At 59.5% G+C, this 82,500-nt stretch carries 73 protein-coding genes, 1 tRNA gene and 2 rRNA genes (2 of these 76 cut by a window edge); 39 read left to right on the top strand and 37 right to left on the bottom strand.

The annotated features are described in order from the left end of the window. The 3 genes from ONZ54_RS01330 to ONZ54_RS01340 form a co-directional block, all read left to right on the top strand. A 23S ribosomal RNA gene (locus ONZ54_RS01330) occupies positions 1-1,837 on the top strand; it begins 1,053 nt to the left of the window's first position. Between the two features lie 119 nt (positions 1,838-1,956). Continuing rightward, positions 1,957-2,071 (top strand): 5S ribosomal RNA (gene rrf, locus ONZ54_RS01335). A 98-nt stretch (positions 2,072-2,169) separates the two neighbouring features. Beyond that, positions 2,170-2,246: transfer RNA gene (locus ONZ54_RS01340), tRNA-Asp, on the top strand. Between the two features lie 151 nt (positions 2,247-2,397). Here the strand turns inward: ONZ54_RS01340 and ONZ54_RS01345 are convergent. After that, positions 2,398-2,730 carry a cupin domain-containing protein gene (locus ONZ54_RS01345; protein WP_021139898.1) on the bottom strand — a complete coding sequence of 111 codons (333 nt, stop codon included), beginning with the start codon at positions 2,728-2,730 and terminating at the stop codon, positions 2,398-2,400. Between the two features lie 228 nt (positions 2,731-2,958). On the opposite strand from ONZ54_RS01345, the gene ONZ54_RS01350 reads away from it, so the two are divergent. The 5 genes from ONZ54_RS01350 (at position 2,959) to ONZ54_RS01370 (ending at position 8,227) form a co-directional block, all read left to right on the top strand. Next, positions 2,959-4,317 carry an NCS2 family permease gene (locus ONZ54_RS01350; RefSeq protein WP_271787298.1) on the top strand — a complete coding sequence of 453 codons (1,359 nt, stop codon included), beginning with the start codon at positions 2,959-2,961 and terminating at the stop codon, positions 4,315-4,317. 237 nt (positions 4,318-4,554) lie between these two features. Continuing rightward, the gene (gene dhaK / locus ONZ54_RS01355; RefSeq protein ID WP_005316680.1) at positions 4,555-5,625 is read left to right on the top strand and encodes a dihydroxyacetone kinase subunit DhaK; all 1,071 of its coding nucleotides are present in this window, start codon (positions 4,555-4,557) and stop codon (positions 5,623-5,625) included. A gap of 15 nt (positions 5,626-5,640) precedes the next feature. Continuing rightward, a complete protein-coding gene (dhaL, locus tag ONZ54_RS01360; RefSeq protein WP_271787299.1) occupies positions 5,641-6,270 on the top strand; it encodes a dihydroxyacetone kinase subunit DhaL in 630 nt (209 codons plus the stop codon). A 1-nt stretch (position 6,271) separates the two neighbouring features. After that, positions 6,272-6,988, top strand: coding sequence for a dihydroxyacetone kinase phosphoryl donor subunit DhaM (dhaM, locus tag ONZ54_RS01365; RefSeq protein WP_271787300.1), 717 nt, complete (start codon positions 6,272-6,274; stop codon positions 6,986-6,988). A 156-nt stretch (positions 6,989-7,144) separates the two neighbouring features. Next, positions 7,145-8,227, top strand: a complete 1,083-nt coding sequence (locus ONZ54_RS01370) for a glycerol dehydrogenase (protein WP_202012633.1) — start codon at positions 7,145-7,147, stop codon at positions 8,225-8,227. Between the two features lie 88 nt (positions 8,228-8,315). On the opposite strand, the gene dhaR is transcribed toward ONZ54_RS01370, so the two are convergent. The 3 genes from dhaR to ONZ54_RS01385 all read right to left on the bottom strand — a co-directional run bounded on the left by dhaR (position 8,316) and on the right by ONZ54_RS01385 (position 12,845). After that, complete coding sequence (dhaR, locus tag ONZ54_RS01375) at positions 8,316-10,217, bottom strand: dihydroxyacetone kinase operon transcriptional regulator DhaR (RefSeq protein ID WP_271787301.1); 1,902 nt, start codon at positions 10,215-10,217, stop codon at positions 8,316-8,318. Between the two features lie 163 nt (positions 10,218-10,380). Continuing rightward, positions 10,381-11,469, bottom strand: a complete 1,089-nt coding sequence (gene ydiK, locus ONZ54_RS01380; protein ID WP_271787302.1) for an AI-2E family transporter YdiK — start codon at positions 11,467-11,469, stop codon at positions 10,381-10,383. Continuing rightward, a complete protein-coding gene (locus tag ONZ54_RS01385) occupies positions 11,466-12,845 on the bottom strand; it encodes a bifunctional NUDIX hydrolase/phosphatase PAP2 family protein (RefSeq protein WP_271788235.1) in 1,380 nt (459 codons plus the stop codon). The genes ydiK and ONZ54_RS01385 overlap by 4 nt, the downstream gene beginning before the upstream one ends. A 195-nt stretch (positions 12,846-13,040) precedes the next feature. On the opposite strand from ONZ54_RS01385, the gene ONZ54_RS01390 reads away from it, so the two are divergent. Then, positions 13,041-13,421 (top strand): hypothetical protein, encoded by a 381-nt coding sequence (locus tag ONZ54_RS01390; RefSeq protein WP_165484199.1) that lies wholly within the window; start codon positions 13,041-13,043, stop codon positions 13,419-13,421. Between the two features lie 53 nt (positions 13,422-13,474). Here the strand turns inward: ONZ54_RS01390 and ONZ54_RS01395 are convergent, their stop codons facing one another. Beyond that, the gene (locus ONZ54_RS01395; RefSeq protein ID WP_087756702.1) at positions 13,475-14,248 is read right to left on the bottom strand and encodes a substrate-binding periplasmic protein; all 774 of its coding nucleotides are present in this window, start codon (positions 14,246-14,248) and stop codon (positions 13,475-13,477) included. A gap of 145 nt (positions 14,249-14,393) precedes the next feature. Continuing rightward, the gene (locus ONZ54_RS01400) at positions 14,394-15,533 is read right to left on the bottom strand and encodes a hypothetical protein (RefSeq protein ID WP_271787303.1); all 1,140 of its coding nucleotides are present in this window, start codon (positions 15,531-15,533) and stop codon (positions 14,394-14,396) included. A gap of 215 nt (positions 15,534-15,748) precedes the next feature. Between ONZ54_RS01400 and ONZ54_RS01405 the strand changes: the two genes are divergently transcribed. Further along, a complete protein-coding gene (locus ONZ54_RS01405) occupies positions 15,749-16,075 on the top strand; it encodes a YnjH family protein (protein WP_017411879.1) in 327 nt (108 codons plus the stop codon). Positions 16,076-16,420: 345 nt separating this feature from the next. Here the strand turns inward: ONZ54_RS01405 and ONZ54_RS01410 are convergent, their stop codons facing one another. Next, a complete protein-coding gene (locus ONZ54_RS01410; RefSeq protein ID WP_271787304.1) occupies positions 16,421-17,869 on the bottom strand; it encodes a catalase in 1,449 nt (482 codons plus the stop codon). A gap of 161 nt (positions 17,870-18,030) precedes the next feature. On the opposite strand from ONZ54_RS01410, the gene ONZ54_RS01415 reads away from it, so the two are divergent. Then, positions 18,031-18,516: a GNAT family N-acetyltransferase gene (locus ONZ54_RS01415; protein ID WP_059169386.1), complete on the top strand. Its 486-nt coding sequence runs from the start codon at positions 18,031-18,033 to the stop codon at positions 18,514-18,516. After that, positions 18,513-19,373 (top strand): AraC family transcriptional regulator, encoded by an 861-nt coding sequence (locus ONZ54_RS01420; RefSeq protein WP_271787305.1) that lies wholly within the window; start codon positions 18,513-18,515, stop codon positions 19,371-19,373. The genes ONZ54_RS01415 and ONZ54_RS01420 overlap by 4 nt, the downstream gene beginning before the upstream one ends. Positions 19,374-19,498: 125 nt before the next feature. Here the strand turns inward: ONZ54_RS01420 and ONZ54_RS01425 are convergent, their stop codons facing one another. Next, positions 19,499-20,398, bottom strand: coding sequence for a DMT family transporter (locus tag ONZ54_RS01425; protein WP_271787306.1), 900 nt, complete (start codon positions 20,396-20,398; stop codon positions 19,499-19,501). Positions 20,399-20,589: 191 nt separating this feature from the next. Then, positions 20,590-21,030, bottom strand: coding sequence for a DUF2214 family protein (locus tag ONZ54_RS01430; protein ID WP_005316642.1), 441 nt, complete (start codon positions 21,028-21,030; stop codon positions 20,590-20,592). A 109-nt stretch (positions 21,031-21,139) separates the two neighbouring features. Between ONZ54_RS01430 and ONZ54_RS01435 the strand changes: the two genes are divergently transcribed. Next, positions 21,140-22,750 (top strand): sensor domain-containing diguanylate cyclase, encoded by a 1,611-nt coding sequence (locus tag ONZ54_RS01435; protein ID WP_271787307.1) that lies wholly within the window; start codon positions 21,140-21,142, stop codon positions 22,748-22,750. Between the two features lie 38 nt (positions 22,751-22,788). On the opposite strand, the gene ONZ54_RS01440 is transcribed toward ONZ54_RS01435, so the two are convergent. From ONZ54_RS01440 to ONZ54_RS01465, 6 genes are all read right to left on the bottom strand, one after another. Then, complete coding sequence (locus tag ONZ54_RS01440) at positions 22,789-23,448, bottom strand: HAD family hydrolase (protein WP_005316638.1); 660 nt, start codon at positions 23,446-23,448, stop codon at positions 22,789-22,791. Between the two features lie 85 nt (positions 23,449-23,533). Then, a complete protein-coding gene (locus tag ONZ54_RS01445; protein ID WP_271787309.1) occupies positions 23,534-24,541 on the bottom strand; it encodes an ABC transporter ATP-binding protein in 1,008 nt (335 codons plus the stop codon). A gap of 6 nt (positions 24,542-24,547) precedes the next feature. Continuing rightward, positions 24,548-25,324, bottom strand: coding sequence for an ABC transporter permease (locus ONZ54_RS01450; RefSeq protein ID WP_059113360.1), 777 nt, complete (start codon positions 25,322-25,324; stop codon positions 24,548-24,550). Continuing rightward, positions 25,317-26,213, bottom strand: coding sequence for an ABC transporter permease (locus ONZ54_RS01455; RefSeq protein ID WP_169046952.1), 897 nt, complete (start codon positions 26,211-26,213; stop codon positions 25,317-25,319). Before ONZ54_RS01455 ends, ONZ54_RS01450 begins: the two co-directional genes overlap by 8 nt. Further along, on the bottom strand, positions 26,213-27,046 hold the full coding sequence (locus ONZ54_RS01460; protein ID WP_271787310.1) for an alkaline phosphatase family protein: 834 nt from the start codon (positions 27,044-27,046) through the stop codon (positions 26,213-26,215). The genes ONZ54_RS01455 and ONZ54_RS01460 overlap by 1 nt, the downstream gene beginning before the upstream one ends. A 9-nt stretch (positions 27,047-27,055) precedes the next feature. Then, positions 27,056-28,102: an ABC transporter substrate-binding protein gene (locus ONZ54_RS01465; protein WP_125602143.1), complete on the bottom strand. Its 1,047-nt coding sequence runs from the start codon at positions 28,100-28,102 to the stop codon at positions 27,056-27,058. Between the two features lie 232 nt (positions 28,103-28,334). Here ONZ54_RS01465 and ONZ54_RS01470 point away from each other — a divergent pair, with 232 nt between their 5' ends. Beyond that, positions 28,335-29,099, top strand: coding sequence for a UTRA domain-containing protein (locus ONZ54_RS01470; RefSeq protein ID WP_271788236.1), 765 nt, complete (start codon positions 28,335-28,337; stop codon positions 29,097-29,099). A 142-nt stretch (positions 29,100-29,241) separates the two neighbouring features. On the opposite strand, the gene ONZ54_RS01475 is transcribed toward ONZ54_RS01470, so the two are convergent. Then, positions 29,242-30,006, bottom strand: coding sequence for a helix-turn-helix domain-containing protein (locus ONZ54_RS01475; RefSeq protein WP_005316617.1), 765 nt, complete (start codon positions 30,004-30,006; stop codon positions 29,242-29,244). A 438-nt stretch (positions 30,007-30,444) separates the two neighbouring features. Beyond that, positions 30,445-31,359, bottom strand: coding sequence for a LysR family transcriptional regulator (locus tag ONZ54_RS01480; RefSeq protein ID WP_017411874.1), 915 nt, complete (start codon positions 31,357-31,359; stop codon positions 30,445-30,447). 257 nt (positions 31,360-31,616) lie between these two features. On the opposite strand from ONZ54_RS01480, the gene ONZ54_RS01485 reads away from it, so the two are divergent. The 10 genes from ONZ54_RS01485 (at position 31,617) to ONZ54_RS01530 (ending at position 45,120) form a co-directional block, all read left to right on the top strand. Next, complete coding sequence (locus ONZ54_RS01485) at positions 31,617-31,949, top strand: hypothetical protein (protein ID WP_017411873.1); 333 nt, start codon at positions 31,617-31,619, stop codon at positions 31,947-31,949. 30 nt (positions 31,950-31,979) lie between these two features. Next, on the top strand, positions 31,980-32,666 hold the full coding sequence (locus ONZ54_RS01490) for a pirin family protein (protein WP_021139925.1): 687 nt from the start codon (positions 31,980-31,982) through the stop codon (positions 32,664-32,666). A gap of 40 nt (positions 32,667-32,706) precedes the next feature. Then, positions 32,707-33,099: a DoxX family protein gene (locus tag ONZ54_RS01495; protein WP_271787311.1), complete on the top strand. Its 393-nt coding sequence runs from the start codon at positions 32,707-32,709 to the stop codon at positions 33,097-33,099. A 236-nt stretch (positions 33,100-33,335) separates the two neighbouring features. Beyond that, a complete protein-coding gene (recC, locus tag ONZ54_RS01500; RefSeq protein ID WP_271787312.1) occupies positions 33,336-36,740 on the top strand; it encodes an exodeoxyribonuclease V subunit gamma in 3,405 nt (1,134 codons plus the stop codon). After that, on the top strand, positions 36,740-40,360 hold the full coding sequence (gene recB / locus ONZ54_RS01505) for an exodeoxyribonuclease V subunit beta (RefSeq protein ID WP_271787313.1): 3,621 nt from the start codon (positions 36,740-36,742) through the stop codon (positions 40,358-40,360). The genes recC and recB overlap by 1 nt, the downstream gene beginning before the upstream one ends. After that, entirely contained in the window at positions 40,357-42,435 is a 2,079-nt protein-coding gene (gene recD, locus ONZ54_RS01510) for an exodeoxyribonuclease V subunit alpha (protein ID WP_271787314.1), read from the top strand. The genes recB and recD overlap by 4 nt, the downstream gene beginning before the upstream one ends. A gap of 156 nt (positions 42,436-42,591) precedes the next feature. Next, positions 42,592-42,918, top strand: coding sequence for a DUF6678 family protein (locus tag ONZ54_RS01515; protein WP_334312729.1), 327 nt, complete (start codon positions 42,592-42,594; stop codon positions 42,916-42,918). A gap of 95 nt (positions 42,919-43,013) precedes the next feature. Then, positions 43,014-43,445 (top strand): septation protein IspZ, encoded by a 432-nt coding sequence (locus tag ONZ54_RS01520; RefSeq protein WP_131730330.1) that lies wholly within the window; start codon positions 43,014-43,016, stop codon positions 43,443-43,445. A gap of 1 nt (position 43,446) precedes the next feature. Beyond that, positions 43,447-44,220 carry a tetratricopeptide repeat protein gene (locus ONZ54_RS01525; protein WP_271787316.1) on the top strand — a complete coding sequence of 258 codons (774 nt, stop codon included), beginning with the start codon at positions 43,447-43,449 and terminating at the stop codon, positions 44,218-44,220. Positions 44,221-44,622: 402 nt separating this feature from the next. After that, a complete protein-coding gene (locus ONZ54_RS01530) occupies positions 44,623-45,120 on the top strand; it encodes a GNAT family N-acetyltransferase (RefSeq protein WP_271787317.1) in 498 nt (165 codons plus the stop codon). Positions 45,121-45,306: 186 nt separating this feature from the next. On the opposite strand, the gene ONZ54_RS01535 is transcribed toward ONZ54_RS01530, so the two are convergent. After that, positions 45,307-45,705 carry a VOC family protein gene (locus tag ONZ54_RS01535; RefSeq protein ID WP_271787318.1) on the bottom strand — a complete coding sequence of 133 codons (399 nt, stop codon included), beginning with the start codon at positions 45,703-45,705 and terminating at the stop codon, positions 45,307-45,309. Between the two features lie 57 nt (positions 45,706-45,762). Here ONZ54_RS01535 and ONZ54_RS01540 point away from each other — a divergent pair, with 57 nt between their 5' ends. Further along, a complete protein-coding gene (locus ONZ54_RS01540) occupies positions 45,763-46,716 on the top strand; it encodes a helix-turn-helix transcriptional regulator (protein ID WP_271787319.1) in 954 nt (317 codons plus the stop codon). A 324-nt stretch (positions 46,717-47,040) separates the two neighbouring features. Here ONZ54_RS01540 and ONZ54_RS01545 read toward each other — a convergent pair whose 3' ends face one another. The 5 genes from ONZ54_RS01545 to glnK form a co-directional block, all read right to left on the bottom strand. After that, positions 47,041-47,673 carry a porin family protein gene (locus ONZ54_RS01545; protein WP_169046942.1) on the bottom strand — a complete coding sequence of 211 codons (633 nt, stop codon included), beginning with the start codon at positions 47,671-47,673 and terminating at the stop codon, positions 47,041-47,043. A 215-nt stretch (positions 47,674-47,888) separates the two neighbouring features. Further along, positions 47,889-48,143 carry a hypothetical protein gene (locus ONZ54_RS01550; protein WP_271787320.1) on the bottom strand — a complete coding sequence of 85 codons (255 nt, stop codon included), beginning with the start codon at positions 48,141-48,143 and terminating at the stop codon, positions 47,889-47,891. A 133-nt stretch (positions 48,144-48,276) separates the two neighbouring features. Then, positions 48,277-48,594, bottom strand: a complete 318-nt coding sequence (locus tag ONZ54_RS01555; RefSeq protein WP_271787321.1) for an ammonium transporter family protein — start codon at positions 48,592-48,594, stop codon at positions 48,277-48,279. A 23-nt stretch (positions 48,595-48,617) separates the two neighbouring features. Next, on the bottom strand, positions 48,618-49,517 hold the full coding sequence (locus ONZ54_RS01560; RefSeq protein ID WP_271787322.1) for an ammonium transporter family protein: 900 nt from the start codon (positions 49,515-49,517) through the stop codon (positions 48,618-48,620). Positions 49,518-49,542: 25 nt separating this feature from the next. Next, the gene (gene glnK / locus ONZ54_RS01565) at positions 49,543-49,881 is read right to left on the bottom strand and encodes a P-II family nitrogen regulator (protein WP_005316576.1); all 339 of its coding nucleotides are present in this window, start codon (positions 49,879-49,881) and stop codon (positions 49,543-49,545) included. 498 nt (positions 49,882-50,379) lie between these two features. Between glnK and ONZ54_RS01570 the strand changes: the two genes are divergently transcribed. Together ONZ54_RS01570 and ONZ54_RS01575 are read left to right on the top strand one after the other, a co-directional pair. Next, a complete protein-coding gene (locus tag ONZ54_RS01570) occupies positions 50,380-51,381 on the top strand; it encodes a sensor domain-containing diguanylate cyclase (protein ID WP_059169370.1) in 1,002 nt (333 codons plus the stop codon). A 168-nt stretch (positions 51,382-51,549) separates the two neighbouring features. Beyond that, entirely contained in the window at positions 51,550-51,969 is a 420-nt protein-coding gene (locus tag ONZ54_RS01575) for a hypothetical protein (RefSeq protein WP_058395785.1), read from the top strand. Positions 51,970-52,031: 62 nt separating this feature from the next. On the opposite strand, the gene ONZ54_RS01580 is transcribed toward ONZ54_RS01575, so the two are convergent. From ONZ54_RS01580 to ONZ54_RS01595, 4 genes are all read right to left on the bottom strand, one after another. Then, positions 52,032-54,026, bottom strand: coding sequence for a methyl-accepting chemotaxis protein (locus ONZ54_RS01580; RefSeq protein WP_265434550.1), 1,995 nt, complete (start codon positions 54,024-54,026; stop codon positions 52,032-52,034). A gap of 226 nt (positions 54,027-54,252) precedes the next feature. Further along, complete coding sequence (locus ONZ54_RS01585; RefSeq protein WP_005316566.1) at positions 54,253-54,603, bottom strand: hypothetical protein; 351 nt, start codon at positions 54,601-54,603, stop codon at positions 54,253-54,255. 376 nt (positions 54,604-54,979) lie between these two features. Continuing rightward, positions 54,980-55,303, bottom strand: coding sequence for a hypothetical protein (locus tag ONZ54_RS01590; protein WP_416995716.1), 324 nt, complete (start codon positions 55,301-55,303; stop codon positions 54,980-54,982). Between the two features lie 86 nt (positions 55,304-55,389). After that, the gene (locus tag ONZ54_RS01595) at positions 55,390-55,575 is read right to left on the bottom strand and encodes a hypothetical protein (RefSeq protein WP_271787324.1); all 186 of its coding nucleotides are present in this window, start codon (positions 55,573-55,575) and stop codon (positions 55,390-55,392) included. A 193-nt stretch (positions 55,576-55,768) separates the two neighbouring features. Here ONZ54_RS01595 and ONZ54_RS01600 point away from each other — a divergent pair, with 193 nt between their 5' ends. The 3 genes from ONZ54_RS01600 to ONZ54_RS01610 all read left to right on the top strand — a co-directional run bounded on the left by ONZ54_RS01600 (position 55,769) and on the right by ONZ54_RS01610 (position 59,476). Then, on the top strand, positions 55,769-56,491 hold the full coding sequence (locus ONZ54_RS01600; protein WP_005316557.1) for a response regulator: 723 nt from the start codon (positions 55,769-55,771) through the stop codon (positions 56,489-56,491). A gap of 10 nt (positions 56,492-56,501) precedes the next feature. Next, entirely contained in the window at positions 56,502-57,887 is a 1,386-nt protein-coding gene (locus ONZ54_RS01605; RefSeq protein WP_011899191.1) for an ATP-binding protein, read from the top strand. A gap of 173 nt (positions 57,888-58,060) precedes the next feature. Then, the gene (locus tag ONZ54_RS01610; RefSeq protein WP_271787325.1) at positions 58,061-59,476 is read left to right on the top strand and encodes a transporter substrate-binding domain-containing diguanylate cyclase; all 1,416 of its coding nucleotides are present in this window, start codon (positions 58,061-58,063) and stop codon (positions 59,474-59,476) included. Positions 59,477-59,507: 31 nt separating this feature from the next. Here the strand turns inward: ONZ54_RS01610 and ONZ54_RS01615 are convergent, their stop codons facing one another. The 4 genes from ONZ54_RS01615 to ONZ54_RS01630 form a co-directional block, all read right to left on the bottom strand. Continuing rightward, positions 59,508-61,454 (bottom strand): ligand-gated channel protein, encoded by a 1,947-nt coding sequence (locus tag ONZ54_RS01615; protein ID WP_059114041.1) that lies wholly within the window; start codon positions 61,452-61,454, stop codon positions 59,508-59,510. Positions 61,455-61,880: 426 nt separating this feature from the next. Further along, complete coding sequence (gene cspE / locus ONZ54_RS01620) at positions 61,881-62,093, bottom strand: transcription antiterminator/RNA stability regulator CspE (protein ID WP_005316548.1); 213 nt, start codon at positions 62,091-62,093, stop codon at positions 61,881-61,883. Between the two features lie 482 nt (positions 62,094-62,575). After that, positions 62,576-62,860 (bottom strand): YjbD family protein, encoded by a 285-nt coding sequence (locus tag ONZ54_RS01625; RefSeq protein WP_011899186.1) that lies wholly within the window; start codon positions 62,858-62,860, stop codon positions 62,576-62,578. A gap of 172 nt (positions 62,861-63,032) precedes the next feature. Continuing rightward, the gene (locus ONZ54_RS01630) at positions 63,033-63,911 is read right to left on the bottom strand and encodes a cation diffusion facilitator family transporter (RefSeq protein WP_034524357.1); all 879 of its coding nucleotides are present in this window, start codon (positions 63,909-63,911) and stop codon (positions 63,033-63,035) included. Between the two features lie 452 nt (positions 63,912-64,363). On the opposite strand from ONZ54_RS01630, the gene ONZ54_RS01635 reads away from it, so the two are divergent. Beyond that, positions 64,364-64,489, top strand: coding sequence for a hypothetical protein (locus ONZ54_RS01635; protein ID WP_011899188.1), 126 nt, complete (start codon positions 64,364-64,366; stop codon positions 64,487-64,489). Positions 64,490-64,564: 75 nt separating this feature from the next. Here the strand turns inward: ONZ54_RS01635 and ONZ54_RS01640 are convergent, their stop codons facing one another. Further along, on the bottom strand, positions 64,565-65,323 hold the full coding sequence (locus ONZ54_RS01640; RefSeq protein ID WP_271787326.1) for a substrate-binding periplasmic protein: 759 nt from the start codon (positions 65,321-65,323) through the stop codon (positions 64,565-64,567). A gap of 168 nt (positions 65,324-65,491) precedes the next feature. Next, positions 65,492-66,082, bottom strand: coding sequence for a single-stranded DNA-binding protein (locus tag ONZ54_RS01645; protein WP_005316531.1), 591 nt, complete (start codon positions 66,080-66,082; stop codon positions 65,492-65,494). A 519-nt stretch (positions 66,083-66,601) separates the two neighbouring features. Here ONZ54_RS01645 and ONZ54_RS01650 point away from each other — a divergent pair. From ONZ54_RS01650 to ONZ54_RS01675, 6 genes are all read left to right on the top strand, one after another. After that, entirely contained in the window at positions 66,602-67,264 is a 663-nt protein-coding gene (locus ONZ54_RS01650) for a LuxR C-terminal-related transcriptional regulator (protein WP_087756678.1), read from the top strand. Between the two features lie 95 nt (positions 67,265-67,359). After that, positions 67,360-70,188: an excinuclease ABC subunit UvrA gene (uvrA, locus tag ONZ54_RS01655; protein WP_087756677.1), complete on the top strand. Its 2,829-nt coding sequence runs from the start codon at positions 67,360-67,362 to the stop codon at positions 70,186-70,188. Positions 70,189-70,332: 144 nt separating this feature from the next. Continuing rightward, on the top strand, positions 70,333-72,018 hold the full coding sequence (locus ONZ54_RS01660; protein ID WP_271787327.1) for a sensor domain-containing diguanylate cyclase: 1,686 nt from the start codon (positions 70,333-70,335) through the stop codon (positions 72,016-72,018). A 443-nt stretch (positions 72,019-72,461) separates the two neighbouring features. After that, complete coding sequence (locus tag ONZ54_RS01665; RefSeq protein ID WP_021140735.1) at positions 72,462-73,073, top strand: OmpW family outer membrane protein; 612 nt, start codon at positions 72,462-72,464, stop codon at positions 73,071-73,073. Between the two features lie 219 nt (positions 73,074-73,292). Continuing rightward, positions 73,293-75,272, top strand: a complete 1,980-nt coding sequence (locus tag ONZ54_RS01670) for a methyl-accepting chemotaxis protein (protein WP_125602521.1) — start codon at positions 73,293-73,295, stop codon at positions 75,270-75,272. An 8-nt stretch (positions 75,273-75,280) separates the two neighbouring features. Continuing rightward, positions 75,281-76,861 carry an ABC transporter substrate-binding protein gene (locus tag ONZ54_RS01675; RefSeq protein WP_271787328.1) on the top strand — a complete coding sequence of 527 codons (1,581 nt, stop codon included), beginning with the start codon at positions 75,281-75,283 and terminating at the stop codon, positions 76,859-76,861. 64 nt (positions 76,862-76,925) lie between these two features. On the opposite strand, the gene ONZ54_RS01680 is transcribed toward ONZ54_RS01675, so the two are convergent. Next, positions 76,926-77,726, bottom strand: coding sequence for a GNAT family N-acetyltransferase (locus tag ONZ54_RS01680; protein ID WP_087756675.1), 801 nt, complete (start codon positions 77,724-77,726; stop codon positions 76,926-76,928). A gap of 329 nt (positions 77,727-78,055) precedes the next feature. Here ONZ54_RS01680 and metF point away from each other — a divergent pair, with 329 nt between their 5' ends. Continuing rightward, positions 78,056-78,952: a methylenetetrahydrofolate reductase gene (gene metF / locus ONZ54_RS01685; RefSeq protein ID WP_021140731.1), complete on the top strand. Its 897-nt coding sequence runs from the start codon at positions 78,056-78,058 to the stop codon at positions 78,950-78,952. Between the two features lie 66 nt (positions 78,953-79,018). Here the strand turns inward: metF and ONZ54_RS01690 are convergent, their stop codons facing one another. Beyond that, positions 79,019-80,083, bottom strand: a complete 1,065-nt coding sequence (locus tag ONZ54_RS01690; RefSeq protein ID WP_234577470.1) for a DUF3103 family protein — start codon at positions 80,081-80,083, stop codon at positions 79,019-79,021. A gap of 148 nt (positions 80,084-80,231) precedes the next feature. Then, positions 80,232-81,383: a benzoate/H(+) symporter BenE family transporter gene (locus ONZ54_RS01695; protein ID WP_058407194.1), complete on the bottom strand. Its 1,152-nt coding sequence runs from the start codon at positions 81,381-81,383 to the stop codon at positions 80,232-80,234. A 121-nt stretch (positions 81,384-81,504) separates the two neighbouring features. Here ONZ54_RS01695 and ONZ54_RS01700 point away from each other — a divergent pair, with 121 nt between their 5' ends. Further along, the gene (locus ONZ54_RS01700; protein ID WP_271787329.1) at positions 81,505-82,074 is read left to right on the top strand and encodes a helix-turn-helix domain-containing protein; all 570 of its coding nucleotides are present in this window, start codon (positions 81,505-81,507) and stop codon (positions 82,072-82,074) included. Positions 82,075-82,090: 16 nt separating this feature from the next. On the opposite strand, the gene ONZ54_RS01705 is transcribed toward ONZ54_RS01700, so the two are convergent. Continuing rightward, positions 82,091-82,500 carry the 3' end of an NnrS family protein gene (locus ONZ54_RS01705; RefSeq protein ID WP_271787330.1) on the bottom strand. It continues 787 nt past the right edge of the window, so only the last 410 of its 1,197 coding nucleotides appear in the window; its start codon lies beyond the right edge, outside the window; its stop codon occupies positions 82,091-82,093.

Below are 82,500 nucleotides of genomic sequence, written 5' to 3' on the forward strand. Positions count from 1 at the left end.
TAGAAGCAGCCATCATTTAAAGAAAGCGTAATAGCTCACTAGTCGAGTCGGCCTGCGCGGAAGATGTAACGGGGCTCAAACCAGGCACCGAAGCCGCGGATTCACACTTATGTGTGAGTGGTAGGGGAGCGTTCTGTAAGTCTGCGAAGGTGTATCGAGAGGTATGCTGGAGATATCAGAAGTGCGAATGCTGACGTAAGTAACGATAAAGGGAGTGAAAAGCCTCCTCGCCGGAAGACCAAGGGTTCCTGTCCAACGTTAATCGGGGCAGGGTGAGTCGACCCCTAAGGTGAGGCCGAAAGGCGTAATCGATGGGAAGCAGGTTAATATTCCTGCACGACTTGTAATTGCGATGGGGGGACGGAGAAGGCTAGGTGGGCCAGGCGACGGTTGTCCTGGTGAAAGTGCGTAGGTGGTGTTTCTAGGCAAATCCGGAGACACAACACTGAGACACGAGACGAAGCCACTACGGTGGTGAAGCCATTGATGCCCTGCTTCCAGGAAAAGCCTCTAAGCTTCAGATTACAAGTCATCGTACCCCAAACCGACACAGGTGGTCGGGTAGAGAATACCAAGGCGCTTGAGAGAACTCGGGTGAAGGAACTAGGCAAAATAGAACCGTAACTTCGGGAGAAGGTTCGCTCTTGACAGTGAAGTCCCTTGCGGATGGAGCAGTTGGGAGTCGCAGTGACCAGATGGCTGGGACTGTTTATCAAAAACACAGCACTCTGCAAACACGAAAGTGGACGTATAGGGTGTGACACCTGCCCGGTGCCGGAAGGTTAATTGATGGGGTTAGCGCAAGCGAAGCTCTTGATCGAAGCCCCGGTAAACGGCGGCCGTAACTATAACGGTCCTAAGGTAGCGAAATTCCTTGTCGGGTAAGTTCCGACCTGCACGAATGGTGTAACCATGGCCATGCTGTCTCCACCCGAGACTCAGTGAAATCGAATTCGCCGTGAAGATGCGGTGTACCCGCGGCTAGACGGAAAGACCCCGTGAACCTTTACTACAGCTTGGCACTGAACATTGAACCTACATGTGTAGGATAGGTGGGAGGCTTTGAAGGCGCGACGCCAGTTGCGCTGGAGCCGTCCTTGAAATACCACCCTTGTATGTTTGATGTTCTAACGCAGGGCCCTGAATCGGGCTCGCGGACAGTGCCTGGTGGGTAGTTTGACTGGGGCGGTCTCCTCCCAAAGAGTAACGGAGGAGCACGAAGGTTGGCTAATCCTGGTCGGACATCAGGAGGTTAGTGCAATGGCATAAGCCAGCTTAACTGCGAGACGGACAGGTCGAGCAGGTACGAAAGTAGGTCATAGTGATCCGGTGGTTCTGAATGGAAGGGCCATCGCTCAACGGATAAAAGGTACTCCGGGGATAACAGGCTGATACCGCCCAAGAGTTCATATCGACGGCGGTGTTTGGCACCTCGATGTCGGCTCATCACATCCTGGGGCTGAAGTCGGTCCCAAGGGTATGGCTGTTCGCCATTTAAAGTGGTACGCGAGCTGGGTTCAGAACGTCGTGAGACAGTTCGGTCCCTATCTGCCGTGGGCGTTGGATGATTGAAGGGAGTTGCTCCTAGTACGAGAGGACCGGAGTGAACGAACCTCTGGTGTTCGGGTTGTCACGCCAGTGGCACTGCCCGGTAGCTAAGTTCGGAATCGATAACCGCTGAAAGCATCTAAGCGGGAAGCGAGCCCTGAGATGAGTCATCCCTGACCCCTTGAGGGTCCTAAAGGGCCGTTGGAGACCACAACGTTGATAGGCGGGGTGTGTAAGTGCAGCGATGCATTGAGCTAACCCGTACTAATTACCCGTGAGGCTTAACCATACAACACCCAAGAAGTGTTCTGGGCCTTGTAGCGAATGAACGAACTACTTACAAATTCAGTGATAGCGAAGCCAACAGGTAAATCGTTATTCACGTCAGCTTTCTAGATTAAGAATTTGCCTGGCGGCCATAGCGCCGTGGAACCACCTGATCCCATGCCGAACTCAGAAGTGAAACGCGGTAGCGCCGATGGTAGTGTGGCATTCGCCATGCGAGAGTAGGACACTGCCAGGCACCCAATTAAACGATGATGTGCAAAATCACGTCATTGGCCGAGAGGATGACACCTCGTTGAAACGGCAGACAATTTAGCAAAAAGCTAACCAGACAGCGGAGCGGTAGTTCAGTTGGTTAGAATACCGGCCTGTCACGCCGGGGGGCGCGGGTTCGAGTCCCGTCCGCTCCGCCATTAATTTGAAGGCCTTCCCAATCGGGAAGGCCTTTTTGCTTTTGCGATCCCTCAAGTTCATCCGCTTCAACCTTCTCAATATTTCCTTGGCTGTATCAATTCAATCCCATTCAAGGTCTAAGGCCTGCCTTTTTCGTTCCCTTCATACACCTCAGTAAAACACGCAGAGCCAGACTGTTGTCATGTCGGGGTGAGTCCATTCCACTCTGTGTTTCTGGCGGGCGGGAATATTGATGTGATCGCCCGGGCCCAGTTGTACCGACTGTTGTGCCTGAGTCTGGGGATCGACGAACAGCAGATTGGCTTCGCCCTGTACGACCAGGATCCACTCATGTTCATCTTGATCGTACCACTCTCCCGGTGCTGTCTGATGTCCGTGAGAGAGAATGCGCTCTATCCGCAGGTGGTTGGTACTGACCAGATCCTGAAAGAGTTCGGTAGGCAGTGGCGAGGGGATATCGTTCAGCAGATTGCGTGTGTGCATGGGTTCTCTCCCGTCTGGCTGTGCGAATGGGTTCTCTGCAGTATAGAAGTGTGTCTCCTGGGTGAAGGTGATAGCAGTAACAAGCTGGTATGCAAACTTGTGTCCGAACGAGAACGCTTTCCGCCATTTTGATGAAAAAGTCAGGGAATTCGCTGCAATTTCGACAAATTCTTGCTATTTTGCGCGCCACAAACGCAAACGATTTCCTTCACACTTTCAGGACATGTCATGGCAAAGCAAGATATGGCCGCCCAATCAGGGAACGGCGGCTTTTTGGACTCTTATTTTTCCATTTCCGCGCGCGGTAGCAGTGTGCGCCAGGAGCTGTTGGCAGGGCTGACTACCTTCCTTGCCATGGTCTACAGCATCATAGTGGTACCGAACATGCTGGGTGCTGCCGGTTTTGAGCAAGGCCCCGTCTTCGTGGCCACCTGTTTGATCGCCGCCTTCGGCTCTCTGCTGATGGGGCTGTGGGCCAAGCTGCCCATGGCTATCGGTTGCGCCATCTCCCTCACCGCCTTTACCGCCTTCAGTCTGGTACTGGGTCAGGGACTGAGCATTCCGGTTGCCCTCGGCGCCATCTTCCTGATGGGTGTGCTGTTTACCCTGATCAGCGTCACAGGCGTGCGCCAGTGGATCCTGGATAACCTCCCCTCCGGTATCGCCCACGGCACCGGCATCGGTATCGGTCTGTTTCTGCTGCTGATCGCTACCAACGGCGTCGGCATGGTGATCAAGAACGAAGGGGCCGGTCTGCCGGTTCAGCTGGGTGAGGTGACCTCCTTCCCGGTCATCATGACGGTACTGGGTCTGGCCGCCATCTTCGGTCTGGAGCGTCGCAAGGTGCCAGGCGGCATCCTGATGGTGATCGTCGCCATCTCTATCCTGGGACTGATTTTCGATCCCAAGGTGACCTGGCAGGGTTTCTTCGCCATGCCGAGCCTGACCGGCGAGAAAGGCTCTCTGGTTGGCAGCATGGATCTGCTGGGCGCCCTCAATCCTGTGGTCATTCCGACCGTACTAGCGCTGGTGATGACCGCCGTGTTTGACGCGACCGGCACCATACGTGCCGTAGCGGGTCAGGCGGGCCTTATCAACGAGCGTGGACACATCATCAGCGGCGGCAAGGCCTTGACTGCCGACTCCGTCAGCAGCATGGTCGCTGGCGTGGTGGGTGGAGCTCCGGCTGCCGTCTACATCGAGTCTGCCGCAGGCACTGCGGCCGGTGGCAAGACCGGCCTGACCGCAGCCTTGGTCGGCGTGCTGTTCCTGCTGATGATCTTTCTCTCGCCGCTCAGCTATCTGGTACCGGCTTATGCCACCGCACCGGCCCTGATGTACGTCGGCCTGCTGATGCTGGGTAACGTCACCAAGCTGGACTTCAGCGATTCGGTCGATGCCCTCGCTGGCATGCTGTGCGCCGTCTTCATCGTGCTCACCTGCAACATCGTCACCGGCATCATGCTGGGCTTCGTGGCGCTGGTCGTGGGTCGTCTGTTTGCCGCCGAGTGGAAGAAACTCAACGTCGGTACCGTCATCATTGCCGTGGCACTGGTGATCTTCTATGCCGGTGGCTGGGCCATCTAACCTGTCCACTTATTCCGGTTGTAGCGAAGGGCCCTGCGGGCCCTTTTTCATGGCTGTGAGGCCGCTAACAGTTTCTCGCCCGTTTGCCTCTCGCCGTTTCAGATTGAAACACCAATGGCCTTTCTCCTGTTTCAAATCCGAACCGAACCGGCCATCATTTTTCTCCCGATTTATCCCGTTAGACTGGCTCCATCAACCATTTGCCCACCCGTGTGGTGGCAAGCCAAGGAGTGAGCCATGAAGAAACTGATCAATGCCGTCGATGCCGTGGTCCGTGAACAACTGATGGGGATGGCCGCCGCCCACCCCGAGCTCAAGGTACGTATCGAACCCCACTACATCACCCGCGCCGATTCTCCAGTGATGGGCAAGGTCGCGCTGGTCTCCGGCGGTGGCAGCGGCCACGAGCCGATGCACGGCGGTCTGGTGGGCAAGGGGATGCTGGATGGCGCCTGCCCTGGCGAGATTTTTACCTCGCCGACTCCGGATCAGATGTACGAGTGCGGTCAGGCCGTTGATGGCGGCGCGGGCGTGCTGTTTTTGGTGAAGAACTACACCGGCGACGTGCTCAACTTCGAGACTGCGGTCGAGCTGCTGCATGGCGATGGCGTCAAGGTCGGCTTCTCGCTGATCGATGACGACGTGGCGGTGAAAGACAGCCTCTATACCGCCGGTCGTCGTGGCGTCGCCACCACAGTGCTGTGCGAAAAACTGGTGGGTGCCGCAGCCGAAGCGGGCTATGACCTGGCCCATTGCGAGGCACTGGCCCGTCGCATCAACAACCAGAGCCGCACCATAGGCGTCGCCATGCACGCCTGTACCGTGCCTGCCGCCGGCAAGCCCTCCTTCACTCTGGCGGACAACGAGATGGAGTTTGGCGTGGGCATCCACGGCGAACCCGGTATAGCGCGCCGCCCCTTCACCGACCTCAATACCCTGGTGGATGACATGTTCAGCGAGCTGGCGGACAACACCCCCTATGGCCGCACCCTGCGCCATTGGGACAGAGCCTCCGGCAGCTGGCAGGAAGAGCACACCTTCATCGAACCGCTCAACCGGGGCGATCGTGTCATAGCCCTGGTCAACAGCCTGGGCGGCACCCCGATTTCAGAGCTGTATGGCGTCTATGGTCGCCTCGCGGCCCTGTGCGAAGAGGCGGGCATCCATCTGGTGCGCAACCTGATAGGTCCCTACTGCACCGCCCTCGACATGACAGGTATCTCCATCACATTGCTCAAGGTGGACGACGAGCTGATGACCCTGTGGGATGCCCCCGTTCACACCCCCGCCCTGCGTCGCGGCTGCTAAGGAGCCCTTACTCTCATGCTAAGCAAACATCACATCGTCAATTGGCTGCTCGACTGCGAACACATCTTCACCGAGCAGCGTGACTACCTCACTGCGCTGGATACCGACATCGGCGATGGCGACCACGGTCTCAACATGCAGCGCGGCTTTACCAAGGTGGCCGAGAAGCTGCCTGCGGTGGCAGACAAGGATATCGGCCAGGTGCTGAAAACCACCGGCATGACCCTGCTCTCCTCGGTCGGCGGCGCCAGCGGCCCGCTCTACGGCACCTTCTTTATCCGGGCAGCGGCCAGTACCGACGCCTGCCAGAGCCTGAGCCTCAGCCAGCTATGCAAAATGCTGAGCGATGGGGTCGAGGGGATCGTCTCCCGCGGCCGTGCCGAGCCGGGTGACAAGACCATGTGCGACGCCTGGTGGCCAACACTGGCCGCCCTGCAACAGGCCCAGCAGCAAGATCTGCCCCTCAACGAAGCGCTGGACAAGGCAGTGGCAGCCGCCGCAGCCGGTACCGAGGCCACCATCCAGATGCAGGCCCGTAAGGGGCGCGCCAGCTATCTTGGCGAGCGCAGCATCGGCCATCAGGATGCCGGGGCCACCTCGACCCTGCTGCTGCTGACCGCCCTGCGTGACAGAGCGAGGTTGTGACATGATCGGAATCGTAGTTGTCTCTCACAGCGCCATACTGGCGGCCGGCTTGAAAGCGCTGGCCGACCAGCTCGGCAGCCCGGCCAGATTGCTGCTGGCGGCCGGGGTCGATGACCCCGACCACCCCATCGGCACAGATGCCATCGCGGTGATGAGTGCGATTGAAGAAGCGGACGACGGCAGCGGTGTGCTGGTGCTGATGGACTTGGGCAGCGCTCTGCTCAGCGCCGAAACCGCCCTCGAACTGCTGCCACCGGAGCTGAGCGCCCGGGTGCGGCTCTGCCCCGCCCCGCTGGTCGAGGGCACCCTGGCCGCCGTGGTGGCAGCTGGTTCCGGCATGACGCTGGATGAGGTAGCCGCCGAGGCACTCGGCGCGCTGGGCCCGAAACAGGCGATGCTGCCCGCCCGCGCGGCGCTGGCCGCCACTGAGACCGCCCCCGTTACCGACGACGGCTGGCTGCGCTGCGAGGTGGTGGTGGATAACCCCCACGGCCTGCATGTGCGCCCCGCCGCCCGACTGGTGGCCGCCCTCAAGCCCTTTGCCGCTGAACTCAAGCTGCAAAAAGGGGATAAAGAGGCCAACCCCCGCAGCCTGACCCGGCTCACCATGCTCAACGTGCGTCAGGGCGACACCCTCGCCCTGCTGGCGCGCGGGGAGGATGCCACCGCCGCATTGGCCTGCTTCCAGCAGCTGGCAGCCGAGCGCTTCGGCGACTGACGTCGCACCCCACTGTTTCAAGGCGCTGCACTCGCTCGCTGAGTCTGTGCAGCGCCACTGTAATGCAAGTAAAGACGAAGGACTCCCCGGCACTGCCGCCCCTTCGCCCCTGTTAGTTTCAAAAGAAGTCTTATGAACTAGAGAGAGGGATAGAATATGGACCGCATCATCATCAGCCCCAGCAAATACGTGCAAGGCAACGGGGCCCTCGCCAATATCGGCAACTACGTCAAAGCACTCGGCAGCAAGCCGCTTATTCTGGCCGACGCCTTCGTCACCAAGCTGGTGGGCGATACCGTGGCCACCAGCTTCCACGGCGCCGGTATCAAGCCGGAATTCGACTGCTTCAACGGCGAGTGCTCCCGTCCCGAGATCGACCGCCTGCTGGCCCGCTGCAAGCAGACGCCGTTTGACGTCATCATCGGCATCGGCGGCGGCAAAACGCTGGATACCGCCAAGTCAGTCGCCTTCTACCAGAAGGTGCCGGTGGTCATAGTGCCCACCATCGCCTCCACCGATGCCCCCACCAGCGCGCTGGCGGTCATCTACACCCCGGAAGGGCAGTTCAGCGAATACCTGATGATCCCGACCAACCCCAACATGGTCATCATGGATACCGGCGTGGTCTCCCGCGCACCGGTGCGGCTGTTGGTCTCCGGCATGGGGGATGCGCTCTCCACCTACTTCGAGGCGCGCGCCAACAAGGTCTCCGGTTGCCAAACCATGGCCGGTGGCGCCTCTACGCTGGCGGCGCAGGCTATTGCCGAGCTCTGCTACAAAACCCTGCTGGCCGATGGCTACAAGGCCAAGCTGGCGGTGGAACAGGGGCTCTGCACCAAGGCGGTGGAGAACATCATCGAGGCCAACACCTACCTGAGCGGTATTGGCTTCGAGAGCAGCGGGCTGGCCGCCGCCCACGCCATCCACAATGGCCTGACCCAGCTGGCCGAGTGCCACCACCTCTACCACGGTGAGAAAGTGGCGTTCGGTACCCTGGTGCAGCTGGTGCTGGAGAATGCGCCGATGGCGGAGATCGAAACGGTGCTGGGTTTCTGCCGCTCGATCGGCCTGCCGACCAACCTGCATATGATGGGAGTCAAGGAGCTGGACATGGCGCGCTTGATGGAGGTGGCCAAAGCCTCTACCGCCGAGGGCGAGACCATCCACAACATGCCGTTCAAGGTCACTGCCGAGGATGTGCTGGCGGCCATCGTCACCGCCCACCAGCTGGGGCTGTAAGCGCACCACCGCTGACCTTGCCATATAACACGGCCCCGCATCTGCGGGGCCGTTTCATTTTCTACGGGCCAGTTGGCGACGCTCGCCGTCAGCCGTGATAGTCGGCGGGATCGATCTCGAGCAGTTTCAGTCGTCGCCAGAGGGTGGTGCGGCTGATGCCAAGATGCTGGGCCATCTGGCTCACTTGCCCCTTGCAGGCGTGGGCGCAGCGCAAAATGGCTTGGCGCTCCAGCTCTGCCAGAGTGAGCAGCGGTTGCCCCACCACCTCGTCCGCCACCAACTGATAGCCGTGGCGAATGGCGGCAGGCAGCGCCTCCGGCGGGATCTGCCCCTGACCGGCGTGAAGCAGGGCATGCTCGACGGCGCTGCGCAGCTCCCCCAGATTGCCGGGCCAAGGATAGGCGAGCAGACAATCGAGGGCCGCCGGACTGAACTGGCGCACCGGCTCGCGCCCCTGCGCCCCTAGTTGCTGGCTGATCAGACCCGGCAGATCCGCCGCGCGTTCCCGCAGCCCCGGCAGCCACAGCTCGCACGCCTGCAGCGCATAGAGCAGCTGGCGGCCAAACAGCCCCTCCTGCACCAGTTGCTCCAGCGGGGCGCTGCTGGTGGCGATGATCCGCACCTTGAGCGGCAGGATGCGGGCCGAATCGAAACGCTGGATACGGCCGGTCTTGAGCAGTTGCAGCAGCGCTGCCTGCATGGGGGCAGAGAGGCACTCCACCTGCTCCAGCACTAACGTGCCGCCGTGGGCCAGCTCGAACTTGCCCGCCCGCTCCTGCCCCGCCTCGTCGGAACCCATCAGCTCCAGCGCCATCCGCTCGCTCGGCAGCGCCTGACAGTTGAGGGTAATGAGCGGCCCGGCGGCCCGCTCGCTGCCAAAGTGGATCGCCTCCGCCAGCTGGGCCTTGCCCACCTCCTCCTCGCCGCGCAGCAAGATCGGCCCCTGACTCTGGGCCGCCTGCCGGGCGTAGCGCAGCAGCTTGCGCATGGCGCTCGATTCCCCCACCAGCGCCGAGAGCTCGGGCACCGTCTGGCGCAGCTGGTGAATGGCCCGCAGCCGATCGACCGGGTGCAGCAGGGCGATAAAGCTGACCCCCTCCGGCCCCGGCAGCGGCTTGAGGCTCACCAGCGCATTGATAAACTCCCCCTCCTGAGCGCCGAGCCGCTCCAGCGTCACCTCCACATGACTCAGTGGCGTCTGCCCCTTGATGGCCAGCTGCAACCGCTGGGGCAACAGCAGGTGCTGCTCCAGCGGCTGGCCGAGACAGAGCGCCGGATCGAGCCGCAGCCGGTGTGCCGCCAGCGCGTTGAGGTAGCGCAGTCGGCCCTGGGGATCCCAGGCCAGCACGCCGTCATCCATGCCATCGAGCAGGGCGTAGAGCTCGCTCAGGTGGTGCTGGGACTCCTGCATCAGGGTCTCCATCTGCAGCAGATGGGCCAGCTCGCGCCCTGCGCTGACGGCGAGCGCCAGATCGCCGGCGCTCGCCGCCTCCACCTTGCAGATCAGGGCGATGATGGCGACCTGACGGCCATTACTGTTGTAAACCGGGCTGGCGCAGCTGTGCCACGGGTGCAGGGTCTGGTTGAAGTGCTGGGGGCCGCTGACGCAGAGCGGCACTCCCTCCAGCGCCGCCAGATTGATGGCATTGGTGCCGATGCGCCCCTCACTGAAAAAGGCGCCGGGGCCAAACCCGAGCGCTGCCAGCTCCGCCAGTGTGTCGGGGTGGCCGGTGCGGGCCAGCAGACAGCCGCTCTCGTCGGTGAGCAGCAGGGCGCAGGGGCGCCCCTCCATAAATTCGTAGAGATCTTCGAGGGCCATCTCGCCGGTGGTGAGCAAGTCCCGCTTGCGCTGACGCAGGCTCTGCAAGGTCTGCCCCTTGGCGCTGTGGGGCGGATGCCAGAGGGTGGCGCTGGTCTGGTGGGCGCAGCGCAGCCAGGATGCCTGCAGATAGTCAGGCCAGGGCAGCAGCGGCTGAAGGTCAGATGGCATGGTCACAGCAATATCCGGCAAGATGTGAGCCGACCATTTAACCACGCCAGCGAGCCCGATTCAGTGACCTGCCTCAGAGGCTGGGTAATGCCATTCAGGTCATTGGAAACAGAAGAGCCGCCCGATGGGCGGCTCTTTGTATCAGCTAATTATTGCCAAACCTTCACTCCGCCTTTGGCGGGGCAAGCAGCGGCTCTGCTACGGCTTGTTCATCTTCTCTCACCCAGGCATCCAGCAGGGTGTAACCCACCGCCAGCACGACCGGGCCGATGAAGAGGCCGATAATTCCCATGGTCAACAAGCCGCCGATAACCCCCACCAGTATCAGGATGAGCGGCAAATCCGCTCCTCGCTTGATGAGGAAGGGACGCAGTATGTTGTCCATGGTGCCTGCAAACAGTGACCATACCAGCAGGAAGGTGCCCCAGGTGGTGTCACCACTCCAGTAGAGATAACCGATACAGGCCAGCAATACAGGGAAGGGGCCGATCTGGGCCACGATCAGCAGGAACATCACCACCACCAGCACCATGGTGTAGGGGATGCCTGCAATCAGCAGGCCGATACCGGCCACGGATGATTGCACCAGCGCGGTCACCACGACGCCCATGGCCACGGCGCGGATCGCCTGGGAGGCGAGCACTGTGGCATTGTCACCGCGCTCGCCAGCAAGGCGGTGGGCGAAGCGGCGAATGCCGGTCGCCACCATCTCACCCGAGTGATAGAGCACGCCGCAGATCCCGACTGTCAGCAGGAAGTGCACGAACAGCAAGCCCAGATTGCCTGCCTGGGAGGCGAGCCAGCGGGCTGTCTGACCGAAGTAGGGGGCCAGCTTGGTAAACAGTACCTGACCGCCGCTCGCCAGGATCTGCTGCCAGAACTCATACAGCTTGGTGCCCACCAGAGGGACCTGTTGCAGCCAGAGCAGCTCGGGGGGCGGTGAATGGCTGATGGTGGTGCCCAGCTCGATCAGCATGGGAGCTTGCTCCGCCACATTGGCCAGTGCCATGAACAGCGGAATAACAAACATCAGCAGCAGTACCAGCGTCATGAAGAGGGCTGCCAGCATGCGCTTGCCCCACAGCAGGCGTTGTACCATCCGCATCAGTGGCCAGGTGGCTATGGTGATCATGGTGGCCCACACCAGCGCAGGCAGGAAGGGGCGCAGCACCATGAAGCACGAGATGATGAGAATGCTGAGAAACAGCACCCCCAGCGTGGTCTTGGCTAAATCCACTTTTTTCATATTCATAACAATCCCTTGTCGGAGCCGGAGCCCCTGGGTAACGGGTCAGAGTTCATGAGTGAGAGTATCCACCAGAGGCCGGCGCTCAACCAGAGCCCCAGGCAACAATAGAGTAGCCACTGGCCCAGAAGAGTGAGTCCTGAGCTGGTCAGCCAGACTGGCAGCGACCACAGCAGCGCCCCGATGGGCAGGCCACCGAGCAGGGTAACCGTCAGCATTCGCAAGTATTGTGTCCGGGCGCGCGCCAAGGGTAGCAGCATGCCGAGCATCAGACCCAGGCTGAACATGGCAAGGCCAGCCAGGGCAGAGGATTGGCTCCACCAGGCGGCCAGTGCGCAGGCAAAGGTCAGACAGATCCAGCTCGGTGGCGTTGCTGAAATACCGGATAATCCGGCGTGAATTGCCAGCATCAGCGCGCCCAGCAGCAGTCCTGCCGCCACGTCCGAGAAGAAATGAACGCCGAGCCAGACCCGGGCCAACCCTGTTGTGACAGCCAGCAAGAGTGCCAACGCTGCGCTGCGCCAGGGATTGGCGGGCCAGCACAGCCTGAGCAGCACGCCCCAGAACAGCAGCGCCGAGGCAGCATGGCCGCTTGGCATGCCAAAGCCCTGTGCACTCTGTTGTGCCAGTGCAGGATCGAGGTGGAAGGGCCTGGGCCAGCCGATACCCTCCTTGACCACGAGCACCATCAGGGCAAGGGTCAGCATGGCCAGCAACAGCTGACGCAGGCGAGGCCAGCCCAGCAGCGGCAGCAGCAAAGGTAACAGGGCAAGCTGAAACGCGGCTGAACCAAACAGATTGCTGGCATCAAGCCAGAGCACGTCAGTACCGAGCCAGCTCTGCAACTGCCGGATCAGCGGGAGCTCTGCCCTGTGCAACTCGTTGCCGTCGGTACTGAAGTCGTGCTGCCACAACACAGGGCTGTCGGGAATGTCGGCCAATCTGGGGGCCAACCAGTCGAGCTGCGCCGGGAAGCGGCGTTGTGCATGTGGCAACTGTGCCGGATCGATCAGCCTGGCATTGAGTATTTCACCGCCGAGGTTGGGGGCCTGCAACTGTGAGACAAAGCCCGAGCCTGTTTGTACCCTGATGGGTTGCAGGGCCTGGCAGGCGAACAGGGCAGCTCCCTGCCATTGTCCCAATTCACCACTGATCCGGCTTCGCAACCCTGTCTCTTCAAACAACTCGCGCTGCGCTGCCTGCTGCGGGGTCTCGCCTGCATCTATGTAGCCCCCGGCCAGGCTGTAGCGGGAGGATACTCTGTCCTGCACCAGCAGCAGTTGTTGCTGATGCTTGACCACGCAGACGGCGGCGGTGGGATCGGCTGAGGCTGGTTGCACCAGCAGCAGGGCACAAATCAGTAAAAAACAGTAGCGAAACATGGCGCCTGAACTGTGGGTGTGGATGAGCGCAAGGGTCACAGAAATCAGATAGTTGGGCAATGATTTCCTGTCTGGATGCCAGCTAATGGCGGGTTTGGCACCCGGCAGTAAGGTGAGGAAGGATTGCCGTGGGGTGAGGCAGTCCCTAGTATTGGCAGCTATGTTATTTTCATGCAGCAAACCTTGGGACCTTCCATGAAACAGTTTGGTTTTTTTCTGGGCATTGCCATCGGTGTCATCCTGATACTGTTTGGCAGCATCGTTATCTTTCAGGCCTTGCCTGCCGCACTGGATGTGCTGGAGATGCCGAGCCGAATCCCGTTCGTGCGTGAGGTCTACACTTGGCTGATGACCAGTGCCAGCGGCTTGACCGGCCAGCTCGAACAGAACTTCCTGGAAGCGTTCCAGACAGTGCTCAAGCTGATCCTGCTCATCACCTTCATGTGGGTCTGCGTCAAGCTGGTCAATATGGGGGTGCTGATCATCCGCGCCGGGGTGGATCTCATCCGCACCGCCATCGAGCACAGCGAAAGCACCCAGACCAAGAAGTCCGAACACGACAGCCACTTCCAGTAACAGTGTGCCGCAATGAAACAGGCCACCTTCGGGTGGCCTGTTTGCATCTGTCTTCATTCAATCAGGGGCAGGTGATCCGCTGGCGGGGATTGCACCACATCCTGATAGCGGGCGATCAGCCGCTTGAACGCCTCTCCCTGTCTGACCTTGTCCAGCGCCTGTTGCAGGCGAGCGACCTGCTGCTTGTCGGCCGCCGGATTGAACGCGAAGCAGTTGTCCTGCTCTGCCAGGGTCGCGACGGTGACGAAGGTGTCAGGTGGAAAACCCAGCTGTTTGGCTTGATGAAACAGCATCACCTCGTTGCCCGCCACCAGATCGGTGCGGGCCATGATGAGCTGGCGTACCACCTGATCCATCCGCTCCACCGACATCAGGTTGGCGGGGCTGATGCCCCGATTGAGCAGCAGTTGTTCCCCTACATCGGCCTGCATGACACCAATCTGCAATTTGGCCAGGTCGGCCTTGTTGCTGACGTTGGGGGCATCCCGTTTGCGGCCCACCAATGAGACCCGGGAGTGGCTGATGGGACAGACCCAGAGGAAGTGAGGATCCCGCGCCAGCGTATGTGCCGTGGTGAACAACACTGCATCCGGTTGCTGGGTCAGCAGGTACCAGGCCTTGGCCCAGGGCATGAAGTGAATGGGTTGCTCCGGTTCCCCCATCTCCTGCCACATCAGCCTCAGCAGTTCGACCGCCAACCCTGTGCTGTTGCCCTGCTCATCCTGGCCGTTGAACGGCATGTTCTGCTCGGAATAGTAGGTGAATGCGGAGGCGGGCAGTGCAGCTCCGAGACAACAGCAAATGATCAGGCTGAGCAGACGTGACATGACGGCACTCCTTGCGAAAAATTATCTTTTCCAGTTTAGGGGGCTATATCGAGAAGTTCATGGTTTCTGCTGCAAGGGGGGGATTCGCAGCACAATTCGGGAGAGAGGGAGGGAAAACAGGCCATCGTATGATGGCCTGTCCGGGTTATTTGAGCAGCGCTTCCATCTCTGCTTCGGCGGCGGCGCGCGCCTGTTCGCTCTGTCGCCGCGCAGCGTCGGCCTTGGCTGCCGCATCAAGGGTGGCCTTGCTGCTGCTCACAGCCTGCTTGGTGGATTCGGCGACGGCCTTGTTGGCCTGCTGCTGCGCCGTGGTGGTAGCGCTGCTGACGGCTTGCTTGGCGGGTTCGACAACGGCCTTGTTGGCCTGCTGCTGCGCCGAGGCGGTGGCGCTGCTGACGGCTTGCTTGGCGGGTTCGGCCACGGCCTTGTTGGCCTGCTGCTGCGCCGTGGTGGTAGCGCTGCTGACGGCTTGCTTGGCGGGTTCGGCGACGGCCTTGTTGGCCTGCTGTTGCACCGTGGCGGTGGCGCTGCTGACGACTTGCTTGGTGGTATCTGCGACGGCCTTGTTGGCTTGCTGCTGCGCCGAGGCAGTGGCGCTGCTGACGACTTGCTTGGTGGTATCGGCGACTGCCTTGTTGGCTTGCTGCTGCGCCGAGGCGGTGGCACTGCTGACGACTTGTTTGGTGGTATCCGCCATTGTCTTGCTGGCGCCTTGCTGTATTGAACCCAGCACATTGCCGAGTACAGAGGTGGTCGCTGCGGCCCCCGTCAGTACCTTGTTGGTATCGGTCAGAGCATTGTTGGCACTGGATAGCGCGGTCGCAGCCGGTTTGGCTTGAGCCTGCCAGCCCTGCATCTCGGTTGGCCAGCGCGGTGTCGCTGCCGCCAGATTTTCGCCAAATACCTGAGGAGTTCCATCCCCCTTGAGCAGCATGACGGACATCTGGTTGGTTTGTGAGTTCCACACCATGCCAGCCTGCTTGGCTACATCCGGCATGGGGGCATAGCGGGAGACCACGTAGAACAGCGGGCCTTCCTGCTGCAGCTCGTTGGCGGTCTTGAGCAGTTGCATGGTGCTGTCGTAGTTGGGGCCCAGAATACTGGTCATCCGATCCTTGATTATGGGCTGTTCGAACAGATTGGCTTCGTTGGGATCGAAGCCCACCAGGGGTTTGAGCAGCGCCCACATCAGCTGGCTGGTCGGGCTCATCATCAGCAGGGGGGCAACGCAGGCGGACAACATCAGGCTCAGGCAGGCCGCCTGGAGCAACGGCATGATACGCATTGGGATAATATCCAAATAACGATTTGATAAATAAGGTTATATTTGTCGATGGATGACAAATCTACCGGGGTTTTCCTGCGCCGTTTTTGACGGGCGTGGGCAGGCGCTGGCAGGCTATCATACTGGGTCGGGAATGCCAGCCAGCGCTGGGCTTATTAATCAAGTTTGCGCCTGTTATGGTCGCCCGATACTGGTATCGCGCAAGGAGTGATGTCATGAATCGAATCAAGGGTGGGACGACTTGCCTGTTGCTGGCCATGTTGGGGACGAGCGGTGTGGCGGCCGAACCGGTCAAGGTGACGCGGGCAGAGGTCGGGACCGAGTGGGTGTTGCCGTTGGGGTCGCTGCCGGAACGGATTTGCTGGTATCAGGATCAGAAATATTCGCTGGGTGCCCGAATTCAACAGGGGAATCGCTGGCTGGAGTGTGGCCCGCAAAACGAGCAGGAGACCAATGGCCCACTGGCCTGGCGCTTGCCGCCTCAGGTGACGCCTGTGACCAGGGCACCGTCGGATAGCGAGACAATTAGCCTGGGCCAGTGAGGCTTTTCTTGATCCAGCTAAAGACATGGACGTGATCTCTATCGCATAATGCGGCTCTTTCCTTCTCTTGGCTGGGACCTAAGAAATGGCTCGTCGCTCTTCCAATACTCAACGTCGTCGCAGTAACTGGTGGTATAAACGCCTGTTGGTACGGGAACGGGCAGAGCGCGAAGCGCGTTCCGTTCGGGATTGATACAGTATTGAAAACGGAGCCTGGGGCTCCGTTTTTTTATTGCCGTTTCTGCTGCAAGACTCGACGTGCCGTGGGCTCAGAATTTATCCCGTGTACTGGGGTTGAAAGAAGGGGGCCCGCCGGCCCCCGTTCTTTTATTGCATCCTGGTCGCTTAGCGTTGCAGCGCAGCCAGAGCCAGCTCCACCCGCTTGGCGTACTCGGGGTCTGCCTGCTCAAGATGCCGGAGCTGGGCGACGACGATGGCGTCATCCTCCACGTTGATGAGGGAACGTGCCATATTGGCGGCGAGGCGCGAGCGCTGCCCCTCGTCCATGATGCGGAACAGCTTGCCCGGCTGGCTGTAGTAATCGCTGTCGTAGTCACGAAAATCGTAGTGCAGGGCAGCCCCTTCCAGACTCAAGGCCGGTTCGTGCTGCTCGCTCGGCTGCTGAGTGCCAAAGCGGTTCGGCTGATAGTTGGGGCTGGCGCCGCCATTGCTGTCGCTGCGCATGGCGCCATCACGATGGGCACCGTGGTGGAACGGGCAGCGCGGGGCGTTGACCGGCAGTAGACCGTGGTTGACCCCGAGGCGATAGCGCTGGGTGTCGCCGTAGGAGAAGAGCCGTCCCTGCAGCATGCGATCCGGCGAGAAGCCGATGCCGGGCACCACGTTGGCCGGGGTGAACGCCGCCTGCTCCACGTGGGCGAAGTAGTTGTCAGGGTTCTGGTTGAGCTCCAGCACGCCCACCGGGATCAGCGGATAGTCGCTGTGCGGCCACACCTTGGTGAGGTCGAACGGGTGGATCTGGTAGGTCTGGGCGTCGGCCTCCGGCATCACCTGCACATAAACCTTCCAGCGCGGGAAGTCGCCCCGCTCGATGGCATTGTACAGATCGGCCTGGCTGGTCTCTCTATCCTGACCGACGACATTGGCCGCCTCTTCATCTGTGTAGAAGCTGTGGCCCTGCTCGGTCTTGAAGTGGAACTTGACCCAGAAGCGTTCGTTGGCGTCGTTGATAAAGCTGAAGGTGTGGCTGCCGTAGCCGTTCATCTCCCGCAGACTCTTGGGAATGCCGCGATCGCTGAACAGTATGGTGACCTGATGCAGGGATTCGGGGTGGCGGGACCAGAAGTCCCAGGCTGCGGTGGCGCTGCGCAGGTTGGTGCGCGGATCCCGCTTCTGGGTGTGGATGAAGTCGGGGAATTTCAGCGGATCGCGGATGAAGAACACCGGGGTGTTGTTGCCCACCAGATCCCAGTTGCCCTGCTCTGTGTAGAACTTGAGGGCGAAGCCGCGTACGTCCCGCTCGGCATCGGCAGCACCCTTCTCACCGGCTACGGTGGAGAAGCGCAGGAAGACCGGGGTCTGCTTGCCGATGGCGTTGAACAGGTCGGCTTTGCTGAACGCTCTGATGTCGTGGGTCACGGTAAAGGTGCCGTAGGCGCCCGAGCCCTTGGCGTGAACCACCCGCTCGGGAATGCGCTCGCGGTCGAAGTGGGCGAGTTTCTCCATCAACCAGATATCTTGCATCAGCACGGGGCCGCGGGGACCGGCGGTAAGGCTGTTGTTGTTGTCGACGACGGGGGCGCCGTTGGCACTGTGCAGTGTCTTGTCAGTCATGAATGTCTCTCCTTGTTGATAGGGTTCAGCCTACGGATCCCGCTCCTCATGGGCCAATGGGCTTTTCCTAGCCCTTTGATAGGTATCGCAAATGGGTATTGTGGGGGGATGACCCGGCACTGGTGATGGGGCATGATGAAAGTCAGCCAAAGGAGCCCCATATGCAGATCACCGTCCGTCATGCCGAACCCACCGATGCCCCCGCTTTGCGGGATCTCTATGCCATGCCTCATGCTCAGGCCGGTACGCTGCAACTGCCTTATCCAGCGTTGGGGGTCTGGCAGCAGCGGCTGGAAAACAGCGGTGTGGTGGCGCTGGTAGCGGAGGTGGATGGTCTGCTGGTGGGCCAGATCTCATTGCATATGGAGCCCAATCCCAGGCGCAAGCATGTGGCCTGTATCGGTATGGGCGTGCGAGATGACTGGGCGGGAAAGGGCATAGGTTCGGCCCTGCTGGGAGCCGTGCTGGAAATGGCCGACAACTGGCTCAATCTGCGGCGCATCGAGCTCACCGTCTACAGCGACAACGATGCTGCGCTGGCGCTCTATCGCAAGTTCGGGTTCGAACAGGAGGGGCTGGCTCGCGGTTATGCGTTTCGCCAGGGCGAGTATGTGGATGCGCTCTACATGGCCAGGATCCGCCCGTGATCGACTACCGTCGCAGACTCATCCCAGTGCTGCGGGCGCTGGAGCAGGATCCGGATCTCTCCATCGAGGCGCTGGCGGATCGGGCCAGCCTCTCCCTCTACCATTTTCACCGGGTGTTCACCGCAGTGGCGGGCGAGGCGCCGGGGGAGATGTGTCGGCGCCTGCGCATGCAGCGGGCTGCCTGGCAGCTCTGTTACACGAACGCCAGCGTCACTACCATAGCGCTGGGCGCCGGGTTGGCCAGCTCCCAGGCGTTTGCCAAGGCATTTCGGCGTCACTACGGCTGTACGCCGGGGGCGTTTCGCCGGGACAAGAGCAAGAATGGACACCTGTTGAGCAAGGATGGACACGCCAGTGACCGGCTGTTCCCTTATGCTGAAGACCACTCATCAGCAAGGAGCAACACCATGAAAACCATCGAGATGGATGCCCGCAACCTGGCCTATATTCGCGTCACCGGCCCCTATGGCGAAGGGTATGACCCTGTCTGTGGTCAACTGCACCAGTGGGCGAGTGCGCGGGGTCTGGCGCAGGGGGAGTGGATTTTCATCTACCACGACAACCCGGAAGTCACGCCGCCGGCCCAGTGCCGCACCGACATAGGTGTGACAGTGCCGGCGGGTACGGTCGGGGCAGGGGAGGTCGAGATCCAGCTTATTCCCGCCGGTCGCTACGCCCAGTCCCGCTATCTCATCACGGACCGCAGTCAGTACGGGCCGCGTTGGCAGGAGCATGTCGGCGATATCGTCGCCGCCGGGTTGGCGTTCGGTGACGGGCCCTGTTTCGAGCTATACCACAGCGTGAGCAATGACCCCTTGCGTGACGACGTCAGCTTCTGCTCCAGCGTTCAACGCTGAAGGGACAGGGGCCGAGTACAGCAAAACGCAACATTGTGAGTGCAACAACGAGTGCAATAAAAAGAGGAGCCGATATGGCTCCTCTTTTTGACTTCGTTCTGTGCAATGCCGCTCGCGCCGCGCCGTTAGCCCTGTTTCGGCAGGCGATCCTTGCGCGATTTCCACCACCAGCGCAGGCGCACCTGAGAGATGAGCATGCCTGCCAGCATCAGGGCGCAGCCGACGATAGCCCGCTCATCGAGGATTTCGCCAAGCAGCAGCACACCGCCGATGGCGGCGAATACCGTCTCCAGACTGAGGATGATGGCTGCGTGGGCAGGATGGGCTCCGCGCTGACCCACCACCTGCAATGTGTAGCCGACCCCGACCGACACCAGACCGGCGTAAAGCAGCGCCTGCCACCCTGCCACGGCACCGCTGATAGTCGGCATCTCTATGGTGAATGCGACGGCGAGACTGAGCAGGCCACAGACCAAGAACTGCACACCCGCCAACCGGATCGGTGCGACCCGACTCGAATAGTGATCCAGTACCAGCAGGTGAATGGCCCAGAACAGGGCGCCCGCGACTTGCAGCAGATCGCCATAGCCTATGGTGAAGTCCTCGGTCACGCTGAGGTAATAGAGCCCCGCCATGGCGATGAGGGCGCCGACCCAGGTGTTGGTCCCTGTCTTGTGACGCAGGGCCAGCCCGATCACCGGCACCAGTATGATGTAGAGACCCGTTATGAAACCCGCTTTGGCAGCCGTGGTATAGAGCAGCCCCACCTGTTGCAGGGAGGCGGCACTGAACAGCACGGCTCCGGCGAGCAGGCCCCCGGTCAGTAGTAGGCGACGATCTTCGGACTGACTCGCGGGCTGGCGAGACTTGAGCCACCACAGCAGTGGCAGCAGGGAGGCGGCGCCGAGCATGAAGCGCAGGCCATTGAAGGTGTAAGGCCCCATGTGATCCATCCCCAGGCGCTGGGCGACGAAGCCCAGCCCCCAGATGGCGGCGGCCATCAATAACATCATGTTCGAACGCATACGGATTCATCCCTGAGAAAGTGGCGGGCGCCCATCCTCACGGCGCCAGCCACCAAGATAACCGTGTGCGGGGGGATTTGTCTTTAGCGGCTCGCGAGTTTGGCTCGCCAGGGCGGATCAATGCGAAGAGAGAATGGCTATGCAGGATCCGTATCATCAGCTATCGCGGCTGAATGAAGACGGGCATCACATCAGCTATTCGCAAGGCTGGCCAGCAGAGGGATCAGGGCGAGCAGCAACAGATTACCGCGCAGGATCCAGATCACCCAGAACTGCTGCTGGATGGAAACCATGGGGGCCCGGCCATGGCGCAGGGAGCGGCGCCAGCGATAGAAGAGGCGGCTGGGGTAGCCGAAACTGATGGCCATCAGGAAAAACAGCAGCAGCTTGGTGCGATAGCCGGGGTTGGCGAGCAGTATTGCGGGTTGGTCCGGGTGAGCGAGCACTTGCAAGACACCCGTGATGAAGATAAGTAGCAGGGCCAGCGCTGCCAGACCGTCGGCCAGCAACAGCTTGCGTACCTGCTCGATGGACATGCCGCGCCGGAACAGGAAATACTCGGAAGTGATCGCCCCTGTCAGGGTGATCACGGCGCAATAGTGCAGCGCCATCAGCAGGTCCGGGTTCAGCATCCGTGACAGATCCTTCTGATTAATAACATAGTGAGCTTCCTTTTGGACGCCATCCGGTCGGGCTGATATTCTGACATTACATCATGTCTGGTGGTAGCAGGAGTCCTGTTTGGGCAAGCGTGTCGTCTCCAAAAAAACCTGGTCTCTGGTTGCCAGAATGCGGCTGGGTTTGCTGCTGCTGTTCATTCCCGTTTTGATGCTGGGCGGCATCTACTATCTGCACATGGAACGCAGCCTGCAAAACGAGTTGCAGCAGCGTCTGCTCGCCACCAATCACCAGCTGCACCACGTCTTCATTGAGCCCTATCTCCACGAGATGGAACGACAGTTTACGCTGATCTATGACCAGGTGAAGGTGGACGATATCAGCGGCCCCCGCCTGCACAACACAGAGTCCTACCTGAAGGCCTGGCAGCTTTACAAGGGGGTCATGGCTGACCTGATCTACATCTATGTCGGCACGGCCGAGCGCCAGATGCTGATCTACCCCGAATGGCAGGCAGATGCCCAGTTCGATCCCAGGGTTCGGCCCTGGTATCAGCTGGCCAGCCAGCATGTGGGCGAAATGGTCTGGACCGAGCCCTACTACGACTACATCAATGGCAATCTGGTCATAGCGCTTGCGCGGGCCCTGACTGACCAGAGTGGCAAGGTGCAGGGGGTCTTTGCGGTCGATGCCATTCTGGCGCCTTTCTCGGCCCAGCTGAACCGGCAGGCGGACAATGGTTACCAGATGATCGTCAACCAGTCAGGCAAGGTGCTGGTACACCCGGATCCCGCCCGGTTGCTCAAGCCCATGGACCATCCTCAATGGCTTTCCCGTTTCAATCGGGAGGACGGCATCTTTCTGGACAAAGATTCCCATCTGTTTGTGGCTTACAGCAAGTTGCCGGAGCGGAACTGGGTGCTCATCAGCGTGCAACCCGCGGCCAGTGTTCAGGCGGTGGTCGACAGGGTCTCTCTCAACGTATTGCTGATGGTAGCGCTGGCCTGCGTGCTCTATGTGATGCTGGCGCTGGTGTGGTCCCGCTATTTTCGCCGCATGCTCAATGAGATTTCCTCCATGATCCGGGCCAGCCGGACCCAACCCGACGATGTGCCCCAAGGGGGAATGCAGGAGCTCAAGCATGTCTATGCCGAGCTGGCCGAGGCGGGCAAGGATTATCACGAGGCCCGCCAGCAGGCCAATCTGGACAAGCTGACCGGTCTCTACAACCGTCGTTTCTTCGACGAGCGTTTGAATCGCCTGCTGATTGAGCGCCAGCCCTTCTGTCTGGCCATGCTCGATCTCGATAACTTCAAGCTGGTCAACGACACCTATGGCCACCAGACCGGGGATGTGGTGCTCAAGCGAGTGGCGCAGCTGGGTATGCAACTGCTGGGGGATCACGGTTGGGTCTGCCGTTACGGCGGGGAAGAGCTGGTGGTGCTGATGGCGAATCCGGACATCCACTTCTGCCAGATGTTGCTGGAGCAGTTTCGCAAGGGGGTGGAGTCACTGGATTGGCGTGAACCCGGCCTCAAGATCACCTTCAGTGGCGGGCTGGTGGCCAGCGGCGAGATAGCGCATGGCAAGACCCTGCTGGCGGTGGCCGACGCCGAGGTCTATCACGCCAAGCGCGATGGCAAGAACCGCATCTATCTGGGCAGCCTGCACGAAACGGTCGCCGAGAAGGGGATCCCGCCCAACGACAGCGTGTTGAGCAACGAAGAGGCCTGAGGGCCTCTTCTTCATTCAGCAGGCCAGTTGCCAGTCATTCAGCAGGCCAGTTGCCAGTCGAGGGTGGGCCAGTCGTGTTCGGCGGCGACTTGCCGCAGGCCGGGGGCCGGATTGACCGCATGGGGGTGGGCCACGGCCTTCAGCAGCGGCAGATCGTTGTGGGAGTCGCTGTAACCAAAGCTCTCCTGCCAGGGGGCTGCGTCTGTGGCAAACAGCTGGTTGATGCGTACTACCTTGCCCTCCTGAAAACTCAGGGTGCCGCGGGTCTGGCCGGTCAGCCGACCCTCCTCTTCATCCAGCAGTATGGCGACGCAGTGATCCATCCCCAGCATCTGCGCCATGGGCGCCACCAGATGCTCGCCAGAGGCCGAGATCAGCACTAGCGTGTCGCCACGCTGACGATGCCACTCGATGCGTGCCAGTCCTTGGGGGTAGATCCGCTCCCGCAACACCTGCTCGGCGAAGTGGTGGCACTGCTGGCCGAGCCACTGGCGTGATTTGCCCACCAGGGGTTGCAGGGTGAACGCCATGTACTCCTGCATATCCATCTTGCCCTGATGGTAGAGAGACATCATGGCCTGCTCCTCGGCGATCATGCCCGCCGGGGCCAGCTCCTGAGCCACCATGTACTCCAGCCAGAGGCTGGCGGAATCCCCGGCAATCAGGGTCTCGTCCAAATCAAACAGTGCCAGCGCCATGCCTGCTCCTAGCTATCAATAACTGTGATGATTGACGGGCGGCATGTTGGCCACTCGCCGATTTAAATAAGGCGTAGTCCATCGCTTATGCTACCTCACACAGCTGATCCCGGGCCACCGCCAGGGTGACGGCCGTGCCCACCGGCAACAGGTCGCGGGCCGAGCGATTGAGGGTATCCACCGTCAAGAGCCCCGCCTCGCACTCCACCTGATAGCGGATGATGTTACCGAGCAACTGCTGCTGGCGAATGACGCCGGGCAGGCAGGGATCAAGGCTTTGCTCCCCCGCTGGCAGCAGGTTGATGGACTCGGGGCGCAGCGCCAGAATGCCACGAAAACGGGGGCCGAACAGTGACTTGGCCTGCTCGGGGGCCAGCAGGTTGTAGTGGCCGATAAAGCTCGCCACGAACTCGCTGGCAGGCTGGGTGTAGATCTGCTCCGGGCTGCCGCTTTGCACTATCTCCCCCTTGTTCATCAGGAACACCCGATCCGACATGGTCAGCGCCTCTTCCTGATCGTGGGTGACGAAGATGGTGGTGAGCTCGAGCCGCTGCTGGATCTCGCGGATCTGCAATCGCAGGCTGCGGCGGATGCGGGCATCCAGCGCCGAGAGGGGTTCATCCAACAGCAGGATCCTCGGCCGTACCACCAGGGCCCGGGCGAGGGCGACCCGCTGGCGCTGGCCGCCGGAGAGCTCGGCCGGATAGCGGCGCTCGAAGCCATCCAGCTCCACCAGGCTGAGAGCCTCCTGCACGCTGGCGGCCAGCTCCCGTCCCGGCTGGGGCTTCATTTTGAGGCCGAAGGCCACGTTGTCCCACACCGTCATGTTGGGGAACAGGGCATAGCTCTGGAACACCATGCCGATGCCGCGCTTCTGGGGCGCCTGCCAGGTGATGTCCTCACCGGCCACCCGTACCTGACCGCCATCGACCGGCGTCAGCCCGGCCAGTGCCCGCAGCAGGGTGGATTTGCCGCAGCCGGAGGGACCGAGCAGAGTCACCAGCTCCCCCTTGCGGATGCCGAATTCTATCCCCTCGAACACCTTGGTCTCGCCGTAGGATTTGTGCAGTTGGGTTACTTCTAGATGGAACATATGGGATCACCGATGGAATCTGTTCGCCGCCCAGGTGAGCAGCAGGGTCAGCAGGAAGTAGCTCATCACCAGCGCGCTGGTGAAGTGGCCCGAGGTGGCACGCATGTTGTAGAGGTAAACCTGTAGCGTCTCGTAACGGGTGCCCACCAGCATGTTGGCAAACACGAACTCACCGAGCAGGAAGGAGAGGGAGAGAAATAGCGCCGCCAGCAGCCCCTTGCGCAGATTTGGCAGTACCACCAGGGCGAAGGCGCGTGTGCTGCTCGCCCCCAGCAGGTGGGCGGCATCCATCAGATCTCTGAGCGGCACGCCCTGCAGGCTGTTGGCCAGTGCCCGATACATGAAGGGGAGCACCACTGTGAACCAGGTGCCTACCAGGATCCAGGGCGTACCGATAATCGGCAGCGGGCCGTCGGCGTAGATCTGCAGCAACCCCACCGAGGAGACCACGGGCGGCACCGCAAAGGGGAGCAGGATCAGCAGGTTCATCCAGGGATCCAGCTTGGGGAAGTAGTAGGCCACCACCAGCACGGTGGGGACTAGCACCAGCGTGCCCAGCAGCAGGGTGGCGAAACAGACAAACAGGCTGCGGCCGAAGGCAGCCAGGAAGCGCGGGTCCCCCCAGAGTTGCAGATACCACTCCAGCGTGAAGCCGTCCGGCATCAGAGTCGCCCCCCAGCGGGTGGAGAGGGAGTAGAGCAGGGTCGCCAGCAGTGGCAGCAGCAGGGTTGCTACCAGGATGCTCAGCACCCAGCGCGGCCAGCTTGGTTGGAGTTCACTCATGGGAATTTCCCTTCGCATGGTAGCTGCGCTTGAGCAGCCATTGATTTGCCGCCGTCACCACCCCCAGCAGCACCATCAGGATCACCGCCAGCGCCGCCGCCAGATTGGGTTCGAGGAAGATGTCGCCGGAGACCAGACTGGCCACCCGTATGGTCACCAGGTTGAAGTTGCCTGTGGTGAGGGCATAGGCCGAGGCATAGGCTCCTACCGCATTGGCAAACAGTATGATGAGAGTACCGAGCAGTGCCGGCGTCAGCACCGGCAGCGCCACGTGCCACACATACTGCCTCTTGCTGGCCCCCAGCAGGGCGGCGGCCTGGGGCCAGTCATCCTGCAGTGCATCGAACGCCGGGTAGAGCAGCAGCAGGGCGAGGGGGATCTGGAAATAGGTGTAGATGAGGATGAGACCAGCCCCGGAGTAGAGGTTGAAACCGTCGATCCAGCCCCAGGATTTGAGCAGCAGTGTGATGGCGCCGTTGATGCCGAGAATGATGATGAAGGCGAACGCCAGCGGCACACCGCTGAAGTTGCTGGTCATGGTGACAAACGCCAGCAGGGCTCGCTTGACCCGCTCACCGCTCTGGCGCAGCGCTGCCGCCCCCAGGGTGCCTATGGCAAGCCCTGCCAGACTGGCGATACCGGCGATGCGCAATGAGTTGGTGAAGGATTGGAGGTAGAAAGGGGAGCTCAGGATCTCCCGGTAATGATCCAGGCCCCAGCCTTCCGGGGTTTGAAAGCTGCCCACCAGTACCCACACCATGGGGGCGAGCTGGAACAGTATCATCAAGAGGAAAAACGGCAGCAGTACCAGCGCAGGCAGCCAGTGGCGACGGGCTTGACGCGGGATCACTACTTGATCCGGCAGGATCCTTGTGGCGGCAGAGATCATCAGTGCACCTCGCGCAGGCAGGCAGCCTTGAGCAGCGGCAGGCCGCTAGGCTTGTCATGGGCAACGCCAAGCAAGTCGGCCATCAGGCCGCAGAGCTGGGTTTGTTGCAAGGCCGGTCCGGCAGGCCACTGGGCCACAAAGGCATCGCCAAACAGCCAGAGCGGCACAGTGCGCTCCTCGGGCAAGGTGCCGCCGTGGCTCAAGTCGTTGTTCATGCCGTGATCCGAGGTCACCAGTACCTGGTAGCCTTCCCCCAGCCACTGGGGCAGCAGATCGGCCAGCAGACTGTCCATGCGGCGTGCCTGGTTGCGGTACTGGCGCGAATCCAGGCCAAATTTGTGGCCCGCATCGTCCACTCCCATGGGGTGGATCAGCAGAAAATCGGGGTCATGTTGGGTTCTGAGCCACTCCCCATCCATCAGCAAATGGCTGTCGGGGTAGTTGTCATCCCAGTAGAAGCAGCCGTGCTGGATCGGCAGCTGTTCGTCATGGGTATAGCGATCTCGCAGCGTCAGCCAGGGGCTGCGGTTGTAAAGTTCGCTCACCCAGTAATAGGCCGCGGCTGCCGTGCGTTTGCCGCAGGCTCGGGCGAGATGGAAGATGGATTCATGCTGGCTCAAGCGACTGACACCGTTGTGGGTGATGCTGCTGGCCACTGGCGGTACGCCGGTCAGGATGCACTCGTAGAGCGGCCGGGAGAGGGAGGGCAGGGCACAGCTCAGGGTCGTATACAAGCCGCGCTCTGCCTCCACCATGCCTGTGAGGTAGCCCATTGTGTGGGCTACCTCGGCAGACAGGCCATCCACAAGTACCACTATCACCTTGTGTTGCACTGGATTCCCTTACTGCATGTTGATCATGACGTTTTCTTGCCACTGGCGCGGCAGGGCCTTGGAGCTCTGCTCCCAGGCTGCATGATCCTGCACCGGTTTGGCATTGGCATACTGCTCGGCAGGCAACAGCTTGGCTTTCACGTCATCCGGCAATACCACATTGCTGCGGATGGGACGGGCGTAGCCACGGGCCAGGTTGATTTGACCTGCGTCCGAGAGGATGTATTCCCGCGCTAGCTTGGCGGCGTTGGGGTTCTTGGCCCACTTGTTGATGATGGTGGTGTAGCCGGCGATGACGGAGCCGTCGCTCGGGATAACCACATCAAACTTCTTGGGGTCTATCTTGTCGCGGTAGTTCAGTGCGTTGAAGTCCCACAGCACACCCACTTCCACTTCACCCTTCTCGATATTGGCGATGGAAGGGTCGTTCAGGGAGAGGCGCCCCTGTTTGGCCAGCTGGCCGAACAGCTCGAGCGCGGGTTTCAGGTTTTTTTCGCTGCCGCCGGTGGCATAGGCCGCCGCCAGCACGCCGTTGTTGGCCTGGGAAGCGACGCCCACATCACCCAGGGTCACCTTGTAGTCACCGCCGAGCAGGGATTGCCAGCTGGTGGGGGCGGCCTTGACCAGATCCTTGTTGATCAGGAAGGCGATGGTGCCGGTATAGGCCAGCATCCAGTGACCGTCCGCATCCTTGGCCCAGTTTGGAATGTCTGCCCAGGTGGAGGGTTTGTAAGGCTGGGTAACCCCCTGCTTGACCGCCACCGGACCGAAGGCACCGCCCACGTCACCTATGTCGGCGGTGGCGTTGGCCTTCTCGGCTGCGAACTTGGCGATCTCCTGGGCCGAGCTCATGTCGGTATCCTGATGCTTGATGCCGTAGATGCTGCCCAGTTGCTGCCAGGTGTCCTTCCAGTTGGCCCAGCTGTCGGGCATGCCGATGCTGTGGAGCTGGCCTTCGCCGCGGGCGGCCTTCTCAAGATCCGCGATATTTTCGGCGGCAAAAAGTGGTTGGCTGATGGCCACCAGGGCCAGTGCACTTGCGATCACGCTTTTCATCATCCCATCCCTCTGGACTAGGTCAGTTAAGGTTCGAGAGGGATGCTAGAGGGGGAATATGACGGTGACGGGGCGTTTTGATGGCAGTTTGATGACAATTGGGCTGTCACGGCACTGTCATCCAGACGGGTTACAACTCAGGGCCAATAGACGCTGGTCTACTCCAGCGGTGAACAAACCTGAATGACCAAGGGATGTGACAGTGACTGAGTTGCGATTGAGCGAGCAGGGTATGGCCGCTGGCCGGAGCCCCTCCAAGTGTGAACAGATTTGCCAGACCCTGCGCCGCTATATCGGCAGCGGCCAGCTGGCGGCGGGGCAGCAGCTGCCCGCCGAACGGGCCTTGAGCGAGCGCTTCGCCACCACCCGCATCACCATCAAGGAGGCGCTCTCCAGCCTCGAAGCGGATGGCCTTATCTACCGGGCCGAGCGGCGTGGCTGGTTCGTGGCACCGCCCAGACTTACCTATGATCCCGCCATCCATACCCATTTCCACCAGTGGATCGGCGAGCAGCAGCGTATCGCCGAGACCCGGGTGCTGGCCCACGGCAGCGCCCTGGCCAGCAGCGAGTTGTGTCACTGGATGGGGCTGGATCCCTTCACACCGCTTTACGAGATCCGCCGCTTGCGCCTGATCGACGATCGTCCCGTGCTCCACGTCAGCCACCATCTGCTGGCCAGTCGCTTTCCCGATATCGCCAGTGCGCCGCTGGCCAGCTCCCTCACCGAGCTTTACCAGCAGCGCTATGGCATAGGCCAGGGCGGAGCCAACCTCGAGATCACCCCCTCGGCGGCGCGGGGCACCATAGCCCGCTCCCTCAATCTGGCGGAAGGGAGCCCTGTGCTGCGGCTGGTGCGGGTCAACTATGACGAGAGAGGGGGGCTGGTGGATTGCGATATCGAGCACTGGCGACCGGATGCGATCCGCATCTGTCTGGATACGCGGGTGTTGCAGCCGGTCGCAGGCAGATCGCAGACAGTTCAACTCACCGACTAAAGGGGCGCCAGAGCACTTGCGGACACAGTGGCCATCCGTATCTGTCTGGATATGCGGATGTTGCGGATAATGGCAGCAAGACGGTCTGAATTGCCGCTATCGAGCTGACCAAATCAGACGGATCCCGCAGGATCCGCCGGGATTAGTTGTCGATATTGGGGATCAGATCGTCGAAGCTCTGATAACCGCAGTCCGCCAGCTGCAGCGACATTGTGTAGGTCTTGCTGCCCTCCCGCTGGCCGATGGCGGGGCGGTTAAGTTTGAGCTCCTGATGCCAGTACTCCTTCATCCGCTCTATCAGTGCCATGGCCTCGCTCTCGTCCAGATGAAGCTGGCACAGCGCCATGTAGTTGTTGGACTTGTGCATGTTCTCCACCAGATAGTCACCCAGCACCGACATTGCCTGGCGTGCCTGCTGGCGGGCGAAGCGACTGTGCTGCTCGAAGCTGATGCGCTCGCTGATGAGGAAGTGGTAGCTGTTGTCGATGCCGAGCTGCAAGATGCCGAGCTTCTCCAGCTTGCGCAGGTAGAGGTAGCAGGAGGCATCGGTCAGGCTGTACTCCCGCTTGAGATCGATCAGGGTCTTGTCGCGCCAGAAGATGTTGGCGAGAAAGGCATAAAGCCCCGGCTCCTTGTGAAACGCCTCGTCCTGCTCCTGGGTGAAGACGGCCCGGCGGCTCTGGGCATCCTGAGTGCGATCCAGCAGCTCCTCGAACGAGAGTCCCACCAGGTGGCAGATCTCCAGCAGGGTATCGAACGGCAGGGAGGGCTTGTTCATCATGCGTTTGACGGTGGCGATGGAGACGCCCATGGCTTCTGCCAGGGTCTGATAGCGGATCCCCTTGTCGGTCAGGGTCTTCTTCAGGGTGTCGAGAATGTGGTTGGCCAGGGTCTGGCTATAGGTCATGCAACTATTCCTTTATCTGCATCTTTATGTTGTGTCAGAAACTGAGTTCTTTTCTGGTTATGGGCTCAGATATTGACACTTAAAAAAACCAGAGGAAATAAACCCGTTGAAAACGATTGAAATGGCCAGACCAGTTAGCGATGAAGGTTGCAGATAGTGATACTCAGCGGTGCATATCCTTCAACCGTTCAACATTTTACTGGTGATGCATAAAACATCGCGCATAATTCAAAACGAATCGGATTCAAGACCTTCCTGGTTGAGAAAACGATTGTTTGCTTCCAATTTAAGGGTTTTTTAAACCGCAAGGTTTTTATTCTTTCCTGGCATTGAGCGGAACTCGCAAGAGGTCCGCTTTTTTTCTTTTCCCCGAATTTGAGCCCGCCGTCAAGCAGAGGCGAGCGCCGCCTCCATTTGTCATGCTGAGTGTTCCCTCTCTTACTCTCCCTTACAGGGAAACAGTTTGGGGATCTCCCGCACCAGCCAACTCTTGGCCTTGCCCATGGTATCGCGGCGCCAGGCCAGCACGACCTGGATCTGGTGACGATATTCGGGGCTGATCACCTTGAGCCGACCGGCCTTGATATCCTCTTCTATCCAGCTCAGTGGCATGGTGCCGACGCCGATCCCCGCCAGCAGGGCATCACGCTTCTCTGTCATTGTGCTGACGGTGAGGCGTGGCTGCTTGTCCAGCAGGCGATAGGTGAGCACGGGTTTGCGCAGTGCAGAGTCGGCGACCGCTATGGCGCGGTAGCGGCGCAGCGTCTCGTCCGCCAGGGGCTCGGGCTCCCGATGCAGCGGATGATCCGGGTGGGCGACATAGAGCATCACCTCTTCCTGCAGCGCCTGATGCTTGATGCCGGTCATCATGATGTCAGGGTTGAGAGAGGAGATGAGCAGATCTGCGCGGCCATCTTCCAGACACTCCCAGCTGCCCGCCAGCACTTCGGCGCGAAACCTCAATCGGGTATCCGTCAGCTCGGCCAGTCTTTCAACCAGGGGATAGAGCGCCTGTACCGGCACCAGGGCATCAACGGCTATGGTGATGTCGGTTTCCCAGCCCCGGGCCAGCGCCCGGGTTTCGCCCACCAGATGTTCGGCTGCCTCCAGCAGCACCCGGCCCCGCTCCAGCAGCATGCGGCCGGCCGGGGTGAACTTGGTTCTGTGGCCGCTGCGATCAAACAGCATGGCGTCCAGCTCGTCTTCCAGCTTCTGTACCGTGTAGCTCAGCGCCGAGGGGACCTTGCCCAGCTCGTCGGCTGCCGCTGCGAAGCTGCCGCGGCGATCGATGGCGTCCAGCACCCGGATGGCTTCCAGGGTGAGCGCCCGTTCCTTGTTCGATTCCTTGGCCATTTCATACCTTCAATTTTTTTGAACATGTTTGCCAGTTTATCTCGCTAACAACTTAGGCCAAGTCACTTTAATATTCAATCAACGCTTAGGCAGGAAGGCCGAGCGGCCAAATAAAAGGTAGTTCCGGGCTGTGACATCGTAAATCAGGATGTCTGACTTCGGTGAAAGAACAACACACTATTTGAATAACCTCTTGCACGGATGCATTGATTCTGGCCAAACCGGCCCAGGCAATGACACAAATACCAAGAGAGTAAATGAACATGAAAAACGTAATCAAGATGTTGGCCGTTGCAGGCCTGATGACTGCAGGTTTTGCACAGGCTTCTGTTCCCGCCGACCTCAATGCCGCACCGGGCGTGCTGTTTGTAAACTGGCATGCAACCGCTGCGATGGATGGCAAGGCCAACCCCATGCTGGAAGTGCGCGATGAGTCCGGTGATCTGGTTGCCTCTGTCCACGCCAATCTGATGGGCGCTCAGCAGGTGAAGATACCAAGCCGCACTCAGGGCAACCTGACCGTCAGCCTGGGTGATCAGAGCAGTGACTACCGCATCCCGTTCGGTCTGGGTGACGGCCGCCAACGTTAATCGACCTATTTGGTACGTGAGGAGCACACCATGATGCAATTGAGAGCCGCAGAAGCGCGCGGCAAGGCCAACTTCGGCTGGCTGGATGCGCGCCACAGTTTTTCGTTCGGGCACTACTATGACCCGGACTGGATGGGACACTCGGTGCTGCGGGTCATCAACCAGGATCTGGTGTCACCTGGTGGCGGCTTCGCCACTCATCCTCACGCCAACATGGAAATTCTGACCTGCGTGCTGAGCGGCACCATAGAGCACAAGGACAGCCTCGGCCATGCCGAGCAGATACCGGCAGGGGATTTCCAGCTGATGAGCGCCGGGTCAGGCATCCGGCACAGCGAGTACAACCCCTCGCAGACGGAGCCGCTCTCCCTGTTGCAAATCTGGATCGAGCCGAACGAACACGGCACGGCCCCCGGTTATCAGCAGAAGAAGATTGAAGCAAACCCGGGATTGACCCTGGTGGCATCTCCGGATGGCGAAGCAGGATCCTTCAGGATCCGCCAGCAGGCCCGCGTATGGCAGTTGCAGCTCGAACCCGGCGAGAGTCTCACCTGGGCGCTGGCTGGCCGACACGGTTACCTGCAGATGATTTCAGGGGAGCTGACCGCCAACGGTCTGGCTGCCCGACCCGGCGACGGGGTACTCAGTCGTGATGAACCCAAATGGGATCTGGTGGCAACGAGTGCCAGCCAAGCCCTGTTATTTGACCTACCCTGAAGCAGTCAGCGGTGATTTGACGTAAAACGAGGAATTTGAAATGGACAAGATGAAAAATATGGCACTGCTGGTGGGTCGTGTACTGCTGGCGCTGATGTTTGTGATGGCAGGCTGGAGCAAGATCGGCGGTTATGCCGGTACTCAGGGTTATATGGAAGCCATGGGCGTGCCCGGGTTCATGTTGCCGCTGGTAATTTTGCTTGAGCTGGGTGGTGGTCTGGCGGTGGTCTTGGGCCTGTTTACCCGCAGCATCGCCGTATTGCTGGCCGGTTTTACCCTGATGGCCGCCTTTATTTTCCACTATCAGCCTGCGGATCAGATGCAGATGTTGATGTTTATGAAGAACGTCTCGGTGGCCGGTGGTTTCCTGGCCCTGGCGGCGGCCGGTGCAGGGGCCTTCAGTCTGGATGCCCGCCTCGGCAAGAACTGGTAATACGCTGAAGGTTCAAGTTTTCCAACGCTTTTTAGCCGGTGCAACTGCACCGGCTTTTTTGTGCCCGGGACAAATGTGCGACCGCCCGCATATTCTGCCGTCGGCGCCATCAGGGGCAACAAGCGCCTTTTGCATCTTCCCCCTCGATCCCTGACAATCTCATTTCGTGTGAAGTGACGGGAATCGCTCATCTTTTTCCGTGCTCACCCCCTCGTTTGAATTGGCGGGAGTCGTCCATGTTTACCCTTTACCACTCCAATCAGCTGGATCTGCTCAAGGAGCTGCTGGTCAACCACATCCGGCAGGCACCTCTCGCTCACCCCTTCGAGCAGGAACAGATCCTGGTGCAGAGTCCTGGCATGGCCCAGTGGCTCAAGCTGGAACTGGCCAAGGCATTCGGCATCGCCGCCAATATCGAATTTCCGCTGCCCGCCAGCTTTATCTGGGAGATGTTCACCCGGGTGCTGGCGGATGTGCCGCGCCAGAGCCCCTACAACAAGGGCGCCATGAGCTGGCAGCTGATGACCATTTTGCCCGCTTTGCTGAGCCGTCCCGCCTTCGCACCGCTCGCCGCCTATCTGGGCGGTGGGGATGAGCAAGATCCTGCCGGGGATCCCGAACAGGTTCGACTGTGGCAGCTCTGCCAGAAGGTGGCGGATCTGTTCGACCAGTATCTGGTTTACCGGCCTGACTGGATCGCTCGCTGGGAAGAGGGGGAAGGGCTGGTCGGAACAGGGAGCCAGGATCTGGCCGGAGTGAGTGGTCAGGATTGGCAGCCGGAACTGTGGCGCGAGCTGGTGGCCCGCACCCTGGCATTGAGCCCCAGCGGCTACCACAGAGCCAACCTCTACGAGGAGTTCATCCACGAGCTGCAACGTACCCGGGATCTGCCGGGCAAGCTGCCCCAGCGGGTGTTCGTGTTCGGCATCTCGGCGCTGCCACCGCGCTATGTGGAAGCCCTGCTGGCCCTTGGCAGCCGGCCGGAGGTGGAGGTGCACCTGTTCGTCACCAATCCCTGCCGCTACTACTGGGGGGATCTGCTGGATCGCAAAACCCTGGCGCGGCTGGAGAACAAGCTCAAACCGGGCACTGACCTCGACACCCTGCAGGGGCCCGCCAACCCGCTGCTCGCCTCCATGGGCAAGCTGGGGCGCGACTACCTGCACCAGCTGATGGAGCTGGAGGTGCCACAAATCGAAGCCTTCGTCGATATCGACGAGGTGGACGCCAAGGGCAATGCCAGGCTGCTGCGCGCCATCCAGAAGGATGTGCTGGAGCTGGCAGAACGGGGCGCCGGTCAGTTCGATCTCGACAGCAGCCACCACAAGAGCCCGATCGATCCGGCGGATGGATCCCTGCAGATCCACGCCTGCCACGGCCCGATGCGGGAACTCGAAGTGCTGCACGACCGGCTGCTGGCGCTGTTCGAGCGGGACCCCTCCCTCACCCCGAAAGACGTTGTGGTGATGATGCCGGATGTGAACAGCTATGGCCCCTACATTCAGGCCGTGTTTGGTGCCCGGGGGCAGATCCCCTTCGCGGTATCGGATCGGGCGGCGAGTCAGGAGAGCCCGCTGCTGCAAAGCTTCCTCGCCCTGTTGCACCTGCCGAGCGCCCGCCTCGGCGCCGGTGAGCTGCTCGCCATTCTCGAGGTGCCCGCCGTGCTGCGCCGCTTCGAGCTGGATGACGACGAGTTCAACCAGCTGCGGGTCTGGGTGCAGGAGACCGGCATCCGCTGGGGGCTGGATGACGGCTACCCCGTTCGTTTCGATCTGCCGCCCATGTCCGGCAACAGCTGGTTGTTCGGCCTGCGCCGCATGTTGCTCGGCTTTGCCATGGGGGATGGGGAGCCGGTGGCGGGCATGTCGTTCTGCGCCGATCATGGTGCAGGGCAGCAGGGCGCTGTGGCCAGCATATTGCCCTATGCCGAGATCGAAGGTCAGCAGGGCCTTGCCCTTGGCAAGCTGGCCTGGTTTGTCGACTCACTGGCGGAGTTTCTGCCCCGTTTGCAGCGTGAGCAGAGCCTGCCCGAGTGGTCAGCCTGCCTCCTTGATTTGCTGGATCGCTTCTATCTGGCCGACGAGGAAGAAGAGCGCCTGCTGCAACTGATCCGCAGCCAGCTGGCCGACTGGCAAACCCAGCTTGGCGAGGCCCGCTTCGATCAGCCCATCACCGCCGACCTGCTGCAAGATTACCTCGGCAAAGTATTGGGGGAGTCCCGCTCCAGCCAGCGCTTCCTCGCTGGTCAGGTTAACTTCTGTACCCTGATGCCGATGCGCTCCATCCCCTTCAAGCAGGTCTGCCTGCTCGGCATGAACGACGGCGTCTACCCGCGCACCCTGGCCCCCATGGGGTTCGATTTGATGGCGGTGGCGTCGCGGCGCGGGGATCGCTCGCGCCGCGATGATGACCGCTACCTGTTCCTGGAGGCGCTGCTCAGCGCCCAGCAGGGGCTCTATATCAGCTATCAGGGCTTCAGCGCCCAGGACAACAGCGACAAGGTGCCGTCCGTCTTGCTGGCGGAGCTGATCGATTATGTACGTCAGGGCTTCGTGCTGGCGGGGGATGAGGCGCTCGACGACGAGACCTCCGGCGAGCGGGTGCTCAAGCACCTGGTGGTCGAGCACCCGCTCACCCCCTACAGCCGCAGCTACTTCTATCCGGAAGCAGAGTCCCGGCTCTTTACCTATGCCGCCGACTGGCTGCCGGCCCTTAACCCGGTGCGTGGTGCCGCCAACTTCCAGAGTGGCGAGCTGCCATTGCCGCCCGAATGGGGGAGAGAGCAGGGGCTGGAGCTGGTGGAGCTGCTGCGCTTCTATCGCCAGCCCGCCAAGTATTTCCTCAACCGCCGCCTCAAGGTGTGGTTTGAACTCAACGAAGCCAACATCGAAGACAGCGAGCCATTCGAGCTGGACGGTCTGCAACACTACCAGCTCAAGGCCCTGCTGCTCGATTCCCATCTGGCAGAGGGGGACAGCGCAATACGTCGCGAGCGGTTGCAGCTCACCGGCCTGCTGCCCCAAGGCTGGTTCGGCAGCTTGCTGCTGGACGATCTGGACGCCGAGATGGGCAAGCTGGCGGAGCGCCTGCGCCCCTGGGTCAGTGAAAAACAGGCGGTGGAGATCGATATCTCCCTGGCCCAGGGCCAGCTGCAAGGGTGGATCGACACCCAGAAGGGGCGCTTGCTGGTGGTGAAACCCGGCAGCTTCAACGGCAAGGATCTGCTGCTGGGCTGGATCCAGCACCTCTGCCTCTGCCTGAGCTGTGCCCCCGGTGACACCCTGCTGTTCGATGCCAAACAGAGTCTGCGGCTGCCCAAGCTCTCGGCCGACGAGGCAAGGCCCAAGTTGGCGGCGCTGGTGGCGCTCTGGGCGCAGGGGATGAAGCGGCCGCTGCCGTTTTTCCCCAACACCGCCTGGGATTGGCTCAAGGCGATGGAGAAGGAGCCCGACAAACCGGATGCTGCCGACAAGGCGGCCCTCACCCGTTTCAACGGCGGCTGGATGGTGACTGGTGAGGGACAGGATGTTTATGTTGCCCGCTGTTTCCCCGAACTGGATGAAGCCGTGCTGAGCCAGTTGCAGGCGCTGGCTCGCGAGCACCTGACCCCGCTGCTCAAGACCCTGGAGGAGCTGAAATAATGGCTAACCCGCTCAATACGCTGCGCTTTCCCCTCCACGGTGAACGATTGATCGAAGCCTCTGCCGGTACCGGCAAGACATACACCATAGCCGGTCTCTACCTGCGGTTGCTGTTGGGTCACGGCCCGCTTATCGAAGAGGGGGCGGATGCCGGTCAGCCCAGCGCCCACGAACGGCCGCTCTCTGTGACCGAGATCCTGGTGGTGACCTTTACCGAGGCGGCCACCGCCGAGCTGCGCGGGCGGATCCGCGCCCGCATCCACGAGGCGCGCCTCGCGTTTTTGCGTGGTGAGAGCAAGGATGTGCTGCTGACCCAGCTGCTTGAAGAGGTGGAGGATCACGAACTGGCGGCCCGTCGCCTGCTGGCCGCCGAACGGCAGATGGACGAGGCGGCTGTTTTTACCATCCACGGCTTCTGCCAGCGGATGCTCACGCAGAATGCCTTCGAGTCTGGCGCCCTCTTTGAAACCGAATTTCTCACCGACGACAGCCAGCTAAGGCTGCAGGCCGTGAGCGACTACTGGCGCGCCGAGTTCTATCCGGTGGATAAAACCCTCGCCAGCGCGGTGCGCGCGCTCTGGCCGAGCCCCGCCGCCCTGCTGCGGGAGATGAGCAGCTGGCTCGACAACAGCGAGCTGGAGATACTGCCTGCGCTGGGGGATGAGACCCTTGCCGCTCGTCATCAGGCGGCCATGGCCCGCATCGAGGCGGTGAAAAATGGCTGGCTGGCGCAAGGGGACGAGATCCGCCGCCAGACAGAGGGGCAAATCAAGCTCTATACCGGCAAGAACTACGAAGGCTGGCTCGCCAAGATCGGGGACTGGGCGCAGGATCCGACCAGCGGTTATACCCTGCCCAAGGATCTCGAGCGCTTCGGCCAGGAAACATTGGAGGCCAAGCTGAGCAAGGGGAAGGCGTTACCAACCCTGCCGCTGTTCAGCGAGATCGATGCGCTGCTGGCGAGCCGCCCCGGTATTCGGGACCTTATCCTGCAACGGGCGGCCAAAGTGGTGCGCAGCCGGATGCAGGCGAGCAAGCGCCAAGCCCATCAGCTCTCGTTCGATGACCTGCTCAAGGATCTCGACGGCGCGCTTGGTTCGGGCCTTGGCGAACGGCTCTGCGATCGCATTCGTGCCACCTATCGGGTGGCGATGATCGATGAATTTCAGGATACCGACCCCCAGCAGTACCGCATCTTCCACCGGCTCTACGGCGGTCACACAGACACGGCGCTCTTGATGATCGGTGACCCCAAGCAGGCCATCTACGGCTTTCGTGGCGCCGACATCTTTACCTACATTCAGGCGCGGCGAAATGTGAGCGCCCACTACACCCTGGGGCGCAACTGGCGCTCCAGCAGTGCGCTGGTGGGAGCGGTCAACGGCCTGTTTGAGCGGGCCAAGGATCCCTTTATCTACGAAGCGGATATCCCCTTCCTGCCGGTGGAGGCGCAGGGCAAGAGCAAGGCGCTTGTTCTCGATGGCGCCACCGCGCCCGTGCTCCACTGCTGGCAGCTGAGCGGCCAGCCCACCTTCAATCGGGGGGATTACCAGAGCAAGATGGCGCGCGCCACCGCCGCCGAGATCCACCGTCTGCTGACCCTGGCCCGTGAGGGCAAGGCGCAGATAGGCGATCAGGCGGTGAAAGCCGGAGATATCGCCGTGCTGGTGCGTACCGGCGCCGAAGGCAAGCTGGTGCAGCAGGAGCTGGCGCGGCTCGCCATCGCCTCCGTCTATCTGTCGAACCGCGAGAGCGTGCTGGAGCAGGTGGAGGCGCGGGAGATACTGCTGATCCTGCACGCCTGCCAGAACCCGAGCGAAGAGCGCAGCCTGCGGGCGGCGCTCGCCACCGGGCTGTTTGATCTGGATGCCAAGGCGCTCGATGGGCTGGCCAGCGACGAGCGGGCGTGGGAGAGCGCGGTGCAGGAGTTTATGGAGTACCGCAAGATCTGGCATCGCCGCGGCGTGCTGGCCATGTTGCGGGCCCTGCTGCACCGGCGCAATCTCGCCTCCTCCCTGCTGGCGAGCCCCTATGGGGAGCGGCGGCTGACCAACTTCCTTCATCTGGCTGAGCTGCTGCAACAGGTGAGCAGCGAGCTGGATGGGGAATATGCCCTGCTGCGCTGGCTGGGGGAGGCGGTGAGCCGCCCGAGCGGCCAGGATGCGGAACAGGTACTGCGGCTCGAATCCGAGCGCAAATTGGTGCAGATAGTCACCATCCACAAATCCAAGGGGCTGGAGTACCGGCTGGTCTTCCTGCCCTTCATCTGCAGCCACAGAACCGCCGAGACCCCGCTCTATCACGAGGCGGATGAAGCGGGCAATCGCACCATTCTCGACCTGACCGGCGCCGACTCGTCGCTTGCCGAAGCGGACAAGGAGCGCCTCGCCGAAGACTTGCGACTGCTCTACGTGGCGCTGACCCGGGGCGTCTACGCCACCTGGCTGGGGCTGGCACCGGTGCGGGCCGGTAACGGCAAGTCGGAGAAGACAGACCTGCACCACACCGCCATTGGCTATCTGCTGCAAAAGGGCGAAGAGGGGGATGCCGATACCCTGGCGACCGCTTTGACCGAGCTGTCGCAGGCGCTGCCCGGTGTGGCTGTCGGTGAGCCCTCGCTCACCCGTCCAGCCCCGCTGCCAGTGGAGCAGGAGCAGTTTGGCGAGCCGCAGGTGCGCCGCTTTACCGGTTCCCTCGAACGGGATTGGTGGATCAGCTCCTACTCCGGGCTGGCGGCGCAGGGCCACGGCCACAGCAAGGGTGTCTTGGCCAATCCCGGCTTCGATGACGAGGTAGCCACAGAGTCGGCGAGCGCGGCTGCCTTGCTGGCCGAGTCGGGGGAGGTGGCAGCGCCTGAGCCCTCCATCTTCACCTTCCCGAAGGGGGCACGCCCCGGCACCCTGCTCCACAGTCTGTTCGAAACCATCGATTTTCAGAGCGCCGGTGGCGAGTCGCTGGCGCACCATATCGCTGCCCTGCTGGCGCAAGATGGCTTCGACGAGAGCTGGGCTCCCGTGCTGCAACAGCAGGTGGAGGCTGTGCTGGATACCCCGCTCGATACCGGCTTTGACGAGCCGGTGCGACTGCGGGATCTGGCCCCCGAGCGCAAACAGGTGGAGCTGGAGTTCTTCCTGCCCATGGGGCGGGTGACGGCACCGGCGCTGACCGCGCTTTGCCAGCAGCACGACCCGCTGTCGCGGGGCAACAAGCCGCTGAGCTTTGCCACTGTGCAGGGGATGCTCAAGGGCTTTATCGATCTGGTGTTCGAGTGGCAGGGGCGTTGGTATCTGCTCGACTACAAATCAAACCACCTCGGCATGAGCCCCGCCGATTACAGCCGTCCGGCGCTGGAGCGGGCCATGTGTGAACATCGCTACGACCTGCAATACCAGCTCTACTCGCTGGCGCTGCACCGGCTGCTCACCCTGCGCCTGCCGGGCTACGACTTCGAGCAGCACTTTGGCGGGGTCTTCTATCTGTTCCTGCGCGGCATGCCGCAGGGGGGCATTTTCCATACCCGCCCGAGCCGTGAACTGGTACTGGGGCTGGATCGGTTGTTTAGCGCAGGCAGTGAGTCGCCAGCAGCGGGATCCCACCCATTGAACGAGGTAGAGGCATGAGCGACACCATGATCAGCACGGCGATCAGCACCATCATGATCGAACGGTTGAAAGCACTGGCGCTGGCGGGGCGCATCCGCCAGCTTGATCTGCAATTTGCCAAGCTGGTGGCCGACCTTGGCGGCAGCCCCGAGCTGGTGCTGGGGGCTGCGCTCGCCTGCTTCGAGCTGGGGCGCGGCCATGTCTGCCTGCCGCTGGAGATGCTGGCACATTCTGGTAACGAAAAGCCATCCTTGCGGCCGTTCGGGCTGGATCCCCAGCAGAGCCGGGATCTGTTGCTGGATCTGGCGGATCCTGCCCGCTGGCCCGCCCTGTTTGCGGCAAGCCCCCTGGTTGGCACCGAGCAAGATGACGGGGTCGCCCCGCGCTGGCCGCTGCGGCTGTGGCACGGGCGGCTCTACCTCACCCGCTACCACGACTTTGAGCTGGGGGTGGCCCGCCATCTGCGCGCCCTGAGTGAAAGAGCCGAATGGCCGGAGATAGCCCCGGCCCTGTCGCGGCTGTTTGCCCGCGACTACGGGCTGGTGTTCGGGGCGCTGCTCCAAGCCCGCCTCGCCCCCGACTTTTCGGCCTGTCACTTTATCGAGAAGTATCTGGACCTGGTGCTGCCCCATGAAGTGGATTGGCCCGCCATAGAGGCGCTGTTGGCCAGCGCCCAGGCCGCGAGCGACTTGAGCAAGCTGGATGCGCTGGTGCCCGAGGCGCTCTGCTGCAACGGCCAGAAGCTGGCGGCGGCCACCGCGGCGGCGCGCCCCTTTGCGGTGATCTCCGGCGGCCCCGGCACCGGCAAGACCACGACTGTGGCCAAGCTCTTGGCCATTCTGGTGGAGACCGGCCTGCAAGCAGGCAAGGCGCCGGCGATCCGGCTGGTGGCCCCCACCGGCAAGGCGGCGGCACGCCTGACCGAGAGTATCGGCTCTGCCTTGCAGGCCCTCGATCTGCCCCCCGAGTGGGTCGAGGCGATCCCCACCGAAGCGGGCACTCTGCACCGGCTGCTCGGGGTCATTCCGGGGCGCAGCCAGTTCCGCCACCACGCGGGCAACCCGCTACACCTCGACTTGCTGGTGGTGGATGAGGCTTCCATGGTCGATTTGCCGATGATGGCGCGCCTGCTCGATGCGCTGCCGAGCCACGCCCGCCTGATCCTGCTCGGCGACAAGGATCAGCTCGCCTCGGTGGAGGCGGGGGCCGTGCTCGGCGATATCTGCAGCTTTATCGAACAGGGCATCAGCCCCGCACAGGCGCAGTGGCTCTCCCGCCAGACCGGCTACCGCTTGCAGGGCTCGCCTGCCGGTGCACCGGTACGCGACAGCCTCTGCCTGCTGGCCAAGAGCTGGCGCTTTGATCAGCATTCGGGCATCGGTCAGCTGGCGCGCGCCTGCAACAGCGGCGATGCCACGGCGGTGGAGGCAGTCTGGGGCATGGGCTTTAGGGATATCAACCTGCACCCCTGGGCGGGGGAGGCCTACGACGCCCTGATTGCCCAAGGGGTGGCCGGTTACGGCAGCTATCTGAAGGCGGCCCGCGCGGGGGAAGATCCCGTCGCCGTGTTCAAGGCATTCAACAGCTTCCAGATCCTCTGCGCCCTGCGCGATGGCCCGTTTGGCGTCGAGGGGCTAAACGAGCGCCTCGAACTGGCCCTGTCACGGGCCGGGCTGATCACCCGCGATGGCGACTGGTATGCCGGTCGCCCTGTGATGGTGGTGCGCAACGACCACGGGGTCGGCCTCTACAACGGTGATATGGGGCTCTGCCTGCCCGATGAAAGCGGGCGGTTAAAGGTATGGTTTGAGCAGCCGGATGGCACCCTGCGCTCCCTCTTGCCCAGCCGCTTGCCGCCCCACGAGACTGTCTACGCCATGACTATCCACAAATCCCAGGGTTCGGAATTTGCCCATACCGTGCTGGTGCTGCCCGACAGCTCCAGCCCCTTGCTGACCCGCGAGCTGGTCTATACCGGCATCACCCGCGCCAAGGCACGGCTCGATCTCTACGGCGATCGCGCCCTGCTGGCACAGGCGGTACGGAAAAAGACCGAGCGATATTCCGGATTGGCGGAGAGGTTGGGGGAGTGAGTGATTGGAGGGCGGTAAAGGGATTTACTGTCCGATAATACGTTGCTAATGATTGCCCGCTTTTCATTGAAGGGCATATACACGCGCCAGTCAGCCATAGGAATGAGGGATATCTGTGGCCACTGCGTCAGTGAATCTGGATTGGATGAAGGCATGATGGAACTGGTGCGATTGATGAGTGCCACTAGGTGGGAAGAAATCCGGCTCGGTATGTATGCGTTGGGAGCGCTCTCTCCTAGGTGGCGTGTACGGGACTTGCACAGCCGGTATCTGTCTGATTGGGATGGGGAGTGGTTCTATCACTTTAAAGTGGGTGGCTACGAGCATATCGAGTTGCTGGAAGTAGATACCACGTCACCCGAGCAGACCGCAGCCGTGCGGGACGTGTTGCTGCGGGTGCGGGTGCCCGGAGAGCGGATCGGGAATGTATTTCGGGTCTACGGCTATGCTCCGCTCGGTAAACCGATGGACTACGTGGGGTAAACCAGAAATTGGACGGCGGTAAACGAAATTTACCGCTATCTGTTGTGCATAGATGTTCGAAAACATTTTTTTGCAGAAAATAGTAGGAGATTCAGGTGATTAAAAGTGTATGGGGATTGTATTGGCGGACATATTTATTATTTCTCTTTGCAGCGTTACCCTTATCTTTTGCCGAGATGTATTTTTTTGTTTCTGAATCATGGATGTTTTTGAAGCCTTCGCTTTTTTATATGGTTGTAGGTGCTTTGTTATTAGTGCCGTTTAGTCATCACAAAGGTCTATTGTTTTCTCTCTGGGGTAATCGCTTAGGCCTAGATGATATAGTCTGGTGTTCTTATCGAAAGGTCATGGGAACATCTTATATGCTATGCGCAGCGATATTATATGTAGTCAGTGAAACATTGCCACTAACGTACTGGGTAGATACAAAGGTATATGGTGGCCTATTTGTGAATTTTGTTTTATCTATTCTGGTCGGTCTGATTGTTATACAGAAAAAAGATAATGAAAATTTAAGGTGTGAATAATATGAATTTTATAAATGTGAAGTTTGTTCTAATGGTATTGACTCTATATATTATCGCTAATTTCTTTGCTAATGCAGCAGAGCCTGGTGATGATATCGAGAAAGAGATGTGTGCGAAACTGCCAGTGGTTATAAAAAAAGGTGATGAATCATACAAGGCAGGGGAATATGTCAAAGCAAGAGGTTATTTTACTGAGCAAGTATCATTAAGTGAGGGGTGTGGATATGCCTATGGTAATCCAGATCAAACTGCGACTATTACAGCATATAACAATGTTGCGCTTTCTTATATAAAGCAAGGGGACAAGCTTAAAGCTCTGGCATGGTTGTCATTAGCCCCGAATGATAAGAAATCTAAATTCAACTACGGTCTGCTTAAAAATATGCCAGTCTCCGTAGGGCCTGATATGGTGGGAACTTATTGGGAGTATGCTGGTTTCGGAAGTTGGAATATTGCCTCTGTAGAAAAGCAAGGTAGTGACTACTTGATATCTTTGAATCTGCTCTACTTTGGGTTAATGGGGATGGCTTATGGTCCTAACATGGGGGAAATATCTCAGGTTGTGACTATGAAGGATGATGAGGGGCTGATAAAACTAACCGGTGAAGAGGGTAATTGTGAAATTTCGATAAAATTTATAGAAAAAGATCATGGTATTCTGAGAGTTGATACAAATCCGAATAAAAATGAGTGTGGATTTGGTCACAATGTATACGCGCATGGTGATTTTATTAGAGTGTCTGGCAAGCCTACACCATTTGATATAGGTTACTGATGTCGAGTAATCGAAAAATCGATTTCTTATGTTGGGCTTCGCAGGCTCAGCACCAACCTACCGATTGTGTAGGTTGTGGCTGAGCGTAGCGAGGCCCAACGTTTACCGCGTAATCTCTTTTTTCCTTCCCCCTCATTCCCAGCCCTTCTCCCCATTCTTTATAAATAAGTGGGAGAAGGGAGATTTAGCTCCGTGGCTATATGCTAATGTAATATCCCCGATGCTGCATAATCCCCTCTCCCTTTGGGAGAGGGGCGAGTTGCCACAATGTCCACTTCGCCCACTTGGTAAAATCGGGTAGGGTGCAATGAACGAAGTGAATTGCACCGCTGCTATTTATCTGCCAAAAGGTGTAATGCGCTTCGCTTATTACACCCTACACACACGGCAGGATGTCATTGCTTGAGACTTGAATTTAAAACTATCGATCTGGATCGAGATTACGAGCTCTGTGTACAGGCACGCAGGGATGCCTATTTTTGCAGCTTTCATACCCATGACGGATTTGCCGGCTTTCTCGACGGCTATCGGGAGCGGATCCGCGAAAGGCTGGGGCAAGCGCTATGGCATTACCTCCATGTCTGGGTGGGTGAACAACTGGTGGGGCAGCTGGAATTTCGCAGCTTTTCCGATGAACCCGAGACGGGCTATGTGCAGCTGATTTATCTGTTCCCCGAATATCGCGGCAGCGGTCTGGCTGCCGAGTTGCAGGCCTATATTCGCCAGCAGTTGTTGGGGGCGGGCTGTGAATGGGCCGTTCTCTCCGTGAGTCGAACCAATTTGCGGGCGCTGAACCATTACCGACGGTTTGGCTGGCAGTTCTTTCGCCACAATCCAAAACACGTCGAGACGGACTTTTATCGACTTGAATTGGATACACCCTGTGGTGGGGGGCAATAAGCGAAGCGTATTGCACAGCGATCTGATGTCCGCCCATTACGGCAATGATATCGCGGCCCTTTATCCTCAGCCCTTCACCTCCTTTTGATACAAGCGGGAGAAGGGCGCAATGTCGTTACCGCCGTCCGATTACGCTTCGCTAATCGAACCTACGGAGAGGGTGAGGGTGAGGGGCCAATCAAGGGGCTAAACAGTCAGCTCCAGCCGGTTGCCTTCCGGGTCGAGGAAGGTGCTCTCGTAATAGCCGTCGCCGGTCCAGCGGGGGCCGTCCAGGTGTTTGACCTCGGCGCCCTTGAGCAGCTTGAGGCGGGCTGTCATCTTGTCCACCACCTCCACACTGCCGAGGGAGAAGGCGATATGGGCCAGCCCCTGCAGCGGGTGCGGCAGACTGAGATCTGCCGGAAACAGTATGGGGCTGTGCATCAGCTCCAGGCTGGCACCCCCCTCGAAGCGCACGAAGTAGGACGAAAACTGTTTGGCCGGGTTGTGGTAGCGCTCATTCGCCTGTCCGCCAAACAGAGAGCAGTAGAATGTCTTGAGCGTCTCCAGATCCTGTGCCCAGATGGCGACGTGATGTATGTGCATGGCTGGTCTCCTGTGACTTGATACCTACCATGCTATGCTGGGCCTTGAATGTTCGACATGGCTGAGCCCGTCCTGATGATGTCTGAAACTGCCAATCCTGACGTCATTGACGTCTCCCCCGACTGCCGCGAGCAGATCTGCTGTGACAGTCTGTTGCCCGCCCTTGCACAGGAGCAGGTGTGGCTGGCGGGCTGCTCATGTCTGCGTACCCACTACAGGATCGAGCGTTGCTTTGAGGACGTGCACTGTTTTCTGCTCACCCTGGGGGGCGAGGGGGAGGTGTTGATTGGCGATCGTCTTGAGCGGCTGCAAGTCGGGGAGTGGGCCCTGATCCCGGCAGGGGAGTCGCTCTGCTATCAGCTACCAGAGACGCTATTACCGGAGAGGCAGTTGCCAGAGCCGCCAGCGCCGGAGCAACAACCGGCGGCGAAGGGTGACTGGGATCTGGTGTGGCTGCTGCTGCACAAGAACTCCCCCTGGGATGCCTTCGCCAGCCACCCCAGGCTGGGGTGTACCTCCCAGCAGGGGACCCTGCTTCGCACTATTGAGAACCTCTATGCGGAGCAGGAGCGCCACCAGGACCCTCTGCTCAGTGCGCTCCTGGTGGAGCAACTCGGTTTTTATCTGCGCCGCCTGCTGCAAAAGGGGGAGGGGCAGAGCCGCGGCGAGCGGCAGGCCCTGCGTCTCGAGCTGATGCTCAAAGAATCCCTGACCGAGTGCTGGGACATAGGGCGGATGGCAGACGCCCTGCACCTCTCCGAGCGCCAGCTCTATCGTCTCTGTCAGCAGCACTTTGCATTGGCCCCCATGGCCTTGCTGCAACGGCTGCGGTTGCAACGAGCCGCCCTCTTGCTGGCCAGCGGCGGCGACTCGGTGAAACAGGTGGCCCAGTTGTGCGGCTTCAAGAACGAGTATCACTTTTCCACCGCCTTCAAGCGCCAGCAAGGTCTGGCTCCCAGCCATTATCGCAATCTGCACCATCCCGCATTTAAAGCCGGACCCGCACAGTGAGGCGGCATTGAGTCGTTAGAATAAGCGGTGCACAGACCTGATCGGAAAATAGCGAGATAGAGGGTGTCTGGCACCATTTGGCGCAGCAACTGAGCTATATTGACCCGCACCAATGGGATGTCAAAACATGGGTGAAGCATGGGGGGAATAAGCAGGGTGAATATAGGTGCGGATCAGGTAAAAAATCCATTGCCGGATTTGGATATAGATCGTCAAATAACCTGAATGGCGGATGTAACTTATATTCTGGCGGATGGAAACCGAGGGAGAAGATCCATTGGCGGGAAAAGCAGGGGGAGATCTCCCCCTGAGGAACAAGATAACTTAGAAATGGTAACGAAGACCCAGCTTGAACGTATCCATTGAGTGGTGGTCGTCACCCAGTGTCAGGGCGCTGAATTGACGCTCATAGCCGATACCGGCAGAGAGGCTGCTGTTGAAGGCATAGTCGAAACCGACTTCCAGATTGGGATGAACCCGGCCTTTCGCTTCGTCGATGCGACCCTGCTCGTTGACTCCCAGCGCAGGTATGCTGCCGTTGCCAATCACTTCGACTTCGGTGCGGGTATAGGCGAGGCCAGGTTTGGCGTAGGCAGAGAAGCCATATGCCAGCGGCTGACTGAACTTGGCGGCCAGGCTGATGCTGCGGGTGTCTATGGTGGTGTCAACAAAGCCGGTGGCCACTGAACTGGTGATCCACATCAGCTGGCTCATCTGCTGGGCATGCAGACCACCTTCGATGGCCAGCCAGGGTTTGAAGCTGTAACCCACGATCAGGCTACCGCCATCGAGACGATCGTCCATCAATTTGGCGTCATACGCTTGCTGCGCCATGCCATCCAGATCTGCCTTGGAGGTGATCAGATCCAGCCCTGCATACCAGCCTTCTGCACAGGCGGCAGTGCTGATACCCAGACCGAGCAGGGAGAAAACGAGCGCTTTATTGAAGGTATTCATGGATAAATTATTCCTGTATGCGTGAACTCTGCGTGGTTGAAATACCTCTATCCATGAAGTTTATTTATATTCCCTTTGTCCGCCATTGCTGGAGGGCCGCGGATTATAGTCAGTGCATTCAGCAATAACAACCCATTGTCGTCATGGGTTTTTATATTATGGAAAATAATGGCAGGGCATCATGCTCAATAAATGACTCGTTTAGAGTTTTAGCTTTATTTATATAAATAAAAACAAGGCAGGCTGGCAAGATATAATGTCAGTGGCGAATTTGAATGGCACAAATCTGATTTTATTGAATATTTTCCTTCATCTGTCGGTAATGACACTTTGATCTCTGGTTTGTTTATTGTGCGGATGTAAACAGAGGTCATCATGGGCATGATGGCGGTTATTCGTTCAATCCCACTGAGTGCCTCAAGCCCGATAAACAGCGCACCTTTGCCCTGTGTTGAATACATTTGTGCCATTGGCCTCACTGGGGCATGACGAGGGGGCATGGTACTGCGCACCCAGGATATCCACACAGCACCCGTTTTTGGCGATAAAAAACAGGGCCAGAGGTTTGCCTCCGGCCCTGTTGCATTGTGCTTGTTCAGTCGGTCAGATGCTGGATTTGACGGTGACGAACTCGGGGTAGGCATCGATGCCGCATTCGTGCACGTCGACTCCCATCATCTCTTCCTCTTCGCTGACTCGCAGCCCCATGGTGGCCTTGAGCAGGCCCCAGACGATGAGGGAGGCACCAAACACCCAGCCGAAGATGACGGCCGCACCCAGCAGCTGGGCCGAGAAGGTGGCGCTCTCGTTGGAGAGGGGCACTACCATCAGGCCGAACAGACCGCAGACACCGTGTACCGAGATGGCGCCGACCGGATCATCAATCTTCAGGCGATCGAAGGCGACGATGGCGTAGACCACCAGGGCGCCGGCCAGGGCACCGATCAGGCTGGCGAAGAGCGGGCTGGGGGAGGCGGGTCGGCCGTGATGGCAACCAGGCCGCCGAGAGCGCCGTTGAGGATCATGGTGAGATCCGCCTTGCCCCAGGTGAGCTTGCTGACCAGCAGGGCGCCGACCACACCGGCTGCCGCTGCGGCATTGGTGTTGACGAACACAGTGCCGATGGCGGTAGCGTCGGCAGCGGTGGAGAGCACCAGCTGAGAGCCACCGTTGAAGCCGAACCAGCCCATCCAGAGGATCAGGGTACCCAGGGTTGCCAGCGGCAGGTTGGAACCCGGAATGGGGTAGATCTCACCCTGTTTGCCATATTTGCCGCGGCGGGCGCCGAGCAGCAGCACGGCGGCGAGGGCGGCGGCGGCACCGGCCAGATGCACTATGCCGGAGCCTGCGAAGTCGGAGAAACCGGCCTCTTTGAGGAAGCCGCCGCCCCAGGTCCAGTACCCTTCCATCGGGTAGATGACGCCCGTCATCACCACGCAGAACAGCAGGAAGGACCAGAGTTTCATCCGCTCGGCCACGGCCCCCGAGACGATGGAGGTAGCGGTCGCCACGAACACCACCTGGAAGAAGAAGTCGGAGTGCAGTGAGTGACCGGCATCGTCAGCCTGGGTGCCGATCAGGCTGCCAAAGCTTGGCAACCAGCCACCGGCGGCGTTGTCCACGTACATGATGTTGTAGCCAACCAGCAGGAACATGATGCAGGCAATGGCATAGAGCAGAATATTCTTGGTCAGGATCTCAGTGGTGTTCTTGGCGCGTACCAGCCCGGCTTCGAGCATGGAAAAACCGGCGGCCATCCACATGACCAGCACGCCGGATATCAGCAGATAGAAGGTATCGAGCGCATAGCGCAGCTCTGAAACGGACTTGATCAACTCTTCCATGTTGTGTTCCTCGGTTCCTGTTGTATCAAAGGGCTTCTGCGTCAGTCTCGCCGGTGCGGATCCGCACGGCAGCCTGCAGGTCATAGACGAAAATCTTGCCGTCACCGATCTTGCCGGTGTAGGCGGCCTTGCATATGGCTTCGATGATGTGCTCGACGTTGTCGGCCAGGGTGGCGATCTCCAGCTTTACCTTGGGCAGGAAATCGACCTGGTATTCGGCTCCGCGATAGAGTTCGGTGTGCCCCTTCTGGCGACCGAAGCCCTTGACCTCGGAGACGGTCAGCCCCTCGACGCCGAGACTGGCGATGGCTTCGCGAACGTCATCCAGTTTGAATGGCTTGATAATGGCGGTGATCAGTTTCATGCAGCTTCCCCAATCCTTTGGTGGTTGACCCTGATCAAAGCAATTAGTGAGCCAAAAGTATTAGTGTTTATTTTCAATGTCTTAAGTCTATCTCTGGCCCATGTGGCGTGATGTTTACCCAATCTGGACAGAGCCGCGCCAAAGCAGTGCCCCTCATTGGTGCAATTATCGCCACCTACTGACACGTAGCCGCAGGAGGGCGTCCCTGGCTCGGCTGGATGAGCCCTTTGTCGACTGAGGGTGCACGGCTCATGGGCTTGCCTGCGTCATCCCAGATTTATAACCGGACAGACGCAATAACCTGAACCACACTGGTTGCAGCCGTTGTTCATACGAACCTGATTTCTGCCGATAATATGGCCAATAGCAGGGCAGGTCTGGGCGGGCAAAGAGAGGCGGGCAAGCTGCCGGGTGATAGTTCCCCCTCCGCTGTTTATTCAACAATCGGGCTTGAGCATCCTCGCCACTGTGCGGGGCAGAAGAACAAGGATGGTCTCTATGCTGCAAGAGAGTGACACGATCAGGATCTCGGACGTCAGTGAAGCCGTAGTGCACGGCATTCTGGAGGTGGTCAGCGACGGGATCTGGGACTGGAATGCCAACACCGGCTTCGTTTATCGCAACCCTGGCTGGTATCTGATGCTGGGCTATGAGCCCCACTCCCTTGGCAACAACGTCTTCACCTGGGAGGGGGTGATCCACCCCGACGACATTGCGCGGGTGATGGCCTGCTTCGATGCCTATCTGAGTGGTTCAGCGCCCGACTATCGGGTCGAGTACCGCTGCCGCTGTCAGGATGGCAGCTACATCTGGATCGAGGATTGCGGCCATATCATAGCGCGTAATCCGGATGGTTCAGTGGCGCGCATGATAGGTGCCCACCGCAATATCCATGCTCGCAAGTTGCTCTATGAACAGCTTGAGTCACGCAACCATTCACTGGAGCAGCTGATCGCCAAACGCACGGCCGAGCTGGTGCAGCTCAATGCGACCTTGCAGCAAAAAGCGGAAGAGAACCGCCAGCTGGCAGAAACCGATGCCCTGACCGGCGCCGCCAGCCGTTATCGGCTCGAGCGGGATATTCAGATGGAGTGCGAACGGGCCAAGCGCTTTCATCAGCCGTTTTCGGTGATCGCCATGGATGTGGATGACTTCAAGCAGATCAATGACAGCCATGGCCACGCAGCCGGGGATCAAACCCTGATCAACATAGTGGCGCGGGTGCAAAGCCATATTCGCGAGATTGACCTGCTGGCCCGCTGGGGTGGGGACGAGTTCATGGTGGTGCTGCCCAATACCGCTCTTGCTGATGCCTGGCGGGTGGCCGACAAGCTGAGGGAGCTGATCGCCCAGTCACGGGTTTGCGAGCAGCTCGATATCACCCTGAGTTTCGGGCTGGCGGAATACCGGCTGAATGAACCCCTGAGCCAGCTGATGGTACGGGTGGATCGGGCGCTTTATCAGGCCAAGCTGGCTGGCAAGAACCAGATCTGTGAATAGATGACAAGGGCCTGCAAGGGGCTGTTTTGACCGGTTGCCCGGGCGCAACCGGTTGTCGGATTTCTCTCATTTACCCCCCGAATGCGTATTGACCGCGCGATTGCCTTGACTCCTGTTGAGGGCGCTGGTTTGATGCGCGCTCTTTAATCCCCCATGAGACATGAATCGATGAAAAAGAGCATCCTGATTGCCCTGACTGCACTGCCCCTGTTTGCCCACGCCGGTCTGATGGACTCCCTGACCGATACAGTGACCAGCAGTGTCACCAGCAGTGCCAAAGAGATGGCAGGTACCGCCATGGACAGCGCCTCCAACGAAGCGATCAAGAGAGCGCTGGACATCAAGGAAGGCGGCTCCAACAAGCAAGCCATCAAGGACAAGCTGGGCGCGCCCGTCACCACCAAGACCGAAGCCGGTCTGGAAGTGTGGACCTATGACCTGAGCGCCCTGAACAAGGTATCTCCCATGCTGGCAGAGACCTCCAAGACCTTGTTCAAGGATGCCGAAGCCGCTCAGAAGAACGTCGTCATCAAGTTCGAAGGCGAAACCGTCAAGACCCTGAACCTGGCCGACAAAGCCAAGGCTTGAGTCTGAGTGACGTGCATGAAAAAGGGGCCTGATGGCCCCTTTTTGCTGGCTGACGTTCATGATCACACCTTGAAGCGACGCACCAGGGCCAGCAACTGGCGGTTGGAGCTGAGCAGCGACTCGGCGCTCTGCTCCGTGTTGCGACCATTTTCTACCAGCAGGTTGAGCATGTCGCGGATGCTCACCATGTTGCGGTTGATCTCCTCTGTCACCCGGCTCTGCTCCTCGGCGGCGGTGGCGATCTGGCTGCTGAGATCGTGGATCTGCACCACTGAGTCGGCCATGCTGTCGAGCCCCCCAGTCACCTGCCCAGTGGTATCTGCCGCGGCCTGACAGCTGCGTTTGGTCTGCTCCATGGCGACGACGGCGTCGGCCACCCCCTGAGTGAGGCGCGACAGCATGCTGCCCACTTCAGCGGTGCTCTTCTGGGTACGAGCCGCCAGGGCTCGCACTTCGTCAGCCACCACAGCGAAACCGCGGCCCTGCTCACCGGCCCGTGCCGCTTCGATGGCGGCATTGAGCGCCAGCAAGTTGGTCTGGGCGGCGATGCCACCTATCACCCCGAGCACGCTGCCAATCTGCTTGGCATCTTCCTGCATCTCCAGCACCTTGGCGGCGGCGAGATCCACTTCGTCGATCAGGGCCACTACGCTGGCGGAGGCCGATCCCACTACCTTGCGTGAATTGGCGGCCTGGCCGTTGGCGGCTTCGGTGAAGCTGGCCGAGTCGCTGGCGTGTTGTGCCACGCTGTCGGCGGTGGAGCTGAGCTCGGTGAGGGCGGTGACCACCTGATCCGTCTCGGCGGCATGTTCACCCAGGATCCGTCTTGCCTGACCCGTCTGCTGATCGAGCTGCGCCAGTTCGCGGGTGATGAGGTCGGTGGCGTCAGTCACCTGCACCATCATCTGCTGCAAATAGGCGATGAAGCGGTTCACCGACAGGGCAATGTGATCCAGCTCGTCATTCCCCTTCACCTGGATGCGGGCGGTCAGGTCGGCATCGCCGGCAGAGAGGGCGTCGATATTCTGTTTGAGGGTCTGCAAGCGGCTGCCGAGCTGAGTGATGGCCAGCAGCATCAGCACGAACAGCAGTCCGACCAGGGGCAGCTGGATTGCGGCCAGCGTGGTGAGCACGTCCTGGCTGTCCTGGGTCAGGGTGCTGGTTGGCAGGGCGGTGGCCAGCAACCAGGGGGTCCCCTCTATGGCCTGCAGCAGCAATGTCTGTTCCTGCCCCTGATCCTGGAAAGTGGTGCGCAACAGCCCTGTACCCCGGCTCTGGCCGAGCAGGCTGGCGATGGCACCGGCGAAGGGGTAATCGGCGTGAGCCGAGAGGTTGCCCAGCACAACATCCCCGTTCAGACGGGCATTCTTGCTCAGGATCTTGCCGTCAGCCTCGATGATCATCACCTGGCCCCCGATCTCCTGCTCTTTCCTGGCCACCAGATCGTTGAAGAAACCCAGGGTCACATCTATGGTCGATACCCCGAACAGGGCGCCGTTGCGATAGATCCCCATGGCGCAGTTGGTTCTCGGCTGCTGGCTGGCGCCGTCCTTGTAGGCCGCCGCCCAGACGCACATGCCCTGGGGAGCCTGTTGCCCCGCCTTGTGCCAGGGCTGTTCGAAGTAGTTGGGGGCCTCGGCCGAGTTCCAGTAGGTGTTGGGGATTAGCTTGTTGGCCGCATCCCTGTGAAAGAAGGTGCTGAACTTGGCGCGGCCCGCTTCCCGTTGATCCGGCAGCGGCCAGATGCCGCCGCCAAACACCATGGCATTGCCATATTGATCGATCAGCGCAGGCAGCAGGGCATCAATTTGCTCGCTTGGCAGCTGGGCGACCAGCTGGGTGATGCTGCGGGACTGGCTCTGTACGCCGTTGAGCTCATCGAGGATGTCGGTGGCGATCTCGCTGACCAGCAGTGTCACATTCTGTTCACCGGCCTTTTGCAGCGCCGGCTTGATCCAGATCTGGATGCCGATGACCGTCAGGGCGCACACCAGCACCATGAATCCCACGAAGACGGCTGTATATCGTCCCTTGATTGTTCCCAGACTCCACCCCATAACGACTCCTGTCTGTTGTTGGCACTGTCTTGCGTGACCTTGTTGTTTGAGTCGCCATTATTAGCCATTTCGAACATAAAACGTTTGTTATCGCTCACAGAACCCGGAGCAGAAGATAAGGGAAATGACGGCTCGACGGGGTGATCCCCCTGCCGTGAGGCAGTGCGCGGGAAAGTGGAAAAAAGAAAGGGTGGCCGAGGCCACCCTTGTGCTGATTGCGATGCGCTTACTGGTGCGCTTCGGCAAACTGCTTCATCGCGTCGGCGTGCTTGGTCATGCCGTCGGCGCGCAGGTTCAGGTTCTTCACGAATTCGGCTTTCTTGGCCGGGTCTTCGATCCTGTCATAACGTTGTTGCAGGTTGGCCTGGATCTGCTCCGGAGTCATGTTTTGCATGCGGGCCATCTTGTCGTGGCGGCCACCGTGGTGCTTGCCACCTTTCATGCCGCTGCCATCCATGGGGCAATTGGTCATGGCGCCGGCTTGGGTAGTGGCAACGGCTTCGCTGGCGGCATAGGCGCCGAGCGGCAGGCCAAGGATCAGGGTGGCGGTCAGCAGAGTTTTGGTCAGAGTCTTCATGGTATATCTCCTTGCGGATTGAGTTCGGATTCGGCTTGCTCGCCTTGACCTCAAGTAAACACCAGACCGGTGTCTGAACTTTGCCAGTTGAAGCCTATTTTGTAGCAGAGTGTGACATCGGGATCTTGTATTTCGCCTTGCTGAAGACGGTAGCGAAAACAGGGGGGCCACTCATAGAAGAGTGGTTGCCTTCCGGTTAAATTTATCTGCTCATCGGGCCAGGGGAATAAGTGATAGTGGCGGGCACGAAATATATTCAGTGCCGGTATGAGCCAATAAAAATACCCCACCGGATACAGTCTCTGGCGGGGTATTTCTATGTCACCGGTCAGGCAACCTCATTATCGTGAGAAAACCACAGGATGAATAGGTTGGTTCAGCGCTGGCGGCCGCTGCCAACGCTGTAAGGCATGCGATAGCTGTCGCTCTCACCATCCAGGCTGAGGGTGAGATTGCCCTGGGCTCTCATCGGCAGACGGACCTGCTGCATCCCTTTCAGCTCGGCGGGCACCTGCTTGAGCAGATCGCCGGAGGCGTTGCGGATCATCAGGGTCGGGTTGGCGCTGCTGCTGGCGTTATCGTGCCAGTTGACGAACAGCAGGCCGGGGGCTGAGCTGACGTAGGCCGGAATGGCCGCTTGTGCCATGCCGATGTGGGCCAGTCCGGCCAGTGCAAACAGGGTCAGGGTCTTTTTAATCATCATTGTCTCCTTGGTGTGGCTCGCCGAAGGATGCCGGCGTTGTGTGTCATGGTGTCAGGCGCCGCCCGAACCGGGCGCGGTCTGCATCATGGGGAAGGGAAGCGTGTCTCGTCGGGCGCAGAGAGGCTGGCCGCCGTGATGCCATCGCCATCCGAAGGGGGCTCCCGGTTCAGGCGGTCTGTCTTTGCAGGTTGGTGTGGTGTGGCCGCCGCTCTGGCAAGGGCCTCACTGGCGGCATAAGCCAGCATGAAGGGCGTGGTGAGGGCGAGCATGGCCTGTCTCCTGCAATGAGCGAATATGGACGAGTTGGTGTGCCCCAAGTAAACCTTCGCCTTGTGTCTCAACTTTGCCGAGTGACCGCTTTTTTGTAGCAGAGTGTGGCATCTTGCTGATCTGGCACACTTTGACACAAACCGCCCGACAGATTTTCGTATACTCGTGCCAGCTCTAACAGGAGAGGCTCTCATGAACCAAAGCAGCACCCACATTCTGGTCGTCGACGATCACAGCGAGATCCGCGATCTGCTGAAACGCTTCCTGGAGCAGCATGGCCTGCGGGTCAGCTGTGCCCGGGATGGCAAGGAGATGAAGCGGTTGCTGGAAGAGCGGGAGTTCGATCTGCTGGTGCTGGACCTGATGATGCCGGGGGAGGATGGCCTGACCCTGTGCCGGGAGCTGAGGGCGAAATCCTGCATGCCCATCATAATGCTCACCGCCATGGGGGAGGAGACGGACCGCATCATAGGGCTGGAGATGGGAGCCGATGACTATCTCGCCAAACCGTTCAACCCGCGGGAGTTGCTGGCTCGCATCAAGGCGGTGATGCGCCGTACCAACGTCGAGCCGCAGCCCGCCCCCGAGACCCTGACCCGGGATCTACGCTTCGATCGCTGGCTGCTCGACATCAACCGGCGGGAGCTGGTGGATGAAGAGGGCGTGGGGCTGAGCCTCTCTACCGCCGAATTCGACCTGTTGCGGGTGTTTCTGGAACGTCCCCAGCGGGTGCTGAGTCGGGATCAACTGCTGGATCTGGCCCGTGGCCGGGAGGCTGTCGCCTTCGATCGGGCCATCGATACCCTGGTGAGCCGGCTGCGCCGCAAGCTGGAGCGGGATCCCAAGAACCCCGAACTTATCAAGACCATCTGGGGTGGCGGTTACCTGTTCGCCGCCGATGTGACCCAGGTGTGACCTCGTGGCCATGATCAAGCGATTGTGTTCCCGCCTCTGGCCCAAGGGGCTCACCGGCCAGATCATACTGGTGGCGCTGGCCGGGTTGGTGTTGATCCAGCTGCTCAGCATCCAGATCTACCGCTCGGATCGGGAGGAGGCGCTCGGTTACATCAACAGCCGCAATGCCATGCAGCGCATCGTCTCTGTGGCGCGTCTGCTGGCCCTGTCCCCCCCCTCGCTCTACGACGAAATTCTCAAGGCGAGCCGCAGCGATACTCTGCTGCTGCGCCTCTCCGACGAGCCGCTGCAACCGGAGAATCGCAGCCCCCGCTTCGAGCAGCAGGTGCGTTCACGGCTGGGCTATCCGCCGTCACTGATGGTGGAGATCAGCGCCGAGCTGAAGCAGGATGCCCAGCGCAGCCGCGCCTGGAAACACCACTCCCGCATGCTCAAGGACCGCAAGGGGATGCCGCCACCGCAGGACATGCGGCTGTATGGCTCCATCCAGTTGCCGCGCGGGGGCTGGCTGCAGTTCAGCTCTCTGGTGGACAAGGAGTCGTCGAGCTGGTCCTGGCAGACCACCTTCAACCTGATGCTGGTAGCTAGCATGGTCATAGGCCTGATGATCTGGCTGTTTCGCCGGGCGACCCGGCCGCTCAAACAGCTGGCCGCCAACGCCGACCGGCTGGGGCGTGGCGAGGATATAGAGCCGCTCCACGAAGAGGGGCCGACCGAGATCCGTGAATCCATCCAGGCGTTCAACCGCATGCATACCCGGCTCGACCGCTTCGTGCAGGACAGAACCCGGATGCTGGCGGCCATCTCCCATGACTTGCGCACCCCCATCACCAGTTTGCGGCTAAGAACCGAGTTTCTGGCCGAGGGAGAAGACAAGGAACGCATTCAGCAGACCCTGCAACAGATGGAGCAGATGCTGGCGGCCACCTTGAGCTTTGCCCGGGAAGAGGGGCAGCAGGAGGCGACCAGGGAGCTGGATCTGGTCAGTCTGCTGGAGAGTCTGTGTGACGATTATGCCGATACCGGTCAGCCGGTGACTTGTCTCGTGGAGGGAAAGCAGGTTTATGCCTGCCGCGCCAATACCTTGCGGCGGGTGCTGCAAAACCTCATCGGCAATGCCATCAAGTACGCCGGCAGTGCCGAGGTATCGCTGGAGCGCACCGAGAGTGAGCTGTTGATCCGGGTCTGCGATCAGGGGCCTGGCATAGATCCTGAACGGCTGGAAGATGTGTTCAAGCCGTTCGTGCGGCTCGATGAGGCGCGCAATATCGAATCCGGTAGCGTTGGGCTGGGGCTATCCATCGCTCGCACTCTGGTACATCAGCATGGGGGCGAACTCACCCTGCACAACCGGGAGCAGGGTGGGCTGGAAGCCAGGATTAGCCTGCCCCTGTAACTGTTGTCGAGGCTGTATGAGGAGGGCGCCCAGGTGGCGCCCTCCTTGGTTTATTTTGCTGCTATCAGACTGAAATAACGCCAATTTCATACTGGGTCATGCTTGCTCTTCTATGATGAAGCTAGTGATAATAAATGGCCGCATAGATGTCCAATAACAAGGTGGGTTCAGGAATGGCGGTCTCTTCTGGGGCAGGTTGGCGGGTCAGTTGGGGCGCAGGTTTGCTGCTCCTTGCACTCTTGCTGCCCGTCTGGGCTACCCCCGCGGTCAAACCCCTGATAGTGGCCAACTCCAAGGCCTGGCAGCCCTTCTCCTACATCAATGACAAGGGGCAGCCGGATGGCCTGTTGATCGACTACTGGCGGGAGTTCGAGCGGGTCACTGGGCGGCCGGTCCAGTTCAAGCTGGTGGACTGGCAGACCTCGCTGGAGCTGGTGCGCACCGGCAAGGCCGATGTCCATGGTGGCCTGCTCTGGTCACAGGAGCGCAATCCGCTCTATGACTATGGTCGGGCGCTCTCCCGGCTGGATGCCCAGCTGTTTTTTTCCAATTCTCTGCGCGGCACAGATGTGAATTACTACCTGTTGCACGAGAGTGTGGGGGTGGTAGCGGGTGGTTATGAGGAGTATTACGCCCGCAAGCACTTTCCCAACACGCGCCTGCAAGCCTTTGACGATAACGATGCCATGTTGAGTGCCGCCTTGAGCGGAAAGCTGGATGCCTTCATCGCCGATCTGCAGATGGCCAATTTTTATATCTACACCTCGAAAGATCCCACCCGCTTCATTCCCGTACGCCATCTCTACAGCGATGAGGTGCGTTTTGCCGTCGCCAAGGGCAATCAGGCCCTGTTGCAGGAGCTGGAGCAGGGATTTTCTCGCATGGGCGAGGCAGACAGGGAGCGCATTACCCGCAAATGGATGCATATAGAGACCGTCTATCCAATCCACTTCTGGTTCTGGCTATCGGCGGCGGCAGGGGCTGTATTGCTGGTTTACATAGTGCAGCTGAGGCGCGCTGTGGCGAGCAGTACCGCCGAGCTGGTCCGGGCCAATGCCCGGCTGGAGAGCCTCGCCAACACAGACTCCATGACGGGGATCCTGAACCGGCGCGCCTTCTTGCCGCTCTTGGCCGAGCGGCTGGCAAGCGGTCAGGCTTCGGCCCTGCTGCTGTTCGACATCGACCGTTTCAAGGGCATCAATGATCACTTTGGCCATGGCGTCGGGGATGAGGTGATCGCCGCCCTGGCCGAGCGGGTAGAGGCCGTCTTGCCAAGCGATGTGCTGTTTGCCCGGATCGGGGGAGAGGAGTTCTGCATCAGCTTGCCGATGGCAGATATGGCGGCGTTGCAAGGCTGGGCAAGCCGGATCGGACGGGAGGTGAGTGCTCAGAAGTTGCAGACCAGTGCCGGTGAGCTGGGGCTTTCCATCAGCACGGGGGCCGTCTGGGTGCCATCAGGGGTCAGGGCAGAGAGCCCTGGCTTGCTGCAGCAGGCAGACAAGCTGATGTACGGTTCAAAATCCCGTGGTCGCAATACCTGGCAGGCAGCCTGTTATGCAGAAGAGGACGCGGACAAAGAGGTGAAATAGGCCGCCGCCCGCGATGGGTGGCGGCGATTCATCAGAAGTTGTAGGTCATCCCCAGTGTGTAGCGGCGACCGTCCAGTACTGTACCGAAGCTGGTGTAATCCACCGTCTTGTCGAACAGGTTGTAGATACCGGCGGTCACGTCCAGGTTCTTGTTGGCCTTGTAGACCAGACCGGTGTCAAAGAAGGTGTAGGAAGGCGTGCCCTCTGCCATCTTGACCCGGCTCAGGTAGTCAGAGGTCTTGCTGCGGAAGTTGACCCGTGACCAGAGGCTGACCTCTTCTGTGGTCTGCCAGTCGACCGTGGTGTTGAACATGTGGCGCGGCATCTGGTTCAGAGGCTTGCCTTCCATCGAGCCGCTCTTCTGCTCGGACTGGGTGAAGGTGTAGCTGGAGGCGAGCGACCAGTCTTCGTTGATGGCCCAGTTGGCCGTGCCTTCCACCCCGCGCATATTCGCTTTGTCGACGTTGATGCGGTCGCTGATGAAGTCATAGGTATGACCGTTCAGGGTGCAGGAGGGATCGCTCTTGCTGGTGCAACGGCGGATCTCGGAGATCTTGTCCTCGAAGTCAGTGTTGAACAGCGTCAGCCCAGTGCTCAATCCCTCCTGACCATCCCACAGCAGTGCGATTTCCTGGCTCACGCTGGTTTCAGGTTTGAGTGCCGGGCTGCCCACCAGCATCCCATCCTGGGTGCCCCCACCCGTGGCCTGGCCCCAGTTGGCGGCCGACATGCGCAGATCTGGTGAACGATAGCCGGTGGAGACGCCCCCTTTCAGCGTCCATGACTCGGCCGGATGCCAGACCCCGTACAGACGCGGGCTCCAGTGAGTGCCGTAGTTCTGATCCCTGTCCATGCGTACGCCGCCGGTCAGGGCGAAGCTGTCGGTCAGTGCCCACTCGTCCTCCACGAACATGGCCCAGCTCCAGCGGGTCAGCTGGTTGGCGCGGTTGGCCACGTTGAGCTGGTTGCCTTGATCCTGCAGATCCTCGTAGCGGTACTGGCCACCCACGCTCAGGTAGTGATCCCCAAGCTCAAACTGGGTGTGGGTGTCGGCTATGGTGTTGATGAGCTTCATCTGGCGGCCGGGATTGGTGTTCTCTTCCCGCTGCAGATAGCTGGTGGAGGAGCCAAAGTCGTAGCGGCCGTCGTGGGTGATGGCGTAGTTGGTGCGCTCGTAAGTGCTCAGGCTGGGCTTGGACTTGGCCGGGATGGACTCACCCGGTGTGCGATCACGATCCTGCAGACCGCGGCTGGCCTCGAAGTCGAAGCGATTGTGCTCGTCAGGGGTCAGGCTGAACACGGCAGTGCCGCTGCGCATCTCCTGTTCGGCGAAGCCATTCTGGAACTGATCCTCACCGCGATGGGAAAGCTGGCCGTTCAGACGCACCCCCAGCAGCCCGTCTACCAGAGCGCCGGCCGTGTAGGCGTTGGTCTGGAAGATGTTGCCTGAGTCCTTGTTCTCCTGGAAGGTGGAGTCAGCATGCAGCGAACCCTGCCATGCAGTCATGCTGGCGGTCTTGCGGGTGATGACGTTGATGACGCCGCCCATGGCATCGGATCCGTAACGGGAGGACATGGGGCCACGCACTACCTCGATACGCTCTATGGCTTGCAGCGGTGGCAACCAGCCCTGCTCTATGCCCGGGCCATCGCTGTTGGGACGAGTGCCACGACTGTCGACACGCTTGCCATCTACCAGCATCAGCGTGTATTTGGAGCCCATGCCACGAATGCTGATGTCACTGCTGCTGCCACCCCCGGTGATCACCACGCCCGGCACATCTTTCAGTGCATCGGTCACGTCGCGGTAGGCGCGTTTTTCCAATTGCTCACGGGTCACTACCGAGATGGAGGCGGCGGTATCTTCGATCTTCTGCTGGAAGCCGGAAGCCGTCACGACCATGACTTCCTGTTCGGCGGCATAGGCGTGGGAGGCGAGGGCGGCGAGAATGAGCGTGGTCAGCTTGTTGCGGTGCATTTTTATCATGTTGGCCTGAACTCTTTTAATGAGAAAGTGACATTCATCCTTTGGGTGAACTCGATGGGGTGACTTCACTGCATCCCGCGTGAAATCAGGACCGGGAAGGTTCAATTGAATAATCTTCCCGTTTGTCGGCTGGCATTGTAATGATCAGTGAAAGATGTGTAAACGATAATTAATCTCATTAAGTTTATTGAGCTGTCATAGGGGCGGCTGGAGGGGCAGACAGAGCGGGGAGTACTTGGGTGACACAAAGCAGCAAGATGAACAGAGCCGAGGGAGAGATGAAAGGGCTGAGAGAGGGGGAAAGCGGGTAAACACTGAATTTCAGACAACAAAAAACCCGCCTAGGCGGGTTTTTTTAATTCTTGCAGAAGGTCTTCTCAGCAGGCGTTAGCTAGCGTGAAGGCTTCCTTGCTTGAATTACAGACCAACTACGTTGGCAGCAGCCGGGCCTTTCTGGCCTTGCTCGATGGTGAACTCAACGCGCTGACCTTCGTCCAGAGTTTTGAAGCTGGTGGACTGGATTGCAGAGAAGTGTACGAACACGTCTTTGCTGCCGTCAGCCGGGGAGATGAAACCAAAACCTTTCTCGGCGTTGAAGAATTTAACGGTACCAGTCATTTTGTTAGACATAATAATTTCCTAAAATAGTGTTTTAAGTGCCAAAAGTTGGCAATCTATGATTTTTCGTCAGCAATACGTATGGGGAGCACTAAAGAAGGAGAATTATTTAATAAGAACTATCGTAGATAACTCTTATACTAATCACTGCTTTACTAAAATGACTGCCTAACATAAACAGGTCTGAACTACCGAACCATCGAGAGAGATTAAAACATGCTCTCTTCGTTAAAGCAAACTTTATCTCAATATTAATTTCTGGTTATCGACGTGCTACCAACTTCATATTGTCACATGAGCCACGGCGTTCACTGGCGAGATTGAGCGCTGGCCCTTGCGATGATTGGCGCCGAGCTTTTTTGTGACTGGCGTAGAGGCGTTCCTGATCAAGAGCGGTATAGCAGTGCTCTTCCTTGGTTGCCGCAGGGCCTGAATGGCAAACGCCCACCCACACCGGTCTGGTGTGGGTGGGCGCTCATCAACACAGCGCTAACTCAGCGCTTGCTGCGAAACTTGTTGCTGACGGAGTCGATCCAGCTGAAGGTTTCTGGCAGTACCTGATTTCTGGCCCGTTCTTTGGCCTTTTCCCGAGCCAGTTTGGAAGCCACCTTGGCCGCCTCTGCACGATCTGCCACGATTTTAAGCCGGCCTTCCTCACGGATCCTGTTACGTTCTGCGTTGGTCAGCTGATGATCAGCATTGGCCTGGGCTTTTTGGAGCAACAGGGTTATCTCGGCCTTTTCGGCTTCGGTGAGGTCTTTCATTTCCAACTTTTTCACGGCGCGCTCCTGGGGCGGCTGGGGGGTGGAATACATTAACACATTTTCACCGACTATTTCTTATGCAATCCGCTCTGCTGGCATAAAAGAGCCGGTTCTGCACTTTTCTCCGTCATTTATCTGCCAGTTCACTGCAGATTTCTCGTATGTCCCGGTTTGTCTGGTACATCTCTCAGCTGTGGCCGCTCGGTTCGACATGGATCAGCACTATGGCATGAGGTATGTGACGCATTATGCCTTCTTCTATCCGATCGCAGATGGCGTGGGAGTGTTCGATGCTCATCTCCTTGGGCAAGGTCAGATGGAAATCGATGTGGCGACGGCGTCCGGCCTGGCGACTGCGCAGGGCGTGAAAGCCCCCATGCTCCGGGCAGCACTGTTCGATCACTCGGGTCGTCATGGCCAGCTCCTCCTCGTTCATGCTGTGGTCCAGCAGTGGTTGAAAAGCCTGGTCAAGCATGGATATTGCTTCTCTGAGAATGAAGAGCGCCACGCAGATGGCGACTATGGGGTCGAGCAGATAGAGGTTGTAACCCAGCCCGGCGGCGAGCCAGATACCCGACAGACCGACAGCCACCCCGAGGGAGGTCAACACGTCTGCCTTGAGGTGCAGGGCATCAGCTGCCAGGGCAACGGATTCTTCCTCTTTTGCCACCCGATACAGATAGGTGGAGACGCCGCTGTTGACCAGCGCCGAGATCAGCATGACCAGTACGCCAAAACCCACGCTTTCGATCGGCGTTGGTGTAATCAACTTGCCGATAGCTTCAAAGATGATCCAGCCTGCGGCCAGCAGGATCAGCAAAGCTTCGATCACGCCGGAGACGTTTTCTATTTTGTCATGTCCATAAGGATGGCGTTGATCGGGGGGAATATCTGACCTGCGTACTGCAAACAGGGCGATGAGAGCCGCCACCAGATCCATTGCCGAATGAATGGCCTCCGAAATAATACTGACGGAGCCACTCAGAATACCAGCGAATATCTTCATGATAATCAGTGTGATGTTTGAGCAAACGGAGACCAGCGCCGCTCTCGTTTTTCTGGTCATGGGATGTCCTTATTCTCGGGAACATAATTATGAAAATAAGTCGGGATAATATCAGCTTGAAAATAAAACCGCCTATTCAGGTTGTAATATTTTGTTTCTGACGGTAGTGAGAATGCTTATCTAAATTACCTTGTCTTATTTAAAGAATAGTTATTTTTGATTTGGTGATTTATTTCGATTCGTGAGTAAATATGTCAGGGGAGGCGAATTTTATCAGGCATACTCAGGTTTTTTGGCCTTTCATGCCATCACGTATCCGATCTGGGCCGTGGTGGAGGTGTGACTCATGACGAACCCTGGCTGATGAGGGTGGATTCTTGCGCAACATTGGGGGTATGCTGGAGTGAGTGCGATCAATCGGTCGTCACTGAAAGCGTACTACTGAAGTCTACGATTCGGATGGCATGCTGGAACCTGGGTTCCAACTGTCTGGGTAACATTTTTGGAGTTTGATGATGAGTAACAAAGAACATCACAACGGCAAAGATGCCAAGAAAAAACCGCAGATGTCACTGAAAGAGAAGCGCGACGCCAAACGTCAGAAAGCAGACCTGAAAAATGGCAGCGCTATAAAGTAACGCTCCTCCACGCTGTAGTTCCTCTGGAGCCAGTATCAAGCCAGCCTTTCACAGGCTGGCTTTTATGTTTTTGCCTTATGGTGTGGCGCCGTAGGCCTCGAAGATCTTCCTATAGCGTCCGTCGGCTCGCATGGCATCCAGTTGGCGATCGAACCTGCGTTGCAGCTCCACCTGACGAAAGGCGAAATGGTAATGGGTTGGCGCAAACAGGTCATATTGCCTGACCCGGCCACTAGCATAGAGCTCGGCGCCATATTTGCTGTCGGCCAGCTCTGCCAGATAGTAGTAAAACACCCGCTGCTCCAGGATCACTGCATCCACCCGCCCCAGCATCAGTCTGTGAACCTGCCCCTGTTGTTTGGCGACCTCCTCATAGCGGGGATTTTGATCCGCCATGCTGGCAAAGGCACCTCCCAGTATCTGGCGAGCCCGCTGAAAGGCGCTGACTCTCAGGGTTTTCATATCGTCCAGTGTGCTGATATGAGTCTTGCCGAGGGTGAACACCCGGTTATGGAAGGCGATCACTGGCTGTGACAGGAAGACATTGTTCAGCATGCCGGGCTTGACGTTGATGATGGCGTCAAGCTTGCCGGACTCCAGCATCCGGAAAGTGCGTTCCAGTGGCAGATATTCAAAGCGGGGCTCATAGCCACTGTCGCGAAAGGCCTCTTTAAACAAGTCGAGCTCGATCCCGCGTCCCTCTTCCTCGATCACATAGGGGGGGATGGCGAAGCTGACGCCCACCCGCAGCAGTTCGGCGGCAAATAGCCGGGGGGCCACCATGGCGGTGGTCAGACAAATGGTGAGCAGTAGCGTGCGATGCAGAAACACCATGAGTTCTCTCTGGCAAACGAGTCGCCCTGAGCATAATCCCAAGACGGCCTGTGACACGTGGAAATAACGGCCACATTCACACAGGAATAGCACCGCATGCCGGGCCTGCGTCAATAACAGGTAAAAAAAGGCCCTGCATGAACAGGGCCTCTCGGGATTCATTGCCGATTAAAAAGGGATGTCGTCGTCGAAGTCCATCGGCGGCTCGTTGTAGACAGGCGGTGCTGACTGGGGCTGCTGGGCCGGACGACCATAACCGCCTTGTGGCTGCTGCATGTTCTGCTGCGGTGCGGCGGCAGGACGAGCCTGGTTTACCGGCTGCTGGGCTGGCATGCCTTGCTGCGGTTGGCCCCAGTTGCCCTGCGCTTGAGGTTGGCCACCCATGTTTTGGCCTGCGCCACCTTGCGGGCGACCACCCAGCATCTGCATCACGCCACTAAAGCTGTCTACCAGCACTTCGGTGGTATAACGCTCTTGGCCACCTTGATCCTGCCATTTGCGAGTCTGCAGTTTCCCTTCGACATAGACCTGGGAGCCCTTCTTCAGGTACTCACCAGCCACTTCGGCCAGCTTGCCCATGAATACCACACGGTGCCATTCGGTACGCTCTTTCTGCTCACCGGTCTGCTTGTCGCGCCAGGTTTCAGAGGTGGCCAGGGTGATATTGGTCACGGCACCGCCACTCGGCATGTAGCGTACTTCCGGGTCTTGTCCCAGGTTACCGATCAGAATGACTTTATTGATGCCTCGACTGGCCATAATCTATCTTCCACCCTTTATATACCGGCCAGGCCATATGCCCGGACCAATTCAACATATCGTTTGTTTTCTGCGAGATAGGCAGCATCGCTTGGCGACACTGACACATCATGCGATGACTGAACCCGGTTCAGTCGGCCAGCTGGCCAATGTTCCGCTTTCAGATTTTGGCCGCAATAATAACAGTTGGCGTGAACGAGCGCACATCTTCCTGCCCTGTCATCCTCCACCCGGAGCATGAACCGAAGGATTAACTTACACGAGGCCGACCATGACCAGCAAGCGAGCAGGGCTGGATGGCCTGAGCAAACGTAGCAAAACGGATCCCGACTGCACTGTGACACTCTTTGTCAGGCACAGTGCCAGTATTCCACCCAAATGGGGGGGGATGGCTAGTCATTTGTATTGCTTGGGAAATTGGTGAGTTTCAAAAGAGGCACACTGGCGTCTAATGCTTTTTTAATGCTGCAGCGTTTGGGGGGCTTGGTACTCTCTGCTGCCAAAAAAACCATGGCCTGAATGTTCAAGGACGTGCTCTTCATGACCACCCCATACACCATAGTCGTACTGGTGACTGAAAATAATGTGCAGGCGACCAGTTTTCAGAGCTATCTGGCTGAGCAGCTGGTACTCCCCATCCTGCTGGTAAGCACCCTGGAGGCGCTGCCGGAACAGGATGAGAGAGAGTCACACCCATTATTTCTGGTCGATCTGGATTACCTGAAGTCGAGCCAGCAGGGGGGGTGGCCGAGGGAGATCTCCAGTCGCTTCGGGGAAGCCAATACGATATTGCTCAATGCCCCGACCAGCACGGATCGCGAGTTGTTGCTGATGTGGCCTCACACCAGCGGACTCTTCTTCCGCCAGGATCCGCTGGATCGGCTGGTGCTCGGCATTCGCAAGGTGTTGCAGGGGGAGTACTGGATCCCGCGCCATTTGCTGTGCGATCTGGTCAACTACTACCGCAAGGGGGGAGAACATCACCTGCGCAACCAGACGCTGCTGACTGCGCGCGAGCAGGAGATCATCCGCTACCTGATGACGGGTGCCTCCAATACCGAGATTGCCGACAGCCTGTTTGTGAGCGAGCACACCATCAAGTCCCACCTCTATAACGTCTTCAAGAAATTGAACGTCAAGAACCGGTTGCAGGCGGTGAGCTGGGCGAAAGAATATCTCTGAAATCGATGGGGATGATGGATAAAACCTGTCTATTCATCCAGTAGTCTCTATGCCATACTGATTCGCTCTGATTTGTGTATCGAGCGTGCAACAAGATGGAAAAGATAGTGGTCCGGGGTGCTCGCACCCATAACCTCAAGAACATCAATCTGACCTTGCCCCGCGACAAGCTGATCGTGGTTACCGGCCTCTCCGGTTCAGGCAAGTCCTCCCTGGCGTTCGATACCCTTTATGCCGAAGGGCAGCGTCGCTATGTGGAGTCGTTATCTGCCTATGCCCGCCAGTTTCTCTCTCTGATGGAGAAACCGGATGTGGATCATATAGAGGGGCTCTCCCCTGCCATCTCCATCGAGCAGAAGTCCACCTCTCACAACCCGCGCTCGACCGTCGGCACCATCACCGAAATTTATGACTACCTGCGTCTGCTTTTTGCGCGGGTAGGTGAGCCCCGCTGCCCGACTCATGCCATCCCGCTCGCCGCCCAGACCATCAGCCAGATGGTGGATCAGGTGCTGGCCCAGCCGGAGGGCAGCAAACTGATGCTGCTGGCCCCCGTGGTACGGGATCGCAAGGGTGAGCACACCAAGTTGCTGGAGAATCTGGCGGCCCAGGGCTATATCCGGGCCCGTATCGATGGCGAGGTGTGTGATCTCTCTGATCCACCCACCCTGGAGCTGCACAAGAAGCACACCATAGAAGTGGTGGTGGACCGCTTCAAGGTACGCGATGACCTGGCGTTGCGGCTGGCCGAATCGTTCGAGACGGCATTGACCCTCTCAGGCGGTATCGTGCAGGTGGTGCCCATGGATGGAGAGGAGGGGGTTGGGCCCATGACCTTCTCTGCCAACTTCGCCTGCCCCGAGTGTGGCTACTCCATGTCAGAGCTGGAGCCGCGCATCTTCTCCTTCAACAATCCGGCCGGTGCCTGCCCCACCTGTGATGGGCTCGGGGTACAGCAATATTTCGATCCGGCCAAGGTGATCCATGATCCTTCTATCAGTCTGGCCAACGGCGCCATTCGTGGCTGGGACAAGCGCAGTTTCTATTACTTCCAGATGCTCAAATCCCTCTCCGATCACTACAAGTTCGATCTGGAGGCCGCGTGGGAAGATCTGCCCCTCAAAACCCAGGAGGTGATCCTGCGTGGCTCGGGCCGTACCGAGGTCGAGTTCCGTTACATGAACGATCGCGGTGACGTTGTGGTGCGCAAGCATCCGTTCGAGGGGATCCTGCACAACATGGAGCGCCGCTACCGTGAAACCGAGTCCAACTCGGTACGGGAAGAGCTTTCCAAGTACATCGCCAACAAATCCTGTACCAGTTGCGGCGGCAGTCGGCTGCGAGAGGAGGCGCGCCACGTATTCGTGGACAACCGCAATCTGTCCGCCATCGCCGAACAGTCCATCGGGGATGCGCTGGCCTTCTTCGAGGGACTGAGCCTGACGGGCCAGCGCGCCCAGATCGCCGAGAAGATCCTGAAAGAGATCGTCGAACGGCTCGGCTTCCTGGTGAATGTCGGCCTCAACTATTTGAGTCTCTCACGCAGTGCAGAGACCCTCTCCGGCGGGGAAGCCCAGCGCATCCGGCTGGCGAGCCAGATCGGCGCCGGCCTGGTTGGGGTCATGTATGTGCTGGATGAACCTTCCATCGGCCTGCACCAGCGTGACAACGAGCGGCTGCTCACGACCCTCATCCATCTGCGCGATCTGGGCAACACCGTCATCGTGGTGGAGCACGACGAGGATGCCATTCGCTTGGCTGACCACGTGCTCGACATAGGCCCTGGGGCCGGGGTACACGGCGGTAATATCGTGGCCCAGGGGACACCCCAGCAGATCATCGACAACCCGGATTCGCTGACCGGTGACTATCTCTCTGGCCGCAAGCGGATTGCCATTCCTGCCGAGCGTACGGCGCTCACCGGCAAGTGGCTGAAACTCAAAGGCGCGAGCGGCAACAACCTGCGCAACGTCAATCTGGATCTGCCTCTCGGGGTGATGACCTGCGTTACCGGTGTTTCCGGCTCCGGCAAGTCGACCCTGATCAACGACACCCTGTTCCGCATTGCCCACCGCGAGCTCAACAAGGCGACCGAGTCGACCCCGGCGCCCTATCGCAGCGTTGAGGGACTGGAGCACCTGGACAAGGTGGTGGATATCGACCAGAGCCCCATCGGTCGTACCCCACGCTCCAACCCGGCCACCTATACCGGCCTGTTCACCCCGATCCGCGAGCTGCTTTCCGGCACGCAGGAGGCGCGCTCCCGTGGCTATCTGCCGGGTCGCTTCTCCTTCAACGTCAAGGGCGGTCGCTGCGAAGCCTGTCAGGGGGATGGGGTCATCAAGGTGGAAATGCACTTCCTGCCGGACGTTTACGTGCCATGCGATGTCTGCAAGGGCAAGCGTTACAATCGCGAGACCCTGGAGGTGAAGTACAAGGGCAAGAACATCCACGAAATACTGGACATGACGGTAGAGGACGCGCGTGCCTTCTTCGATCCGGTACCGGCAGTGGCGCGCAAACTGCAAACCTTGATGGATGTGGGTCTCTCTTACATTCGCCTTGGTCAGTCAGCGACGACGCTCTCCGGCGGTGAGGCGCAGCGGGTCAAGCTGGCGCGCGAGCTCTCCAAGCGTGACACCGGCCAGACCCTCTATATCCTGGATGAGCCGACCACAGGGCTGCACTTCCACGATATCCAGCAGCTGCTCAAGGTATTGCATCAACTGCGGGATCGCGGCAATACCATCGTTATCATCGAGCACAATCTGGACGTCATCAAAACCGCCGACTGGATCGTCGATCTGGGACCCGAGGGGGGGGCTGGCGGCGGTCGCATTCTGGTGACGGGCACGCCGGAGCAGATCAGCCGTTGTGAGGATTCTCATACGGCGCGCTTTTTGGCGCCGCTGTTGGTAAAATAATCACAGCAGTCATGAAACAAGGGGCCCTGGGCCCCTTGTTTTTTATGGAAGTGATTCAGTTGCCGCCCCAGGAGGTGGATACTCCATACTTGGTACAAGACAGTTTTCGCTCCTTCGTTTGCCGTCCAAAGGATATTGGCGTTCATGGCTCAACCTTCTCGCTCCATCGATCATTTGCTGGCCTACTCCATGTTTCCCGTCTGGGCCGGAGCCATCCTGATGCTGCTCATCGTGATTGCCCTGGCTCAGGTGCCGGCGGCGCAGCGGGTCGAAGAGCGGCGAATGAAGGAGCACCTGCAGCGGGTGATCAAGGCGGTGCAGGGTGATATCAGTGCCATCAATGCCTTCACCCGGGATTGGGGCATCTGGGATGAGAGCTATCGCTTTCTGGCCCACCCCAATCAGGCCTATATTCGTTCCAATTTGCTGGTCGACACCCCGATGCGGGATTTCGAACTCAACGTATTGAGCTATATGGATTTGCAGGGGGCCGAGATCTGGACCCGCACCCTGCTGCCCGAGACGCCAGGCACGGACACGACCCTGCTTCCCTTCTTCCTGGATGATCTCAAGCTGCAGTTGCTGCGTGAATCCCGTCAGGAGGGGATTCGCAGCCTGAGCGGTGTGAGGGGATCCCAGTGGGGACCCCTCATTTACTCGCTCCAGCCGGTGACCAACACCTTGGGAAACGCCACACCCAATGGCTATCTGCTGGTGACTCGCTGGCTGGATGCTCGCTATCTGCATGATCTGGCTGAGCGCACAGCCCTCTCTTTGACCCTCTCCCAGCCAAAGCCTTCCGATAACTTCCTCTCCTTCAAGCCACTCAAGCCACAGATGAGCTATCGCCTGGTTGATCTGGGACTGCAGCGGATCAGGGGAGAGGGGCTGCTGCTCGACAGCAATGGCGACCCCGTGTTGACCCTGATAGTGGAAGACGATCGTGATGTGTTGCAGGGGGCGATGGAGGGGGCTATCTGGACCTTCTTTGGCATGTTGTTGATCAGCATCGCCTGCGTTCTGATGGCCCTGGCCCGCTTGAGAGCCATAGTGTTGGGGCCGGTCAGCGAGATGGTGAAGGCGTTGCAGAAATTTGGCGACAAGCAGGATGTGAGCCTGCTGCCGCTTATCGACAGCAGCCAGGAGATGGCCCTGCTCAGCCGCAAGTTCAGGGAGATGGCGGCCAAGATCAGTCTGCACCACAGTGCCTTGCAGGCGCACTCTTCTAGGATGGAGGTCGCCGCCTATACGGATCCGCTCACACATGCCTCCAATCGGCGCTACCTCGATGAGTGGTTGCTGACCCGGGATAACGTCACCGCTGCCAGGGTACTGGTGATCCTGGACCTGGACTACTTCAAGCAGGTCAACGATCGCTTTGGCCACGACATGGGAGATCTGGTGTTGTGCCAGCTGGCCGCATTGATGCGCAATGCTCTCGGCGAGGAGGAGCCGCTGATCCGGCTGGGCGGGGAGGAGTTCCTGCTGTTGCTGACTTGTGAGGAGGCGGAGCGGGTGGCAGATCGGATTGAGCGCTTGCGCCGCAAGATTGCCGAATATCGGTTCGGTCGGGAAGAGGTGCCCCTCCGGATGACGGCATCACTAGGGTATTGCAGTTACCCCCTGCACCCCGAGCTGAAAGATTCGTTCTGGAATCTCAGCTTCAAGCTGGCGGACATGGCGCTGTACAGGGCCAAGCAGGAGGGACGGGATCGCTGGCGGGGGCATAGCGGTGAACTGGCCCGGGAGCAGTGGGCATTGAGCCCGGAACAGATAGTGGAGGGAGAGTTCCTCTTGTGTCAGGCATCTCATCTCCGTCAGCCCGCTTGATGAGCCTGTATTGACAGTAGGATGCCGGGGATAAATACCTGCCACATCAGCTGGAAAAATGGGATCTCATATGATGGCTGCGCGGAGACTACTGTGTTTCCCTTTGGTCTGTTTTTTTATGAATATTCCGCTCACAGCCGAGTCACATTTGATACAAAAATACGCTGCCATGAAGACTAAGTAGTCACAAGCCGCTGCTTAAATCCACCATAAGATATATTTGAATAGCCACTTAATGGGGCTTGGTCTAAATTTATCTAGATTAATGTATTGTTATTCATGGCATTTTCTTTATTTTCCCAAGGCTTCAGGTGGTCTGGAAGCTGTTGTACACATCTATCTATTTCTTGGTAACTTTTGAGCTAAATCAATAACCCTGCATTCACATCCTTTTATAGTCTTCAGGCTTGCAACATAGAACGAAAACTAAAAGGAAAAATGTGATGAAAAAGATCCTCCCTCTGATGATCGCAGCCGCACTTGCTTCTCCCGTCGCCATGGCCCACCAGGCTGGCGATATTCTGGTGCGCGGCGGCCTGGCATTTGTCTCTCCTCAAACGAGCAGTGATGACGTACTGGGTACCGGCGAGCTGGAAATTGACAGCAACATGCAGCTGGGTCTGACTCTCTCTTATCTGATCACGGATAACTGGGGTGTCGAGCTGTTGGCAGCCACTCCGTTCTCCCACTCCGTTTCCACTGCTGGTCTGGGTGAGGTTGCCAAGGTCAAGCACCTGCCACCGACCCTGATGGCGCAGTACTATTTCGGTGATGCCAAGAGCAAGGTTCGTCCTTACATAGGCGCCGGTGTGAACTACACCACTTTTTTTGATGAGGAAGGACGTGGTGCCCTGGCAGGAACCGATGTCAGCGTAGACTCTTCCTGGGGCATGGCCGGTCAGGTCGGTCTGGACATGGCGATCAACGATCGTTGGTTTGTCAACGCCTCTGCCTGGATCATGGATATCGACACCGATGTACACACTGCCGTCGGTACCATCAAGACCTCCATCGATCCCATGGCCTTCATGTTTGGTGTCGGCTATCGCTTCTGACAAGTAGCCGAACCGGTCCGTAAAGGGCCTTTACAGCTAAGCACGTCTCTTTGGCCCGATACTGTTCGGGCCCTTTTGTGTCTGCGTTATCCTCAGCCAATTGTGATCCAACCCTATATGGATCAATAAAATAACCCAAGCCCACCCTCTATAATTCGCCGCTTGTGCCGATAGTGTCTATGTTCACGTTACCTTCCCCCCACGAGTGAGGATGTCTCCATGGGTTTATCTATTGTGCAGCGGATCATCGCCGGATTTGTGTTGATGCTGCTGCTGTTGATCCTGCTTGGCGTGATCAGCACGGTGAAGATCAGGGGTATCAACGACGGTTTGTCGCAGGTATCCGACCAGGCGACGCCACTGGTGATTGCCGTTGCAGGCCTGAAAGGCGCCCTGCAAGACAGCAACCGCTGGGTATTGGTCTATCGGACCAGCGAGGAGGCAAGCCAGTTGCCACAACTCGCCAGCCAGTTCAAAGAGCAGCAAACCCGCTTCACTCAGCTGAGCCAGGAGATGGGCAAGTTCACCGGGGTCGCTGAGGCCAATGCCCGCTTCCAGCAGGTGGATAGCGCCACCAGGCAGTTCTATGGTCTGGCGGACCAGGTGCTCGCCCAACACAGCCAGTGGGTCAATGCCCTGGTTCAGCGCCACAAGCTGGAGATCGATTTTATCCGGCTGGAGGACACCTATCAGCGTGCGGCGGATCTGCTGCTGCAACAGACGGCAAGCAAGCGCTCCATGCGCAACAAGGCCGAACTCATCACCTCCGGGATCGCCCGTGATCTGAAAAACATTCGCCGAGCCGATGCCAAAACCGACCTCAATGAACTGGAAAAGGTGCTCAGCAAGGACATAGAGATGGCCCGCAAGCGTCTCGAACGCGTGCTGGTTCCCGACGATGTGAAGCAGCGTTTCGTGTCCAACCTGGATCGCATGCAAGAGCTGGCACTCGGTCAGCAAGGCTTGCTTGCCACCATGCGCAATGCCCAGCAACTGGCGGCATCCTTGCAGACGTTGAACCAGCAGCTCGACGCCAGCCTGGTCAACAGCTTGAGCTTGCTCGACCAGATGGGCCAGTCGGCCGGGACCATCGCCAGCCAGAGCCGTACCACGGCGGATGATGCGGTCAGCAGTGCCAGCTTCTGGATCCTGATCGTCGCCGCCATTTCGGCCGGGGCAGCGCTCATCATCGGCTATACCACGGCGCGCAGCATTCAGCGACCGCTGCAGATGATCAACAAAGAGTTGAATTACATGGCGGCCGGGGACATGACCCGCCGTATCAACTATCAGAGCAGTTGTGAGTTCGGCAGCCTCTCCCGCTCCATCGACACCCTGGCGGGCAAGACGGGGGAGTTGCTCTCCCAGATCAATGCCGGCTCTCGCCACCTGGTGGAGGAGGCGAGCCGCGCCGCCGAGATCAGCGAGCGGGCAATGTCACGGGTGCAGGATCAGAAGAGCCAGACCGATCAGGTGGCTGCTGCCATCACAGAGCTGGAAGTGAGCGCCACCGAGGTGGCCCGTTCCACCGATGGTACAAAACGGGAAGTGGATCTGGCTGATGATGAGGCGAGAAGTGGCCGTCAGAAAGTGGCCACCACACGTCGCATCACCGAACAACTGGCTGGTGCCATGGAAGAGGCCGTCGGCATCACCTACAAGCTGGGAGAGTTCAGCAACAACATCGGCAGCATTCTGGATGTGATCCGCAGCATTGCCGAGCAGACCAACCTGCTTGCCCTGAATGCGGCCATCGAAGCGGCCCGTGCCGGCGATGCCGGTCGCGGTTTTGCCGTGGTGGCTGATGAGGTGCGAGCGCTCGCCAACCGTACCCAGACCTCGACCGAAGAGATCCAGGCGATGATCGAGAACCTGCAGAACTCGAGCAAACAGGTGGTGGAGGTGATGGGCCGCAGTCAGGACCAGACCCGCAGTTGTGTTGAACAGACTCGTGAAATGGACCTGGCATTGCAGTCCATCGCCGAGCGGATGACCTCCATCAAGTCGATGGCGGATCAGGTTGCCCATGCTGCCCAGGAGCAGATTTCGGTCAGCCAGGGGGTGGCCCGACATATCGCCGGCATCGCCGACGTGGCCTACGAGACCGAGCGGGAGGCGAGAGAGTCGGCAAGCAGCAGTGAAGTGCTGGCGGATCTGGTCGCCAAGCAGCAGCAATTGATCGCACATTTCAAGGTCTAGGAGGGCTTATGTCTAACAAGTGGATTGGGGCCCTGAGTCTCCTGTTATGTGGTCAACTGGTGGCCAGTGAGCTGGTGATCGAAAGCTGGCGGACGGATGACAAAGTCTTGTGGGAGCAGAAGATCATTCCTGCTTTCGAGGCTGCTCACCCGGGAATCCAGGTGAAATTCAAGGGTGTGCAGAACGTCGACTACATGCCGACCCTGTTGACCAGTCTGAAGGATGGCAAGGCAGGAGATCTCATTACCTGTCGCCCGTTTGACGACTCCCTTGCCCTGTTCAAGGCCGGTCATCTGGCGGAGCTGACCGAGATGTCGGGGATGGAAAACTTCCCGAGTTTTGCCCAGTCACCCTGGCAAACCGATTCCGGTGCCCAGACCTTCTGTGTGCCCATGGCGTCAGTGATCCACGGTTTTTTCTACAACAAGAAGATATTCAGTGAGTTGGGCCTGACCATACCGCAAACCCGCGATGGTTTCTTTGCCGCGTTAGACAAGGTGAAAGCTGACGGTCGCTATGTGCCGCTGGCCATGAGTGGTGCCGAGAGCTGGGTTTCGTCCGAACTCGGTTTTCAGAACATAGGCCCCAACTACTGGAAAGGGGAAGATGGTCGTCTGGCGCTGATCGGCGGGCAGGAGCGGCTCGACAACCCGCAATACGTCAAGGTGCTTGAGGAGCTGGCCCGCTGGCGCCCCTACCTGGGAGAGGGGGGGGAGAACCGGGACTATGCCACCACCAATGAGCTGTTCACTTCCGGCAAGGCCGCCTTCTACGTGGCGGGATCGTGGGAAATCGCCCCCTTTACCGGCAAGGTCGATTTTGGCGTCATGCGCCCACCAGTAGCCAAACAGGGTGATGGTTGTTTCTTTACCGATCACACCGATATAGGTATGGGCATGAACCCCGCCAGCAAGAACAAGGAGGCGGCCATGGCGTTCTTGCAGTGGCTGACCACTCCCCAGTTTGCCGAGCTCTATACCAACTCGCTGCCAGGGTTCTTCTCCCTCTCCAACCACTTCTTTGATGTCACCAATCCGGCGGCGAAGGAGATGATGGAGTGGCGCGATCAGTGTGATTCCACCATTCGGGTGGCGACCCAGATCCTCTCCCGTGGCAAACCCAAACTGGGGGATGAGCTGGCCGAGGTGAGTCAGGCCGTGCTGCTGGGCAAGATGGCACCACAAGCGGCGGCAGACCGGCTGGAGCAAGGGCTGAAGGGCTGGTATCCACCCCATCAGGGCAACAAGGCCAAGGGGCAGGATTGCCAATGTGAGGCACCGGCTGTTCCCGCCACTGTCGTACCTGCGCTACCCACCACTGAGGCTCAGGTCGCACCAGCGCCTTCGGCTACCCCCGCGCCCGAGGTATCGGTCGATCCTACGCCTTCGGCTGTCCCTGCCACGATAGAGGTGCCTGCCGTTCTTGCGCCATCTGCGGCCACACCCGTCGTGACAGAGGATGCCCCCGCCGCGCCGATTCCATCGATCACGCCGGCTGTGCCAGCCTCTGCGGCGGCCGCCCCGTTACCGGCGCCATCTGCCGAGATTGAGCAGGCACTGTCCGAAGAGTTGGAGGCGCCACAGCAGTAAATGGCAACACCATAAAGAACGGGAGGCACCAGCCTCCCGTTTTCATTTCTGCCTGCCACTAGGACTATTGGGTCTCATGGGGCCAGCGGCAGAGACTGCCGATGCGGGCCACAGGGGTAAAGCCCAATGAACGATAGACCCGCTGAGCGTGGTAGTGCTCGTCGGCCACTATGATGAGCTGCCTGGCCCGCTCCAACCCCTGGCGCGCGACCTGGCTCAGCAGCTGACGGCATAGCCCCCGGTTGCGCCACTCTTGATGAGTACGTACCAGTTGAAACCGACCCATGGTCCCGGTGAAGAAGAGGCCGCAGCTGGCAACCAGCTGATCCTCCTGCCAGATCCCCCACCACTTCCCGAGTCCATCCGCGATCATGGCCTCATACAGGCGACGTCGAGACTGCAGGTAGGGGAGATAGTTTTCCACCGAGTGACCGGGATCTCGCTCATTGAGCTCAAACGCCAGCCAGACATCCCAGTCTGCGGGCGAGAAAGGGCGGGCTTCTGCGGTTTGGTCGATAGTTGCAGCCTGGTGCAAGTTGGTGGCATCCAGCGCCAGCACAACGCATTCCATGTATTGATATCCCGCCGCCACGAAACCTGCTACGCGGCTGTTCTGGCCTTCCGCCAGCGGCCACTGAAAGGTGCGATGCTGCACTCTGGGGTCCAGCCCGATCAGCTTGTCAAAACTGGCCTCGAGCCAGCCTTTGTCACGATCGCTGGGGGGCGTGGGGAGCAGCAGGTAGTTGCCAAAATAGTAATCGGGAGCATCAGGGGTGCGCACTGCCCAGAACTGCTCATGGTCTACCACGTTGCCCTGATAGCGATCGAACAGCAGGTCTGTTGCAAAACCGGGGTGGGTATCCATGACGAGGCTCCTGCGAATGGCTCAATTGGTTATCGGCAGGGAAGGGAAGAGGTTGAAAAAGGGGCCGGAGAAACCTCCGGCCAAACAATCACACGCAGATTCAGAACGTCCAGGACGATCTGTGTTCATCATAACGCGACTCCACGGCTTTTGGGATGGGGTGCCAATCGTTACTTCAGGTTAATTGCCAAATAAACAGCAGAGTCTCACTCCTATCTGTAAATCAGGGTTGACTTTGATCCGTTTTCTCATAAAGATAGAAAGACGTTTAGACGTCCAAACATCCGTTTTGACGTAGAGGAATGGGTTGCAGGGCAGGGAGAGAGCAGATGGGATTTCACAGTGCACGTCAGGTTGAGGCACTCAACCAGAGTCTGGCCGATTTAAGCGGTGACATAGGGGTTAGTTTCGAGTTTTTTCCACCCAACAGTGAAGGGATGGAAAACACCCTCTGGCAGTCTATCGAGCGGCTGAAAGTGCTGGAACCCAAGTTCGTCTCCGTGACTTATGGCGCCAACTCCGGCACCCGGGATCGCACCCACAAGGTGATCAAGGACATCAAGGAGCGTACCGGCCTGATCGCGGCGCCCCACCTGACCTGTATCGATGCCAGTCGCGACGAGCTGCGCACCATAGCCCGCGATTACTGGAACAGCGGCATCCGTCATATAGTGGCCCTGCGCGGCGACTTGCCGCCCGGACTCGACAAGCCGGATATGTATGCCACCGATCTGGTGGCCCTGCTCAAGTCAGAAGCTGATTTCGATATTTCGGTGGCCGCCTATCCGGAAGGTCATCCCGAGGCCAGAAGTGCGCAGTCCGACTTGCTCAACCTCAAGCGCAAGATTGATGCCGGTGCCAACCGTGCCATCACCCAGTTCTTCTTCGATGTGGAGACTTACCTGCGTTTTCGGGATCGCTGCGCCGCCATCGGCATCGATGCTGAAATCGTGCCCGGGATACTGCCGGTCTCCAACTACCAGACCCTGGCCAAGTTCGCCGGTTTTACCAACGTGAAGATCCCGCGCTGGATGCATCAGCGTTTCGAGGGGCTGGACAACGATCAGATGACCCGCAACCTGGTGGGCGCCAGCATCGCCATCGACCAGGTGCGCGTGCTGAGTCAGGAGGGGGTGAAGGATTTCCACTTCTATACCCTGAACCGCTCAGAGCTGACCTACGCCATCTGCCATACCCTGGGGGTCAGGCCGAAAGACCCGGCCTGACACAGGTTGCCGCAGGCACAAAAAAAGCCAATGAGTTGCTCATTGGCTTTTTTTCATAGCGGCTTATCAAGGCCGGGTTGGGGCTATCTCTTTTGGTTCGAGATCGATGACCGCATTGCCGGCGGCACCCGGATACTGGTGATAGCTCTGGTCCTGCTCCAGGGTGTAGAAGGTATCCAGATAGTCATCGTTGTTGGTCATCCAGGAGTCGGGCAGCGCCTTGACGATACGACCGCCGAGATCCAGGAAGGGCAGGGCCTCCGGCACGCCGCCAGCGGTAAAGGCGAGCTTGAGGGCATCGATGAACAAGGCGCTCAGCTCCTTGTAGTTGACGTTGTCGTCCTGTTCCATCATGACGATGTCGACGGCACCCCAGCGGTAGCGATCCCAGTACACCAGGATCTGGTTGGGGGTGTAGTCTGTGTTGTCATAGTCGAGGTAGGGCATGTCGACTATGTCGACCACGGGCTCATCCCGGCTGGGATTGACCCCGGCGACCACCGCATAGACTTCAGCCGCACCCAGCAGCCAGGGCTCCTGATCATCCTTCAGTCTTATCTTCTTCAGGATGCTGGTTTTGAGCGGTGCCGTACTGGTGGCTGTGCGCGGGGCAGCCTGCAGATCGGCTGCGGCCAGCGCCTTGCGCATCACCTTCAGGCCGGCGTTCTTGGCCTTGACTGGGTCTGCTTCCACCACCAGGACAGGTCGCGCCGGTGCCTTGTCCACATCCAGATAAACGGGGTTGCCGGCGCTGTCGAAAGCTTCGATCGCGCTCCAGCTCTTCTCATCTCCGCTCGGTACATAGGCAACCAGGGGTTCGACCCCTTGTTGCAGTGCAGCGGCCTGCTCCGGGTTGGCCAGTCGCAGTTGCATCAACTGCTTGACCTCGCCATCCAGCCCTTGCCGGCTGATGGCGGCCTGGTTGGCATCGCTCGCCTGCCGTTTCAGCCGTGGACTGGCCTTTTGCAGCAGGTTGGGCAGCGGGCTCTGGTACTCCTGATTGCTCAGCAGTGGCAGCAGGTTTTTCTGCTGCAGCGCGAGCTGGCGTGCCAGCTCCCGATCCGAGTCGGCAGCGTGGGCGGTGGTGGCGCCCAGCAGTGCCAGTAACAAAATGACAGCCTGATTCCTCATTATTGTTCTCCAGTTTATGAGTCTGACAGAGGCACACATCGGGGAAGAAGAAGTGCCTCGCACCACTTAATGGCAATTAGTTTCAGCTGTGAACCAATTTTTCTGAATTATGTGCTGTGTCTCACGGGAGGCTCCCCAGATGGTCAGGTCAGTTTCTCCGCTGGTTGACTTGATGCAGGATGACACCGACGAGCAGCCCCCAGCAGGCGGCGCCGACACCCAGCAGGCTGATCCCGGAGGCCGTGATGATGAAGGTGAGCAGGGCGGCTTCTCGCGCTTCGTCTTGCTGCAATGCCGTGTGCAGGCTGCTGCCTATGGTGCCGAGCAGGGCCAACCCGGCCACGCAGGTGACCAGCGTTGCAGGAAAGGCGGTGAACAGGGCGGCCACGCTTGCCCCGAAGCAACCGGTCAGCAGATAGAAGCCGCCAGCCCAGACGGCGGCCGGCCAGCGACGGCTGGCATCGGGATCCACGTCCTTGCCCATGCAGATGGCGGCCGTAATGGCGGCCAGGTTGAAGGCATAACCGCCGAAGGGGGCCAGCAACAGGCCGATCAGTCCGGTCCAGCCGATCAGGGAGGAGGTGGCCGGTTGATAACCGTGGGCTCGCAATATGGTAATGCCGGGCATGTTCTGGGAGGTCATGGTGACGATGAACAGTGGCAGGGCTATGCCGAACAGGGCATCGAAGGAGAAGCTCGGCCAGGTCCAGACAGGGCTGGCGAGCTGCCAGTGCAGAGTGTCGAGTTGCAGGTCCCCCCGCAGGGCACAGAGGGTTATTCCCATCGCCAGCACCAGCACCATGGTGTAGCGGGGCCAGAGATGGCGGCCGAGCAGGAAGGCCAGCAGCAGGGGGCCAAGCAGCAAGGGATCTTGTGGCGCGACCCTGAACAGATCCAGCCCGAATCTGAGCAAGACTCCGGCCAGCATGGCGGCGGCCAGCGGAGCTGGGATATGCCGCATCAGGCGATCGAACCAGCCGCTGATGCCGCACAAGGTGATCAGCAGGGAAGAGATAACGAAGGCGCCTATGGCCTCAGCCAGGGTGAAGTTGCCCAGGCTGGTGATCAGCAGGGCGGCCCCCGGGGTCGACCAGGCGGTCAGTACGGGTATGCGGTAATAAAAGGAGAGGCCGATACAGCTTATTCCCATGCCGATACCCAGCGTCCATAGCCAGGAGGCAAGCTGGGCGGCATCGGCACCCGCCGCCGTGGCAGCCTGAATGATCAGAATGACGGAGCTGGTGTAGCCGACCATTACGGCGATGAAACCTGCCACCAGGTGGGGAAGGGCGAAGGGCATAGTGACGTCCTTGTCGGATTGTGACTGGTTGTGCGTTATTACGTACAATGTGTCTTCTGACTATATCGTTGTGCGTTATAGCGCACAAGACGATTCATGCAAGAGCTATGAAGAGGCAGTCATGCAAGAGATGAATCAGCATCTGGCCCAACGTCTGAAAGGATTGCGCAGCGAACTGGGCTGGAGCCTGGATGTGGCGGCGCGTGAGACGGGGGTGAGCAAGGCCATGCTGGGGCAGATTGAGCGGGGAGAGTCCAGTCCCACTGTGGCTACCCTGTGGAAGATCGCCACCGGCTTTAGGGTTTCCTTCTCCAGCTTCATCGAGCCAGCCCCGGCAGCGCAGGGAGAGGTACTCTATCGTACCGCCGACGCCATTCGTCAGCAGCCTGCGGGAGAGGGCATGCAGGTCGCTCCCTTATTTCCTTATGAGAAGCGATTTGGTTTTGAATTGTTTGAACTGACGCTGCTACCCGGGTATCGGCGCGAATCCGAACCCCATGAGCCCGGTGTGACCGAGCACGTCATCGTCATCAGTGGTTTGATGGAGGTGCTGGTGGAAGGGGAGTGGCGTGCACTGGCACAAGGGGAGGCGGTGCGCTTTGCCGCCGACCGCCCCCATGGTTATCGCAATCTGGGGATTGCCCCTGCGATCTTTCACAACCTGATCCACTATCCTGCGGCCAGGCCCTGAGAATATGCCCGGATGATCAGCCCGGACGGCCATCTGTCCTGGGGCTGGTCAGTATGGGGGCATAAACCCAGACGAACAGCCCATAAGCGCCGACCCAGGCCAGGCCACTCAGGTTCCAGCCGGGCAGGGTATAGGCAGGCCAGAGTAGCGGGATCACAACCCGGATCACGGCTGCCGCTATGACCAGTGCGAATGCGCAGCTTATCCGGCGCCCTACCTGCAAGGCTCGGCCGCTATGGCCGAGGGAGACGCGCGCTATCATCCCCAGGATCATGGTGCCCATGCAGCCGGCGCTGAGCAGGTGGCTGGCTGTCGACAAGGTGATGGGCAGGCCGGCGGCCTGCGCTCCGAGAGCGAGCAGACCGAGCGGAATAAACAGATAGGCGAGATGCAGTGACCACAGCAGGGGATGAGCAAGGGTGGTCG

It is taken from the genome of Aeromonas salmonicida, from assembly GCF_028355655.1.
GTDB classification, from domain to species: Bacteria; Pseudomonadota; Gammaproteobacteria; order Enterobacterales; family Aeromonadaceae; genus Aeromonas; species Aeromonas salmonicida.

What these genes read in the sequence shown, in the direction of transcription:
- ONZ54_RS01345 (WP_021139898.1), bottom strand. Translation starts at nt 2,730, where the DNA reads ATGCACACACGCAATCTGCTGAACGATATCCCCTCGCCACTGCCTACC.
- ONZ54_RS01350 (WP_271787298.1), top strand. Translation starts at nt 2,959, where the DNA reads ATGGCAAAGCAAGATATGGCCGCCCAATCAGGGAACGGCGGCTTTTTG.
- dhaK (WP_005316680.1), top strand. Translation starts at nt 4,555, where the DNA reads ATGAAGAAACTGATCAATGCCGTCGATGCCGTGGTCCGTGAACAACTG.
- dhaL (WP_271787299.1), top strand. Translation starts at nt 5,641, where the DNA reads ATGCTAAGCAAACATCACATCGTCAATTGGCTGCTCGACTGCGAACAC.
- dhaM (WP_271787300.1), top strand. Translation starts at nt 6,272, where the DNA reads ATGATCGGAATCGTAGTTGTCTCTCACAGCGCCATACTGGCGGCCGGC.
- ONZ54_RS01370 (WP_202012633.1), top strand. Translation starts at nt 7,145, where the DNA reads ATGGACCGCATCATCATCAGCCCCAGCAAATACGTGCAAGGCAACGGG.
- dhaR (WP_271787301.1), bottom strand. Translation starts at nt 10,217, where the DNA reads ATGCCATCTGACCTTCAGCCGCTGCTGCCCTGGCCTGACTATCTGCAG.
- ydiK (WP_271787302.1), bottom strand. Translation starts at nt 11,469, where the DNA reads ATGAATATGAAAAAAGTGGATTTAGCCAAGACCACGCTGGGGGTGCTG.
- ONZ54_RS01385 (WP_271788235.1), bottom strand. Translation starts at nt 12,845, where the DNA reads ATGTTTCGCTACTGTTTTTTACTGATTTGTGCCCTGCTGCTGGTGCAA.
- ONZ54_RS01390 (WP_165484199.1), top strand. Translation starts at nt 13,041, where the DNA reads ATGAAACAGTTTGGTTTTTTTCTGGGCATTGCCATCGGTGTCATCCTG.
- ONZ54_RS01395 (WP_087756702.1), bottom strand. Translation starts at nt 14,248, where the DNA reads ATGTCACGTCTGCTCAGCCTGATCATTTGCTGTTGTCTCGGAGCTGCA.
- ONZ54_RS01400 (WP_271787303.1), bottom strand. Translation starts at nt 15,533, where the DNA reads ATGCGTATCATGCCGTTGCTCCAGGCGGCCTGCCTGAGCCTGATGTTG.
- ONZ54_RS01405 (WP_017411879.1), top strand. Translation starts at nt 15,749, where the DNA reads ATGAATCGAATCAAGGGTGGGACGACTTGCCTGTTGCTGGCCATGTTG.
- ONZ54_RS01410 (WP_271787304.1), bottom strand. Translation starts at nt 17,869, where the DNA reads ATGACTGACAAGACACTGCACAGTGCCAACGGCGCCCCCGTCGTCGAC.
- ONZ54_RS01415 (WP_059169386.1), top strand. Translation starts at nt 18,031, where the DNA reads ATGCAGATCACCGTCCGTCATGCCGAACCCACCGATGCCCCCGCTTTG.
- ONZ54_RS01425 (WP_271787306.1), bottom strand. Translation starts at nt 20,398, where the DNA reads ATGCGTTCGAACATGATGTTATTGATGGCCGCCGCCATCTGGGGGCTG.
- ONZ54_RS01430 (WP_005316642.1), bottom strand. Translation starts at nt 21,030, where the DNA reads ATGCTGAACCCGGACCTGCTGATGGCGCTGCACTATTGCGCCGTGATC.
- ONZ54_RS01440 (WP_005316638.1), bottom strand. Translation starts at nt 23,448, where the DNA reads ATGGCGCTGGCACTGTTTGATTTGGACGAGACCCTGATTGCCGGGGAT.
- ONZ54_RS01445 (WP_271787309.1), bottom strand. Translation starts at nt 24,541, where the DNA reads ATGTTCCATCTAGAAGTAACCCAACTGCACAAATCCTACGGCGAGACC.
- ONZ54_RS01450 (WP_059113360.1), bottom strand. Translation starts at nt 25,324, where the DNA reads ATGAGTGAACTCCAACCAAGCTGGCCGCGCTGGGTGCTGAGCATCCTG.
- ONZ54_RS01455 (WP_169046952.1), bottom strand. Translation starts at nt 26,213, where the DNA reads ATGATCTCTGCCGCCACAAGGATCCTGCCGGATCAAGTAGTGATCCCG.
- ONZ54_RS01465 (WP_125602143.1), bottom strand. Translation starts at nt 28,102, where the DNA reads ATGAAAAGCGTGATCGCAAGTGCACTGGCCCTGGTGGCCATCAGCCAA.
- ONZ54_RS01470 (WP_271788236.1), top strand. Translation starts at nt 28,335, where the DNA reads ATGGCCGCTGGCCGGAGCCCCTCCAAGTGTGAACAGATTTGCCAGACC.
- ONZ54_RS01475 (WP_005316617.1), bottom strand. Translation starts at nt 30,006, where the DNA reads ATGACCTATAGCCAGACCCTGGCCAACCACATTCTCGACACCCTGAAG.
- ONZ54_RS01480 (WP_017411874.1), bottom strand. Translation starts at nt 31,359, where the DNA reads ATGGCCAAGGAATCGAACAAGGAACGGGCGCTCACCCTGGAAGCCATC.
- ONZ54_RS01485 (WP_017411873.1), top strand. Translation starts at nt 31,617, where the DNA reads ATGAACATGAAAAACGTAATCAAGATGTTGGCCGTTGCAGGCCTGATG.
- ONZ54_RS01490 (WP_021139925.1), top strand. Translation starts at nt 31,980, where the DNA reads ATGATGCAATTGAGAGCCGCAGAAGCGCGCGGCAAGGCCAACTTCGGC.
- ONZ54_RS01495 (WP_271787311.1), top strand. Translation starts at nt 32,707, where the DNA reads ATGGACAAGATGAAAAATATGGCACTGCTGGTGGGTCGTGTACTGCTG.
- recC (WP_271787312.1), top strand. Translation starts at nt 33,336, where the DNA reads ATGTTTACCCTTTACCACTCCAATCAGCTGGATCTGCTCAAGGAGCTG.
- recB (WP_271787313.1), top strand. Translation starts at nt 36,740, where the DNA reads ATGGCTAACCCGCTCAATACGCTGCGCTTTCCCCTCCACGGTGAACGA.
- recD (WP_271787314.1), top strand. Translation starts at nt 40,357, where the DNA reads ATGAGCGACACCATGATCAGCACGGCGATCAGCACCATCATGATCGAA.
- ONZ54_RS01515 (WP_334312729.1), top strand. Translation starts at nt 42,592, where the DNA reads ATGGAACTGGTGCGATTGATGAGTGCCACTAGGTGGGAAGAAATCCGG.
- ONZ54_RS01525 (WP_271787316.1), top strand. Translation starts at nt 43,447, where the DNA reads ATGAATTTTATAAATGTGAAGTTTGTTCTAATGGTATTGACTCTATAT.
- ONZ54_RS01535 (WP_271787318.1), bottom strand. Translation starts at nt 45,705, where the DNA reads ATGCACATACATCACGTCGCCATCTGGGCACAGGATCTGGAGACGCTC.
- ONZ54_RS01540 (WP_271787319.1), top strand. Translation starts at nt 45,763, where the DNA reads ATGGCTGAGCCCGTCCTGATGATGTCTGAAACTGCCAATCCTGACGTC.
- ONZ54_RS01545 (WP_169046942.1), bottom strand. Translation starts at nt 47,673, where the DNA reads ATGAATACCTTCAATAAAGCGCTCGTTTTCTCCCTGCTCGGTCTGGGT.
- ONZ54_RS01550 (WP_271787320.1), bottom strand. Translation starts at nt 48,143, where the DNA reads ATGGCACAAATGTATTCAACACAGGGCAAAGGTGCGCTGTTTATCGGG.
- ONZ54_RS01560 (WP_271787322.1), bottom strand. Translation starts at nt 49,517, where the DNA reads ATGGAAGAGTTGATCAAGTCCGTTTCAGAGCTGCGCTATGCGCTCGAT.
- glnK (WP_005316576.1), bottom strand. Translation starts at nt 49,881, where the DNA reads ATGAAACTGATCACCGCCATTATCAAGCCATTCAAACTGGATGACGTT.
- ONZ54_RS01570 (WP_059169370.1), top strand. Translation starts at nt 50,380, where the DNA reads ATGCTGCAAGAGAGTGACACGATCAGGATCTCGGACGTCAGTGAAGCC.
- ONZ54_RS01575 (WP_058395785.1), top strand. Translation starts at nt 51,550, where the DNA reads ATGAAAAAGAGCATCCTGATTGCCCTGACTGCACTGCCCCTGTTTGCC.
- ONZ54_RS01580 (WP_265434550.1), bottom strand. Translation starts at nt 54,026, where the DNA reads ATGGGGTGGAGTCTGGGAACAATCAAGGGACGATATACAGCCGTCTTC.
- ONZ54_RS01585 (WP_005316566.1), bottom strand. Translation starts at nt 54,603, where the DNA reads ATGAAGACTCTGACCAAAACTCTGCTGACCGCCACCCTGATCCTTGGC.
- ONZ54_RS01590 (WP_416995716.1), bottom strand. Translation starts at nt 55,303, where the DNA reads ATGATTAAAAAGACCCTGACCCTGTTTGCACTGGCCGGACTGGCCCAC.
- ONZ54_RS01595 (WP_271787324.1), bottom strand. Translation starts at nt 55,575, where the DNA reads ATGCTCGCCCTCACCACGCCCTTCATGCTGGCTTATGCCGCCAGTGAG.
- ONZ54_RS01600 (WP_005316557.1), top strand. Translation starts at nt 55,769, where the DNA reads ATGAACCAAAGCAGCACCCACATTCTGGTCGTCGACGATCACAGCGAG.
- ONZ54_RS01605 (WP_011899191.1), top strand. Translation starts at nt 56,502, where the DNA reads ATGATCAAGCGATTGTGTTCCCGCCTCTGGCCCAAGGGGCTCACCGGC.
- ONZ54_RS01610 (WP_271787325.1), top strand. Translation starts at nt 58,061, where the DNA reads ATGGCGGTCTCTTCTGGGGCAGGTTGGCGGGTCAGTTGGGGCGCAGGT.
- ONZ54_RS01615 (WP_059114041.1), bottom strand. Translation starts at nt 61,454, where the DNA reads ATGCACCGCAACAAGCTGACCACGCTCATTCTCGCCGCCCTCGCCTCC.
- cspE (WP_005316548.1), bottom strand. Translation starts at nt 62,093, where the DNA reads ATGTCTAACAAAATGACTGGTACCGTTAAATTCTTCAACGCCGAGAAA.
- ONZ54_RS01630 (WP_034524357.1), bottom strand. Translation starts at nt 63,911, where the DNA reads ATGACCAGAAAAACGAGAGCGGCGCTGGTCTCCGTTTGCTCAAACATC.
- ONZ54_RS01635 (WP_011899188.1), top strand. Translation starts at nt 64,364, where the DNA reads ATGATGAGTAACAAAGAACATCACAACGGCAAAGATGCCAAGAAAAAA.
- ONZ54_RS01640 (WP_271787326.1), bottom strand. Translation starts at nt 65,323, where the DNA reads ATGGTGTTTCTGCATCGCACGCTACTGCTCACCATTTGTCTGACCACC.
- ONZ54_RS01645 (WP_005316531.1), bottom strand. Translation starts at nt 66,082, where the DNA reads ATGGCCAGTCGAGGCATCAATAAAGTCATTCTGATCGGTAACCTGGGA.
- ONZ54_RS01650 (WP_087756678.1), top strand. Translation starts at nt 66,602, where the DNA reads ATGTTCAAGGACGTGCTCTTCATGACCACCCCATACACCATAGTCGTA.
- uvrA (WP_087756677.1), top strand. Translation starts at nt 67,360, where the DNA reads ATGGAAAAGATAGTGGTCCGGGGTGCTCGCACCCATAACCTCAAGAAC.
- ONZ54_RS01660 (WP_271787327.1), top strand. Translation starts at nt 70,333, where the DNA reads ATGGCTCAACCTTCTCGCTCCATCGATCATTTGCTGGCCTACTCCATG.
- ONZ54_RS01665 (WP_021140735.1), top strand. Translation starts at nt 72,462, where the DNA reads ATGAAAAAGATCCTCCCTCTGATGATCGCAGCCGCACTTGCTTCTCCC.
- ONZ54_RS01670 (WP_125602521.1), top strand. Translation starts at nt 73,293, where the DNA reads ATGGGTTTATCTATTGTGCAGCGGATCATCGCCGGATTTGTGTTGATG.
- ONZ54_RS01675 (WP_271787328.1), top strand. Translation starts at nt 75,281, where the DNA reads ATGTCTAACAAGTGGATTGGGGCCCTGAGTCTCCTGTTATGTGGTCAA.
- ONZ54_RS01680 (WP_087756675.1), bottom strand. Translation starts at nt 77,726, where the DNA reads ATGGATACCCACCCCGGTTTTGCAACAGACCTGCTGTTCGATCGCTAT.
- metF (WP_021140731.1), top strand. Translation starts at nt 78,056, where the DNA reads ATGGGATTTCACAGTGCACGTCAGGTTGAGGCACTCAACCAGAGTCTG.
- ONZ54_RS01690 (WP_234577470.1), bottom strand. Translation starts at nt 80,083, where the DNA reads ATGAGGAATCAGGCTGTCATTTTGTTACTGGCACTGCTGGGCGCCACC.
- ONZ54_RS01695 (WP_058407194.1), bottom strand. Translation starts at nt 81,383, where the DNA reads ATGCCCTTCGCCCTTCCCCACCTGGTGGCAGGTTTCATCGCCGTAATG.
- ONZ54_RS01700 (WP_271787329.1), top strand. Translation starts at nt 81,505, where the DNA reads ATGCAAGAGATGAATCAGCATCTGGCCCAACGTCTGAAAGGATTGCGC.